This is a genomic window from Nonomuraea spiralis (assembly GCF_014648435.1).
GTDB lineage: Bacteria > Actinomycetota > Actinomycetes > Streptosporangiales > Streptosporangiaceae > Nonomuraea > Nonomuraea spiralis.
This window is the reverse complement of the sequence record NZ_BMRC01000011.1, coordinates 56,557-171,899: the sequence shown is the minus strand read 5'-3', so window position 1 is coordinate 171,899 and position 115,343 is coordinate 56,557. Positions and strand designations below refer to the sequence as shown.

The window sequence follows — 115,343 nt, the reverse complement described above, 5'->3', positions numbered from 1 at the left end:
GCCCTCGACTCCGTCGTGCTCGGCCAGCTCCGCTTCTTCGAGGAGCACGGCCCGTTCGCCCGCGTGCTGCTGGCCGAGATGTGGCGTACCGCCTGGCAGGAGGCGGTGGCGCGGCTGCGCGAGAGCGCGCTCGGCGTGTACGCGGCCGTGCTGCGCAGGGCGGCGGCCGCCGGCGAGATCCGGGCCGACCTCGACGTGGAGACGGCGGCGACGGCCCTGTTCGGCATGGTGCTGACGGTCGCCATCGAACGCCGTGCCCTCTATCCCGAGCGGCCGATCGAGCAGACCCACCAGACCCTGGTCGAGCTGCTCCACGGCCGCATCAGGTGAGGCGTCAGCGCACCGGCAGCTCGTAGACGCGGCGCACGCTGCTGCCCAGCTTGCCGACGTCGGCGCCGTACACGTGGAGGGAGACGCCGACCTCGTCGCTGGTGTTGCGCACCATGTGGATGTCCCCGGGCGGGGCGAACCCGCTGACCTCGCCCGGCCGGTTGTCGGCACGGCCGATCTCCACCAGGTGGTCGCCCATGTCGCGGTAGAGGGTCTCGTGCTCGATGCCGCTCAGGATGCCGAACGTGCACCACGAGACGTGGTCGTGGATCACCGTGTACTGGTCCGGACGCCACACGACGGCCACGATCGAGAACTCGTCCTGGGCGTGCAGCAGGTGGCTGGTGTAGCGGTCGGGCGTGCCGAGCCGTTCCTCGGGGGTGAGGACGTCCAGGCCGGGCAGCCGGTCGCGGAGCAGGTCGGCGACGGCGAACGCGGTCTCCCGGGCGACGAGTCCCCGGCCCACGATCTCCGAGATGCCGGACACCAGCACGTCGAGTCCGGGCCTCATTGTGGTCGCGACCATGTTCATGGCGTCTCCCTAGGAAAAAGCCGACAATTCGCCTTCCCTTCCTACGGTGGCCCATCGCTATCGATAGGTCCAACAGAAGTCTTCTGGCCTATCAATAGATACGATTGATGAATGCTCGACGTCGCCCGGCTCCGCGTCCTCGTCGCGGTCGCCCGCAAGGGGTCGCTCACCGCGGCCGCCAAGGAGCTCCACTACTCCCAGCCGTCCATCAGTCACCACCTGGCCCGGCTGGAGGCCGAGACCGGCGCCAAGCTCGTCCAACGGGTGGGCCGCGGCATCCGGCTGACCGAGGCGGGCCGGCTGCTGGCCGACCGCGCGGCCGACATCATCGGCCGGCTCGACGCCACGGCCGAGGAACTGGCCGCCCACGTGGGCCTGCGCGAGGGCCGCGTCCGCCTGGCCGCCTTCCCCTCCGCGCTCGGCACCTTCGTCCCGGCCGCCGCCCGCCGCCTTTCCGCCGCCCACCCCGGCCTGCGCCTCCAGCTCACCGAGACCGAGCCGCCCGAGGCCCTGCGACTGCTGCGCGCCGGCCGCGTCGACGTCGCGGTCATGTTCCGGTACGACGACACCGCCCCCGAGGACGCCGGCCTGCACCTGATCCATCTCCTCGACGACCCCAGCTACCTGGTCTCCCCCGGGGCAGGCGGCACGCTGGCCGACCATGCCGACTCGCCCTGGATCGCCGGTTGCGACCGTTGCCGCAGCCATTTGCTCGACATCTGCGCCAAGGCCGGGTTCGAGCCGCGGATCTCGTTCACCAGCGACGACATCGTGGCCGTGCAGGCGCTCGTGGCGGCCGGCATGGGCATGACCGTGCTGCCCGGCCTGGCGCTCAGCGCCCACCGCAACCCCGAGGTCGAGATGACCCGGGTGCCCGGGTCCACCAGGCACGTCTACGCCGCCGTCTACGGCGAACCGCCCCACCCGCCGGCCACCGGCGCCCTGCTCGAAGCCCTCGCGGAAAGCCTTTGACGCCATTCTTACGATGAGCACATGCCAGACATCGCAAAGCTCGCGCTCTTCTGCGCGGCCACGCTCACGCTCCTGATCGTGCCTGGGCCGGCGGTCCTCTACATCGTCACCAGAAGCGTCGCCCAGGGCCGGTCGGCCGGGTTCATCTCGGTGCTCGGCGTGCACCTCGGGTCTCTGGTCCACATCGCCGCGGCGGCCCTGGGCATCAGCGCGCTGATCGCGGCCTCGGCGACCGCGTTCACGGTCGTCAAGTACGTCGGCGTGGCCTACCTGCTCTGGCTCGGCCTGCGCAAGCTGATCCGCCGCCGCGGCGGCGAGGCCGAGGAGGTCGTCGAGTTGCAGGTGCAGTCCAGGAGGCGGCTGTTCTGGGAGGGGTTCGTGGTGAACGTGCTCAACCCGAAGACGGCCGTGTTCTTCCTCGCGTTCCTGCCGCAGTTCACCGACCCCGCCGCGGGGCCCGTGGGGCCGCAGATCCTGGTGCTCGGCGTGGCGTGGCTGGTGCTGGGGATGGCCAGCGACGGCACGTACGCGCTGCTGTCGTCGGCGCTCGCCGGGCGGCTGCGCAGGTCCGTACGAGTGCGGCGGGGGCTCGACGTGGGCAGCGGCGTGGTGTACCTGGGATTGGCCGCCTGGCTCACCACTGAGAAGGCATGACAAGCCAGGAGATTTCGTGCTCATAATGCGATAGTGAGATCAATCGGGGGACGACAAGCCGGGACGTAGCAGGACGTAGCAGCTAGGCGGATCCATGCACGCGCCACCGCACCGCCTCGGCCTCGAACGGGTCGTCGAGGTCTACTCGGGTCACGACGACGTGGTCGGCGTGACCGGATCCGGACATGTGATCGGCGTCGACCTCGTGCTGACCTCGGCCCTCGTGGCCGACCCCGGGACACCCTGCCAGGTACGCCCGCTGTGGTCGTCCCGGTGGGCGGCGGCCGAGCAGGTCTGGTGTGGACACGGCGTGGCGCTGCTGCGGGTGGCCGAGCCGCTGTGGGGCGACGTCCCGGGCATCGACCACGTCCGGTGGGCCGTCCTGACGGGTGCGCGGGTGCCGTGCGTGGCCATGGGGTTCCCGCAGGTGCGGCGGCGGTCGGGGTTCCGTGACGTACGGGTGTTGTCCGGCGTGGCCGCGGCCCCGACGAGCCCCGCGGCACGGACGCTGTCCATGGACGTGCTCAGCCCCTCGCCCGACGCCGTCGCGGCGGAGGTGTGGGCGGGCCTGCCGGGATCCGCCGTGCTGACCGACCCCACCGGCCACCTCGCCGCCGTCGTCACCACCACCCCCGCGCTCTCCGGGGCCGCCGGGCGGCGGCTGGTCGCGGTGCCTGTGGGGGTGTTGCTGGCCGATGACCGGTTCAGGGAGTTGACCGGGGCGCCGCCGGGGCCGCCGGAGCGGGTGCGCGCCGACGATGTCCGAGTGGTCCTGTCCGGGCTGCTGCTGCCGGCGCGGGAGCCGTTGCCGTCCGACTGCCCCGACTGGCGGTTGCTGCTGCCGCGGCACGCCGTGGTGCCGTACGCGGGGCGGGACGGGCAGCTCGCGGCGCTGCGGGCATGGGCGGGGGAACCGGCGGCGCTGTCGGTCGCGGTGCTGACCGGACGCGGCGGCACCGGCCGTACGCGGCTGGCCGGGGAGTTGTGCGAGGAGCTGCGGGAAGCGGGCTGGGACGCCGGTTTCCTGCCCCTGGACACCGCGCTCGCCACCCTGTCCGACCCGCCCGGCGGCCCGGCGGCGATCCTGGAGGCGGTACGCCCCTCGCTGGTGGTCATGGAGTCGCCGGAACCGTCCGCGCCGCTGGTGGGCGAGCTGGTACGACGGCTGGCCAAACACGGGCACAACCCCCGCGTACGGGTGTTGCTGCTGGCCCGCGAGCCCGGCGAGGCGGATTGGTGGCGGCGGCTGGACACGGCGTCGGGCGGCTGGCTGCGCCGGCTCAACACCACGACCGTCCAGCTCAACCAGCACCCGCTCACCCTGAACGAACGCACCGAGCACGCGTTCACGGCGATGAAGGCGTTCGCGCCGAGCCGAGCCGCGCTCCCCACGCCGCCGCGCCTGGACGACCCCGAGTACGGCCTGCCGCTCCGCGTCCACCTGGCGGCCCTGCTGCGGCTGCGCGGCGGCGAGACCGAGCTCCTGCCCGCCCCCACGGTCCAGGGCGCCCTTCCAGGCAGCGGCATCGGCACCCCTCCCTACCGAACCATGCCAGACCCAACCCCACCTCCCCGAACCGGACCTTCGGCCGCGGGGCCGCGTACGGCCTGGAACGCCTTCCATCCGGGCGGCGGGCGGGCGCGTGGTACGGCGACCGGCGGCGAGGAGCTGCTCAGCCGTTTCCTCGACCGCGAACGCGACCAGTGGGCCACGGTCTGGCCCACCGGCCGCGAACAAGTGGACGAGACCACCGCCCGGCAGGCCGTCGCCCTGCTCACGCTCACCGCCCCCACCCCCGCCGAGCTGCCCGTCCTGCTGTCGGCCGTGCCCGGACTGCACGGCGACGCCCAGGCCACGGCGGTCGTCGCGGACTGGCTGGGGCGCATCTTCCCGGGCGTGGACCGGTTGTGCCCGCTGGGCCCGGACCTCGTGGCCGAACAGGCGCTCGCCGAGACCGACGACCTGGACACGCTGGTCCTGGCCCTGCACGACCACGAACGGCGTTCGGCCGGGCATCTGGTGCGCATGCTCGACGTGCTCCGCCTGGGCGCGGGGCGGCCGGAGGTGGGACGGGCGCTGCGGGTGCTGGTGACGTCCAGGATCGGGATGCTGGTCGCGGAGGCGACGGCGAACCCCGCCACACGCCTCGGCGACCTGCTCAACGCGGCCCTGTCGCTGCTGCCCGCCGACCGCCCGCCGACCCGGATCGTGGGTGAGTTGCCCGCCTGTCGGGCGGTAGGCGGGCGGGTAGAGGCGCCGCTCGGGTTGCGGGCCCTTGAGGTGACGCTGGCCGAGCTGGCCGTACGGCACTTCAGAGAGGGGGGCAGGCGTACCGCGCTGGCGGGGGCGCTGGCCCGCCTGTCGGCCCGGCTGGCGAACGTGGGCCGGGTGGGTGAGGCCGTGGTGGCCGCCGCCGAGGCCGTGGAGATCTTCGCCGCCGCTCCCCCGTACGAGGAGGCGGCCGGGCACGCGGAGGCGCTGTTCACGCTGGGGGCATGCCTGCTGCTCGCGGGCGAACCCGGCAGCGCGCTCAGACCCGCCCAGGAGGCCGCCACCCGGTTCCGCATCCTGGCCGAGGAAGCCCCCCGGTACGCGGTCCAGGCGGCACAGGCGTACCACAACCTGGCGTGCGCGCTGCTGGAGACGGGCCGACCGGCCGAGGCCGTGGAGGCGTTCGAGGGGGCGGGCGGCGACGACACGTTCGCCGCGGCCCTGGCAGGCATCCTCGTCGTCGGCCCTCAGGAGCCGGTGCGTAAGCCATCCCCAGGAAACGACGGCGGGTCTCCGGAGGGGGGTGCGGTTGCGGTGGTCAGGGGGACGCCTGCGCCGGTGCCGCCGCTCGCCGTGCCCGATCCGGGCGCGTTGCCCGAGCTGGCCGCCTGTCTCGCCGCCACCGCCACCGCCGCCGTGAAGGGCCTGGCCCCGACCGATCGGGACCTGGCCCACCGCCTGTGCCTGCTGGCCACGTGGCTCGGCGACCACGGCAGGACGTCCGAGGCCGTCGCCCCGGCCGCCGAAGCCGTCGTACGGCTGCGCGGCCTGGCCGGCGAGGAGCCGGGCCTGCGGTCGATGCTGGCCGAGGCCGCCGGCCTGCTGTCCCGGCTGCACCGCGACCTGGACGACCTCGACCCGGCCGAGCGGTTCGCCGCCGAGGCGGTGCGGAGCCTGCGCGCGCTCGTGGCGCTCGAACCCGACGAACATCGTCCGGCTCTGGCCGCCCAGCTCCTGGACCTGGGCGAACTGCTGCTGGCCGACGGCCGGCCCCGGGAGGCGCTCGACCCGCTCCAGGACGCCGCGATCCTGGCCGCCGCGCTGGCCGCACCGCACGACGCGGCGAAGGCCCGGTCCGGGCACCTGCTCGGGCTCTGTCTGGCCGAGCTCGGCCGTCCCGCCGACGCCCGTGCCCATCTGACGGCCGCGGCCGGTCTGTACGACGCCTTGAGCGGTGACGACCCGGCCTGCCTGCGCCATCGCGAGGAGGTCCGGGCCGCGCAGGAGCCGGCGAGCGGTCCGGCCACCGCCGCCCGGGAGGCCGAGCAGCCCTGGATGCTGGCCCTGATCACCCCGCCCCCCGACGTGGCCAGAGCCGAACGCCACCTCGCCGACCAGCGGGCGGCGGTCGAGGCCGCGACCGCCGAGCAGGCAGGCCTCACCTCCCCGGAGTCCGACGGCGGGGAGGCGCGGGAAGGGGAGGTCGGGGACACGCGGGTGCACGCGTACGTCTTCGCGCAGGCGGCCCTGGCCCGGACCTGGGCCGACGCGGGCCGGGTGCACGACGGTCTCGTGCTCGCGACCCAGGCCGCCGAGCTGCTGCGACAGGCCTCCGTGCCGGACCGGCCGCCGGTGGTGCCGGCGGGCGCGGTCGCCGGGGCGCTCGGGCGTACGCTCGTCGGGCTCGGCCGCCACCAGGAGGCGCTGCCGCACCTGCGGACCGCCGTCGAGTCGTACGGACCGCAGGCCGAGACCAGCTTCGTAGTACAGCAGGAGCTGGCCAAGCTGCTCGTCCTGGAGGTCGTGGCGCTGGACCGCGCGGGCGGCCGTCCGGACGACGCCGACGCCGCCGCGGAACGGCTGGTCGCGTTGTGCGAGGGCCTGGTGGCCGAACGCCTGGAGTCACCGGTCGCGCTCGCCGGGGCGTTGCGCCTGCACGCGGGCCTCCGCCTGGCCGCCGGGAACGTGACAGGAGCGCTCCAATCGGTCACCCGCGCGCTCGACATCCTGGTGCCCGAGCCGCCCGAGCGTACCCGCCGGCTCACCGCCACCTGCCTGGAGCTCAGCGGCCTGTGCCACGCCGGCCTGGGCGAACGGGACCTCGCCGCCGCGGAGCTGGCCAAGGGCAGCGCCCTGATGGCCGAGGAGGGCCCGCTCACCCGCGACCTGACCGGCGTGCACGTACGCGCGCTGGCCCGCCTGGCCCGGCTCCGCGTCACCGGGCACGGCCCGACGGCCGGAACCGACCTGTACGCCCAGCTCCTGCGGGTACGTCCGCTCCCCCACGCCGACGTGCTCACCGAGGTCGTGGACGAGCTGTCGGCCCACCTGCGCGCGGTCACCGCCCGTACGGCCGCCAGGCTGCTGCCGCAGCTCGCGGCGTTCGCCGAGGCGCTGGAGCGGGAGGCGCCGGTGAGTGAGCACCCGCGGCTGCACGACCGGCTCGGCCGCTGCCTGATGCTGACCGGCGTGACGGCGGCGCCGGCCGTACGCCTCTACAAGGGCCTGGCCGCGGCCGACGCCCGCCACCGGCACGCCCTGGGCCTGGCGCTGGCCGGGCTCGGCGACGCCGGTCTGCCCGCCCTTGAACAGGCCGTGGACCTGCTGTCCGAGGACGGGCGGGCGCTGGCCGAGACGCTGAACAGGTACGCGGCCAAGCTGCTGGAGGCCGGGCGCGCGGTGGAGGCGCTGGCCCACACCGAACGCGCCGCCGACCTCTGCGACGAGCTGGACGAGCCCGCCCTCGCCGCCGTCACGTACGCGCAGCTCGGCGCGGCCCTGGCCGTCCTCGACCGCCCGCAGGCCGCGCTGGAGGCGGTGACCTGGTCGCTGGCCGAGCAGGAACGCGCGGCGGCCGAGCAGGGCGGCGAGGCAGGGTTGCTCGGCGTGCGCGCGCAGGCGGTCCAGGTGCGCGGGCAGGTGCTGCGCGCGTCCGGCAGGGCGCAGGAGGCGCTGGCCCACCTGGTGGAGGCCGTACGGCTCTACGTCCGGCTCGCGCGGCCCGCGGCCGCCGCCGAGGTGGCCGGGACGATCGCCGACGACCTGCTGGCCGCCGGGCGTCCCGAGGAGGCCGCCGAGTACGCCAGGATCGCCGCCACCGGCCATCCGCCGCGCACGCTCAGACATGCCCTCGCCGTCCAGCGCCTGGTCAGGTGCCACATGATGCTGGGCGAGACGCGGGAGGCGGGCGCGCTGGCCGAGGAGCTGATCCGGCTGGCCAGGCGCGCGCCGGGCGAGCTGACGTACCGGGCGATCCTGGCCGACTCGCTGGCGCAGAGCTCGGAGCTGCTGCCCCTGCTGCGCCCCGGCGCGGCGGAGGAGGCCGAGGAGCGGGCCCGCGAGGCCATCGCGATCTACGACGAACTGCTGACGACGGGCATGAACGCCGAGGCGCTGCACGTCAGCCGGGCGGGCGCCGGGCTGACGCTGGCCGCCGCGCTCAGCCTGCGCGACCAGCCGGCTGAGGCGGTGGGGCCGCTGCGCGAGGCCGTCGCCGCGCTCGAACGCCACGCTTCCGCGAACCCCCTGCTCGGCGGCCTGCTGTCCCGGGCCATGCTGATGCTGGGCGACGCCCTGATGGAGTCGGGCCGCCCGCTGGAGGCGAGCCTGGTCTTCCACCGTGCCACCCAGGTGGTCGGCGACGAGCCGTCCGGCGCCGTCGCCCATGCCCGGCTCGGCTTCTGCCAGGAGGAGCTGGGCCGGGGCGACGCGGCCGACACCGCGCTGCGGGTCGCCCACGGCCTGCTGCGCGGCCTCCTCACGGACGGCGGCCCCCCGAACGGCACCCCGAAGGGCAACGGCGAGCTGACCGAGCTGCTTCGCGACGTGCTGCGTGCCCGGCTGAGGTTGCTGGAGAAGTCGGGCAGGCGCGAGGAGACGGCCCAACTGGCGAACGAACTCCGGACGATCTAGGCGTCGGCCGCCTCGACCGTCTCCCTGGCCCACCGGTAGTCGGCCTTGCCCGCGGGCGAACGCACCATTTCCTTCACGAACGCGTACGAACGCGGCACCTTGTACCCCGACAACGATCCCCGGCAGTGGGCGTCCAGCTCGGCGGCCGTCACCTCAACACCGGGGCGCGGCTCGACCACGGCCGCCACCCTGCTCCCCCACCGGTCGTCCGGCACGCCGGTCACCACCGCGTCGAACACCGCCGGGTGGCCCTTGAGCACCGCCTCGACCTCCTCGGGGAACACCTTCTCGCCGCCGGTGTTGATGCACTGCGAGCCGCGGCCGTACACGTGCACCGTGCCGTCGGCGTCCACGGTGGCCAGGTCGCCGGTGAGCAGCCAGCGGGTGCCGTCGGCGTCCGTGACGAACGTGCGCGCCGACTTGTCCGGGTCGTTGTAGTAGCCGAACGCCACCCGCCCGGACCTGGCGACCGTCCCCATCTGCCCGGAACCGGGCGGGGCGGGACGTCCCCGCTCGTCCAGGACGCTGATCCTGGCCGACGGGTTGGGCTGGTAGCGCAGCCCGGTCTCGGGTGTGGAGCCGGGCAGCGCCGAGGCGGTGTACCCGGACTCGGTCGAGCCGAAGCTGTCCATGATCATGATGTTGGGCAGCAGACCCTGGAGCCGGTCGCGGACCGCGCCGCTCAGGATCGCGCCGGTCGAGCTGACCACGAGCAGCGACGACAGGTCGTACGAGCCCGTCTCCAGCGCCTCGGCCAGGGGCCTGGCCATGGCGTCGCCGGTGATGCTCATGGTGAACACACGCTCGCGCTCGACCGCCCGCCACACCTCGCCCGCGTCGAACCTGGGCACGAGCACCATCGTCCCGCCCATCCACCAGCTGATGAACGTGGCCATCTGCGCGGCCCCGTGCATGAGCGGCGAGGTGGCCATCATGACCATGGGGCCGGCCTTGACCGCCTCGTCCACGACCTCCTGCGGGGTGGCGCGCGGCTCGCCGTACGGGTTGCCGCCGCCGAAGGCCATGAACAGGTCCTCGATGTGCCACATCGCGCCTTTGGGCATGCCGGTGGTGCCGCCGGTGTAGATGATGTAGACGTCCTGGCCGGTGCGGGGGGCGAAGCCGCGTTCCGGGTGGCCGCGTTCCAGGGCCGCCGCGTACGGCACGGCCGAGGCGATCGACGGCTCGCCCCCGACCGCGATCAGGTGGTCGAGCAGCGGCGCCCGGTGCACGACGGCGGCCACGCGCGGGTCGAACTCGACGTCGTAGATCAGCGCGCGCAGGTCGGCGTCCTGGTAGAGGTAGAGCAGCTCGGCCTCGACGTACCGGTAGTTGACGTTGATCGGCACGGCCCGGATCTTGAGGGCGGCCAGCAGCCCGGCCAGGTACTCCACGCCGTTGTACAGGTGCAGCCCGACGTGCTGGCCCGGCCGCACGCCGAGCCCGGTGAGGTAGTGGGCGAGCCGATTGGCCTCGGCGTCCAGCTCGGCGTAGGTGCGCCGGTCGTCGCCGCAGACGACGGCCGTGCGGTCCCCGATCGCGTCGGCGAGTCCTTCGAACAGGTCCGCGTGGTTGAACTCCATCAGGGTCTCTCCCGTCCGACGATCCACATCGCGAAGAACTGGGCTCCCCCGCCGTAGGCGTGGCCGAGCGCCGTACGGGCGCCGTCCACCTGGTGCTCGCCCGCCTGGCCGCGCACCTGCAAGGCGGCCTCGGCGAACCTGATCAGTCCCGAGGCCCCGATCGGGTTGCTCGACAACACGCCACCCGAGGCGTTCCACGGGATGTCGCCGTCGAGCGCGGTGGCGCCGGACTCGGTCAGCTTCCAGCCCTCGCCTTCCGCCGCGAAACCGAGGTTCTCCAGCCACATCGGCTCGTACCAGGAGAAGGGCACGTACACCTCGGCCACGTCGATCTGGCGGCGCGGGTCGGTGACGCCGGCCTGGCGGTAGACGTCGGCGGCGCAGTCCTTGCCGCCCTGCGGGCTGACGGTGTCGCGGCCGGCGCGGAAGATCGGCTCCGAGCGCATGGCGGTGCCGTGCACCCAGGCGGGTACGCCGGTGACCTTGTGCTCGGCGGCCAGCACGATCGCGCACGCGCCGTCGCTGGACGGGCAGGTCTCCAGGTAGCGGATCGGCTCCCAGAGCATCGGCGTGGACTCGACCATCTTCTGGTCGATGCCGGGGATCCGCAGGTGGGCGTAGGGGTTCTTCAGCGCGTTCAGCCGGTCCTTGACGGCGACCAGCGTGCCGATGTGGCCGGGGGCGCCGGACCTGCGCATGTACTCGCGGATGTGCGGCGCGAAGTAGCCGCCCGCGCCGACCACCAGCGACGCGCTGAAGGGCAGGTGCGTGGACAGCGCCCAGGTCGCGTTGGACTCCGACTGCTTCTCGAAGGCCACGACGAGCACCCGTTCGTGCACGCCGCCCTGGATGAGGCTCGCGCCGACCAACGCCGTCGAGCCGCCGACGCTGCCCGCGGTGTGCACCCGCATCATCGGCTTGCCCGCCGCGCCGAGCGCGTCGGCGAGGTACGACTCGGGCATCATCACGCCCTCGAACAGGTCGGGCGCCTTGCCGACGACGACGGCGTCGATGTCCTTGAACGTCAGCCCGGCGTCCTCCAGGGCCCGCAGCGCCGCCTCGCGCACCAGGCCCGCGATGGAGACGTCCCTGCGTTTGGTGGTGTAGCGCGTCTGCCCGACCCCGATCACCGCACACCGGTTACCCATGGTTCACGCCTCCAGGACCGTGACGAGGTTGTGCTGAAGGCAGGGGCCGCCGGCGGCGTGCCCGACGGTGCGGCTCGCGCCGCCGTCGAGGATGTGCCGCGCGGCCTCGCCGATGCGGATGAGTCCCGTGGCCATGACGGGGTTGGCGGCCAACGGGCCGCCGGAGGGGTTGATCACGGTGTCGCCGCCCAGCTCCAGCGCCTGGCGCAGGATGAGCTCCTCGTGCGGGAACTGGGCGTGCAGCTCGGCCACCTCGACCGGCCCCTTGCCGACCCCCGCGGCACGTGCGGCGTCCGCCGCGGACGCCGACCGGGCCAGGTCCCGCACGCCCAGGTAGTGGGGCTCGATGCGATGGGCGATGCCCCTGATATAGGCGGGCCGGCTGGTGAGCCGCCGGGCCAGTTCGTCCGTGGCGAGCACGATCGCCGCCGCGCCGTCCGTGACGGGCGGCACGTCCGTCTTCCTGAGCGGTCCTACCGCGACGTCCTCGCCGTCCGGATCGGGCAGGTCGAGCGCGTACGGGTTGCTCCTGCCGTCCGCCCGGGATCTCCGGACGATCTCGTCCAGGTCCTTTCTGTCCGCGTCGAGCGCGTTCGCCTGGAGTGCGGCCAGGGAGAGCTGGTCGAGGCCGAGGGGTTCGAGGTAGTAGGGGTCGAGCTGGAGCGTCATGATCGTGCGCAGGTCGCCGAGCGACGACTTGCCGAAGCCGTAGACCAGGGCCGAGTCGATGTCGCCGTGCTGGAGGCGTACCCAGGCTTCGTACAGGGCCCAGGCGCCGTCCATCTCGACGTGGCTCTCGGAGATGGGCGGCCAGGCGCCGAGCGCGTCGAGCGCGCTGACGAACGAGAACGGCGCGCCCGCCAGGTAGTCGCAGCTCCCCGAGCAGGTGAAGCCGAACCTGGTCAACCCGGTCCGCTCCTTGACCTCGCTGATCACGGGCAGGATCAGTTCGGGCTCGGTGAGCCCGGTGTCGTGGTCGGTGTGGCGGGTCTGCGCGAACGCGACGATCGCGACCTCTCTCATGACAGCTCCACGTCGGGCTCGCCGGTGGGGGCGAACCAGCGGATGTTCGCCATGGACTTGGTCCGTTCCTCCTCGGGCACCCACACGGCCCTGACCCGCATGCCCTGGCGCACCTCGTGTGCGGGTACGTCCCCGATCAAGGCGATCATGGGGATGTCGGCGCCGTCGAGCAGGATGTAGGCGGAGACGAACGGCACTTCCGGAGCACGCGGATCCGGCAGGTTGTTGATGGCGAACGTGGTGATCGTGCCGGTGTCGGGCACTTCGAGCGTGTCCGCGATCAGGCTTCCGCACTGGGGGCAGGACATCCGGTACGGCACGTACACCTTGGCGCACTGGTCGCAGCGTCCGCCCAGGAAGACGCCGCGTTCGACGCCCTCCAGGAAGACGCGGAGCGAGCCGCCGGCCTGGAGGCGGTACTCTGCGCGCACGTTGGACACGATCTTCGTGACCTCGGGCGCGAAGTGGGCGATGTCGGTGATGTGGCCGGTGGGCCGGTCGCGCCAGACCGGCCAGACACGGGAGCCCTTCGACAGCGCCTTGGGGTCGTCGGCGGCCACGGCGTGCACGAGGGCGGTGTCGGCGCTGTCCAGCAGGATCGTGGCCCAGGCGAAGGGGCGGTCGAGCGGGTGGCCAGGCAGGGGCTCGGGCACCCAGGCCCAGGAGGTGACCGTGCCGGCGGGGCCGACCTCGACGTACTCGGGGGTGACGGGTTCGCCGGTGGCGGGGTCGTATTCGAGGGGCGGCACGAGGACTTTGCCCTCTTTCGTACGCACTCCCACGATGCGGCGGCCGCGTAACTCGGTGAGGAAACGCCCGATCACCGGCCCGGTCGTCCGGGTGTAGCCGCCGGGGAACTCCAGGACATGCCGGGCGACCAGCGGATCGTCAGATGGCACGGTCGTGACCCTCCCAGTACGGTGCGCGGAGCTTGCGTTTGAGCAGCTTGCCGTTGGGCTCGCGGGGCATCTCCGCGATGAAGTCGACGCTCTTGGGCCACTTCATCCGGGCCAGGCGGCCCTCCAGCGAGGCGATCAGCTCGGCCGCGAGCTCGGGGCCGGGCGCGATCCCCGGCGCGGGCTCGACGACGGCCTTGATCTGCTCGCCCCAGTCGTCGTCCGGGATGCCGAACACGGCCACGTCCGCGACCTTGGGGTGGACCATGAGCTCGTTCTCGATCTCGGCCGGGTAGATGTTCGTCCCGCCGGAGATGATCATGTCGGCCTTGCGGTCGCAGAGGAAGAGGAAGCCGTCCTCGTCCAGGTATCCGATGTCGCCGACCGTGAAGTAGTCCTTGAGCCGGTTCGCGGCGGTCTTGGCGGGGTCACCCTTGTACTCGAAGGGCACGCCCATCATCTTCATGTAGATCGTCCCGGGGCTGCCGGTCGGTACGGGTTCGCCCTGGTCGTCCGCGATCAGCAGCTCGCTGATCGGCCAGGCGGAGCCGACCGTTCCCGGGTGGGACTTCCAGCCCTCGGGCGTGGCCAGGGTGCCGCCGCCCTCGGTGGCCGCGTAGTACTCGTAGATGCAGTCGCCCCACCACTCGAACATCGCCCATTTGACCGGGACCGGGCAGGGGGCCGCGGCGTGGATCATCCACTTGAGCGAGGACAGGTCGTACCCGGCCCTGGTGGGCTCGGGGAGCGCGAGCAGGCGCTTGAAGTGCGTGGGGACCAGGTGGGAGTTCGTGACGCGGTAGCGCTCGCACAGCCGGAGCGTGTCCTCGGCGTCCCACTTGTCCATGTAGACGAGGGTGTGGCCCATGTGCAGCGCGCTGCCGCCGAACTGCGTGACGGCGGTGTGGTAGCTCGGGGAGGTGACCAGGTGCGCGTTGGGTGGTCCGGCCGTGATGCCGAACAGGCCGAGGAGGAAGGTCATCAGCTCGGCGCCGTCGTCGGGGTCGAGGCCGCTCAGCGTGCGCCTGACGCCCTTGGGCCTGCCGGTGGTGCCGGAGGTGTAGTGCATGGTGGCCCCGGCCGTACGGTCGGGCGGCGCGGTGTCCGGCTGCCCGTCGGTCAGCTCGGCCGCCGGGCGGAAGCCGTCCTGTTTGCCGTCCCCGAGGAGGAAGCGGCGGTGCGGCTCGATCGCCTCGGCTCCCCTGACGCCCTCCTGGAGGAACCTGGGATGGACGAAGTACGCCTTGGCCTCGCTGTCGGAGACGATGTAGCCGATCTCGGGACCGGTGAGATGCCAGTTGATCGGCGTGTAGTACCAGCCCGCCTGGAGCGCGGCCAGATAGAGGACGAGGCCGTCCGCGCCGTTCGGGACCAGGCCGCAGATGCCGTCGCCCGGCTGGAGGCCGAGCTCGCGTAACCCGTGGACGAGGCGGTTCGAGCGGGCCAGGAGGTCACCCGCGCGGTGCTCCGTGCCGTCGGGGTCGACGGCCGCGATCCACTCGGGATCCGCCTGCGCCAGCCTCCAGAAACCGAGCGTGCCCATCTGATCTCCTCAGCTCAGGCGTAGCAAAACAGGAACTTGTTCTCGTTTGCTGTGGGGAGCGTATCCCGCGGGTAAAGTTCGTAGCAAGCGCTTGATTCAGTAGCTTCTGGGACTTGGGAGGCGTACATGGAGCTTCTGCCGATCAGCACCCCGCACTGCCGGGTGGAACGCGACGGCCACGTCCTGACCGTCACGATGAACCGGCCGGAGGCCCGCAACGCCCTCTCCTCGGACATGCTGATCGGGCTGGCCTCGGCGTGGGCGTACGCGTCGGCCGAGCCGTCGATCCGGGTCGCGATCCTGACCGGGGCGGAAGGGACGTTCTGCGCCGGGGCCGACCTCAAGGCCATGGGCCAACCCTCGACCGATCCGGAGGTCCAAGCAAGGGCCGCCCAGATCCCGAATTTTCACTGGAAAGGGCTTTTAAGGGAGGATTTGCCGACAAAGCCGATCATCAGCGCTGTCGAGGGCTATGCGGTGGCCGGCGGTACGGAGCTGCTGGTCGGGACGGATCTGCGGGTCGTGGCGGAATCGGCCACCCTGGGGCTCTTCGAGGCCAAACGCGCACTCTTTCCGATGGGCGGCTGCGCGGTGCGGCTCCCCCGGCAGATCCCGTACTGCCACGCGATGGACCTGCTGCTCACCGGCCGTTCCGTCACCTCGGCCGAGGCTCTGGCGATGGGGCTGGTCAACCGGGTCGTACCGGACGGGCAGGCGCTGGCCACGGCCCGGGAACTGGCGGAGGACATCGCGAGCTCGGGGCCGCTGGCGGTGCAGGCCATCCTTCGGACGTACCGGGACACGCTGGGAATGCCGGAGCCGGAGGCGCTGAAGGTGTCGGACGAGCTGGGATGGCCGGTGATCGGCTCGGAGGACGCCAAGGAGGGCACCCGCGCCTTCCGCGAAAAGCGCCCACCCCGCTACGAAGGCCGCTGACCTCTCCTCGCCGTCCGGATGCGCGGCAGGGAGACGCATGTCACATCCGTTCCTGTCATGAAGTCGTGAGCTGTCCCGTCAGAGAGGTGGAAGCAGCGAACCACGGCAAGGAGCGCATCATGGAAGCTCGCATGAACCTGTTCGAGAACCAGGTCACGGTCAAGGTGCTGAAGCACCTCATCAGCTCGAACAAGATCATCACCGGCTCGACACTGCCGATCGCGACGCAGGAACTGGTGAAGATCCGTGCCAGCCAGATCAACGGGTGCGGCTTCTGCACCGACATGCACACCAAGGACGCGGCGCACGCCGGGGAGACCTCGGTGCGGCTCAACCTGGTCGCCTCGTGGCGGGAGGCCACGGTGTTCACCGAGGCCGAGCGGGCGGCGCTGGAGCTGGCCGAGCAGGGCACCCGCAGCGCCGACGCGGCCGGCGGGGTGCCGGAGGAGGTCTGGGCGAACGCGGTCAAGCACTTCGACGAGGAGCAGCTCGGCGCGCTGGTGTCCCTCATCGCCCTCATCAACGCCTTCAACCGGGTGAACGTCATCACCCAGCAGCCGGCGGGCGGCTACCAGCCCGGCATGTTCGACTGACGCAGGAACGGCGGGACGGGGCGCGGGGGCCGGGTCGGTGGGGCCGGGGCGCGGGGGCCGGGGCGGCGGGGTGCACGGATCGGGTCGGCGGGGTGCTCAGACCTGTTTGGCTCGCAGGTCGGCGAGGATCGTCGTCACCAGGTGTTCGCGGATGCCGTCCGGGTCCGTACGGCCCGGATGCCAGGTGCAGGCGAGGTTGAGGGCGGCGAGCCGCCCGCTGTCCAGCACCACGCGCGTGGCCCGCAGCAGGGCCGCGACGCCGGGCCCGTCCGCCGCCGGGTACCTCAGCCCCGGCAGGCAGGACGGGTCGAGGACGTCCAGGTCGAGGTTGAGCAGGATCGGACCGGGCGGCAGGGTCTCGGGCGTCAGCGCGTCGAGGCCCGACCGGCTCACGCCCGACGACGCCAGGTAGTCGGCCTCGGGCGGATCGAGGTCGCGGGCGTCCACGAGGAGTACGCGCTCCTCGGCCGGCGGGCGCAGGGCCAGCCGGTCGGCGACGTGGTCGGGCCGGTAGCCGAGCAGGAAACGCAGCGCCATGCCGCCGAGGTAGCCGGACGGCGTCGTCTCCAGCGTCTGGAGGTCGCCGTGGGCGTCGATCCAGACGATCGAGGGGTCGAGCCCGGCGCGTTGCAGCCCCGCCGTCATGCCGATCGACACCGTGCAGTCGCCGGAGACCACGACGGGCAGGGTCCCGGCCCGTACGGTCCGCTCGACGGCGGCGGCGACGGCGTCGTAGAGCTGCCCGAGGCGGGACCAGACGTCGGGTCCGGGCAGCTCCACGGCGAACTCGGCGACGGGGACGTCACCGGGCAGCGGGACGTTGAGATCAGGCTGGTGCTCATCGAGGTGGTACGGCACATACAGGACCGACACCCCCCAACGGTAACAGCCGGACGATCAGTCCTGGGTGATCCGGTCGAGGCGTTCCAGGGCCTCCGCGTACTCCTCCACGAGCCCGAACATCACGTCCTTGGTGGAGCGCACCTGGTTGGTGAGGCCGATGACCTGCCCGGCGGGGAACGTGGCCAGCTCGGAGGCGTCCGAACGGCCGATCCGGCGCAGCGCGTCCGACACGAGCATGAACTGCAGCGGCATCGGCAGGGTCCCGGGCGACTCCTCCGCCTCCCACGCCTCGGTCCACTCGTTCCTGAGCAGGCGGGCCGGCTTGCCGGTCCAGCTCCGGGAACGCACGGTGTCGCGCGAGGTGGCCTCCAGGATGCGGCGTTTCGCCATCTCGGGGGTGTCGGCCTCGTCCACGGTGAGCCACAGGGAGCCGGTCCAGACACCTTCGGCGCCCAGCGCCATGCCGGCCGCCATCTGCCGGCCGTTCCCGATGCCGCCGGCCGCGAGCACGGGGACGTCCACGGCGTCCACCACCTGCGGGATGAGCACCATGGTGGAGATCTCACCGGTGTGGCCGCCGGCCTCGGTGCCCTGGGCGACGACGACGTCCACGCCCACCTCCACCTGCTTGAGCGCGTGGCGGGGGGTCGAGGCGAGGGCGGCGACCTTGACGCCGTGCCGGTGGGCGAGGTCCACGACGTCGGCGGGGGGCGGGCCGAGGGCGTTGGCCAGGAGCGCGATGGGGTGGCGGAGGGCGACCTCGACCTGCGGGCGGGCGGTGGCATCCGTCCAGCCGAGCAGGACCCTGCCGGGGTCGGCGTCGGACGACAGGGGCGGGACGCCGTGCTTGCCGAGCAGGTTCTCGACGAACGCCCGGTGGCCCTCGGGGATCATGGCCTGGAGGCGGCCGACCAGCTCCTCGGGGGCGAAGTCGGCGCCCTCGTAGGAGGCGGGCATGACCACGTCCACCCCGTACGGTTTGCCGTCCACGTGGTCGTCTATCCACTTGAGCTCGGTTTCGAGCTCTTCCGGGGTGAAGTAGAGCGCGCCGAGCACTCCCATGCCGCCCGCGCGGCTGACCGCGGCGACCACGTCCCTGCAGTGGCTGAACGCGAAGATCGGGAGCTCGATTCCGAACATGTCCGTGACACGTGTCCGCATGGCCCGACGATAAGCCGCCCGACCGCCGAACTGCAACGCGTTCTACTCTAGAACCTTCGGTCGGTACGGCCCGGCGTACCGGAACCGGTTCTAGCGCGGCAGCCTGCGCCAGAGGGGCCGCGGGAGCAGGCGCAGCAGCCCGAACGCCGGCCCGAGCGCGCGCGGCACCCACACCGACGACGCCCCCTCCCGCAGCGCCCGTACGGTGGCCAGGGCCACCTGGCGGGGCGTCGAGGACAGGGGCGCGGGCGGCAGGCCCTTCGTCATCCGGCCGACGACGAAGCCCGGACGGACGATCAGCACGCGCGCGCCCGAACCGTGCAGCGCGTCGCCGAGCCCCTGGGCGAACCCGTCGAGCCCGGCCTTGGCCGAGCCGTAGACGAAGTTGGCCTTGCGCACCCGGGCGCCGGCGACCGACGAGAGCATCACGAGGGTGCCGTGCCCTTGCACGCGCAGGACCCGGGCGGCGTGCAGGCCCACCGAGACGTGGCCGCCGTAGTTGACCGCGACGGCCTCGGCGGCGGCGGCCGGGTCGGCGTCGTAGTCGTCCTGGCTGCCGAGCACGCCGAACGCGGAGATCACCACGTCGAGATCCCCCACCAGGTCCACGGCCTTGGCCAGGACGGCGGCGTGCGACCGCACGTCCAGCGCGTCGAACGGCAGGACGTGCACCTCCGCGTCCAGGCCCGCCGGCGGCGCGAGGTCGCCCCGGGCGGCCAGCACCACCCTGCTCGCGCCGAGCCCGACCAGCAGCCGGACGATCTCCATGCCGATCTCGCTGCGCCCGCCCAGCAGCAGCACGCTGCCCACGGCCCCGAGCGCGTCCCTCACGCGGCCACCTCCCGAAGCGAAGGCACCCTCCGAAGGGAAGCCATGATCCGGAGGGAAGCCGCCCGCCGAAGGGAAGCCGCCCTCCGAGCCGAAGTGCTGGGGTTCACAGTCGCAGTCTCCTGGACAGGTCCGAGCGGAACAGGCCCGTGGGGTCGGCCTCGTCCCTGATGGTCCGCCATCGTGCCAGTTCCGGGTACATCGCCGCCATCATGTCGGCGCGCAGCCGCGCGTCCTTGGCCAGGTAGACCCGTCCCCCGGCCGCCGCGACGCGCTCGTCGAAGCCGCGCAGGAGCCCGCTCAGGCCGCGCTGACCGGCGGGGATGTCCAGGGCGAGGGTCCAGCCGGGCACGGGGAAGGACAGAAAACCGCCCGAACCGGGACCGAACCGCTTGAGCACGGTCAGGAACGACACCGTCCCGTGCGCCGACAACGACCCGACGATGCCGCGCAACGTCCCCTCCGCGCCGAACGGCACCACGAACTGGTACTGGACGAAGCCGCGCGAGCCGTACATGCGGTTCCAGCCTTCGACGAAGTCGAGCGGGTGGAAGAACGGCGCGATGCCCTGCGTGACCGTCGCGCTCCGCGGCGCCCTGCGGTACCAGACCTCGTTGAAGGCACGCACGCTGAGCCCGTTGAGCAGCCCGTCCGGCACCCACGGCGGCGCGTGCAGCCGGGCGCGCGGCGCGAAGACCGGCGGCTTCCCCGTGTCGCGGGGCGCGTGGTCGCCCCTGGTCAGGACGCTGCGGCCCATCGAACGGCCGCGGGCGAGCAGGTCGATCCAGGCGACCGTGTAGCGGTAGCGGTCGTCGGTGCGGGTCATGACGTCGAGGGTCTCGTCCAGGTCGGCGGTGCGCCGTACGTCCACCCGCATGCTCGACGTCTCGACCGGCACGCAGCCGAACGTCGCCTCCGCCACCACCCCGGTCAGCCCCATGCCGCCGACGGTCGCCAGGAAGAGCGGGTCGCCGGGACGCAGCACCCTGGCGGCGCCGTCGGCGGTCACGAGGGTGAGGGAGCGGACATGCGCGCCGAAGGAGGAGTCGCGGTGGTGGTTCTTGCCGTGCACGTCGGCCGCGACGGCCCCGCCGACGGTGACGTGCCTGGTGCCGGGGCTCACGGGCACGAACCAGCCCCGGGGCACCAGCGCCGTCATCAGGTCGTGCAGGCTGACCCCGCCCGCGGCGGTCACGACGCCCGAACGTTCGTCGAAGCTCCAGTCGTCCAGGCCGGTGCAGTCGAGGACGAGGCCGCCGGCGTTCTGGGCGGCGTCGCCGTACGAGCGGCCGAGGCCCCGGGCGACGACCCCGCGGCCCGGCGCGGCCAGCACGAGGTCACGCAGCTCGGCCAGGGTACGGGGACGCCGCAGGTCGGCCGGGGTGGGCGAGGTGCGTCCCCAGCCGGTGAGCAACGTGCTCATGCGTAGATCCCCAGTGCCACCAGGACGACCAGCGTGGCGGCGAAGACGAGGGTGGGCCGGTCGCGGATCACCAGCTCCTCGGGCTCCTCCCCGCTCCCCCGCTCGACGAGCAGGTTGTGCCGGAGCACGAGGAGCAGGAACGGCACGATGCTGAGTCCGTAGAACACGTTATCGTGCGCGTTCAGCGCCCACAGGCAGTACGTGACGATCATCGCCCCGGACGCCATGATCCGTACGTGCGTCAGGTAGGCGGCCGGGTACGCGGCGAGCGTGGCCCGCGTGCCGGACACGCCCCTGGCGCGCAGTTCGGCCTCGCGCTTGCCGGCCACGAGCTGCAGCGCGGCCAGCGAGACGACCACCAGGAACCACCCGGTCACCGGTACGCCCACGGCGACCGCCCCGGCGTAGGCCCTGATCACGTGGCATCCGGCGACCGCGATGAGGTCCACGACCTCCTGGTGCTTGAGCCACGTCGTGTACGCCAGTGTCAGGGCGACGTACCCGGCGACCACCGCGGGTGACTGCCAGCCGCCGGTGAGCGCGGCGACCGCGGGCGCGAGGACCAGCAGGACGACGCCCGCCACCCGGGCCGTGCGCACCGACACCGCGCCGGAGGCGACGGGCCGGTGCCGCTTGCGCGGGTGCAGCCGGTCGGCCTCGACGTCGGAGGCGTCGTTCAGCAGGTAGGAGCCGCTGGCGGCCAGGCAGAAGGCGGCGAGGACCAGGAGCGCGGCGAGCAGCCGGCCCGGCTGCCCGAGCACCCCGGCCGCCATGGGGGCGGCCAGGACGAGCAGGTTCTTCAGCCACTGTCGCGGTCTGGCCGCCCTGGCCAGGGCCAGTGCGGGCGCGGGCGACCAGGGCCGCGCGACCGCGCCATGGCTCATACGGCGCGGCGGCCGCGCAGGGCGAGCAGCAGGCCGCCCAGGAGCAGGACGACGCCCACGACGCCGAGCACGATCGGCAGGGTGGTCCTGATCAGCATGATCTGGCTCTTGCCGTCGGCGGCGCTGTCGACCAGGCCCTTGACCGTGTCGTCGGTCATCTTGGCGGTGGCCACGAACGCCTTGGAGCGCTCGATGCCGTCCTGGCTCTTGAGCACCTCGTTGCGGACCTGCTCCTGCTTGACGGGGGCGCCGGTGGTGGGCTCGATCCAGTAGGTGACCGTGCCGGAGTAGAACCGGTTCAGCTGCACGTCGCCGGAGGTGCCCATGCCGAACCAGGCGGCGGGCGCGTTCAGGGTCTGCGTCCTGGTCTCGGGGACGGTCTGCTCGAACTTGTACGTGGCGAGCCCGTTGACCTGCTCCTCGCCGACGAACCTGGCGTCGAACGCCTTGCCCGCGCTGGAGTTGAAGACCAGGTACGTCTTCTTCTCCACGTCGAACGGGAACTTGTAGATCTGCCCCTGGAGCTGGACCGGGGCCTTGTCGATGCTGACGCCGCAGCAGTTGAGCCCGACGCCGGAGCGCTTGTCGAAGGCGCTGCGCCGCTCGCTGAAGTTGATGCCGGGCTTGCTGTTGGTGACGTCGTTGACGGCGGTGAACTCGTCCCAGACGACGCGGTCGTCGCTGGCCTCCTTCACGTCGCCGCGCGTGGTGACGATGATGTCGAGGTCGGCGGTCAGCACCTTGCCGTCGGGGATGCTGAAGTACTGGGCGCCGGTGGCGTGCAGCTTGCTGATGCTGTACTGGTCGCCCTTGGCGGCCATGAAGGCGGGCGCGACCTGGAGGCGCACCAGGGGAGCCAGAACGATGAGGAATGCCCCGACGGCGATGAGAACGCTGCCAACGACGACCCGGTTCATGGACCCTCCATGTGCGCAGGTGCACGGACGCCTGTTTGGGTGGTTAAGTACTGAAACGAACTACCTACTCGCCGGTATGTTATTGCGACGAGTGACCGACGTCACCAGGGATGCGGAAACGTGACCGAAACAGGTTCTACTTCGGGCGGGGTTCCGGTGGTCTCAGGACACCAGACCTCCCTCGACGGCGTGCGCGCCGTGGCCGCCTTCGCCGTCCTGCTCTTCCACGTGTCCATGGAGGCGGGGACGGCGCTGGAACCGGGGTTCCTGGGCGGCGTGCTGGCCAGGGGCGAGATCGGCGTGCCGATCTTCTTCACGCTCTCCGGCCTGCTGCTGTACCGGCCGTGGGCGGCCCAGGTCCTGCTCGGCGACCGGGCCCCGGACACGCGCCGCTACCTGTGGAAACGCTTCTTCCGGATCATGCCGGCGTACTGGCTGGTGGTGGCCGTGGCGCTGCTGCTGTGGGGCGACGCGCACCGGGCCGACCCGTGGACGTGGGGGCAGATGTTGTTCCTCGTGCACACCTACGACATCACCCCCTGGTGGTACGGCCTCGGCCCGAAGGGGCTCGGCCAGATGTGGAGCCTCGCGGTCGAGCTGACCTTCTACCTCACGCTCCCGCTCATGGCCGCGATCCTGCGCAGGTTCGCCCTGCGCGGCGACCCCGACCTGCGGACCAGGGCCAGGCGGCTGCTCGTCGGCCTGGCCGCCTTCGGCGCGCTGTCGTACGTGTACACGGTCTTCGAGTACTTCCCCGACTACCGGCCCTGGATGAACGTGTGGCTGCCCCGCTCCTGGACGTTCTTCGTGCCCGGCATGGCGCTGGCCGTGCTGACCGTCTGGGCCAGGGCCGAGGACGGCCGCGCGCGACGGCTCAGCGCCGCCCTGGCCTCCTCCTGGGGCACGTTGTGGGTCATCGCGGGCCTGGCGTACCTCATCGCCTCGACGCCGCTCACCGGGCCGCGCGCGGTCGGCCTGGGCAGCATCTGGACCGCGTTCTACGAGCAGGGCCTCTACACGCTCGTCGCCTTCTGCCTGGTCGCCCCCGCCGCGCTGGAGCCCGGACGGTCCACCCGGGTGCGCGAGCTGCTCGGCGGCCGGGTCATGAGCTACCTGGGCCAGATCTCCTACGGCGTCTTCCTGTGGCAGTTCGTCATCCTCTACCTCTGGTACGACTTCACCGGGCAGCAGCCGTGGACCGGCAACCTGCTCCTCAACCTGGTCGCCGTCACCGCCATCACGGTGGCCATGGCCGGGCTCACCCACCGCTACGTGGAGGAGCCCGCCAGGCGGCTGATCCGCCTGCTGCCTCAGCGCGCCGCCGGCTCCGGCTCGCCGAAGGCCACCGCCCTGAGGCAGAACGCCTGACCCTGCGCCCCGGCCGCGCTGATCCGCAGGCCCTTGCCCGGCCCGTCGTGCGGGACGTAGAACAGCGCGCCCATCGCGCCGGTCGCGGGCAGCGTGGCCGCCCGCTGGACCTCGCCGACCTCCACCACGACCTGCACCGGCCGCGGGCTGACGTACGACATGGCCGCCACGACGCCCGGCCCGCCGAAGGACTCGACGGGGAACACCTTGCCCGCCGGGTAACACTTGCCCCCCTTGACCGCGTCGAAGAACGGCACCACCCGCCCCACCGGGACGAGCTTGCCCGTGTCGTCCAGCACGTACGGCTCGGCCGAGGGCCGCGGGTCGCGCATGCGCTCCCTGGTCTCGTCGTCGGCCAGCGGCGCGAGCACGTACGAGGTCATCCGGCGTTCGCCGTTCCACGGCAGGACGATGTGCGGCGGCACCGGGCGCGCGTAGATGTCGGCGTCCCCGGCGGCCGTGGCCAGCGAGGTCCTGACGTTGTCCAGGTACGCCCTGACCCGGTCGCCGGTGAGCGTGTCGCCGAAGGTGTTGATCGAGATCAGCGACACGACGAGGAAGACCGCGGTCAGCGCGGCGCCGGCGGCCGGCAGGCCCGCGGGCACCGGCCTGCGTACGACGTCGGGCTCGTCGAGCACCGGCATGACGGCCAGGGCCAGGCAGAGCGCGAACAGGACGGCGGCGTCGGCGACGTACCGGGTCTCGGCGCCCACCAGGTCCCAGGCCGTGGCCCGCGCGATCACGGTGGGCAGCGCGTCGGCGACCACGACGTAGGCCGCCAGGACGGCCCACGCCCGCCAGGCCCGCCTGCGGTACACGCAGGTCACCACGACCAGCGCCGCGATGACGGCCCACGCCACGACCACCGTGACCGGCGCCGGATCGGCCAGGCCGCCGGTCGAGGTGACGCCGCCCCAGCGCAGCGGGCCGCCGACGGCCCCCGTGGGGAAGGTCTCGCCCAGCAGCCTGCGCAGCAGGCCGGGGACCACCTCGGCCTTCGGGCCGGTCAGCGCGTCGGCCCCGGCGGTGTCGCGGCGCAGCCAGTAGAGCACGGCGTACCCGGCCAGCAGCAGGCCGTGGGCCCACCAGACGGGCCTGCGCAACTCGGCGAGCAGGGCACGGGCCCACAGGCCCCTGCCGAGGTAGGCGCTGCTGATCCCGAGCAGCACGAAGGGGATGAACACCCCCTTGGTGGAGAAGGCCATCCCGACGGCCGTCCAGGCCAGCGGGCGCCAGCGTCCCTCGCCCTCGCGTACGTACCTGACGTGCGCGGCCAGCGCCGCGACCAGCGCGAGTTGCAGCGGCACGGCGTTGAGCGCGGCCGACCACCAGCTCATGGCGGGCACGGTGAGCGGCGCGAACACGAAGACGGTCAGCGCGGCGAGCACGCCCGCCCGGTCGCCGAACAGCCGCCGCAGCAACACCAGGAACATGACCGAGGCCGCGCCCTGCACCGCGACGGTCACGAACGACACCAGCGCCCAGCCGTACGGCGCGATCCAGGTGAGCAGCCACACCAGCCCGAGCGCGCCCGGCATGAGGTGCCCCTTGTGCACCCTCATCAGGTAGTCCCAGGTGAACCCGCTGTCCCCGGCCCCGGCGACGAAGAGGAAGTCGTCCTCGACGAAGTAGGACCTGCTGAGCAGGCTCGCCCGGAACACCAGCGAGACCAGGATGATCAGCAGCCCGACGCCGATGACCGGCCCGGTGCGCACCGCCGGGATCGTGATCTGTAAGGGCTCGGCTCGCCTGACGTCTTCAGCCATGGACGTATCCCTCCACTGGAGTAAGCTCCGCGCCGTGGACACCCCCGAAGCGTTCCGAGCGGATCTCGGCAGATCCGTCCGGTTGCTGCGCGCCTTCCGCCTGGAGCAGAGCGACCCCGACTTCTTCTACGGGACCCTGGCCAGGGACACGGTGGCCCAGCTCGCGACGTACACCGACCTGGCCGGCGCCACCGTGGCCGACATCGGGGGCGGCCCCGGCTACTTCGCCGACGCCCTGCGCGCGGTCGGCGCGCGGCCCCTGTGCGTCGACTGCGACGCCGGTGAGATGCGCCTGCGCGACGGCGTGCCGCCGCGTGACGCCGTGCTCGGCAGCGCGCTCGACCTGCCGCTCGCCACCGGCTCGGTGGACGTGTGCTTCTCCTCCAACGTGCTGGAGCACGTCCCCGACCCGCTGCGGATGGCGTCGGAGATGGTCAGGGTGACCCGGCCCGGCGGCGTGGTCTACCTGTCGTACACAATCTGGTTCTCGCCCTGGGGCGGTCACGAGACCTCCCCCTGGCACTACCTCGGCGGCCGGTACGCCGCCCGCCGCTACGCCCGCACCCACGGCAGACCACCCAAGAACGTCTACGGCGAGAGCATGTACGCCATCGGCGTGGCCAAGCCCCTGGCCTGGGCCCGCCGGCGGCGTGACGTGGAGATCCTCGACGCGATCCCCCGCTACCATCCCCGCTGGGCCAGGCACGTCGTCCACCTACCTGGCATCCGCGAGCTGGTCACCTGGAACCTGCTCCTCGTCCTGCGCCGCAGGTGATCGTCGCCGCGACGACCACAGCGCGGCCACCACGAAGCCCACGCCGAGCAGGCCGCCGCCGACCGGCGCCGCCGTGCCGAGCAGCAGGATCCAGCGGCGGTAGGCGGCCGCCGTCGCCAGCGCGGCGGCGACGTCCGACTCCGAGGTGCGGAAGTCGGCGTCCAGGGCGGTCAGGCGGCCCCGGCCGTCGGCGGTGACCAGCGTCTCGGTCACCTCCTCCCGCGTCCTGACGGGCAGGCCGCTGACCGGCTCGACCCAGTACGTGCGCCGGATCTCGGCGTAGCGGCCGAGGCCGACGTCGCCCTTGCCGGTCAGGCCGAGCAGGCGGCGCGGCAGCGGCGGCGTCTCGCCGGGCACGAGCCGGCGCGGCGTGCGCTGGACGTAGCGGTACGTCTCGACCCCGCGCACCCGCTCGACCCCGTCGAAGGCGGCGGTGACCGGGTGGCGCAGGCGCAGGTCGAACAGCGGGTAGTCGCGGCGCTCTGCGTTGAAGGGCCACCGGAACGCCTGTCCCGTCTGCCGGATCGCGACGTCCTCGTCGAGGTACTCGCCGCAGCAGTTCACGATCTCGCCGGTACGCCGGTCGAAGGCCAGGCGGCGCTCGTGGTAGTCCAGGCGGTGGCCGTCGCGGGTGGCCAGGGAGACCGACTCGCCCCACACCGCCCGGTCGCCGTCGCCGGCCAGCACGTCGCCGATCAGCCAGCGGGTCTGCACCAGGTCGCCGGTCGCCGGTCGCATGGTGGCCGGATCGACGTACGTGGCGGACTCGGCCGTCGCCCTGGTCATGCTCTGCTGTTCGAGGGGGGCCTTGAGCACCTGGTCGTAGACGTACAGGCGGGTCAGGGGGATGAGCGTCAGCAGGAAGGCCCCCACGCCGGCCAGCACCGGCGCGAGGCTCCTGCGGCTCAGGGGGGTCACGGCCGGGGCACCGCCTGTCCCGGGGTCACGTCGCCCAGGCACAGGCCGGACGGCACGTCGTGCACGACGATCCGGTCGGCGCCGGGCACGGCGAGCATGAACACCTTGCCGAAGCCCGCGCGCAACGTCAGGTCGGTGGCGCGGTCGCCCATCCACAGGGTGACCGTCGTGTCCGTACGGGCCGCGTACCCCAGTCTGACCAGGGTGCCCTCGGCCCGCGTGACGCGGTTGTCCAGCGGCACCTGGACGGTGCCCCCGGTGACCGGCCAGCACCGGTCCGCCGTGGTGGGGACGAGCGGGACGCCCTGGACGTCCACCGGCCGCAACCGGCCCTGGTCGTCGAAGACCAGACCGTCGAGCGCGGCGGGCGGCGCCTGCATCCTGGCCCTGAGCGCGGGCGTGGCCATCGCGCCCAGCACCCGCGAGGTCAGGCTGTAGGCCCGGTACGAGCTGGGCAGCACCTCCGTGGGCACCAGCCGGTCGTAGATCACGCTGTCCGGGGCCGCCCTGGCCAGCTCGGCGCGGGCCGTCTCGATGTAGTCGTGCCGCCGCTCGGCCCCCATGTACCCGGCGAAGAGCGTCACCGTGACCAGCGACGCGCCCGCGAACAGCCCGAGCATCGCGCCGGCCGCCCCCGTCACCCGCTCCCGGCCCGGCAGCGCCCTGCGGTACGGCTCCTCCTCGCCGCGCAGCGGCAGCAGCACCAGGCCGACGACCAGCGCCAGCAGCGGGACGGCGTCGGCGACGTACCGGGTGTCGGTGCCGGCGAACGAGCCGAGCAGGTGGACCCGTCCCCACAACACCGGCAGCGCGTCCGCGACGAGCAGGTAGCCCAGCAGCGTGGCCCAGGCCAGGAGGGCCCGCCTGCGGTAGTGGCCGGTGACCGCCACGAGCGCCGCGAGGACCACGAGGGAGGCGATCACCAGCGGCAGCGGCGGCGCGGCCACTCCCCAGTCGCCGCCCGCGAACCACCGCCACGGCCCGCCGAGCACGGTGGTGGCGAACGTCTTGCCCAGCAGCTCCCACAGGAAGCCGAGGGCCTGGTCGAAGATCGGCAGCGCCCCGGTGCCCGGCGCCGCCAGCGAACGCTGGACGTAGAGCGCGCCGAAGCCCGCCACCGCCGTGGCGTACATGGCCCAGGCGGCCAGGTGGCGGCGCAGGGCGGCGCGCAGGCCGCCGTGGTAGATGGCGGTGAGGGCGAACAGCAGGAGCGGCAGCGCGAAGCCCTTGACGAAGCCGAGCAGGCCGAACAGCACCCACAGCGCCGCGGCCACGGCGTGCCGCAACCTGCCGGTCCGTACGTGATGCCAGTGCGAGGCGACCGCCATGGGCAGCGCGACCTGGAGGAACACGGTGTTGAGCCCGGCCGCCCACCAGGCGAGCGCGGGCACGGTGACCGGCGCGAGGAGGAACACCAGGAGCGGCACGAGCGTCGCCGGCCGCCTGCCGAAGACCACACGCAACATGCGCAGCACGCCGAGGGCGGCCACGGCGTGCAGCGCCAGCACCGTTCCGGCCGCCCATCCCCAGTCGAAGGGATGCAGCCGGGAGGCGAGCCAGGCCAGCAGGAAGCCGCCCGGCATGAACTGGCCGAAGTGGATCCGGGTCAGGTAGTCGAAGGAGAGGTCGCTCTCCATCGCCCTGGCCACGAACTCGTAGTCGTCCTCCTTGAAGTAGGACTCCTGGACGACGGCCGCCTTGCCCGCCACGGCGGCGGCGACGAGCGCGAGCCCGGCCAGCAGGACGCCGTGGCGGCGGATCCAGCGGGCGACCCGCGCCACCGGGCCCGGGACCGTGAGGACGGTCCCGGCGCGCGGCTTGATCGTGTCGGTCACGGAACACTCGTCATGGTCGGGCCGCCCGCGGCGACGGAGATGGGTACGGTGGCCTGCCTCGCCGGCGCCCGCCTGGCCGCGACCTCGACGAGAAGCTGCCCGAGCAGCGGCAGGCAGAGGAGCTGAGCCCAGAGGCCGCCCGCGCCGAGCGCCACCGTGACCGCCGCGACCAGGTAGAGCGCGAGCCCGCCGGGCGGCCCGAGCAGCAGGGTCCAGCGCCGCCGCCCGCGCAGGTGCTCGGCCTCGCGCAGCGGACGCGACCAGGCGGCCAGCACGAACGCCACCCCGGCCACGCCCGCCCCGGCCGGCCCGCCGACCCAGTACCCGAGCGCCACCGCGAAGACCGCGACGTGCCGGACCCGTGGGCGGGCGGCCAGGACGGGCGCCAGATGACGTCCCGGCCTGCCCCTCCCCACCAGCGCCAGCCCGGCGACGAGCAGCGCCAGCGCCCCGCCCGCGACCAGCCCCGCCCGGTACGGCTCGTCCGGCTCGTACGTGAGCGTCACGGTCCCGGCCGTGAACGCGGGCAGGAACCACGCCTGCCGCCAGCCGTCGAGCCGGACCGGCTTGAGCGCCGTGGCGCCCAGCGTGGCCTTCCAACCGGCGTTGAAGTTCTCGTTGACCACCAGGTAGGAGTCGTCCTTGACGCCGACCTGGACGACCCGCTCACCGGCCGCCCACTTCTCGACCCGCGTCTGCCGCATGACGGTGGGCCCGGCCGCCGGGCTGCCCGGCTCGTGCCGGACGACGGCCGACTCGATCCGGTACGACTCCCCCGGCCGCACCGACAACCGGGTCGGACCGGCCACGAGTTGCAGCCGCTCGCAGGTCTCGAAGGTGACCGGCCTGCCGGTGACCACGTCGTGCAGCGTGCCGCCGGTGACGGCGGTGTGCACCTCGTTGCCGTCGACGGTGAGCGTCGGCCCGAAGCCGCACGGCAGCGTGAGCTTGAAGCCGGTCAGCGCGCCGAGCGGGCGCACGCCGGGGAAGGCGACGTCGCTGATCTCGATGGGCCGGCCGCCCGACGCCCCGAACTCCAGCGCGACCTTCCTGGCCCGCATCTCCGGGAAGCGGATGAGGCCGTCCGGGCCGACCCAGCTCTGCCGGACCCCGCCCTCCGACCGGATCGTCACCCGGACGGGAGGCGCGCCGAGGTAGGAGTCGGGCGTGATGACGCGGATCTGCGACAACTTCGTCTCGCGGGCCAGCTCGACGGACAGCGTCGGCCTGGGGTCGAGCGGGTCGGCGAACCAGGCGGTCCTGGGGTCGCCGTCGAAGGCCCAGCGTCCGCCCGCCGCGCCGCTGTCGACCGAGGTCGAGGAGGCGTGCACGGTCAGGGAGTCGCCGGGCAGCGTGCTGAGGCGTTCGACGGTGGCGCGGTCGGTGATCGTGGTGCGGCCGGAGATGCCGTACGAGCCGTCCTTGCCGGTGACGAAGGTGCGGTCGAAGCCGTTGCCGTCGTCGCCCAGCACCTCGTGGCCCTTGGCGCAGCTCCAGGCGGCCGAGCCCCTGACGCAGCCGGGCACGTCGCCGGTCCTGGCCAGCGCGATCGTGGCGGGCTCGCCGGTGTCCTCGCGCGGGTCGGGCACGACGATCGAGCGTCCCGGGGTGACGCCGGGGACGGTCAGCTCGGTGATGCCGACCCGGCCGCCGAGCCTGCTCGCCGGCTCGTACGCGGTGGCGGCGACCGTGACGCGCAGCCGGTCGACCGGGCCCTTCGGCACGGCCAGCTCCTGCGGCTCGGCGGTGGCGCGTACCTTCTGGCGCAGCGCGCCGGAGCCGGTCTCCACGACGACCTCGCTGGGCGGCGGGCCGATGGGCGAGTTCTCGAAGGCCACCTGGATCGTGGGGACCGTCAGCGGGTCGGCGAAGGTCACCTCCAGCCACTCGCCCACGGCGCCGTTCCAGCCGGTGGAGCGCCAGCTCGTGCGCCGGTCGCCGTCCAGGGCGGCGAAGGGCTGGTGGCCGGGCTCGCGGCTGTTGGGGGCGGCGCCGACGTCGGCCTCGGAACTGGAGGCGGTCACCCCGGCGACGCCGGTGAGGCCCGCCGTGGACAGGTACCGTTCCCAGCCGGGGTCGAGCAGGTCGTTGGAGGGCGAGCTGCCGCGCAGGGGCTCGTCGGCGGTGAGCGTGGCACTGGCGTTGCGGCGCAGGTCGGCGAAGGCGACCTCCCGGCGGCGCAGCGTGTCGGTCAGGATCGTGTCGTGCGCGGGCACCTTGACCACGCCCGCGTCGTCGTTGAGCAGGACGGGGCGGTCGTCGTCCAGGAGGCCCTGCTCGGCCAGGGAGAGCACGGACTCCGGGGCGCCGCCGACGCGCAGCGGGCGGGTGGCGTCCACGGTGCCGACCAGCGGCGCGGCCCCGGCGACCCGGTAGATCTCGATCGCGGGGTAGGGCTGGTCCAGCCAGGCGGCGGCCTGGCCGTACTGGGCGATGCCGACGTCCGGGCCCATCCGGGCCGCGAGCGAGATGCCGGGCGAGTCCTCCAGCGCCTGGTGCACCCGGACCGGCCAGGCCGTGCCGATGGTGGCCCGGTCCAGGTCGTTCCTGACCACCAGGTACGACACCCCGATCCGGCGCAGCGTGGCCGTCAGCCCCGGCGAGCCCTTGCCCGTGGCCAGGCGGTCGTCCACGGCAGCCATGAGCCGCGAAATGCCGGCAGAGCCCCACGGCACGATCGTGTGCGTGGCCCAGCGGGCCTGCGAGAGCGCCTGCAACGGCTCGTCCAGGGGGCGGCCCCAGAGGTACTCGCCGCGTTTGGCGCCGGGCACGGCCAGCACCATGCCGTCGCCGGCGTTGCGGTTGAGCCAGGAGATGGCCTGCTGCCAGTGGTCGGGGATGGCGGTGAAGCCGCCGGTGGGGGCGAGGCCGGCGTACAGGACGGGCAGGCCGGACAGGGCCACGAGCCCGGCGGCCAGCGCGGTGAGGGGCGCGCGCAGGCGCGGGCGGGCGAGCGAGAGCAGCGCCGCGAAGCCGAGCGCGACGGGCAGCCGGATCAGCGCGTCGAACTTGTGCAGGTTGCGGAAGGCGGCGAGCGGGCCGTCGAGCAGCCCGACCATGAACTGCTCGTGCGGCGTGCCGGGATGGCCGGTCGTGATGATCGCGAGCCCGCACAGCAGGCTGATCAGCAGGAACGGCCGCTCGGTCAGCCTGCGCAGCGTCAGCCCCGCCAGGCCGAGCGCGGCCACGGCCGCGGTGACCACGATCAGCCACGGGACGGTGGACTGCTGGTTGGCGTCGGGCAGCCAGGTCTGGCCGTCCACGGTCAGGAAGCTGAGCCAGCTCGACGTGCCGCGCAGGGCGTTGACCAGCGACGTCACGCCGGTCGTCGCGGTGGCGGTCTCGATGTAGGGCAGGAACGAGAAGATGTAGCCGCCGAGCGTCAGCAGCGGGACGGCCCACCACAGCCCGGCGAGCGCGATCAGCGGCAGCCACCAGGCGATCAGGCGGCGTTTGACCGGCCCGCCGCGCCTGGTCAGCAGGTACACCATCGGCACCACGAGCACGGCCAGCTCGGCCACCGCGTTGACGCCGCCGCAGAACAGGAAGGCGAACGCGGACAGCGCGGCCGCCCGGCGCGGCGTCAGCTCGCCCCTGGCCCCCTTGACCAGCGGGAGGACGATCCACGGCAGTACGGCGCTGGGCAGGAACTCCGAGGAGTTGATGCCGATCAGCGCCTGGGCGTGGGGGGCGAGGGCGTACACGAAGCCGGCCAGGACGCGGGTGTTCGGGCCGCCGACGCCGAGCGCGCGGGCGAGCTGGACCGTGCCGAGGAAGGCGACGCACAACACCAGCGACATCCACAACCGCTGGACGGCCCACGACTCCATGCCGAGCTTGAGGAAGAGCGCGTAGAACGGGCCCATCGGGAACAGGTAGCCGTACGCCTGGTTCTGCAGGTGGCCGAAGTAGGCGCCGTCCCACAGGTGCAGCGCCCGGCCGAGGAAGCCCAGCGGGTTGACCGCCATGTCGAGCTTCGTCTCGGGGATGATCTTCTCGGTCGAGGTGTTGAACGCGATGGCGCCGAGCAGGAGGCAGGAGGCGAGCAGCCGCAGCCTGTGCCTGATCCGCGCCTCGTAGCTCTCGGCGCCGTAGCTCTCGACGGTGGAGTCCCCGCGTTGCCCCGGGGGTCCAGGCGAGGCTTGGGTCACTGAGGGGCTCCGCCGCAATCTTGGAGTTTCGCCAGGATAAGTCCGGTCATGCTAGCCCCAGTTCGGGCCCACGTAAATTCCCTGGCCCAGGCGCGGCAGGCCGCGGCCACCTCCGCCCGCCGCCGCGGGTCGGCCAGCTCCTCCAGTGCGCGCCCGGTCACTTCGGCCAGGCTCTCCCCCTCCCGTACGAGCCACCCGGTGACGCCGTCCCGTACGGAGTCGCGCAGCCCGGCCACGTCGTAGGCCACCGTCGGCACGCCGAGCGCGGCGGCCTCGATCACGGTCAGCCCCCAGCCCTCGAACTCCGAGGCCGTCACGTTGAGGCGGGCGGCGGCCAGCAACGCGTTCTTGTCCGGCTCGGACAGGAAGCCGTGCAGCTCGACCCGCCCGTCCAGTCCCGCGTCCGCGACCCGCGTGGCCAGGGCGTCGTGCTCGGGGCCGCGGCCCACGATGTGCACCCGCAGGCCCGGCCAGGCGTCGCCCAGCTCGGCGGCCAGGTCCACGACCCGCTCGATGCGCTTGTGGCCGATCAGGCGGCCGGCGTACACGAGGGCGGGATCGCCGTCCCCGGCCTGCGGTTCGGCCCGCGCGGGCGTGGCGCAGCCGTTGGGCACGACGGCGACCGGCGCGAGCCAGCGCAGCTTGCCCTCCAGGTCGTGCCTCGACGACTCCGAGACGGTGATCGTCAGGCAGCGCCGGTAGACCAGCCGGGCCACCTCGCCCTCGACGAAGCAGCCGATCCAGGCCAGCCAGGCCGGCAGGAAGGCGTGGAACTGCCGGTCGTGCACGTGGTGGACGAGGCTGATCACGGGCGTGCGGCGGCGGACGACGAGCGGGGAGAAGAACGGGATGCCGTTCATGGTGTCGATGACGACGTCCACGCGCCGCCGGTGGAACAGCAGCCAGAGCGGGACCAGCAGGTAGACCAGGTACGGATTGCCCATCCTGCGCAGGTCGACGCCGTCGAGCGTTTCGGTCCGGAGCTGCCCGCGCTGGCGGCCGGTCACGAACACGACCGAGGCGCCCTGGGTCAGCAGGAACCGGCTGACCTGCCAGGCGTACTCCTCGGCGCCGCCGGCCGTCGACTGCGTGGGCTCGCGGAAGTTGAGCATCGCCACGCGGACTCCGGCGAGGGGTCGTTCGTCCGCTTTCCTGTCGCGCGTACGCGACTCGGTCCGCCGGGCCGTGTCCGCCTTGCGCTCACCGGTAAAGACCACCGTCACTCCTCGTCGGCGAGCATGCGGGCATGGCGGAGCCACACTCCGTGCTCGCTGTATGGCCCCGTCAAGCGGGAAGGATCACCTGGTGCCGTAGTTGTAGAGCGGCTGGTTGGGTGGGGTGAGCGAGGGTGACGCCACGTTGACCACCGCGACGGAGGCTCCGACCGCCAACAGGGCTCCGATGGCCAGGGCCACGAGAAGTCGCAACACGAAGCACTCCTTCCTTTCCGGTGACGCGGTGTGCCGAGACTAGAACGTGTTTCGTCTTGAATCCATAACATTGGTCAAACCGTGATAAAGCAAGTTACCCTCCGGTACATGATGAAACAGCCGGTCAACGCCGCAGCAAGCGGAGCTGTTTTCCGTCGAAGACTGTTTTCCAGCCGGGCGGGGCGGACGGGAACCCGTTCTCGCCCGCGGCCATGAGCAGGTACCTGGCGGGCAGTTCGCCGTAGGCGTGGGCGGCCAGCAGGTCGCCGGTCCGGCGGTTCAGCGGGTCCTCGCCGCGTACCCGCAGCCGGCCGCCGCCGGGCAGCCCGACGAGCAGCGTGTCGTCCCACGACACGCGGCGCCGGAACAGCTTGGTCGCGGGGTCGAGCACCACCCGCCCGCCGTTCCAGGCGAAGGCCCGGTGCGCGCCCCACGGCAGCGACACCAGCGCGCCGGGCGCCGGGTCGCCGTCGACGATCGCCCGCACCGCCGTCCACTCCTCCGGGTACGTCACCGCTTCGAGCCGCCCGAACGCCCCCATCGCGAACGTCGGCAGCGCCAGCACCGGAGCCAGCACCCCGACCAGCGCGGGCGCCCCCGACCGCAGGGCCGAGGCCAGGCCGACCGCCGTCAACAGGACCAGCGGGGCCAGATAGACCTGGCCGTCCCGCAGCGGACCGAACCCGGGCCACAGGGCGATCAGCCACTTGAGCGCCTCCCGCCCGCCCTGGAACGCGCCCAGCGCCGCGACGCAGAACCCGGCCGCGGCCGCCACCGCCAGTCCGCCCCACCAGGGGGGCCGTCCGGGGGCCGTACGCAGGCGGGCGTAGCCGTACAGACCGGCGGCGACCAGGAGGAGCCGGGCGGTCGCCGTCCACCATGCCTCCTGGCCGGGCAGCCCGGCCTCGGCGTTCCAGATGCCGCCGAGCGAGAGCAGGCTGCCCAGGACGCCGAAGGGCCCGTCGGCGCGGGCCGCGAACGCGTCCACCCCCGCCGGATCCGTGACGGCGCCCGACCCGAGCGCGGGCACCGCCCACGGCAGGCTGTACGCGACCAGCACCCCGGCGGCGACCGGCACCCTGCGCCGCGCGACGGCGACGGGCATCAGCGTGAGCCAGGAGACCAGCATCGCCTGGAACCCGCCGACGGCCGCCGGCAACAAGGCCACCGCCAGCCGCCCCCAGGACCGCCAGGCACCTGGACGGCCCTCAAGGGTGAGCGCGCGGATCGCCCAGGGCAGCCCGGCCACGCCCAGGAGCAGGGCCCACTGGCCGAGCATGAGCCGCTGGGCGAGGTAGATGTTCCAGGCGTAGAAGGCGGCGGCCACGAGCCGGGCGAGCCTGCGCTCCGCCGGGACCAGCGCCGCCGCACCGGCCGCGGCCAGCACGAACACCGCGACCAGGGCCGCCTTCTGCACGATCTCCACCGGCAGCACCCGGGACAGCAGCGCCACGACCAGGTCGCTGGGCACCGCCCGGGGAAACCCGCCGCGGTCCGGCCAAAGGGGCGGATCGGGCACGAAGAGCAGGTCGTACCGGAGCACCAGCCCCCACCCGAGCGCCGGCCCGAGCGCCAGCAGCGCCAGCCCGAGCCCCAGCGCCACGGGCCCCCAGCGGCCCGCACGGCCTTCGCGCACCGTGACACCGCCTCTCCCTCGGGCCAGGACCGACAATCCGGGCACAAGGGAGAGTAGCCGCAGGTGCGTCACATGCGTTACTTGCCCGGCTCGGGGTCCCTGGGCAGGCCGAGCATGCGCTCGCCGATGATGTTGAGCTGCACCTCGGTGGTGCCGCCGTAGATGGTCATGGCCCTGGTCGCGAGCACCGCCCGGTTCCAGTAGCCGGCGTCGCCGAGCTTCATGTCGGCGGCCACCACGGCCTGGGCGCCGAGCAGGCCGACGGCCGTCTCGGAGACGTGCTGGGCGTGCGAGGTGGACAGCAGCTTCCGTACGGAGGCGTCGGCGCCCGGCTCGGTCCCGGCGAGCTGCTTGAGCGTGACCCGCAGCGACAGCGCGTTGATCGAGTGCCCCTCGCACACGACCCCGGCCACCTCCTGCTCCTCGGCCGGCGTGAGCTCGCGCCCGAGCCGGCCGATCAGCCCGAGCAGGTCCGGCACCGACGCGCCGGTGCCGCCCGAGCCGGAGGAGAGCGAGACGCGCTCGTTGGACAGCGTGTTGCGGGCGACCTTCCAGCCCTCGCCGACCTCGCCCACGACCAGGTCGTCCGGGACGAAGACGTCATCGAGGAACACCTCGTTGAACAGGTTCTCGCCGGTCATCTCGGTGAGCGGCCGGACCGTGACGCCGGGCGCCTTCATGTCCACCAGGAAGTACGTGATGCCCTCGTGCTTGGTGCCCTCGGAGGAGTTGCGGGCGATGCAGATGCCCCATTCGGCGACGTGGGCGACCGAGGTCCAGATCTTCTGGCCGTTGAGCCGCCAGCCGCCCTCGACCCGCTCCGCCTTCATCTGCAACGAGGCCAGGTCGGAACCGGCGCCCGGCTCGGAGAAGAGCTGGCACCAGATCATCTCGCCGCTGAGCGTCTTGGGCAGGAAACGTTCCTGCTGCTCGCGCGTGCCGTACACGGCGATGGACGGCACCACCCAGGCGCCGATGATCATCGCGGGCAGCCTGACCTTGGCGGCCTTGAGCTCCTGGGCGATGAGCACCTGCTCCAGCGGCTTGGCCGCGCGGCCCCACGGCTTGGCCAGGTGGGGCATGACGAACCCGCGCTCGGCCAGGGCCCGCTTCTGCTCCTGGCCTTCGAGCAGGGCGATCTCGGCGATCTCCGTACGGATCTGCTCGCGCAGCTCCTCGGCGCCCTCGGGCAGGTCGATCTCCATCTCGCGGCCGACGCCCTGCAACGCGAGCGCGGTCACCGAGGCGGCCCACTCGGCCGACGGGCCGAGCAGCGCGCGCAGGGTGAGGGCGCGCCGGTAGTAGAGGTGCACGTCGTGCTCGAAGGTGTAGCCGATGCCGCCGAACGTCTGGATCGCGTCCTTGGCGCACTGGACGGCCGCGTCGGGAGCCATCACACCGGCCACGGCGGCGGCGTACTCCAGCTCGCGACCCTCGGCCCTGGTGGCGTCCCACACGGTGGCGCGGGCCTGCTCAAGGGCGACGAGCATGCGGGAGATCTTGTGCTTGATGCCCTGGAACTGGCCGATCGGACGGCCGAACTGCTCACGTACCTTGGCGTAGGCGGCCGCGGACGTCACGCACCAGGACGCCAGGCCGGCGGCCTCGGCGCCGAGCAGGATCGCGGCCAGGTTGAGCACGTCGGGGCTCTCCACGCCGTCGAGGACGCGATCGGCGGGCACGCGCGCCTCCGACAGCTCCACCTTGGCCACCGGCCGGGTCAGGTCGAGCGACTTGACCGGCGTGACGGTGGCGGCGGAGGCGTCGACCGCGATCCACTCCTCCCCCTCGGGCGTGGTCACCGGCAACACCAGCACGTCGGCCAGCGAGCCGGCGAGCACCGGCTCGGCCGTACCGGAGACGACGAGCGTCCCGTCGTCGGCGCGGGTGCCGGTGAGCGAGCCGGACAGCGCGACCGCGCCCGCGAGGGTGCCGTCGGCGAGCGATTCGAGCAGCTCGTGCCGCTTGGAGGCGTGGATGATCGCGCTCGCCAGCACGGTCGGCACGTACGGGCCCGGCACGAGCTTCTCGGCCAGCGCCTCGACGGCGACGGCGGCCTCCAGCAGCCCGTAGCCCGAGCCGCCGGACTCCTCGGGCAGGTGCAGGCCGAGGAGCCCTTGCTCGGCCAGCCCCGGCCAGAAGGCCGGACGCTCTTCCGACCCGGATCGCAGCAGCTCCGAGGGGATGTTCCGGTCGGCCCAGCCGCTCACCGAGTCGCGGAGCGCCTCGTGCTCCTCGCTCAATCCGATCGCCATTGCTCATCCTCCAGCCAGGTCAACGTGCATGCCTCACACCCAGAACCATATTCTAGAGCATGCTTCTGGCCTAGAGGGGCTTCACCTGCTGGACAAGTGTGTTCAGATCAGCCCAACGCGCCTTGTTCTTCTCGGGGATCGAGGCCATCAGCATCGCCGGCTTCGTCTTGCCCACCTCGACGATCGTCACCATGGCCTGGGCGGTCTGCGTCTTGCCGCCGGAGACGAAGGTGACCTTGTAGCCGAGCGACCAGCCCTTGCCGAGCGGCACCTTCTTGGAGCCGGTCCAGGAGGTCAGCGTGGCGCCCGCCGGGTATTGCGTACGCAGTGTCCAGCGGGCGGCCCGGGCGGCCATCTCGCGGTAGTCGGCGTCCTTGGAGGGCTTCTTCTCCGGCGCGTCACCGGGGAACATGGCCGAGGCGATGACGGTGTGCGGCACGGCGACCTTGCCGATGCGCTGGGCGACGGTGAACGGCGCGAACGACTTGGCGTCCCAGGGCGCGGCCAGGCGCGGATAGCTGATGCCGGACGTCCGGTCGGTGATGATCCCGGTCACCACGGACGCCTTGCTGCCCGCCGGCGCGGCGAACGCCTTGCTCTCCGGCACCGGGGGCAACACGATCGGCGTCTCGGTGGGGGTCGGCGACGCGGTCGGGGTGGCGCTGGCGGCCGGCACCGGGGCGACCGACACCGGAGCCCCGGCGGGGTCGCCGCTCGTCGGCACGTCGCCGGAGAACACCACGAAGACCAGCAACACCGCCACGACGGTGGCGAGAATGGCGCCGGCCAGGTAGATGGCACGGATGGGAATGTCACCGATGCCACGCTTATGAGGCTTGGTAACAACCGCCACCACCGGCCCACCCACACCAGGCCCACTCACGCCCGGCCCACCCGTACCAGGCCCACTCATGCCAGGCCCACCCGCCCCCGGTGCACTCGCACCCGGGCCACCCGCCATGGGCCCACCCGCGCCCGGATGCGGCGCTCGCGGCGACCCGGGGGGCCACACCTGCACCGGCTGATGCTGCCCCGGCCTCCCCGCACCGGCCCCGGCCTGCGGCCCCGACGCCACCCCCGGCCCCGGCGCCACCCCTGGCCTCGGCCCCGGCCCGCCGCCGCCCTGTGGGTGACGACTCCCGGGCTGAGGCTGCGGAGGCCCACCCAAGTGGACCGGCGGCACCGCCTGCGGCCCGGACGGCCGCTGCGGACGCACCTGCGCCCCCGAAGGCGGCCCCGACGGAGGACCCGCCTGCGGCCCGGAAGGCGGCCCCTGCTGCGGCCCTGACGACGGCCCTGACGACGGCCCTGACGACGGCCCTGACGACGGCCCGGGCTGAGGCCCCGACGGAGGGCCCGGCTGCGGGCGTGAGGGCGGTCCCGACGGTGATCCGGCGGACGGCCCCGAGGGCGGTCCCGGCTGAGGCCCGGACGGGGGCTGGGCGGCGGGACGGAGAGGCTGGGAGGCCCCCGGCCGAGGAGGACGCGGGATCTTGACCGTCTGCTCGGCAGGCGGCACCACGACCTTGCGGAAAGGTTGCGTGTCCTGCGCTGATCTCTGGTCGCCGACGTCCGCCATGGCCTTGAGGTTACGTCACCAAACAGCGGGATAATTCCTCTATTCCCCCAGCAGAATCAAATTCTGTATGGTCAGCGAACATGAGGGGTTTCTACGAGATCGCCGCCGCCGACCCAGCCCGTCCCGCCCTGCTCGGCGACGACGAGAGCGCGACCTACGGCGAACTGCTCACCCGCGCCGACCGCGCCTCCCACGGCCTGCTCGCGCGCGGCGTCCGGCCCGGCGACGCCGTGGTGACCGTGCTGAAGAACGGGCTCGACGCCCTCACCATGATGCTGGCCACCTACCAGATCGGCGCCTACCTGGTCCCGGTCAACTGGCACTACACCGCCGAGGAGATCGACTACGTCATCGCCGACTGCGGCGCAACCGTCGTGATCGCCCCGGACGCCCTCACCGTCGCCGACCTGACCGCCGGACAGCCGGGCACCGCCCCCGGGCACCGCCGGGCCGGCTCGATGATGCTCTACACGTCCGGCACCACGGGCCGCCCCAAGGGCGTACGCCGCCGCCTGCTCGACCTGACGCCCGAGGACCTCTACCCCATCCTGATGCGCAAGAGCTGGCGGCACTTCGGCCTGCCGGCCGACGGCGTGCACCTGGTGTGCTCGCAGCTCTACCACTCGGCCCCGTACGGCCAGGCGATGATGGCCCTGCAGTTCGGCCACGCGATCGTCGCCCCGGAGCGGTTCGACCCGGCCGGGACGCTGGAGCTGATCGAACGCCACCGGGTGACGAACGCGTTCATGGTGCCCACGATGTTCCACCGGCTGCTCGCCTTACCGGATCGGAACAGGTACGACCTGTCCTCCCTCACCCACCTCTACCACGGCGCCGCCCCCTGCCCTCCGGCCACCAAGCAGGCGATGATCGACTGGCTCGGTCCCGTGTTGTGGGAGTACTACGGCTCGACGGAGGCGGCCGTGGCCACCATGGTGTCGTCCCAGGAGTGGCTGGAACGGCCCGGCACGGTGGGCCGGGCCCTCGACGGGATGGCGTTCACGATCATCGGCGACGACGGCCGCGAGCTGGGCCCCGGCGAGCCCGGGATGGTCTACATCGGCGGGATCAACCGTTTCGAGTACCACGGCGACCCGGACAAGACCGCCTCGGCCATGCGCGGCGCCGCGTACACGCCCGGCGACATCGGCCACCTCGACGCGGACGGCTACCTGTTCCTGCTGGACCGCAGGACCGACCTGATCATCTCGGGCGGCGTCAACATCTACCCCGCCGAGATCGAGGCCGCGCTGCTCGAACACCCGTCCGTGGCCGACGTCGCGGTGATCGGCGTACCGGACCCGGAGTGGGGGCACCAGGTCGTGGCGCTGGTCCAGCCCGCGCCGGGCGTGGCGGGCGGCGCGGCGCTGACCGCCGAACTGCTGCGGCACTGCGCGCCCCGGCTGGCCCGGCTGAAGCATCCGAGGGTGATCGAGTACCGGGCGGCGCTGCCGCGCACCCCGACGGGCAAGCTGAGCAGACGCGACGTACGGGAGGCGTATCTTTCGGGCTGAGCTGGGCAGAGACCTCCCCATGAGGGAGATCGCCGCAGGCCTGGCAGCCGTCGCACTGCTCGCGGCCTGCGGGCCGTCCACCTCCACGTCCACCTCCACGTCCACGGCCTCGCCGGCCACGACCGCCCCCGGCTCGCCGTCGCCGGCCGCGACCGCGTCCCCGGAGGGCGCGCCGCAGCCGCTGGAGGGCCTGTACGAGCGGGTCATCACCGACGTCCTGCCGTCGATCGTGCAGATCAACACCAAGGTGGGCCTCGGCTCCGGCATCGTGTACGACACGGCGGGCCACATCATCACCAACGCCCACGTGGTCGGCGAGGCGACCGAGATGAACGTCACGATCGCCACCGGCGGCGCGCCCCGCCCGGCCAAGCTGGTCAAGGCGTTCGGCGCCGGCGACCTGGCGGTGATCAAGGTGGACCGGCCCGACGGACTGCGCCCGGCCAGGTTCGGCGACTCGGGCAAGCTGCGGGTCGGCCAGATCGTCCTGGCCATGGGCAATCCGCTGGGCCTGTCCGGCAGCGTCACGGACGGGATCGTCTCGGCGGTCGGCCGTACCGTCAGCGAGCCCCAGAGCCCCGACTCCCCCGGGGCCACGATCAGCGGCGCGATCCAGACCTCGGCCGCGATCAACCCCGGCAACAGCGGCGGCGCGCTGGTCAACCTGGCCGGCGAGGTGATCGGCATCCCGACGCTCGCCGCCACCGACCCCCAGTTCGGCGGCGGGGCCGCGCCGGGCATCGGGTTCGCGATCCCGAGCAACACCGCCACCGACATCGCCGGGCAGATCGTGAAGTACGGCAAGGTCACCAACAGCCACCGGGCCGCCCTCGGCATCAGCGGCAGCACGATCATCGGCGCCACCCGGCAGCCGAGCGGCGTGGGCGTGGCCAGTGTGGAGAAGGGCGGCGGCGCGGAGAAGGCGGGCATCCGGCCCGGCGACGTGATCGTCGCGGTCAACGGCGAGAAGACCGCGACCATGGCCGCGCTGTCCGAGCAGCTCACCACCTTCAAGCCCGGCGACCAGGTCAAGGTGGAGATCCTGCGCCCCGACGGCGAGACCCAGACCGTCACCGTGACCCTCGGCCAGCTCCCGGGCGATTGACGCCCCCGTCCTCACTGCCTGGCGGTGAAGACGATCTCCACGCGCCGGTTCTTCGCCCGGTTGTGTTCCACGGGCTTGCCGTCGACCAGGTTGGGCAGCTTCGGCCGCGTCTCGCCGTAGCCGGTGGCCTGGAGGGTCACCTCGCCGCCGCCGAGCAGCGTGCTCAACGCCTCGCGCACGGCCTGCGCGCGCCGCCGCGACAACACCAGGTTGTACGCATCGCTCCCCTGATCGTCGGTGTGCCCCTCGATCCGGACGACACCGCCCGCGCCCTCCGCCTCGACCTTCTCGGCCACCTTCGCCAGCCGGCTCCTGGCCTTGGCGGTCAGCCGCCACTTGTCCAGCGCGAACAGCACGTCGCTGGTCAGCGCGACCGTCACCTGGCGTCCCTGCTTGGTCTCGCTCTCGCTCCCGTCCAGGGACTCGACCTCGCCGATGATGTCCTCGACGGGCAGCACGAGGTCCTCGACCGGCCCGGTCGCGCCGGGCGGGACCGCGGGCTGCTCGGTGGGCGCCGGAGCGGGCGTCAGGACGAGGGCCAGCGCGAGGCTAAGAGAGCGGAACATCGGACAACACGCCCATCATCGGCATCTCCACGTTCACCTTCGTGACCTCGGGCGGCGGGGCGGCGAAGACCGCGTACAGGGTGCTGGCGTTGCCCGCCTCCAGGAACTGGCCCTGGGTGCCGGAGCACACGCACTTGGCGTCCGGGCCGGTGCCGTTGCGGGCGACGCGGTAGCGCTTGGCGTTCACCGGGTCGATCAGGGAGACGTTCGCGACGCTGTAGTCGAGCGTGCCGGTGCCCAGGCCGTTGTGCAGGTTGACCTTTCCCTCGATCGCGGTGACCGTCCAGTTGAGCGTGACGGTCCTGCCCTCGCGCTTGAGCGAGGTGATCTCGACGCGGGCCTTGCCGTACTGGCCGCCGGAGCCGACCTTGGTCTCGCGGGTGGCGATGGGCTCGTCCTGCTGTACGGGCGCGCTCTGCTGCGGAGCCGCGCTCTGCTGTGCGCCGGGGGCGGTGGTGACCGCCTCCTTCGCGGCGGTCTGCGACTGCCCGCCGGGCAGCATCCCGCACCCCGACAGGACGAGGGCCGCGGCGGTCAGCCCGATCGTCTTTCGCATCTGTTGATCACCTAACTGCTCGGGAAGGGCCCAAGTCAGACACACTAGCCCGGATCACTCATTTCGGGCCGGACAAAAGGCAATCAACCGGTCGCCGACGACTGGGTCAGCCGGTAGTGCGAAGGCGGGACGCCGTACCGGTCCACAAAGGCCTGGCGCAGCGTCTCGGCCGTACCGAAGCCGCAGCGCGCGGCGATCGCGGCCATCGGCAGCGAGGTCGAGACCAGCAGATGCGCGGCGCCCTCGGTACGGGCCAGCCGCACGAACCTGCCCGGCGTCTGCCCCAGGTGCTTGAGGAACAGCCGGGTCAGGTGCCGCTCGCTGACGCCCGCCGCGGCGGCCAGCGCGGCCGCGGTGAGGTCGGCGGCCAGGTTCGCGGAGATGTGCTCGACCGTCCGCCTGACCAGGCTGTCGGCGGGCGCCGGCGGGTCGACGAACATGCTCATCTGCGCCTGGTTCCCCGGCCGTTGCAGGTAGGTGACCATGCCGCGGGCGACCGTCCTGGACAGTTCGGCGCCGTTGTCCTCCTCGACCAGGGCGAGCGTGAGGTCGAGGGCGGCGGTGACCCCGGCGGAGGTGGCCACGTCGCCGTCGCGGATGAAGATCGGGGCGGGGTCCACGGTGACCCGCGGGTAGCGGGCCGCCATGTCGGGCGCCTCACGCCAGTGGGTGGTGGCCCGCCTGCCGTCGAGCAGGCCCGCGGCGGCCAGCACGTACGAGCCCGTGCACACGGACGCCACCCGCCTGCTCTCCCGCGCCAGCCTCCGGACGTGGGCGACGACCAGCGAGTTGTCCGCGGCGTCCACGTGGCCGGTGCCGCCGGAGACGATGAGCGTGTCGAGCGGGCCGGTGATCCGCTCCAGCGCGAGCTGGGCCTGGATGACCAGCGCGCTGCCGGTCGTCACGGGATGACCGCCGGGCGTCGCCAGCCGCACCTGGTAGTACGGTGAGGCGCCGTGCCAGTTCGCGTTCTCCAGCGTCGAGGTGACACACGCGATGTCGAGCAGTTCGGCCGCCTCGTAGGCGACGACCACGACCCGCCGGGGTTCCATGGGCACGACTGTAGGTCTACAGGACACAGAACCCAAGTTTCCGGACATGCCCTGCCTCGTCCCCTCCCGCGCGTGGTCCCGTCCACGCAGAGTCGAGGACATGACCTCGACACCCGCCACGCCTTCGGCCACCGGACGCCGCTGGACGAGATTCGCCCTGCACTACCTGGAGATGATCGTCGCGATGTTCGCCGGCATGTTCGCGCTCGGCGCCCTCCAGTCGGCCGTCGGGCTCTCCGTCTCGCACGACGAGTCGCCGGAGCTGGCGTACCTGATCATGGCCGTGAACATGTCGGTGGGCATGGCCGCGTGGATGCGCTTCCGCGGCCACCGCTGGCCGTCCACGCTGGAGATGTGCGCGGCGATGTTCGTCCCGATCGTGCCGCTCTATCCCCTGCTCTGGCTCGGCGTCATCGACGGCGGCGTGCTGATGCTCGTCGCGCACGTCGCGATGTTCCCGCTCATGCTGGCCGCCATGTTCCGCCGCCTCGACGAGTACGCCGGCTGCGCCCACCGGCCCGCCTGACCGTTTCCTCCAGGCGGACGCCTAAGATGCCGCCATGTCGCGTTTCGAGATCGTGACCCTGGTCCTCGCCCCACCGGACCTGCTCTTCGACACGTCACTGTCCGTCGAGACCCACACCTCGTCCATGGCCGGCTCGTCCGAACGCGCCGTCGCGGGCGTCACCACCGGCCTGCTCACCCTGGGCGACCAGGTCACCTGGCAGGCCCGCCACTTCGGCCTCACCTGGCGGATGACCTCGGCGATCACCGCCTGGGAACGGCCCACGTACTTCGTGGACGAGCAGCTGAAGGGCCCGTTCCGCCACTGGCGCCACGAACACCACTTCGAGCCGGCTCCCGATGCGGACGCCACCGTCATGACCGACGTCATCGACTTCTCCGCCCCCGCCGGCCCCCTGGGGCACCTGGTCGACCGGCTGGTCCTCCGCCGCCACATGACCCACCTGATCAACACCCGCAACCGCCACATCAGGACCACCCTCGAACACTGACCCGCCCCGGCGCCGCCGCCGGGCGGCCTCCGGGCACGAGGAACGGAGACCGGCGTGCGCGCGGCCACCCAGAACGACTCCCCGGACGACCACGCCGTCCGTCCAGGCGGAAGGCCCGGGAAGAACGCGCCGAAGCCGTTGCCGGTCCTCGCCCACCTCGCCGCGGCCTGGACGGTGGGGTCGGTCCTCCTGCCGACGGCGTGGCTGATCCTGCTGGTCACGCTGTTCGCCGACGGCGAGGGCACGTTCCTCGTCGCCGCCGCACTCTGCGCCGCGGCGCTCCTGATCTACCTGATCATCGTGATCCGGGCCACCCGGACGGTCTCGGTCCTGGGTGCGACCCGCGGCGGCCGGTTGTCGTGGGCGCTGCTGGTCCTGGTCGTGGGGACCGCCGGATGGGCCCTCGGCTGGGCCGCGACCGACGTCGCCGACCTCGGGGTGAGCCGCGACACGCTGCTGACGTTCCTGCTCGGCGGCATCCCGTACGCCCTGGTGGCCGGCCTGCTCGTACGCGGGTGGCGCCACCGGGCGGTCGCACTCGGACTGACCGTGGCGCTCCTGGCCGCCGGCGTGGCCGTGCTGCGCCAGGAGGCTCCGGACGACCTTGAGGCACGCCTGCGGGCGAGCAGCATCCACAGGGAGACCGCGTACGTGGTCGCCGTCCCCGGCTACCGGCCCGACGACAACGACTACGGCGGCGGACTGGGCGGCTCCGGCTTCTCACCCGCGAACCCCGCCTCCGTCCCGCCCGACCGGTACGTCACGATCACCGCGTACGACCGGCTCCTGACGGGCGAGGCGAGGTGCGGACAGCCCACGGCCCAGGACGCCCATCTGCCGACCGAGTCCTGCACGGCCGAGACCGGCGGCCTGGTCTACCGGCAAGGCCCGGTGGAGCACGGCTACCAGGTGAAGGTGGGCCGCCGCCACGTCACGGTGATCGGGAGCACGGCCGTCGGCCACGACCTGCTCAGGTCCGCCGCCCGGGGCCTGCGCCCGGCCACCACCCGCGAACTGGGCGCCGACCAGGAGCAGACCGGCGACTATTACGCGGCGAAGATCCCGGGATACACCCCGCGGCTCACGGCCATGCCGCCGGGCATGGTCTACACACCCTCCGACCACACCGGCAACGGCGCGCAGAGCGTCCGCATCACGTTGTACGTGAGCATCGCCGACGGTGACGACCTCTGCTTCCGCACCGAAGAGTGCACCCCAGCCGGCTCCGGCCTCACGTACGTCCGCACCGAGGACACGCACGGCTACGCGGTGCGCCGCGGCACGGTGAACGTCCGGGTGCTCGGCGGTCTGCGGTCGGACGGAAAGCTGCTGCGCCAGGCCGCCCTCGACGCCCGCCCGGCCACCGACGGCGAACTGCGCCGCGTCCTGCCGCCACCCGAGCCGAGCACCGGCCTGGACCGCCTCCGCCAGTGGCTACGCGCCATCGGGTGAGCACGCCGCCGCCATCGGGCGAGCACACCGTCGCTATCGGGCGAGCACACCGTCGCTATCGGGCGAGCACGCCGTCCCCTATTGGGTGAGCACACCGTCGCACAACCGGAAGTCCCCATCGGTGTACGCGGCCCCTTGCCCCTCGGTGTGGAGCTCCCAGAACTCGGCCGAGAGCACGTCATCCCCCCGCCGGCAGACGCTCTCAAGCGGATCCTGCTCCACGTGCGACAGATCCCAGACCCGGGGGCCGCTCCACGGGCTGCCCATCACCGCGGTCCGTCCGTCGTCGCTGAGAGCCACCTCATCCACGACACGAACCCCCGTCCTCAGGGCGGCCAGCCTCACCGGCCTCGACGGCTCTGACAGGTCCCACAGGACGGCACGCCCGTGATAGTCGGCGGCGAGCACCAGATCCCCCTTCCGGGCCATGGCGACGGTGAAGACGTCATGGAACTCCCCGCCCATCGTCGCCACCCGTACGGGCTTCGCGCGGTCGCCGAGATCCCAGACCTCCACTCCGTTCCCGGTGCCGAACACGGCCCTGCGCCCGTCGGGGCTGAGCGCGGCCGATTCCTTCTCCTGGTCACCGACATGGGACTCGGCGGGGTGGGCCGGATCCGTCAGGTCCCAGACCAGCGGGGCCTGTCCGTCGTCCCGAACCGCCACCGCCGTCCTGCCGTCCGCGCTGACGGCCAGGTCGTACAGCCGGCCGCCCGGCACCTTCAGTGTCGACCGACGGGCCGGACGGGACAGGCTGCTGATGTCCCACACCTCCACGTTCACCCGTTCCAGGTCGTCGTCCAGGTCCTCGTACGCGATCAACGCCGTCGTCGCGTCACGCGACAGGACGATCTCGAAGGAGGACCCCACGAGCGGCAGGAACGCCGCCTTGCGCGGGTGTGTCCGCCTGTCGAGATCCCACAGGGTCACGCCGTCGAAATCGTCGGCCGCCACGACCACGCGCCCGTCCGCCGACACCGCCATCCGGTCGACCGAGGAGGTCCTGAGATCGAGCACGCTCTCGTACGCGCCCTCCTCGCGCAGATCCCATCTATGCACTTTTTCGGCAAAGGGAAGGGCAAGAACGAAGGATCCGTCCGAGGCGATCGCCACGTCGTCGGATCGGCTGACGTCGTTGAGGTCGACACGTCCTTCGTTCGCGACGGTGTCGGCCAGCGCCTCCCGAGTCTGCGCGTCGGCGTTCAGGCGTACGGCCGCCGCGCCGAGTAATCGGGCGCCCAGGGCGTCGATGTCGCGCAGTTCAACGCCCTTGAGGGCCAGCTTCCGCGCCAACGCCGCACGCTCGGCGTCACGTCTCCCGCCCGCCACGACCGAGATGCCCCAGACGGCGACGGCGAAGACGACCAGGAGGGCGAACCATCGTGTCCGGTCGGCGTACGGGAGATCCACGTTTGCTCCGTTCGCGGGATGATCCACCCAGATCCAACCACGCACAACCGTACGACGGCACACAAAAAACGAAGGGCGGCCGGACCGGCGATGAAGCCGTCCGACCGCCCTTCGGCGATCCGTTCCGCAGGTCGAACACGGAACACACGTGGAGGTGGCGGGAATCGAACCCGCGTCCTTCAACCCCAAGTCAGGGCTTCTCCGGGCGCAGCCTGTTGTGCTTTTCTCAGCCCCGGCGATCACACAGGCGAGTCGCCGACGGGCTCAGCCACTGTTTGGTTTCCCGATCGCCCCCGTGGCCGGGTCGATCGGTTGAGCCTTCTAACGATGCCAGACACCGGGCCGAAGGCACTCCCGGGCTGACAGAGGTTTCGCTACTTAGGCAGCGAGGGCCAGGGAACCCTGGCCGACCTCAGTGCGCTTGGAATTGGCACTTATTGGTTTGCGGTCACAGGATTAACGAGGTTATGTCCGCAGTCCTCGGCCCGCTTCACCTGGCTTGCAAGATCGAAGTCGAAGCCAGTCACCCCCTGTGCAGTTGTCAACACGTCTCACGCGGAGACGAGCAACACTGAATGTACATGGGATAACGCCCCCAACGCCAACTTAATTCCAGCATGGCGAAACCCCCGGGAGCGTGGCACAGCAGCACGCGCTCCCGGGGGCCGACCGGCAGGGTCGAGCCGGTCCGGACGGCAGGACTTCCCCCGAGATGAAGTCCTGATCTCATCACGGCGACTGAGTCCGCAACCCCCCGAGCGGGCCCAGTCATTGAGTAAGACGCAACCGCCACCCGCGATGGTTGCTCACCGTCACAAGATTTTCACGATTGGTCACGAAGGCCCGAGAAGAAGCTCCCCGCGACGGCCGCGGCGTCGTAGTTCTTGGCCAGTACGGCGATCGCCACGTCCCCCTGCCAGCCGACGAACCAGGTCATGGGCTTGTCCTGGCTGCCCGCCGTGGCGCGTACGCCATAGACCCGGCCGCGGCCCGCCTGGGCGGGGCTGCCGGTCGCGCCGGCGCGCATCATCGCGGTCAGCGCGGTACGGACCTTGGGATCCATCGCGACGGGCGGGGGCTGGGGCGCCGGCGCGATTTCGGCGGCCGGATCGGGCGACTTGGGGTCGGTCACGAGCACCGGCGGACGCCAGGTGCCGGAGCCGACCGCGGCCGCGACCAGCGCCATCGACAGCGGGCTGACCTCGACGTTCTGGCCGGCGATGGCCCTGGCCTTGTCGGCGTCGCTGGACAACTCGGGCAGCCCGCCGCTGAACGACTTCAGCGGCAGCCGCCACGACTGGCCGATGCCGAACGACTTGGCGCTCGTGGCCAGGCTGCCGGCACTCACCCGGCGGGCCAGCGAGGCCAGCGCGGTCACGCAGCCCTTGGCGAAGTTCTCCTGGAACGTGGCCGAGGCCGCCGACCCGGCGGTCTGGCTGGTGTGCACGAACTTGGCGCCGCCCACCGTGCGCTCGGCCGGGCAGGCCAGCCGCTGCCGGGTGCTGACGCCGCTCTTGATCAGCGCGTCGGCCGCCACGATCGAGAACGCCGTGCCCGCCGGGAACCGGCCGGCCAGCGCGTCCTTCTCCTGGTTGAGCCCGCTGGTGCCGACGGCGAGGATCTCGCCGGTGTCGCGCTGCACGGCCACCAGGGCGCTGGTCTCCGTCTCGGCCACCGCCCGCTCGGCCGCCGCCTGGGTACGGCTGTCGATCGTGGTCTTGACCGAGACGTTCTGGCGGCCCGGCCACTCGCGCAGCTTGGCCACCTGCCGGCCGGTCTTGAGATCGAGGGTGATCACCTTGGTCTCGGTCGAACCGGTCAGATAGTCCTGGTACGCCTGCTGCAGGCCGCTCTGGCCGACCGAGTCACCGGCCCGCTGGGGGCCGCCGAGCTTCTGCTCGTCCTCGGGCGTGAGCGCGCTGACCTTGCCGACGATCTGCTTGGGGTCGGCGGGGTCGATGGGCTGCGGCTGCGGATCGGTCTGGATGCCGGAGATGCCGGCCAGCTTGGGCTTCATCGACAGGTAACGCGACCGCCCGAACGTGACCAGCGGCACGAACTTGTCGGGCGGCGAGGACCTGATCCGGCTCAGCAGCCGGTCCTTGGCGTAGCCGGTGATGAGCGACAACTTGGCCACGACGTCCTCGGCCCGGTCGCCGAGCTGGGAGGGCACCACGCCGACGACGTAGACGTAGAGCTCGTTCTGCAGCGCGTCGCCCGACCGGTCGACCACGGGCTGGCGCGGCTTGGGGTTGGTCTCGACCGCGAACCGCTGGCCCTCCTTGAGCTGCGGATGCAGCACCGACGGCGACCAGCGCACCTTCCACCTGCCGTCGACCAGGTGCAGCGGCAGCGAGCCGTCGTACTCCCAGAGGGGGGTGTTCTCTCCCAGGTCGACCTCGGCGCGGAAGTCGGCCTTGGACTCGTCGCCGTTCACGCTCACGCTCTTGATCCTGAAGCGGAACGAGGCCGCGTCGAGCTCAAGCTTGGCGTTGGCGAGGGCCTTGCCCACCGTGGCCGGATCGCCGTCGGTGCGGCCCGCGGCCAGGGCGTAGTCCTCAGACTGCCAGCCCACGAGGAAGTCGCGCACCGCGTCGTGCGGCGAGGACTCCTCGAAGCAGCCGGTCAGTGTCATGCTCGCGACCGCCAGGGTGACGGCCGCGGCAAGAGTGCGGCGCGCGCGTGTCATCGGTTAGAGTGCCGCCGCTCTCATCGGTTGCGGTGCCGCATGGCCCGCGCCATCTCCCGCTTGGCCTGCTGCTCGGCCAGCGACTGCCGCTTGTCCCAGTCCTTCTTGCCCCGGGCCACGGCGATCTCGACCTTGGCCCGGCCGTCCTGGAAGTACAGGACCGTGGGGACGATCGTGAGGCCGCCCTCCTTGGTCATGGCGGCGAGCTTGTCGATCTCCTTGCGGTGCAGCAGCAGCTTGCGCTTGCGGCGGGCGGCGTGGTTGGTCCACGTGCCCTGCATGTATTCGGGAATGTGCACGTTGAGCAGCCACGCTTCGCCGTCGTCGATGCTGGCGTAGCCGTCGACGAGCGAGGCGCGGCCCTCTCGGAGCGACTTCACCTCCGTGCCCTGGAGCACGAGCCCCGCCTCGAAGGTGTCCTCAAGGTGGTAGTCGTGCCGAGCACGCTTGTTCTGGGCGATGACCTTCCGCCCGGTCTCACGTGGCATGCTTCGACCTTACCGGCGATTCCTCACACCCTGAGGTATCGGCGAAGCGTCACGAACGAGGCCAGCACACAGATCACGACACCGATGGCCATGGTCAGCGTGATGGTCTGGGCGACAGTGTCCCAGCCGAGCTGGGCCGAGCCGAAGAAGCCCGCCACTTCCTCGAAGAGCATGACCTTGGTCACGATCAGGATGACGGCCGCGAAGACGCCGCCGATCAGGCCGGCGATCACGCCCTCCATCACGAACGGGAGCTGGATGTAGAGGTTGGAGGCGCCCACCAGGCGCATGATCCCGGTCTCCCGGCGCCGGTTGAACGCCGACAACCGGACCGTGTTCCCGATCAGCAGCGCCGCGGCCAGCACCAGGATGATGGCGACGGCCAGCGCGTAGAACGAGAGTTTGTCGAGCATGGCGAAGAACTTGCCGATGGTTTCCTTCTGGTCGATCACCTGGGACACACCGGGCTGGCCCTTGATGGCCTGGATCACCGGCTGGTAGTTCTCAGGGTCGACCACCTTCACCCGGAACGACTCGGGCATGTCCTCCGGCCTGGTGGCGTCGACGAGGGCCGAGTTGGCCTGGTAGGCCGTCTTGAAGTTCTCGTACGCCGTCGCCTGGTCCTCGTAGAAGACCTCCTTGACGCCCTGGGTGCCCTTGAGGTTGGCCTCCAGCGCCTTGCTCTGCGCCGGCGTGATGGCCTTGCCGTTGCAGGCGGGCATCGCGGTGTTCTTGGTGCACAGGAAGACCGAGATCTCGACCTTGTCGTACCAGTAGGTCTTCAGCATGGAGACCTGGGCGTTGATCATCAAGCCGACGCCGAGCATCGCCATGCCGACTGCCACGGTGATGACGACCGCGATCGTCATCGTCAGGTTGCGACGGAGGCCGATCCAGACCTCGGAGAAGATGAAGTTCGCCCGCATGTTCTGTCTGCCGCTCCCTGTCAGTACGCCTGGCCGTAAACGCCACGCGACTGGTCACGGACGATTTTCCCGTCCTCCAGCTCGACGACGCGTTTGCGCATGGAGTCCACGATGGCCGCGTCGTGCGTGGCCATGACGACCGTGGTGCCAGTCCGGTTGATGCGGTCGAGCACCTTCATGATGCCGATGCTCGTCGCGGGGTCGATGTTGCCCGTGGGCTCGTCGGCCAGCAGGATCATCGGCCGGTTGACGAACGCGCGGGCCATGGCGACTCGCTGCTGCTCGCCGCCGGACAGCTCGTCGGGCATGCGATGGGCCTTGCCTTCCAGGCCGACCAGCTCGATGACCTCGGGCACGACCTTGCGGATGAACCGCCTGGGCTTGCCGATGACCTCAAGGGCGAACGCCACGTTCTCGTAGACGTTCTTGTTCGGGAGCAACCTGAAGTCCTGGAACACGCAGCCGATACGGCGGCGCAGGTGAGGCACCTTGAAGTTGGAGAGGCGGGCCAGGTCCTTGCCGGCGACGTGGATCGCCCCGGAGTTGGGCCGCTCCTCCTTCAGGACCAGACGCAGGAATGTGGACTTGCCTGACCCCGAAGGGCCGACGAGGAACACGAACTCACCCTTGTCCACGTCGACGGAGACGTGGTCGAGAGCGGGCCGGTTCTGGTTCGCGTAGACCTTGGTGACATTATCGAAATGGATCACGAGAGCATCACGGCATGCCAGTCTAGGGGTCAGGACGGAAGCGAGGGTGGCACATGCCCATTTCCCGCCGCCGACCAATCGGGGGCGCCGTCTTTACTGATGATCGACGTTCCGATTGGCCAGACGACAGTCTAGGGGGAAGACTGGCATGGAACGTCCATAACGGAAACAAAACGATTGTGCGGCTAGACTGGGGCTGTCATGAGTTGCGAACACCTCGTATGCGCGCAGTGCGCCCACCCCGTGATCGAGGGCCGCTGCCCGCTCTGCCGAGCCAACAGAGAGCGGATGCACAACCACGGCTTCGCCGGATTGTCACCCGCCCTCGTCGCCGTCCTGCTTCTGGTCCTGCTCTTCGCGACGCTGGTGCTCAGGCACCTAGTCGGTGCCTGACTCCTGCCGTCGCATCCAGCGGATCTCCGACTCGATGAACCCGTCGAGGTCGCCGTCGAGCACCGCCGACGGGTTGCCCGCCTCTGTGCCCGTGCGCAGGTCCTTCACGATCTGGTACGGGTGCAGCACGTAGTTGCGGATCTGCGTGCCCCATGACGTGGTGGTCGCACCACGCAGCTCAGACATCTTCTCCGCCTCCTCCTGCCGCTTGCGCTCCAGCAGCTTGGCCTGGAGCACGTTCATCGCCGAGGCGCGGTTCTGGAGCTGGGAACGCTCGTTCTGGCAGGAGACCACGATGCCGGTCGGGAGGTGCGTGATGCGCACCGCCGAGTCGGTGGTGTTGACGCCCTGGCCGCCGGGACCCGACGAACGGTAGACGTCGATGCGCAGGTCGTCCTCGTTGATGTCGATGTGGTCGGTCTGCTCGACGACCGGCACGATGTCGACACCCGCGAACGACGTCTGGCGGCGGCCCTGGTTGTCGAACGGGCTGATGCGGACCAGCCGGTGGGTGCCGTGCTCGCCGCGCAGCGTGCCGTAGGCGTAGGGGGACTTGATGGTGAACGTGGCCGACTTGATGCCGGCCTCCTCCGCGTAGGAGGTGTCGTAGACCTCGGTGGAGTAGCCCTTGCGCTCGGCCCACCGCAGGTACATGCGCAGCAGCATCTCGGCCCAGTCGGCGGCGTCGACGCCACCGGCCTGGGAGTTGATGGTGACGAGCGCCTCGCGGGCGTCGTACTCGCCCGACAGGAGGGTGCGCACCTCAAGAGCCCCGATGTCGGACTTGAGGGACTCCAGCTCCTTGTCGGCCTCGACGCGCGTGTCCTCGTCGCCTTCCTCCGCCGCCAGCTCGTAGAGCACCTTCAGGTCGTCGAGACGGCGCGCCACGCCCTCGACCCGGTTGAGCTCGCCCTGAAGGTGGGAGAGCTTGCTGGTGACCTTCTGCGCCTGCTCGGGGTCGTCCCACAGGTCTGGGGCGGCAACCTGCTGCTCCAGCTCCTCGATATGCTTGCGCATCGCGTCGAGGTCGAGCACGTCCTGGATGCTGCGGAGCGTGTTCGCGAGCTCGTTGATCTCTTCTGCTGGATCGATGCCTGCCACGTCTCCCTAGGGTACGCGACCCTCGCGTGCACGAATAACATGGCGAGGTGCGTGCATACGGTCGGGGGAAGGTGCTGGCGCTCGCCGTCGGCGTGCTGGCCGCGGCAGCCGCGTGCACAGGCCCTGCTCAGAAGTCCCCTGCGCCGCCCACGGGGAAGGCGGCCGTCACGGGTTCCGCGACCCCCTCGCCCACGGGCCCGGCGCCCGTCGTCACGCGCGAGGAGGCCGCCGAGGCGTTCAGTTCGATCCTGGCCACCGACGACGTGCTGCGCGTGCAGAGCGACGTGCCGGGGCGGCTCGGGCTGGCCGTCGAGCTGACCCGCGACGGGCAGTTCCCGCTGACGCAGGCGGCCTACCAGTCCACCGACAACCGCCCGCCGCGCTACACGTGGGGCTCGCCGACCTTCTACGTGCCGAGGGCCCCCCAGCAGGGGCAGCCGCCCTGGTTCACGGCCCTGGTGACGCGCAACGGGCAGCCGACGCTGCTGACGTTCGCCAAGGTCGAGGACTGGCAGCTCAGCTCGGCGGCGCAGCTCCTGCCGGGGCAGAAGGCGCCGCAGGTGCGCCTCGACGCCGACGGCTATGCCAGCGCGGTGGCGCCCGACGACAAGAGCGTCACGATCAGCCCCCAGTACATGGGCCCGGTGCACGCGAGCGTGGCCGAGACCGGGGCGGCCGGGGTGACGGCCGGGCTGCTCGCCGACGGGCCGTACACGACGGACGTGGCCGAGCAGATCGCCACCGACCGGGAGAAGGCCAAGAAGGACGGGTTCAGCTACGACTCGATCTTCAGCGCCGACAACTGGCCGGTCTACGCGCTGCGCACGGACGACGGCGGCGCGCTGATCCAATACTCGCTGTCCCGCAACACCTCGACCCGCACCGTCGCCAACAACACCTACATCATCCCGGTGCCGCCGGAGGCGGGCTGGGCCATCTCGGGCTCGTCCGTGCGCCGCAGCCTCAAGCTCACCGAGATCCACCAGTACGCCTCGGCGGTGCCCCCGCTGACGGCCCCGGCCGCCGCCCGCGTCATCGCCCACGACGGAGCCCTGACCCGCGCCATCGGCGAGTGAGGGCCCCGTCGGGCGTGTCCTACGCCTCCGTGTGAGGCAGGTTGCTCGCGGCCACCAGCGTACGGATCGCGCGCAGGGCCACCGACAACGTCGCCAGGTCGAAGTTGTCGCTCTCCCAGATCTCCGCCAGCGTGTGCCGGGCGCGTCCCACGGCGGCCGAGTTGGCCTCGGACCACCCGGCGAGCCGCTCCTCGGGCGGCAGGCCGGGCGTGCTGTGGGCCAGCACGTCACGGGTCAGCGACGCGTGCGCGGCGTACAGGTCGTCGCGCAGGGCCGAGCGGGCGATCGAGTTCCAGCGGTTGTCCCTGGGCAGGGCGATGACACGTTCGCGCAGGCGGGCGAGCTGCAGGCGGTCGGCCAGGTCGAAGTAGACCTCCGCCACCTCGTTCACCGGACGGCCGGTCACAGAGGCCACCTCGACCAGGTCCAGCGTCGAGTACGCGGGCACCATCGCGGCCACCCGCTCGGCCAGCTCCTGCGGCACCCCGCGGGCCACGAAGGAGTCGCGGCGCTCCTCGTACGCGGCCAGGTCGGGCCCCGTGAGCAGCTTGGGGATGTACGCCGCCAGCCCGTTGACGCCCTTGAGGAAGAAGCCGACCGCCCCGGCCAGGTCGATCGGCGGACGCCGGTTGACCAGCAGCCATCGGGTGCCGCGCTCGACCAGCTTGCGGCCCTCCAGCAGCATGGCGATCTGGGTGGCGGTGTCGACCTTGTTGTCCAGCTCCTCCACGGCCCGGTAGAAGCTCGGCAGGTCGAAGACCTCGCGCGCCACCAGGTACGCCCGCACGATGTCGGGCGTGGAGGCCCCGGTCTCCTCCCCGAAGCGGAACATGAACGTCGTGCCCATGGCGTTGACCAGCTCGTTCACCACGCAGGTCGTGATGATCTCGCGCCGCAGCGGATGGGCGTCCATGTACGTGCGGAACCGCTCGCGCAGGTCCGACGGGAAATACGACACCAGCAACGAGGCCAGGTACGGGTCGTCGGGCAACTCGGACCCGAGCAGCTCGGCGTCGGCCACCAGCTTGGTGTAGGCCAGCAGGACCGAGAACTCCGGCGCGGTCAGCCCGAGCCTGGCCTGCCGCCGTTCGGCCAGCGTCTTGTCCGAGGGCAGGAACTCCAGCTCCCGGTTGACCAGCCCGTCCCGTTCGAGCTTGCGCAGGTAGCGGGCGTGGATGTGGAGCATCTCGACGGACTGGGCGCGGGTCGCGTCGAGCACCACGTTCTGGGCGTGGTTGTCGCGCAGCACCAGGTCGGCGACCTCGTCGGTCATCGACGTGAAGACCTGGTTGCGCTGCTTGTCGGTCAGCTCGCCGTCGCGGACGACCTGGTCGAGCAGGATCTTGATGTTCACCTCGTGGTCGGAGGTGTCGACCCCGGCCGAGTTGTCGATGAAGTCGGTGTTGACCAGGCCGCCGTTCAGCGCGAACTCGATGCGGCCGAGCTGGGTGAAGCCCAGGTTGCCGCCCTCGCCGATGACCTTGCACCGCAGGTCGCCGGCGTTCACGCGGAGCCCGTCGTTGGCCTTGTCGCCGACGTCGGCGTGGGTCTCCGAGCCCGCCTTGACGTAGGTGCCGATGCCGCCGTTCCAGAGCAGGTCGACGGGGGCCCGCAGGATGGCGCTGATCAGGTCGTTGGGGGCCAATGAGTTGACGCCCGCCTCGATGCCCAGCGCCTCGCGCATCTGCGAGGTGATCTGGATGGACTTGGCCGTACGCGGGAACACGCCGCCGCCGGCGGAGATCAGCGAGGCGTCGTAGTCGGCCCACGAGCTGCGCGGCAGGTCGAACAGGCGCTGCCGCTCGGCGAACGAGCGGGCCGCGTCGGGTTCCGGGTCGATGAAGACGTGCCGGTGGTCGAAGGCGGCCACCAGCCGGATGTGCTGGGAGAGCAGCATGCCGTTGCCGAACACGTCGCCGGACATGTCGCCGACGCCGGCCACCGTGAAGTCGGTGTTCTGCACGTCGACGCCCATGGTGCGGAAGTGGTACTTGACCGACTCCCAGGCGCCGCGGGCGGTGATGCCCATGGCCTTGTGGTCGTAGCCGACCGAGCCGCCGGAGGCGAAGGCGTCGCCGAGCCAGAAGCCGTACTCCTTGGCCACGCTGTTGGCGATGTCGGAGAAGCTGGCGGTGCCCTTGTCGGCGGCGACGACGAGGTAGGTGTCGTCGCCGTCGTGCCTGACGACGTCGTCCGGCGGCACGACCTTGCCGTCCACCAGGTTGTCGGTGATGTCGAGCAGGCCGGAGATGAACATCCGGTAGCAGGCCACGCCCTCGGCCAGCAGGTCCTCGCGGTTGCCGGACACGGGCGGCTGCTTCACCACGAACCCGCCCTTGGACCCGGTGGGCACGATGACGGTGTTCTTCACCATCTGCGCCTTGACCAGGCCGAGGATCTCGGTCCTGAAGTCCTCCATGCGGTCGGACCAGCGCAGGCCGCCGCGGGCGACCTTGCCGAACCGCAGGTGCACGCCCTCGACGCGGGGCGAGTACACGAAGATCTCGTACTTCGGCCGCGGCAGCGGCAGCACGCTGATCGCCTGCGGGTCGACCTTCAGCGAGATGTACGGCTTGCGCTGCCCGTCGACCGTCTGGAAGTAGTTGGTGCGCAGCGTCGCCTGGATCATCTCCAGGTACGCCCGCAGGATGCGGTCCTCGTCCAGCGAGGCCACCTCGTCGAGGGCGCCCAGGATCTCCTCGTTGAGCGCCTCCACGAGGTCGAGCCGGACTTCGTCGCCGCGCTTCGGGTCGAGCTTGGCCTCGAACAGGCGGACCAGCAGCCGGGCCAGCCGCACGTTGCCCAGCAGCACGCGTTCCATGTAGAGCTGCGAGAACGTGCTGCCGGCCTGCCGCAGGTACTTGGCGTAGACCCGCAGGATCTCGACCTGCTCCCAGGTCAGGCCCGCGCGCAGGATGAGGGCGTTGAAGTTGTCGGCCTGGACGCGCCCCTGCCACAGGGCGCCGAGGCCGTCCTGGAAGAGCCGCTTGAAGTCGTTCCTGTCCACCTCTTCCGAGGGGGTGTAGCGCAGGCCGAAGTCGTAGATCCAGGCGTTCTTGGTGCTGGCGTCGCCGTCCCTGTCGATCTCGTACGGCCGCTCGTCCACGACCTCGACGCCGAGCCGCTGGATCAGGGGCAGCGCCTCCGACAGGGAGATCGGCGACCCGACCTTGTAGATCTTCAGCCGCCGCTCGCCCTCGGAGGCGTCGTACGGCTCGTAGAGGTTGATCGCCACCTCCTCGCCCTCGGCGAGGAGCTGCTCCAGGCGGCGCAGGTCGACCACGGCGACCTTGGGCGGGAAGTCGGCCTTGTAGCCCTCGGGGAAGGCGGGGACGTACCGTCTGGCCAGCGCGGGGGCCTCCTCCTCGGAGGTCATCTCGTCCAGCGCGGTCGCCAGGTCGTCCTCCCAGGAGCGGGTCAGCGCCGCGAGGCGCGACTCCAGCTCCTCCACGTCCACGCCGGGCGCCGGAAGCTGCTTGCCGCGCACGCCGCGCACCACGACGTGCAGCCGGGCCAGCACGGACTCGCCGATCATCGCGCTGTAGTCGAGCGACCTGCCGCCGAGCGCCTTGAGCAGCAGCTCCTGCATCTTCAGCCGCACCTTGGTGGTGTAGCGGTCGCGGGGCAGGTAGATCAGGCAGGAGATGTAGCGGCCGTAGTCGTCGCGCCGCAGGAACAGCTTGACCTGCTTGCGCTCACGCAGCCGCAGCACGCCGAGCGCGATCGGCAGGAGTTGCTCGACCGAGGTCTGGAACAGCTCGTCGCGCGGGAACGTCTCCAGGATCTCGATCAGGTCCTTGCCGTCGTGGCTGTCGGGCGCGTGGCCGGCGGCGTTGAGCACCTCGGCCAGCTTGCGCCGCAGCACCGGGATCCTGGAGATCGACTCGTTGTAGGCGACGTGCGTGAACAGGCCGAGGAAGCGCCGCTCCCCGATCACCTCGCCCTCGGGCGAGAACAGCTTGACCCCGATGTAGTCGAGGTAGGTCGCCCGGTGGACGGTGGCCCGGCTGTTGGCCTTGGTGATGATCAGGAGCTGCTTCTCGCGGGCCTTGGCCCGCACCTCGGCGGGTAGTGCGGAGAAGCTGTCGGAGCCGACCTTGTCGTCGCGCAGGATGCCGAGCGCGGCGCCGGGCAGGGCCTTCAGCGTCTCGCCCTCGTCGGTGTGCTCCAGCCGGTACTCGCGGTAGCCCAGGAAGGTGAAGTGCCCGTCGGCGAGCCAGCGCAGCAGGTCGAGGCTGTCCTCGACCTCGGCGGGCTCCAGCGGCGGCGGGTTCATGCTGAGGTCCTCGGCCGTCTGTACGGCCAGCGCCCGCATCTTCCTGAAGTCCTCGACCGTGTACCGCACGTCGGCGAGCACCCGCTGCAGGTCGGCCTCGATGCGCTTGAGCACCGCGGGGTCGGCCTGCCGGTCGATCTCGATGTGGATCCACGACTCGACCAGCACCTGGCCGGTGACGTCCTCCTGACCGCGGCCGAGCATCCGGCCGGTCATGTCGCGGCGGACCCGCATCTGGGGGTGTACGACGAGATGCGTGCCGATGTCGTGCCGGTCGAGCTCCATGGTGACCGAGTCGACGAGGAACGACATGTCGTCGGTGACCACCTCGACGACCGAGTGGCCCGGGTCCCAGCCGTTCTCCTCCAGCGTGGGGGTGTAGGCGCGGACCACGGCCCGGCCCTGGGGGCGTACCTCGGCGAGCCGTCGCTGGGACATCGCGGGGCCGTACACGTCCACGGGGTTGCGGTCGAGCAGGTCCTCCGGCGCGACGTGGCGGTAGTAGAACCGCAGGAAGGACAGGGCCTCCTCGGCGCTCACGTGCTCGCTGCCGACCGCGCAACTCTCCGCGGCTCTCTGCAGCAGCTCATCCTTGGCCTCGTCGAGCGGCATTTCGCTCTCACTCCTTTGTGAGGGTTTGCCATAGCTGTTCATAGCCAGGCCCTTAGTTCCCATAGCAGGGGGAAATAGTGCAGTTGGGTACGTCCGCGGAGATAAGGGGCGCCGGTCGAGCCGCCTGTGCCCGACTTGGTGCCGATCTGGCGTTCGACCATCTGCACGTGGCGCATCCGCCACAACGCGGCTGTCTCGTCGTGCGTCAGCAGGTCTTCGGCCAGTTGCCACAGATCGTCGTAGGACCTGCGGTCTCTCGCCACGGCCAGCAGCGAGGCCATGATCTCCGCGTCGGAGACCGGCAGGCCACGCCGGGAGAGGGCTGTCAGATAAGCATCCCATAGCGTGGGCTCCGCCAGCCGGCGCCCGAGCCTCGTCAGCTCGGCGTCACTGGCGTTCCTGAAGCTGGACAGGTAACGCTCGTCCTTCAGCCCGGACAGGAACTCCAGCTCGCGGAACTGCACGGACTGGAACCCGCTGGCCGGGGCCAGATCGGCCCGGAAGGCCAGGAAGTCCTGGGGGGTCATCGTCTCCAGGACCTCGACCTGCTCGACCATCACCCGTTCGACCGCGTGCACCCGTTTGAACAGGTGCCTGGCCTGCCACAGCTCGCCGTCGAACATGGCCTGCCTGGCCGACTCCAGCTCGTGGAGCAGCAGTTTGAACCACAGCTCGTAGACCTGGTGGATGGTGATGAAGAGCAGCTCGTCCGGGGCCTGCGACTCCGGCCGCTGCTGCGCGAGCAGCTCGGGCAGACGGAGATAGCCGCCGTACGACAGCCGTCCGCCTTCCTCGCCGAACCGCCGATGCGGGGGAACGGGCGCATCACCGTCGATGCCCACCGCACACCTCCCCCTGAACGCCCGGCGCTGGTTCACCGGGCGCATGCCTCGCCGTACCGATATCACCCGAAAAGGGCACAGACGTCAACGTGACATCGACATGGGGGGATCATCGCCGGAGGCCGAGGGGGCGTGCTTGAGGTCGTCGAGCTGGTCGGGAAGCTCGGCCAGGTCGAGAAGCTCGGCCTGGCAGTGCTCGCACGTGTCGAGGTGGCGTTCGAACGCCTCGTGCTCCTCTTCGTCGAGGACACCGAGGACGAAGGCGGCCACCCCGTCGTGCATCAGCCGGCTACCCCCTTGTCCCGCAGCTGTTCGCGGAGAGCCCGGATTCCGTAGTAGAGCCGGGACTTCACCGTGCCCGGCGGAATCCCCAGAATCTCCGCCGCTTCACTTATCGTACGGTCTCGGAGATAGGTCTGCTCAATGACTTCGCGGTGTTCCTCGGACAGGCTGCGCAGCGCGTCGGCGACCACGATCGCCGAAAGAGCCCGCTCGGAGCCGTCCGGCACCGACATCTGGTCGACTTCGGGTGGCTCGACCTCATGAGGCCGGGCGCTCTTCCGTCGACGTCCGTCAATCACGATCCGGCGGGCCACTGTCAGCAGCCACGCCCATAAAAGGCTCGGTTCCCATTGCAGTCTTGCCGAGTTTCGCCAGGCCCTGACCAGTGTCTCCTGTACGACGTCCTCGGCCCATTGCAGATCGTTACCAGTCGATTTGCGTACGTGGCGCAGCAGAGGGCCGCCGAACTCCTGGTAGAGCACCGCGATGCGATGTTCCGCCTCGGCATCCGCACTCTCGAACCTGCCGTCGAGGTGACCTAGCACGGGGCACATCTTTACACCTTCGTTATCAGTCCGGCAGCCACTCCGATAACTCCAGTCATTTCTAACTATCTCCGGTCATAGGTGAACCTGATGGTGTAAGCCCGCGTACCTCCGACCATGCAACGGCCTTCGTGCGGCGAGACCCCATGCTCGGCGCCGCCGAGGCGGTCGATACGAGGAGACAACCATGAGGAGAACTGGGCGCATGGCCGCGGCCGTGTCCGCTCTTGCCGTGGCGGCGGGTGGCCTGGTGTCCGCCGCCGTCATCGGCGCGGGCCCGGTACGGGCCGACAACTGCGATCCGGCGCAGGCGAGCCAGGAGAACGCCCAGCGACAGGGCGACCGCGCCGCCGACCGACAGGCCCCGGACCAGCAAGCCCCCGATCAGCAAGCCCCTGACCAGCAGGCGCCGGACCAGCAGGCCCCCGACCAACAAGTGCCCGACCAGCAGGCCCCCGAGCAGCAGCGGAACGGTGATCAGCAGGTGCAGGGCGGCGGGATCACCCTGCGCGACCCGGCACAGCCGCCGGACCCGGACGACCAGGCCGGCACCGGATTCGGGCGCAACCGCCCGGCCCGGACCCTCACCCCCACCCGGAACGCCCCCCAGAACCCGGACCAGAACCCGGACCAGAACCCCACGGACCAGCCCACGGACCAGCAGCCGACCGACCAGCCCACCGACGAGCAGCCGAGCGACCAGTTCCGCGACCGGTCCAGGCCCACCCGGTCGCCCTCGCCGTCCCCCACAGCGTCCCAGGGCGACGAATGCCTCAACCTGGGCCCGTTCGTCACGGACTTCGTGGACATCCGCCAGGTCCAGCTTCTCAGGCTCGACGCCGGCATCGGCCGGAACGGCTCACGCGGCACATTCGTCGCAGAATGCGGCACCAATCGCAATGGTCACAACAATCCCGACAATTTCATCGTGGCCCCCGGCGTGAGCAACGGCGCCCATCATCTCCACGACTACGTGGGCAACCTTTCGACCGACGGCTTCTCCACCGACGAGAGCCTGGCCGCCGCCGAAACCACCTGCCGCCAAGGGGATAAATCCACCTACTTCTGGCCGGTTCTGCGCAACCGCAAAGGCGACGTGGACGCCCAGGACCCGGACGGCAACGTCGGCCAGGTGATCCGCGCCCGCGCCGTCAGCCTGCAGTTCCGCGGCAACGCGACCTCCAGGGTCGTCGCGATGCCGAGGTTCCTGCGGCTGATCACCGGCGACGCCAAGGCCGGGACGAACGGCGGAGGCAACGCCCGCGCCCGCTGGACCTGCACAGGATTCACAAATCGCATAAGTCCCGATAAATATCCGCTTTGCCCGCGCGGAAGTCAGGTTCTTCGTATTCTGGATTTCCCCAGCTGCTGGGACGGTCAGAACACCGACAGCGCCAATCACCGCACGCACGTGGGCTTCCCCGGGCAGAACGGCGCCTGTCCGCAAGGCACCAAGGCGATTCCGCAACTGCGCATGATCCTCGCCTACACGGTTCCACAGGGTCCGTCGTTCGCCGTGGACGCGTTCCCTGAACAGAAGCACAACCCCGTCACCGACCACGCGGACTTCGCCAACGTCATGCCCGACCGGCTGATGCAATTCGTCGTCTCGTGCATCAACCGGGGTCGCCGCTGCTGACACGTCCCCATCAGCCTTCCGAGTCGTACCCTCACCCGACCTTGGAGGGAAATACATGCTCCACAGACGACAGCCCCGGCACGCCCCCACCAAGCTGGACACCAGGAACGTCCGGCTGGGGGCGAGCGCCACGTTGACGGCCATCGTGTTGTCGGTGGTCGCGCTGGCCGGGACCGACCGCGGCATCGCGCTGCTCGGCCGAGGGGTGAGCTTCCTCGAGTTCTACGCGGGCGTGTTCTCCCTGGTCCTGCTGACCGCGACGGTCGCGCTCGGCCTGGTCACCACAGAACGGGTCTTCCTGTCCCCGGCCAACCGGGTCAGGGCCCAGCTCGCGCACCGGGCCACCGCGCTCATCGGGCTCGGCTACCTGGTCACGCACATCGCCCTCATGATCAGCCTGGGTCACGCGCCACCGGGGGCCGCTGTCGTCCCGGTGGCCGGGCTCTATGTGGGGTTCGGCGCGCTCGCCTTCGACCTGATGGTCGTGGCGGTGGCCACGGGGATGCTCAGGGGTCGCTTCGCGGTACGCGGCACGCCCTGGCTGTGGCGGCTGCTGCACTCGGCCGCCTACCTGGCCTGGCCCATCGCGATCATGCACGGCCTGACGGCGGGCCGCTCCCCGGCCGGCTGGGTGGCCTGGTCGTACGTGGCCTGCCTGGCCGCGGTCGGCTCGGCGCTCGTCGTACGTGTGCTGGCCACGCTGCGCAGGCCGGACGTCGTACCGGAGAGGGTCGAGGCGCCCGCCGTGACGGCCGGTCGGGCGGCGGACGTGCCCGTCGAGCGGCCGCGGGCCGCGGCGACCGCCGCGGCGCCGGCCGACGCGCCGGTGAGCCTGGCCGACGCCCGGCGCAGGTACCGGGAGGCCGGATGAGCCCGCGGGCGGGACGCGGACCCGTCAGGGGCCGGTCATGATCCCGCACCGGGTGCCACGGGTGCTGCGGATGGGCCCGGCCCGGCTGACCGCCGGGCTCGACCACTGCCGGCGGCTGGACCTGCCCGCGCACCGCACGCTGCACGGCGAGCCGCGGCCGCGCGAGCTGGCGGAGCTGATCTCCATGGTCAACGAGGTGGACATGCGCGGGCGGGGCGGCGCGGCCTTCCCGTTCGGGCGCAAGCTGCGGGCGGTGGCCGACGCGGCGGGCACGGGCGAGAGCGTGGTCCTGGTCAACGGCGCGGAGGGCGAGCCCGCCAGCTCCAAGGACGCCATGTTGCTCACCCGCAACCCACACCTCGTCCTGGACGGCGCGATCCTGGCGGCCGAGGCGCTGGGCGCCCGCGAGGTGGTCGTGGCCACCGTCGAGGGCGAGGTGGCCGAGTCGTCCGTGGCCGCCGCCGTGGCCGAACGCCGGGCCGCGAACGTGGCGGGCGGTTCGGAGAGCCGCATCCCGATCCGCGTGGTCGGCCTGGCGGAGAGGTTCATCAGCGGGGAGGGCGGTGCGCTCGTCCGCGGCGTGAACGGCGAGGAGGCCATCCCGCCGGGCCGCAAGCGGCGGGCCGCGACGAGCGGCGTGGACGGGCTGCCGACCCTGCTGTCCAACACCGAGACCTACGCGCAGTTCGCCCTGCTCGCCGAGTACGGCCCCGAGAAGTACGCCGAGGTCGGCACCAGCAAGGAGCCCGGCACGATCCTGCTCACGGTGAGCGGCGGCGCGGCCAACGGCGCCGTGATCGAGGCGCCGACCGGCGTCGCGCTGGCCGACGTGCTCGCGCTGTGCGAGGCCGAGGCGGGCGACGGCGTGCTGGTCGGCGGCTACCACGGCGCGTGGTTGTCGGCCGAGGTGGCCCGGTCCGCGGTGATCTCGCGGGAGGGCATGAAGCTGGCCGGAGCGACGCTGGGCGCCGGGATCATCGTGCCGCTGGGCGATGCCACCTGTCCTCTGGGCGAGGCGGCCAGGGTGGCCTCGTACCTGGCCGCGCAGTCGGCCGGGCAGTGCGGACCCTGCCGGCTGGGCCTGCCCGACGTGGCCCGCGCCCTGTGCGCGATCGCCGAGGGCACCGGCTCGGTCGACGCCGTACGCCGGTGCGTACGGGCCGTCGAGCGGCGTGGCGCGTGCTTCCATCCCGACGGCACGGCCAAGTTCGTGTTGTCGGCGCTGGACGCGTTCGAGAGCGAGATCGCGCTCCACCTGGAGCACGGCTCGTGCGGCCGTCCGGTACGCGGGATCCTGCCGATGCCGGAGCCCGAGGTGGAGCCCGAGTACCGGCTGGAGGTGGACTGGACCCGCTGCCAGGGGCACGGCCTGTGCGCGCACCTGCTGCCGGAGTTCGTGGACCTGGACGACTACGGGTTCCCGTCGTTCAGGAACGTGCCGGGCTGGATGGTCAAGGACGCGCGGCGGGCGGTCGAGATGTGCCCGGCGCTGGCCCTGCGGATCGCCCAGACGAGCGGGGACGGGCCGAAACCGCCCATGTCCCCGCTGCGGCTGGTCAAGGACGGCGTGCTGAGGAAGGCGCCGGGGCCGCGGCTGACGCGGGTGGGGGCCAGTCCGAATATTTCGGGATTTGGAGGGACGGCTGGGTGAGGTCGGTAGTGATGCACTTGTGACCAACCTGTCCGGGTGTCCGCGCGTCTCATCGATCGGTTCGTACCGAATGACGGGGGACGCTGATGGACCGCCGGGCCTTTCTCCACCTCACCACGCTCGCGCCGCTGGCGATGGCCGGCGGCGCCGCGCGGTCGGCGCCGCCGCCGGACTGGGCGCGGTTGCGCAGGCAGCTCAAGGGCACGCTGGTGCTGCCCGGCGACTCCGGGTACGACAGCGCCCGCCGCCTGTTCAACCCCGTCTACGACCGGATCAGGCCGGGCGGCGTGGCCTACTGCGCGACCCCCGCGGACGTCTCGGCGTGCCTGTCGTTCGCGCGCGCGAACGGCGTCGCGGTCACCGCCCGCTCCGGCGGCCACTCCTACGCGGGCTGGTCCACCGGCACCGGCCTGGTGATCGACGTGTCCAGGATGAACACGGTCTCCTACGCCTCCGGCCGGGCCACGGTCGGGGCGGGCGCCAAGCTGATCGACGTCTACGACCGGCTCGCCCGGCACGGCGTCAGCATCCCGGCGGGCTCGTGCCCCACGGTCGGGATCGCCGGGCTGACGCTGGGCGGCGGCATCGGCGTGGTGTCGAGGAAGTACGGGCTCACCTGCGACACGCTGGAGTCCGTCCGCGTGGTCACGGCCGACGGCCGCCTGCTGACCGCGGACGCCACCCACCACTCCGGCCTCTACTGGGCCTGCCGGGGCGGGGGCGGCGGCAACGTCGGCATCGCGGTCTCCTTCACCTTCCGCACCCACGCCGCGCACGACCTCACCGTGTTCTTCCTGCACTGGCCGTGGTCGAAGGCGGGGGCCGCGGTGCGCGCCTGGCAGTCGTGGGGCCCGTCCGCCCCGGACGAGTTGTGGTCGTCGCTGCACCTGACGAGGGACGCACGCGGCCTGGACGTGCTCGTCGTCGGCACGTACGCGGGGCCGAAGGCGTCGCTGGACCGCCTGCTGGCGCAACTGGTCGCCCGCGTCGGCACGCCGTCGTCGAGGTCGGTGCGGACCACGTCGTACCGGCAGGCCATGATGATCATGGCGGGGTGCGCGTCGAGCTCGGTGGAGCAGTGCCGCCGCACGCCTCGGGAGTCGTTCGCCGCGAAGTCCCACATGGCCTACTCCGAGCTCCCGGCCGGCGGCGTCCGGAGCCTGGTGGACGGGGTGGCGCGCGGCGGACGGCACTCGGTGCTGCTGGACGCGCTGGGCGGCGCGGTGGGCCGGGTCAAGCCGGCGGCCACGGCGTTCCCGCACCGGGCCGCGCTCTACAGCGTGCAGTACTACGCCGAGGGCACGGACCGGACGTGGCTGCGCGGCCTGCACGGCGAGATGGCCCCGCACTTCGGCGAGCACGCGTATGTGAACTACATCGACCCCGACCTGACCGGCTGGCGTGGCGCCTACTACGGCCCCAACGCCGCCCGCCTGGCCGAGGTGAAGTCCACCTACGACCCCGACAGGCTGTTCCGCCTGCCGCAGGGCATCTGACCTACTTCTCCCGCACGTAGACGGGCTCGCCGACGTCGACCATGTCGTACAGGCGCTTCGAGGTGGACAGCGGCACGCGGACACAGCCGTGGGAGGCGGGCCGCAGCGGCACCTTCGTCGAGCCGTGCATGGCGATGCCCCCGTTGAAGTAGAGCGAGTCGTACATCGTGCCCAGCGGCCCTTCGGTCCAGCCCGGCGCGCGGCTGGTGACGTGGAAGTCGCCGGGCGGGGTGATGGCGTTGCCGCAATGGCCGTTGTGGCAGTAGCTCACCTTCGCGCCGGTCGAGATGTGCGAGACGAGCGCCGGACGGCGGTGGCGGTAGACGACCAGGAGCTGGTAGCGCAGGTTGATCTCGACCCGGTCGGGCTCGCCGCTCGGGACCAGCGGCTTCATGCGCACCGGCCGGTCGAACGCCCGCCACACCTCCGGCCCGACCGCACCCTGGGGACGCAGGTGGCGGTGCTTCTGGAGGGCCCACACGCCGAACTTCGTCTGCTCGTCGTAGACGCCGTTGAGCTTGCCGTAGTAGTAGCCGTGCTTGTGCAGCCGCTGCTGGAGAAGCTTGACGGTCTCACCCCGGTCGCCCGGCCGCAACACGACCGTGGTGTGCTCCTTCCGGCCGCCCGTGCCGTGTTCGGCCCGGCCGGCCGGGCGCACGGCCGCGTCGTGATCCTCACGGCCGACCGGTCGCGGGACGACCGTGTCGTGATCGTCCAGGTAATCCTCATCGTCCAGGTCGTCCAGGTCGTCCAAGACATCCTGATCGTCCCGGTCATCCCGGTCATCCCGCGCCAGGAGCGGGCCGTGATCGCCCCGGTCGCCCGGTGGCCGCACGACCGTGTCGCCGCGCGCCGTGGCACCGCCGGGCACCTCCGTGTCCGCCACGGCGGGCAGTCCAGCCAGGAACGGCAGCCCGCCACACCCGAGGGCGACGAAAACCACCGCTCTCCGAACTTTTATGATCATAGTTCGACGCCTACCCAGATCGCCGACAATTCACGACACTTGCAAATCCCGCTAAAAACCGGCATTTCGCATTTATGCGACGGCTGAGCCGAAGCTTTAGAGCTGCCTTGTGCAAGCGCGGAAACAACGAAGAAAAGGCGGATACGCCATGGACGCATCCGCCTTCGCTCCAGAGGCCGGGGGGCGAGCTGCGCGTTCGCCCGTCCGGCTTCTTTCACCCCTCCGAACAGCCCCAACCATAGCCAAGGAATACTCCGGCGCGCACACCGTTCGGCAAAAGCTTTCTCGCGAATTCTCCGGCGCAGGCAAAAAACCAGTCGCAGGGGCGGACGTAAGGCTGGAAGTATGCGGAGATATGCGTAACTGGCCGCTCTTTGAGCTCTCCATCACCACGCCGCGACTGGAACTGCGGCACCCCACCCTCGACGACCTCGACGAACTGGCGGACCGGGCGGCCGAGGGCGTCCACGAGCCGGATTACATGCCGTTCCTGTTCCCATGGTCCGAGGCGTCCCCGGAGGAGCGGGCCCGGCGTACGGTGCAGTACCACTTCCGGAGCTGGGGCGGGTTCACCGCCGACGACTGGTCGCTGGAGCTGGTCGCCGTGCACGAGGGCCAGGTCGTCGGCACCCAGGGCATCACGGCCACGAGCTTTCCCGTCACCCGCGAGGTCAAGACGGGCTCCTGGCTGGGCCGGCGCTTCCACGGCCAGGGCATCGGCACGGAGATGCGCCGGGCCGTCCTGCATTTCGCCTTCGCCGGGCTCGGCGCGCGCCACGCGGTGACGGAGGCGTTCGAGGACAACCACGCCTCGCTCGCGGTGACCAGGAAGCTCGGCTACCGCGAGGACGGCACGACCACGCACGCGCGCAAGGGCGAGCCGGTCGTCACCCAGCGTTTCCGCCTGGCCCGCGAGGACTGGTCGCCGTCACCCGACATCGAGATCCGCAACCTGGCCGGCTGCCTGCCGCTGTTCGGCCTGGAGCCCTGAGGCCGGTCGCCCCAGAGCCCCGCGCGCTCAGGCGGGCGGCGTGAAGTGCCGCAACACCTCCGGGTTGGCCATGGCGTCGAGGTTGGCGGCCTCCTCGACGGGCGTGCCGAGCAGGATCTTGCGTACGGGCACCTCCAGCTTCTTCCCGGACAGCGTCCGGGGGATGCCGGGCACGACGCGGATCTCGTTCGGCACGTGCCGGGGTGACAGCTCCTGGCGGAGGGCCGCGCACAACGCCCGTTCGAGCGGCTCGCCGTACTCGGCGCCCTCGGCGAGGGTGACGTACAGCAGCAGGCGGCCCTCCTGGCCGAGCTGGCCGGTGTCGATCACGAGGCTGTCGGCGATCTCGTCGAACCGCTCCACGACCCGGTAGAACTCGCTGGTGCCCATGCGCACGCCGCCGCGGTTGAGCGTGGAGTCGGAGCGGCCGTAGATGACGCAGCTCCCGTCCTCTTCGATCTTGATCCAGTCGCCGTGCCGCCACACGCCCGGGTAGACGTCGAAGTAGCTCTCGAAGTAGCGCCGCCCGCCGGGGTCGTTCCAGAACATCACCGGCATCGAGGGCATCGGCCGGGTCAGCACCAGCTCGCCCACCTCGCCGACCACCGGCTCGCCCTTGGGGTCGTACGACTCCACCTTCGCCCCCAGCGACCGGCACGGGATGATCCCCGCCCTGATCGGGTGCGACATGGTGGCCCCGACGAACCCGGTGCAGACGTCGGTGCCGCCGGAGAACGACCCGATCGGCGTCCCGGGCAGCTCGGCGGCGATCCAGGCGAAGCCCTCGGGCGGCAGCGGCGACCCCGTCGAGCCGATGCCGCGCAGCCGCTCAAGCCCGGTGGGATGCAGCCCGGCCTTCAGCGAGGCCATGATGTACGGCGCCCCCACCCCGAAGTACGTCACCCGCTCGGTGTCGGCGATGCGCCAGAGCGCGGCGGGCGAGGGATGTGTGGCCGAGCCGTCGTAGAGCACCGGCGTGGCCCCCACCAGCAGGGCGCCGATGAGGTAGTTCCACATCATCCAGCCCGTGGTGGTGTACCAGAAGAACACATCGCCCTCGCCCAGGTCCTGGTGGAAGGAGAGCGACTTGAGGTGTTCGAGCAGCACGCCGCCGTGCCCGTGCACGATCGGCTTGGGCAGCCCGGTCGTGCCGCTGGAGTAGAGGATCCACAGCGGGTGGCCGAACGGCACCCGTTCGAACTCCAGCGGCCCTTCCTCGGCCCGCAGCTCCTCCCAGCCCAGCGCCTCGCCGTGCGGGACCTGGCGGGGGTGCACGGCGGCCAGGGAGGAGATCCAGACGGTGGCGCGCAGCGTGGGCAGCTCGGCGGCGATCTCGCCCACCTCGCCGGTACGGTCGTAGGTCTTGCCGTTGTAGTGGTAGCCGTCGACCGCGATGAGCACCTTGGGCTCGATCTGGCGGAAGCGGTCGACGATGCTCGGCACCCCGAAGTCGGGCGAGCCGGCCGACCAGATCGCGCCGAGCGAGGCGGTGGCGAGGAAGGCGATCAGGGCCTGCGGGATGTTCGGCAGGTAGCCGGCCACCCGGTCGCCCCTGGTGACGCCCAGCCTGACCAGGCCGGCGCGGACCCGGGCCACCTCGTCGCGCAGTTCGGCGCAGGACAGCTCCTGGCGGGTGCCGTCCTCGGAGACGAAGACGAGGGCCGTCCCCTCGGTACGGCGCAGCGCGTTCTCGGCGTAGTTGACCGAGGCGCCCGCGAACCAGGTCGCGTCGGGCATCTCCCCCGACAACACGGGACCGTCCCCGCGTTCCCCGACCACCTCGAAGTAGTCCCAGATCGACGTCCAGAACTCCTCAGGACGGTCGACGGACCACCGCCACACCTCCTCGTAGCCCGCGCCGGACCGTCCCAGCCACTCCAGGTAGCGGGTCAGCTTTGCGGCGGACACGACCTCCTCGGTCGGCTCCCAGAGAAGCGCACCTTCAGCAACCATGTGCCCCATCCTGTCGCCCGGTCGGCGGAAAGTCATACCTGACCTCCCACATAACTTGCTACCTCCGTAGGTGGTCCACCGCCATACGCGCGACCGTGCCGATCACCGCGTCGGCGCGCGGCTGGATGACCGCGGTGCCGAACGAGCGGGTGAAGACCGCCACCGCGTACCGGCCGCCGTCGGGGTACTCGACCAGGCCCACCTCGTTGCGCAGGGTCGGCAGCGAGCCGGTCTTGCCGCCGACCTCGACGTCGTCGTACGGGAAGCCCGAGGCCAACCGGTGGGGCCACACCTGCATCTTGAGCACGGCGCGCATCCAGGCGCACGACGCGGGCGAGGCGGCCTCGTCCCGCCAGATCATGGCGAGCAGGCGGGTCATCTCGCGCGGTGTGCTGCGGTTGGTCCGCGCCGGGTCGAGCACCCGCATACGGGAGATGTCCTCGGAATCCAGGTACGGCCACCCGTGCCCGGTGTCCAGCTCCATGGCCTCGTACATGGCCCGGCCGCTCTGCAGCACGCGCGTGCCGGTGAGGCCGAAGGCGTCCAGCATGGTGTTGACGTCGTCCATGCCCACCCGGTCGAGCAGCACGTCGGCGGCGGTGTTGTCGCTCACCGTCATCATCAGGTACGCCAGGTCGCGCAGCGACATCGTCACCTCGTCGAGCATGGCCGACAGGCCCGTCGGCCCGGCGACCCGCTGTTCGGGCGTCACGGTCGTCGGGGTGGTGGGGTCGAGCCGCCCGGCGTCGGCCTGCCGGCAGAACTCGACCAGCAGCGGCAGCTTGTACACCGACGCCAGGGGCACCGGCACGTCGGCGCCGAGCCCGGCCTCCCGGCCCGTGTCGACGTCGCGGACGTGCAGCCAGCCCGTCACGCCGGCCATGCGGAACAGCGTCGCGAAGTCGGGGCCGCTCATGCCACCATCCCCGGCCTCACGCTGATCCGCCGCGCGGGCGCGACGCCCTCCTCGCTCATCCCGGCGCTCTCCTTCAACGTCCGTACGGCAACGGCCGAGAACTCGGCGACCCAGTCCTTCCTCTGGCCTGCCACCGCGCGCCAGGCGGTGGAGAGCCGGCACGCGATCGGCGAGCCTAGCAGCGGCCGCCATGCCAGCCCAGGGATGTCCGCCCGCGGCCCGAACGCCACCGCCTGGCCCGCGAGCACCAGGCCGAGCCCGGCGCCCTGATGCACCTGGCCGGGGACATAGCCGTGCCGGCGGCACTCGGCCAAGGTCTCGGCGTGCCAGCCCGGCTCGCCCTCCTTGGGCGGCATCAGCAGCTCGCGCCCGGCCAGGTCGGCCAGGTGCACCTCACCGGCTCCGGCCAGCGGGTCGTCCTCGGCGAGCAGCACACCCTGGGGCTGTACGAGCATCTGGCCGAACTCCAGGCCGGGCGCCGAGACGGGGTGGCGGACCAGCCCGACGTCGATCGTGCCCTCGGCCAGCGCGGTCACCTGGTCGGCGGTCCAGTTCTCGGCGGGGACGAGCCGTACGTCCGGGTTGGTCCCGCGGAAGCCGGCGACCAGCGCGGCGATCACGGAGGCCGCCAGGTCGGGTGGGACGCCGATCCTGAGCAGGCCGCCCTCGCCGTGGCGGGCCAGCTCGCGCAGCCGTTCCACCCTGGTCACGATCTCGCGGGCCTCGCCTAGCAGCAGCCGTCCGGCCTCGGTCAGGCGTACCTGGCGGGCGGAACGGTCGAAGAGCCGCACGCCGAGCTCCTCCTCCAGGCGCTTGATCCGCTGGCTGAGCGGCGGCTGGGCCATGCCGAGGCGGATCGCGGCGTTCCCGAAGTGCAGTTCCTCCGCCACGACGACGAAGTAACGGAGATGCCGGACCAAGTCCATGACCAGCCACTATATCCAGATTTATATCTTTGTAGCGCCCATATCAATATTGGACGAGGCTCCTCCGTCTCTGGTGTCCTCAGGCCATGGCATCACAAACGGGGGAACTGTACGGGCGACTTCGGCCGGAGCAACCACGCCGCCGACGTCGGCGCAGGTGGCCGCTGGTCATGGTCATCCTTGTCGTGCTGATCGTCGCGGCGGGAGCCACGATCTGGCTGTTGCGCACGAAGGGCTCACCCGAGCAGACGACCGACGAGTACCTCACGGCCTGGTCCGACCAGAACTACGCGAAGATGCGGGAGCTCGTCGCCGACCCGCCCGCCGACTTCGAGACCTGGCACCGGCGATTCCTCACCGACCTCAAGGCCGAGCGGGCGACCTACCAGCGCCCCCGCCAGGGCGGCGTCTTCACCGACAGCGGCCCGGACGACAAGGGCTACATGGACTTCAGCGCCAAGCTGAAGGGCCGGCGGGACTGGGAGTACCAGAGCCGGTTCAAGCTGGTCGAACAGGACGGCGCGTGGAAGGTCGCCTGGACCCCGGCCGTCATTCACCCCAAGCTCAAGAAGGGCCTCTCGCTGCGCCTGGTCGCCCAGAAGCGCGACTCGCCCAGCGTCCTGGCCGCCGACGGCACCGAGATCGGCGGCCCGGACGCCCCCGGCTCGGTGCAGCAGCTGGTCGAGGGCATCAAGCAGAGCAACCCCGACCGCTTCGACGGTGGCGGCGACTCGATCATCGGCCTCTACAAGGGCGACGAACTGGTCGAGACGCTGGCCAAGCCGATCGGGACCAAGCCGTTCCCCACCACGATCGACCTGAGGGTGCACGCGGCCGGGGCCAAGGCCCTCGACGACGTCACCAAGCCGGCCTCGCTGGTGGCGCTGCGCGCCTCGACCGCCGAGATCCTGGCCGTGGTCAACAAGCCCGGCGGCTTCAACCGGGCGCTGCTCGGCAAGTACCCGCCCGGCTCGACGTTCAAGGTCGTCACGGCCTCGGCGCTGGTCGCGGACGGCGTCGAGCCGGCCAGGACGGTCACCTGCCCGGCCGAGAAGAACATCGGCGGCTTCCCCTTCCACAACGCGGGCTTCAAGGACTACGGCACGCTGTCCTTCCAGGACGCGTTCGCGCACTCGTGCAACACCACGTTCGGCGAGATGAGCGTGGCCGAGCTGAACGGCGGCAGGCTCGCCCAGGTGGCCAGGAGCTTCGGCTTCGACACCCCGATCAAGCCGGGTGTGCCGGCCGTACGCGCCGAGTTCCCCGACCCCAAGGACGACACCGACCTCGCCTCGGCCTCCATCGGCCAGGGCAGGGTGCTGGCCAGCCCGCTCAACATGGCCTCCGTCGCCGCCGCCATCGCCTCGGGCGCCTGGATCCCGCCGCGGATCGTCGCCAAGAACATGGCTGCCGACGTCCGTCCGCGCCCGCTGGAGCGCGGCGTGGTCTCCGCCCTGCGCAAGCTCATGCCCGCCGTCGTCACGGACGGCACCGCCAAGGCCGCGCCCTTCCCCCCGGGCACCGCCGGCAAGACCGGAACGGCCGAGTACGGCTCGGGCAAGGAGCCGCCCGCGCACTCGTGGTTCATCGGCTACAAGGGCGATGTGGCGTTCGCGGTGATCGTGGAGGGCGGCGGCGCCGGTTCGGCCGTGGCGGCCCCCATCGCCGCCCGCTTCCTCAACGCCCTGCCCTGATGACGGGGGCCCGCGGGAGGCGGGTCAGCCGGCCTTGCGGTCCGCCGGGGATGTCAGGCCGGCCACCGCGGCCACCACCTCGGAGGCGTCGGACAGGTCGGGCAGCACCAGGTCGGCGCCCGCCTCCCGGAGCTCCGCCGCCGTCGAACGCCCCGAGGCGACCCCGATGACGGCGGCCCCGCCGATCCTGGCCGCCTGCACGTCCCGCGTGGAGTCGCCGATCACCACCGTGTTGGCCGCCGTGAACGGCGTACCCAGCCGCTGCTTGGCCCTCCCCTGCGCGACCTGCAACAACGTCGCCTTGGGGTAGACCTCCTCGCCATAGCCGCCGAGCTCGAAGTCGACGTACCGGTCCAGCCCGAACGCCTTGAGCTTGTGGACGGCGTTGCCCTTGATCGTGCCGGTCAGCACCGACTGCACGACGCCGTCGAGCCGGCCCACCGACTTCAGCGCGTCCTTGGCCCCCGGCATCAGCCGGCCCTCCTTGGCCAGCCGGCCGCGCCGGTCGGTGAAGGCGACGGCCAGGGCGGCCAGGAACCTGGGCAGGTGGTCGTCCTCGGCCTGGATCCCGTTGACGGCCAGCGTCTCGAAGACGATCTCGGAGTCGGGACGGCCGAGCGGCGGCACGAGCTTGACCAGCGGCCGGCCGGTCACGGCACGGAACGCCTCGGCGTAGGCGTCCCGGGTCACGATGGCGACGTCGACCAGTGTGAGATCGACGTTCCAGAGCACAAGGCGGTTGATGGCGACCTCCTGAGGGGTTCCCGGCAAGCGTACGGCCGCCGCCCGTCCGGGTGCTCCCCTTACGGGCGGATTCGGCATGCCCTCCGGGGCTCAGGCGTACCGCATGGCCTGGGCGAGCGTGTCCACCACGGGCAGGCCCGTGCCCTCCAGCTCGGCCCGCGTGGTCATGCCGCCGGTGTAGAGCACCGCCCGCGCGCCCACGTGCCGGGCCGCGAGCCCGTCGTCGACGCTGTCGCCGATCACCAGGACCTCGCCGGGATCGACGTCGAGGGCCTGGATGTGCGCGGTCATGTGGGCGGCCTTCTCGCCTCCGGTGCTGCCGATGAGCCCGTCGACCCGGGTGAAGTGCCGGGTGATGCCGAAGGACTCGACGACCGGCACCAGGTGGGCGTGCGGCGCCATCGAGCACAGCGACTGTGTGCCGGCCCAGCCGCCGAGGACGACCTCGGCGTCGGGGGCCAGCCCGCAGGCCACGCTCAGCCTGAAGTAGTGCTCGTGGAACCCGTCGTCCAGCAGCTCCCACTCGCCCTCGGCCAGCGGCCGGCCGAGCAGGCGCTCGTAGGCGACCCAGATGGGACGGGTGTAGACCGCGCGGAACCCGTCGGCGTTGAGCTCGGGCAGCGCGTACGGCTTGAAGACGGCGTTGGTGGCTCCCACGACAGCGTCGATGTCGTGAAAGAGCGTCCCGTTCCAGTCCCAGATGATGTGCTTTGTCATGTCACAACCAGCATATTCGTCAGGTCTGACCATCCTGAGAGCGCAGCAGGTCAGGGATCTCCTGGGTCGCGTACCACATGAGCTCGTGGGCCTCCGCGCCGTCGACCGTGAACCTGGCGTCGTCGTCGCCGTCGTCGGAGGCGGGCAGCGCGCCGACGGCGGCCTCGATGTCGGCGGCGGCGTAGTGGTCGTCGATGTGCACGGCGGCCACCTTGCCCATCGGGACGGCCGCGCCGAGGCGTACCCGGGCCCGTTCCTCCAGGTCGGCGCCGGACGAGGCCGAGCCGTCCGGCACCTCGGCGGCGACCACCACCCGCCGGGGCGCGGCGGCCACGCCGTCGGCGCGGTCGGCGGCCAGCATGCGCAGCGAGGCGCGGGCCGCCTCGGTGAGCGCCACGTACTCCAGTTCCTCGGTGTCGCCCGAGGCGTACCACTCGGTCAGCGCGGGGGTCACCGCGTAGCCGGTCAAGGGGGCCGGGCCCAGTTCCCCCGCCTCGACCGCGCGGGCGAGGGCCGGGAGGGTGCACGGCAGATAGACGCGCATCACGAACCTTTCCGAAATCGCAAGGGCACCATCATGCCCGTCGCAGCGTGAGCCGGAGGAGGGACTCCAGCTCTGCGAGGGTCGTGTCGGCGTCACGGTGGTGGATGCCGGTGATCCCGAGCGCGCGGGCGGCCCGGATGTTGGCCTCGACGTCGTCGATGAACACACACTGCTCGCCGGGCAGCCCGACCTGGTCGAGGGCGTGGCGGAAGATGCGCTCCTCGGGCTTGCGCATGCCGACCTCGCCGGAGATCACGACCGCGTCGAAGAGTCCGTCCCATTCATGGCGAGGGTAGGTGTTCGACCAGGAATTGGAGAGCAGACAGGTTTTGACACCATTTTTTCGTACGTCGCGGAGCATGTCGTACATGGCGTCGACCCGTTCGAAACCGGCGAACATCCGGGTCAGCAGCCCTTCGGCGACCGGCGGCACACCGTCCACGGTGAGCAGCCGGGCGGCCAGGTCGCGTTCGAAGGCCGGGCCGTCGAGCTCGCCGCGTTCGAGCGCGTGCACGACGTTCTGTCCCTCGCCGTCCTGGGCACCGCCCTGGTAGGCGTGGTCGATCAGGTCGCGCATCACCGAACGGTAGTGCCCGGCGTCGATCCTGTCGGCCGCGATCCACCGGGCGATGGAGTCGGTCAGGCTGGTCGTGAGCACGCCGCCCCAATCGATGAGCATCCCGGCAACCACGACCGCCTCCTCGCGCGAATCCGGTTCTAGGATAGAACGCCCGGATTCGACTCCCGCGTACGGTCCCCGGAAGCCCCCGCGACCGAACGGCGCTACCCCGCGGCGCGCACCTTGGCCGCCAGCCTGCGGTGCTCCGGCGAACGCAGCACGCCGGCCGCCTCCTCCGCCGACGCGACCGGCGCCTCGGTCAGCAGCCCCCTCTTCTGCTTGAGCCTGAGCAGCCGGGTGACCGACTGGTCGAGGCGGTCCTCGGAGATGCGCCCCGACTTCACCGCCCCCAGCACCGCCTGGTACGCCTTGCCCAGGTCGTACGGCATGAGCAGCAGGTCGGCCCCGGCCAGCACCGCGCGCACCGCCACCTCGCCGTCGCCGTACTTCTTGCGCACGCCCTCCATGTTGAGCGCGTCGGTGGAGATCACGCCCTTGAAGCCGAGCTTCTGCCGCAGCAGGCCGGTGAGGATGGGCTTGGACAGCGTCGCCGGGTCACCCGATGGGTCGAGCTTGGGGAAGACGATGTGGGCGCTCATCACGGCGTCGACCCCGGCGCCGATGGCCGCCTTGAACGGCGGCGCGTCGATCCGCTCCCACTGGGCCCTGGTGTGCTTGATCACCGGCAGGCCCGTGTGGCTGTCGACGGAGGTGTCGCCATGGCCCGGGAAATGTTTGGCCGTGGCCGCCACCTTGGCGTCGCCGAAGCCCTTGACCGCCGCCGCGACCATCTTCGCCACCGCGGTCGGGTCGTTGCCGTAGGCCCGCCGGCCGATGACCGGGTTGCGCGGGTTCACGTTGACGTCGGCGACGGGGGCGAAGTCGAGGTTGACCCCGAGCACCCGCAGCTCCTCGCCCGTCGCCCTGGCCACCGCCCTGGACATCGCCGGGTCCTTGGTGGCGCCGATCTCGGCCGCGCCGGGGAAGTCGGTCATCAGCGCGGACATGCGGGAGACCAGGCCGTTCTCCTGGTCGGTGCCGACCAGCAGCGGGACCTTCTTCGACGCCTCCTGAAGGCCGTTGGTGAGCTTGACGACCTGGGCGGTGGACTTCACGTTCGCCGGGAAGAGGATCACGCCGCCCAGGTGGAAGCGGGCGATCACCTTGGCCGGGGTCTGGGCGCCGTAGCGGGCCTGGTTCTCGCCGGAGACGGTGTCGGCGGCGGTGCCGTACAGGACGGGCATGAAGAGCTGGCCGACCTTCTCCTCCAGGGTCAGCCGCTCCACGGCCCGCAGGACCGGGTCGGCCCCGGCCTGCGGCGGGCTCTGTGGTGTCGTGCTCGCGGAGGAGGTGTCCTTCGTGCCCTCCGGGGTCGCGCCCGTCGGGGCCGCGCTCGCCGGGGCGCCACCGCCGCCGCCGCACGCGGTCAGCGCCAACACCAGGAGCCCTGCCGTGCCGATCCTTCTGAACATGCCTTCCACGGTATCGATGCCACGGCGCGGACGAGCCGCACGACCCGGAAACGGCCGTTCACACCCCCAGTGCCGCGAGCCCGGGCAGGTGGGTGCGCGCCACCGCGCGGGCGTTCGCCGCCGTGACCTGTGCCCGCGCGTTGCGCGCCGCCAGCCTGCACTGCTCCAGCGTGTGCGCGGCCAGCGCGGCCCGTACGGCGCCCAGCGCCCCCGCGCCCATCGACAACGTGGTCGCCCCGAGCCCGACCAGCACGCACGCCAGAGCCGGATCGGCGGCCGCCTCACCGCAGACGCCCACCGGCTTGCCGTGTCCGCAGGACATGGCGACCAGGTCGAGCAGCGCGGGCTGCCACGGGTCCTGGAGCCCGCTCACCGTGCCGAGCTGGCGGTCGGCGGCGAAGGTGTACTGGGCCAGGTCGTTGGTGCCGAGCGAGAAGAAGTCCACCACCCCGGCGAGCTGCCCGGCCCGCAGCGCCGCCGACGGGACCTCGATCATGACGCCGACCTTGGACAACCCGCGCGCCCGGCAGGCGTCGGCGAACCACCTGGCCTCCTCGGCCGTGGCCACCATGGGCGCCATCACCAGCAGCTCGGCCGGCGCGCCCTCCGCCGCGTCCGCCAGCGCGCGCAACTGCGCGTCCATCACCTCGGGGAACCGCCTGAACAGGCGCAGGCCGCGCTCCCCCAGCGCCGGGTTCGGCTCGGCGGGGGCCGGCAGGAACCGCAGCGGCTTGTCGGCGCCCGCGTCCAGCGTGCGCACGACCACCGTGCCGCCCGGTACGGCCTCCAGCGCCGCGCGGTAGGCCCGCCGCTGCTCCTCGGCGGCCGGGGCCTCGGCCCGGTCCAGGAAGAGGAACTCGGTCCGGTACAGCCCGACGCCCTCCGCCCCGGCGGCCATCGCCTCCGCCAGCTCGTCCGGGCCCGCGACGTTGGCCAGCAGCGGCACGGCGTGCCCGTCGGCGGTCCGGCCCGGCCCCTTGACCGCGCCGATCGCCGCCCGCTTGGCCGCCGCCGCGTCGCGCGCCTCGGCCACGTGGTCGTCGGACGGCTCCAGGCTCACCTCGCCCGTGGTGCCGTCCACCAGCACCCGGACGCCGCCGGGGATGCCGGTCGCGCCGGGGCAGGCGACCACGGCGGGCACGCCCATCGCCCTGGCCATGATCGCGGTGTGGCTGGTGGGCCCGCCCTGCTCGGTGACGAACCCGGCCACGTCCCGCCGGGACAACAACGCCGTGTCGGCGGGCGCCAGATCGGCCGCGACCAGCACGTACGGCTCCTCGGGAGCGACCGGCAGCCCCGGCAGCGGATGACCGGTGAGCAGGGCGATCACCCGGTCCCTGATGTCGTCGAGGTCGGCGGCCCGCTCGCCCAGGTAGCCGCCGGCCCCGGTGAGCACGTCCCGGTACTTCGTGAACGCCTCGAACACCGCCCGGGGAGCGGCGAGGCCCCGGTCGATGAGGGTCCGGACCTTGACGACCAGCCCGGGGTCCTCGGCCATCAGCGCCTGGGCCTTGAGGATCTCCTCGGCCTCGCCGCCCGCCTGGTTGCCGCGGGCCTCAAGATCACCCGCGACCTGTGAGAGGGCGGCGCTCGCCCGCTCCTTCTCCTGCTCCGCCTCACCGGTGTAGGTGCTGCCCTCGGGGGGTTCGGGCACGGAGACGGTCAGGACGTACGCGGGGCCGTGCCCGATGCCCGGGCTGACCCCCACCCCCCGCAGATTCATGGCGCTCCGGCGATCGTGGCCAGTTCGTCCAGGATCTCCTCGGAGCCGTCACCCTCCGCGCTGATCACGACGGTCTCGCCCTGCCGGACGTCGAGCGCCATGATGGCGAGGATGCTCTTGCCGTTGACCGGCGTCCCTCCGCCGCTGGCCTTGGCCACGCTGATGTCCATCGGGGCCAGCTGGGCCCGTTTGACGAACGTCGCCGCGGGACGGGCGTGCAGACCCACCTCCGCCGCGACCGTGACCTTGCGCTCACCCATGAGCCTCTCCTTCTCTACCCGGTCCAGACCAGCTGGACCCTTACGTGAATGGCGTACGGCCGCTCGCGGTCGGGTCGGCGACCGTGGGGCCGGCCGGCGGGCAGGAAGCCCGCGGGGTCAGGCTTGCCTATTGTGACGTCTTCTCCAGATACGACCGCACGGGCACCGGTTTCGGGCGGAGTGGCGGCTAGTCCCATGTGAAGAGCTCGTCCCCGGCGTGCACCGTCCCCTGGACGATCCCCGTCACGGACTCCGAGGGGGCGTCCAGGGCCACGACCGGGCAGACGGGGGACCGTCCGCCCGCCTCGACGGCCGACGGGTCCCACGCCACGACCGGCTGCCCGGCGCTCACCCTGTCCCCCTCGGCCGCCAGCAGCTGGAAGCCCTCCCCCTTGAGCTGGACCGTGTCGATGCCCAGGTGCACCAGCACGCCCCTGCCGTCGTCCCCCACGATGACGTAGGCATGCGGATGCAGTTTCATGATTTTTCCCGCTATGGGGGCCACCGCCTTGCCCGGGCCCCGCAGCGGGTCGATCGCCGTTCCCGGACCCACCATGCCCGCGGAGAAGACCGGATCGGGCACGGCGGCCAACCCCACAGCCGCCCCCTCGACCGGGGCGAGAACAGTCGTCATGGTCTCGCCCTTAGCCGATGATGTCCTCGATGTCGCTGGCGATCGTGTCCGCCTCTGGCCCCACGACGACCTGGACCACGTTGCCCGCGGCCATCACGCCGTGCGCGCCCGCCGCCCGGAGGGCGGCCTGGTCGACCTTGGACGCGTCGTGCACCTCGGTGCGCAACCGGGTGATGCAGGGCTCGATCTCGATGATGTTGTCGGCACCGCCGAGACCGGCGATGATCGCATTCACATCCGCAGCCATCCGGTCCTCCCTCGTTCCAACTCCTTGACCAGGCTAAACGAGGCGCCTCGCTCAGTCCGTCTGCGTGACCTTGTTGAGTCCGCGCGGCGAGTCGGGGTTGATGCCGAGGCGCCTGGCCAGCGCCTCGGTGAGGAGCTGACCGGGGATGATCAGACCCATCGGCGCCACCCACTCGGGCAGTTCGGGACCGTTGAGCGCGGCCGTGCCGGCCTGTGCCAGCGCGTCGCCGCCGCCGATCGTGTACGCCGCCGCGCCCGCCGCCACGACCCGCTCGGCCAGGGCCACCGTGCCGGACAGCGTGGGGCTGTTCTCCGAGGCCACCAGCAGCGCCGGGGTCTCGGCGTCGACCACGGCGATCGGGCCGTGCAGCAGGTCGGCGTAGGACAGGCCCATGGCGTGCAGGTAGCAGGCCTCCTTGAGCTTGAGCGCGGTCTCCAGAGCCGTGGAGAAGGCGAGCCCGCGGCCCGACACGACCACGCCCGGCTTGTCCAGCAGCCCTTCGACGACCGCGTCCAGGTCGCCCGGCTCGGCGATCAGCTTCTCGACCGCCTCGGGCACCCGCCGCAGGTCCCCGGCGTCCACGTCGGCGCCCAGGCCCAGCGCGAGCACGGCCAGCGCGGCGAGCTGCGTGGTGTACGTCTTCGTCGCCGGTACGGCCTTCTCCTCGCCGGCCAGCGTGCACAGCGCGACGTCGGCGGCCTGGGCGAGCGGGCTGTCCTCGCCGCCGTTGGTGATGCCGACCGTCTTCGCGCCGCAGTCCTTGGCCCAGGCCAGCGTCTCGACGATCTCCTCGGTACGGCCCGACTGCGAGATCGCGACGGCCAGCACGCCGTCCAGGTCGATCTTGCGCTTGTAGGTCGTCGCGATGGACGGCGCCGCCAGCGCGCCCATCCGTCCCGCGTGGGACTCGACCAGGTAGCGGCCGTAGACTGCGGCGTTGTCGGAGGTTCCACGCGCGATGAACAGCAGCTGGCGAGTCTGCTCACCCACCGCCTTCACCTCGCCGACCCTGGGGAGCAGGGCGTCGAGCGTGGCCCGCAGCGCTTCCGGCTGCTCGGCGATCTCACTGCGCATCTTGGTGGTCATCCTGAGCTCATCCCTCGATTCATACGGTTCGGACTTGACCGTCTTTCGCGACATGTGGTCTAGTCCGGACTAGACCAGTACGAACCATAGCCCATGGCCATCAAACAAGAAATCTGCCCATAGACTGCCGCACCACCAGACACAGATTTCTTCTTTGCCGATCGAGGGGAGGATCCGTGGCGCACATCGATCCGGATAGCCCGGTGCCCAAGTACTTCCAGCTTCGCGAGATCCTGCTGGACCTCATTGACAGCAACGAGCTCAGCATCGGCGCGGCGATCCCGTCCGAGCGTGAGCTGTGCCAGCGGTTCGGCCTGTCCAGGATGACCGTACGGCAGGCCGTGGACCACCTGGTCTCCGAGGGCCGCCTGCACCGCGTACCGGGCAAGGGCACGTTCGTGGCCCGGCCCAAGATCGAGCTGGCGCTGCAGCTCACCTCGTTCACCGACGACATGAGGGCGCGCGGGATGATCCCGGGCTCGCGCGACCTCGATCGCCGCATCGTACGGGCCAGCGCCCACCTGGCCAAGGAGGTGGGGATCCAGCCGGGCGAGGAAGTGCACTTCATCGAGCGCCTGCGTACGGCCGACGGCGAGCCGCTGTCCATCGAACGGGCACACATCCCGGTCAAGCTCGCCCCCGACCTTGCCGATTACGACTTGTCGGATAAATCGCTGTACGAGCTACTGGAGAGCCGTTACGGGCTGGTCATGGACGCCGGCGAGCTCACCATCGACGGCGGCATCGCCGACCCGAGCGACGCCGACCTGCTGAAGCTGCCACGCGGCGGCGCCGTGCTGCTGCTCCAGCGCAGGTCCTTCTCCGGCGGCGTCTGCGCGGAGCTCGGCGTGTCCACCTACCGCGCTGACCGGTATCAGCTGCGGACCATCCTCGAAATGCCCGTTAGACGGGGCTAGGGTCGCTCCGCCGGGCCCGGACGGCTGCGTCCGAGGGCATGTCCGGCGGACGCCCGACTCCCACCCCCCGGAGGAACGACCGGTGAACGAGACCACCGCCGCCCGCCCTTCGCCGTTCGCACGCGTGATGAACGTGCTCCAGCGGCTGGGCCGCTCGCTGATGTTGCCCATCGCGGCCCTGCCCGCGGCCGCGCTGCTCTTCCGGTTCGGCCAGCCCGACATGCTGGGCTCCAACGGCCCCGCCCCCGGCGGTCTGGCCGACGTGCCCGGGTTCACGTGGATGGGCCAGGTCGCCGAGGTGCTGGCCGCGGCCGGGGACGCGCTGTTCCAGAACCTGCCGCTGCTGTTCGCGGTGGGCGTGGCCATCGGCTTCGCCCGCAAGGCCGACGGCAGCACGGCGCTCGCGGCCGTCGTCGGTTACCTGGTGTTCGACCGGGTGACCAAGGTGATGTTCTTCGGCTCGGACATCCGGGACACCGTGGCCATGCGCCAGGTCCAGGACCAGGGCATCAAAGAGGTCATCAACTACGGCATGCAGAACCCCACCAAGGTGCTCGGCGGCATCGTGATGGGCCTGGTCACCGCCCTGCTGTGGCAGCGTTTCCACCGCATCAAGCTGCCGTCGTGGCTGGCGTTCTTCGGCGGGCGCCGGTTCGTGCCGATCATCACCTCCATCGTCGCGCTGCTCCTCGGCGTGCTGTTCGGCTGGCTCTGGCCGGTCCTCGGCGAGTGGATCCGCCATGCCGGCGAGGCCCTGGCCGCCCTCGGTCCCATCGGCACCGGCATCTACGGCCTGATCAACCGCCTGCTCATCCCCCTCGGCCTGCACCACTTCGTGAACTCGGTCGTCTGGTACGTCGTGCCGCAGTGCGAGGTGGGCGGCCACGTGCTGGGCGGCGACTGGAACTGCTACTTCGGCGGCGCGCCGCACTCCGGCCAGTTCATGGCCGGCTTCTTCCCCGTCATGATGTTCGCCCTGCCGGCCGCCGCCCTGGCCATGTGGCGGGCCGCGCCCCCGCACCGGCGGGCCACGGTGGGCGGCATCATGCTCTCGGCCGGGCTGGCCTCGTTCGTCACCGGCATCACCGAGCCGATCGAGTTCGCGTTCATCTTCGTCGCGCCCGCGCTGCTGGTCGCGCACGCCGTACTGACCGGCCTGGCGATGGCCCTGACCACGCTCATCGGCGGGCAACTCGGCTTCGGCTTCTCCGCCGGCCTGCTCGACATGCTGCTGAACGTCAGCAAGTCCAACACCCAGAACCTGCCGGGCATCCTGCTGCTCGGCGTGATCTACGGCGTCGTCTACTACGTCGTGTTCACCTTCCTCATCCGCAGGTTCAACATCATGACGCCGGGCCGCGAACCCGAGCCCGACCTCGACTCCGGCGAGACCTAGCGCCCGTTTTCCCAGGTCCACGCCGTGGTAGGAACCTGGCATTCCCCCGCCGACGGATCATCGAGCGGGGGTGGGGACCATGGGCGCGTCGCCCTGGCCGGCGACGTTCGCGGTGTTGCAGCGCATCGGCCGCTCGCTCATGATGCCCATCGCCGTACTGCCCGCCGCGGGTCTGCTCTTCCGCTTCGGCCAGGACGACCTGCTCGGCGCGGACGGCCTCGGCGGCCTGTTCCCCTGGCTGCTGCCCGTCGCCGGCGTCCTGGCCGCGGCCGGCGGCGCCCTGTTCGACAACCTGCCGCTCCTGTTCGCGATCGGCGTGGCCATCGGGTTCGCGCGCAAGGCCGACGGCTCCACGGCCCTCGCCGCCCTGGTCGGCTACCTGGTGTTCGACCGCGTCAGCCGTACGCTCTTCTTCGACGCCGGGCACGGCGCCGTCTACGACAAGGTCGTCATCGCCACCCCCGGTGGTCCCGTGCTCAACCTGGGCGCCCAGAACCCCACGGGCGTGCTCGGCGGCATCGTCATCGGCATCACCGCGGCACTGCTCTGGCAGCGCTTCTACCGGCTCAAGCCGCCCCCGTGGCTGGCCTTCTTCGGCGGACGCCGCTCGGTCCCGATCATCACCGCGGTCGCCGCGCTGCTCCTCGGCGTCGTCTTCGGGCTGGCCTGGCGGCCGGTCGGCGACTGGTTGTCCACCGTGGGCGACTGGCTGTCCGCCCACGGCACCGCGGGCACCGGCATCTACGGCGTGGCCAACCGCCTGCTGATCCCCGTGGGCCTGCACCACTTCCTCAACACCATCGTCTGGTTCACCCTGCCGGAGTGCCACGCGGGCGTGGACGGCGCCACCCGGAACGCCGCCGGCGACCTCAACTGCTACTTCGCCGGCGAGCAGGGAGCCGGGATCTTCATGACCGGCTTCTTCCCCGTCATGATGTTCGGCCTGCTCGGGGCGGCCATCGCCATGTGGCGAGCGGCCCCGCCGGAACGCCGCGAGTCCGTGGGCGGCATCATGTTGTCGGCGGGGCTGACGGCTTTCATCACCGGGATAACCGAGCCGCTGGAATTCGCCTTCATTTTCGTGGCGCCCGTGCTTTTCGTGGTGCACGCCGTACTGACGGGTGTGTCGATGGCCCTGATGGCGGAATTGGGCGCCCGACTCGGGTTCACCTTCTCCGGCGGAGCCATAGACATGCTGCTGAACGCCAGCAAATCCAACACTCATGAACTCGGCCTGATCATCGGCTTCGGCCTGTTCTATTTCGTGCTCTATTACGTGATCTTCGCGTACCTGATCCGCCGCCTCGACATCCCCACCCCCGGCCGCGAACCCCTCGACTCCCCACTCCCCTGACCGCCCCGAAGGGCCCGCCCGGGGCTCCAGGTCCTCACCGGTCGCCGAGACCGGAGAGCCCCGAGCCCGCCGTCGGCCCTGTAACGCCGGAGCCCCCGCCTCCTGCCTTCGCAGGGGACGGGGGCCCGTTCGGATCTCGCCTCAGCGTGTCAGACGGCGTTCTTCGGGTCGCCGTGGCAGCGCTTGTACTTCTTGCCCGACCCGCACGGGCAGGGCGCGTTGCGCTCGACGTTGCCGTACGCGGCCCGCTCGGCCGACGTCGTAGGCACCCGCGTGTGCTCGACGTCGCCCTGCTCGCCAGGCGCGGAGTATTCGAGCTCAGCCGGCCGCTGCGGCCCGCGCAGGGCGGTGGAGATGATCGACCGGGTCTCGGTGACCGCCGCGTCCTCCTCCTCGACGATCGGGTTCTCCTGAACCTCGACCTCAAGGTTGAACAGGAAGCCGACCGAGTCCTCCTTGATGCCCTCAAGCATCGCGGCGAACATCTCGAAGCCCTCGCGCTGGTACTCGATCTGCGGGTCCTTCTGCGCGTAGGCCCGCATGCCGATGCCCTCGCGCAGGTAGTCCATCTCGTAGAGGTGCTCGCGCCACTTGCGGTCGAGCACCGACAGGATGACCTGGCGCTCGAAGTTGCGCGTGGCCTCCGCCCCGAGCTGCTCCTCGCGCCTGGCGTACGCCTCCAGCGCGTCGGCCTTGATCTTCTCGGAGATGATCTCGGCCGTCAGCTCCTCGCGGCTGCCGACCTCCTCGACCAGGTCGTCGATCCGGACCGAGACCGGGTAGAGCTCGCCGAACGCCTTCCACAGCTTGTCGAGGTCCCACTCCTCGGCGAAGCCGTCGGAGGTGGCGCCCGCGACGTAACCGTCGATCACGTCGCCGACGAAGCCGCGCACCTGCTCGTGCAGGTCGGCGCCCTCCAGCACACGACGGCGCTCGGAGTAGATCACCTTGCGCTGCCGGTTCATGACCTCGTCGTACTTCAGAACTTCCTTGCGGATCTCGAAGTTCTGCTGCTCGACCTGGTGCTGGGCGGAGGCGATGGCCTTGGAGACGATGCCCGACTCGATCGGCTGGTCGTCGGGGATGCTCAGCCTGTTCATGATCATCTCGACCCTGGCCGCGTTGAACAGGCGCATGAGGTCGTCGCCGAGCGAGAGGTAGAAGCGCGACTCACCGGGGTCGCCCTGACGGCCGGAACGGCCGCGGAGCTGGTTGTCGATGCGGCGCGACTCGTGGCGCTCGGTGCCCAGCACGTAGAGGCCGCCGAGCTGGGTGACCTCGTCGTGCTCGGTCTTGACGGCCGCCCTGGCCTTCTCCAGCGCCTCGGGGTAGGCCTTCTCGTACTCCTCCGGCGTCTCGACCGGGTCGAGGCCGCGCTGGCGCAGCTCGAGGTCGGCGCGGAACTCGGAGTTGCCGCCGAGCATGATGTCGGTGCCTCGACCGGCCATGTTCGTGGCGACGGTGACGGCGCCCTTGCGGCCCGCCTCGGCGACGATCGCCGCCTCACGCGCGTGGTTCTTCGCGTTGAGCACCTCGTGCACCACACCGCGGCGCTTGAGCGCCTTGGACAGCCGCTCGGACTTCTCCACCGAGGTCGTGCCGACGAGGACCGGCTGCCCGGCCTCGTGGCGCTCCTTGATGTCCTCGACCACCGCGTTGAACTTGGCGTCCTCGGTCTTGTAGACCACGTCGGCCTGGTCCTTGCGGACCATCGGCCGGTTGGTCGGGATCGGGACCACGCCGAGCTTGTACGTCTGGTGGAACTCGTTGGCCTCGGTGACCGCAGTACCGGTCATGCCCGACAGCTTGGCGTAGAGGCGGAAGTAGTTCTGGAGGGTGACCGTGGCGAGAGTCTGGTTCTCGTCCTTGATCTTCACGCCTTCTTTGGCCTCGATGGCCTGGTGCATGCCCTCGTTGTAGCGCCGGCCGTGCAGCACGCGGCCGGTGAACTCGTCGACGATGAGCACCTCACCGTCGGAGACGATGTAGTCCTTGTCCTTCTTGAACAGCTCTTTCGCCTTGAGCGCGTTGTTCAGGAAGCCGACCAGGTGGGTGTGCTCGGGCTTGTAGAGGTTGTCGATGCCGAGCCAGTCCTCGACCTTCTCGACGCCGGCCTCCAGGACGCCGACCGTGCGCTTCTTCTCGTCGACGATGTAGTCGCCGGTGCTCTCCTCGCCAGGGTTCTTCGCCTCGACGCCCTTGCGCAGCCTGGGAACGATCTTGGCGAACTCGCTGTACCACTTGCCCGACTGCTCGCCGGGGCCGGAGATGATCAGCGGCGTGCGGGCCTCGTCGATGAGGATCGAGTCGACCTCGTCGACGATGGCGAAGTGGTGACCGCGCTGGACGCACTCCTCCAGCGACCACGCCATGTTGTCGCGGAGGTAGTCGAAGCCGAACTCGTTGTTGGTGCCGTACGTGATGTCCGCTTCGTACTGCTTGCGCCGCTCGTCCGGTGCCTGGCCGGAGAGGATCATGCCGACTTCCATGCCCAGGAACCGGTAGACGCGGCCCATGTTCTCGGCGCCGACCTTGACCAGGTAGTCGTTGACGGTGATGACGTGGACGCCGTTGCCCGCCAGCGCGTTGAGGTAAGCCGGCAGCGTACAGGTCAGGGTCTTGCCCTCACCCGTCTTCATTTCGGAGATGTTGCCCATGTGCAGGTTGGCCCCGCCCATGATCTGCACGTCGAAGTGCCGCTGGCCGAGCACGCGCCGGGCCGCCTCACGCACGGTCGCGAACGCCTCGGGAAGCAGGTCGTCGAGGCTCTCGCCGTCGGCGTAACGCTGCTTGAACTCGTCGGTCAGCGCACGCAACTCCGCGTCGGACAGGCTCGTGAAGTCGTCCTCGATGGAGTTGACCTGATCGGCGATCCGCTTGAGCTTGCGGAGAGTCTTGCCTTCGCCGGCACGTAGGATCTTGTCGAGAATGGCTGCCACTTTATGTAAAGCTCCTCGCAGGTCTACCCCGGCGGCGCCGCCAGGAGGAGAGGCCGAGACAAACTTCCCCGGTTGCCATCGTAGGCGGTTCCGCAACCAGACACAGCCACCGTGACGACGAGGGCGCCGGACACGTCTGGGAGAATGGGGTCAAGGCAGAGGGTATGCCGGTTGAGCGCCGGTTCGCACCAATAGCGGGATATCCGGCAAAGGAAGGATTTAGTCATGGTTGAGGGGAAGAAGTCCGAGCACGCGGAGAATCTCGGCAACCACGGCGGGCGAGCCTCCTCGTGGCTGGCCGTGACGGTCATGGTGGTGGGCACCATCGTGTCCGGCTTCGGGCTGACGGCCGACAACTGGACTCTCGTCTGGGTCGGCGCCGGTGTGTTCGTCGTCGGCGGCATCCTCGCCCTCGTCTTCGACATCTTCACGGACGTGGTGATCGACGCGCCCCGGGTCGGCATGCACGCCGAAGACCACCGCTGACCGTCCCCACAGACGGCGGGCCCCGGCACCGGGCGCCCGCCGTTCCTGTTCCCACAGCCCTTTCGTACGCCTTCCCACGGCCCTTTCGTACGCCTTCGCGCACCGTCCGTGCGCGCTCCGTGAACCGGGCTCCCGTTCTGGGCATCGAATTCCCCAACCCCGCGACATCGGCGTGTCGGCCCCGGCCCGCCGGCCCTGCCGCAACCTCGGCCGGAGCGATTCTGTCGGTGGGCACCGCTAAATTTCCCCCATGGATAGCCCTACCGTCCCCCACCGCCCCCTGGGGTTCCCCGTATGACGAACGTGACCGACCTGACCGCCGACGAGGCGCGCCGGGTCATTCTGCGTGCCCAGGGCCTCATCGGCGCCGACGCGCGCAAGGGCGGGGTGCGCGGCATGCTGCGCCGGCTCGGCGCCGTACAGCTCGACACGATCTCCGTCCTGGCCCGCTCCCACGAGCTGGTCGCCTACGCCCGCCTCGGCGCGGTCGGCAGGCCCGAGATCGAGCGCTCCTACTGGCACGATCCCTCCCAGAGCTTCGAGTACTGGTGTCACGCGGCCTGCATCCTCCCCATCGAGCACTGGCCGCTCTACTCCTTCCGCCGCCGCGCATTCCGCAACAGGCGCTACCGCTGGCACGAGGTCCCCGACAGCGTCGACAAGCTGCTGCAGCAGGTGCGCGACGCGGGCCCGCTCACGACGTCCGACGTCGGCGGCGCCAAGAACGGCGGCCCGTGGTGGGACTGGTCCGACTCCAAGATCGGGCTGGAGTGGCTGCTGGACATCGGTGAGATCGCCTGCGTGCGCCGGGTCGGCTGGCGGCGCGTCTACGACCTGACCGAGCGCGTGGTCCCGGCCGACCTGCTGGCCGACGACCTGACCGACGAGGAGTGCATCGTCCTGCTGGCCGCCATCGCCGGCCGGTCGCTCGGGGTGGCCAACCGTACCGACCTGCTCGACTTCCTGCGGCTCAGGGGCCAGTTCGCGGCGATGCTCGACGAGGCCCTGCTCAGCGGCGCCGCCGGGCTCGTACCGGTCAAGGTGGCGGGCTGGCCCGCCAAGAAGGGCCACGCCAATGCCTGGGCCGACCCGCAGGCCCTTGAGTCCGAGCCGCGCGGCCGTCACCGCACGACGCTGCTGTCGCCGTTCGACTCCCTGATCTGGCATCGCGGCCGCACCGAGCGCGTCTTCGGCTTCAAGTACCAGCTTGAGCTTTACGTGCCCAAGGAGAAGCGCGTCCACGGTTACTTCACGATGCCCGTGCTATCCGGGGGCCGCCTGATCGGCCGGGTCGACCCGGCCCGCGAGGGCACCACCCTCGTCGCCCGCCAGGTCCACCTGGAGCCGGGCCTGTCCCCCGCCAAGTGGGCCGACGCCCTGCGCGACGCCCTGTGGTCGGCGGCCGAATGGGTGGGCTGCGACGCCGTACGCGTCGAACGCACCGACCCCCCAGAACTGGCCCACCACCTGACCACATCCCCGTAACCACAGCCCCCAGACCCCCGCCCTGGCCGCCAAAGCGCTGAGCAGCACGAAGTCCCTGGCGCTGGGAGAGGCAGTACCCCCGGCTCTGGGGGCAACTGCGCCACCCGCGCTGCGCGAAGCGTCCGCGGTGCCAGGCGGGGAGTGAGGCAGCGGCGCCGACAGCGCCACGCGAAGTGTCTGCGCTACCTGCCCAGCGTTGGGGCGTCGGTGCGCCTGGTGTTGGGGACTTCGGCGGCTCGCTGGCGCTGCCGGAACCTCTGCGCTTCCCGGGCCGAGGGCGGGAGCCGCAAGGGCTGGCAGGTCGTCAGCCGTCCGCCTCACCGCAGACCGCGCCAGGTGACCGTCGCCCGGATGACAAGCCTGGAGGCCAGAGGCCGGCATCCCTTCCTGGAGTTGAGGGGCTCCATGGGCCGGCGGGTCGGTGGGGCGGCGGGGGCGCCGGGTGGTGGCGCCTAACCCCGGGTGGTGGCGCGTGACGCCAGGTGGCGGCACAGGGCGTTGGCCGGGGGCGGGGTGGCGCATGGTGGGGCAGGTGGGCGAAGGCTGGGCGTAGAGGGCCGGGGTGGGTCAGGTGATTTCCAGCATGCGTTCCCGGACTGCGTACACCACTGCTTCCATGCGCGAATGCAGTTGCAGTTTGTCGAGGATGTTGCGGACGTGGTTCTTGACCGTGTTCTCGGAGATGAAGAGCTGCTTGGCGATCTCACGGTTGTTCATGCCCTTGGCGACCAGGCGCAGGACCTCCATCTCGCGGTCGGTCAGCCGGGGCACCGGGAGCTGCGGCGGGCGTTCGGCCTCCTTGCGGCTCATGTTCGCGAACTCGCTGATGAGCTTGGCGGCCATCGCCGGGTTGATTAACGACTGCCCCTCGTGCACGCCGCGCACCGCGGCCGGGACGTCGTTGATCTGCACGTCCTTCAGCAGGTAGCCGGTGGCGCCGGCCTTGATGGCCTCGAAGAGATCCTCTTCCTCGTCGCTCACCGTCAGCATGATGATGCGGGTGCTCGGGACGGAGACCTTGATGGCCTTGGTGGCCTCGATCCCGTCCTGCCTGGGCATGCGTACGTCCATCAGAGCGACGTCGGGCATGAGGCGATCGGCCAGTTCGACCGCCTCCTGCCCGTCGCTCGCCTCACCGACCACCTCGATGTCGGGCTCCGCGGCCAGCGTCAACGCCAGGCTGCGCCTGATCAGCTCGTGATCGTCAACGATCAGCACGCGGATCGGCTCGCTCTCTGCCGTACGGACCTCGCCGGACTCGGTCACGAGCCCTCCTCGGTCCGCCTTGCGCCTGCCTTGCTCACGGGAAACCTGCTCATCGGACGGCCGCTCCACTGTCACGCCCGGTCGGGGCCGCAGCGGCTGTCCGCGTGGCGGTTCGCCCGTCAGTACCCTCGCTTCGCTCGCTCATCTGCACCTGACTGAGCTCGCTCACGTGTCCTCCTCGTCGGGGGGCCAGAGCCGTCGGACCGCCATGATGGCACGTATACGGTGGTCCTCGGGTGGTCGAGAAGATCTTTTAGGGCGCGATCAGGGCTCTACGAGCCGCAACACGCCGTAGTTGTACCCGCGCCGGCTGTAGACGACGCTCGGCAGGCCGCTCTCTTTGTCACGGAACAGGTAGAAGTCGTGGCCGACCAGTTCCATTTCCAGCATGGCCTGGTCGATGGTCATCGGCTCCGCTTTGTGGAACTTCTCCCGTACGACGAGGGGGCCCTCGCCGTCCATCTCGATCGGGACGATGTCGTCGTCCAGCTTCTCGTCCTCCACCGGCAGGTCCTCGTAGGACTCGGCCGGCTCCGGGACGGATTTCTTCTCCCGGGACGGCCGGCCGGCGACGTCAGCGAGCGTCGCGGTGATCTCCGCCACCGAGGGCGGGACGTGATTGCCGTGATGGACCTTGCGCCGGTCGGCCAGCCGCCGCAGACGGCCTTCCAGCTTGTCGAGGGCGATGTCGAGGGCTACGAATCGGTCGTCGGCCGAGGCTTCGGCGCGGATGGCCGGGCCTCGCGAGTGAATGGTGAGCTCGACGCGCTCGCGCTGATCGGCGAGGCGAGGGTTGCGTTCCTTCGACACCTCCACATCGACTCGGATGAGTTTGTTGTCCAGACGTTCGATCCTGGCCAGCTTGGTCGTCACTTGGTCTCGGAACCGGTCACTCACTCCTGTGTGCCGACCCTTGACGATGATGTCCATGCAACAGCCCCCCTTCGCTAACGACTGAGCAAGAGCGCCCGACTTTGTACGTGCCGAGCGGGGTCTTCTGTCTGCCTCTCTGTCACCGTTACCCTCTTCCGCCACGACGTCACCGGGATCTCGGGTGGCACCCGCCCGGCCGACCTGGTCTTCGACCCCACATTCGCCTGCTGAGGGTTTCGCAGCTCTGTTGCCACTACTGCCCTTCTCTTCTGACGAGGGACATCTGGACCCTCGGGAAGGCAGGACTTACCCCTAAGCCGCACCGTGATCGGTCGACAAAGAGTCGCCTTACGTGGACCGTTTAGCCTGCGGCTGGCATCGGCTAGCAGAGCCGGGGACACCGGCCCTGCGCAACCACGGACCCGAACGGGTGCCATGTCAGAACGCTATCCGCATCCTGCGCGAATGTCAGCCGGGGGATCGACCAAAGGATCACGTACCGTGATCTTTTCGAGGTTTCGGACGTCTGGAGGATGTCGTAACGACCTGTCGGCAACCCCTGCGGCCAAGCGCCTTCCGCCAACCTGAGCTGCTCTGCTTCTTCTTCCCCCGAAGAGACATCGAGCCCTCATGACGGACACGAGAATTGGATCTTTCTTTACCCAGAGTGATGACAAGCGTTTCAAGATCTTCGGCGTGTCGCGGCGACGGTCACCGCCAGCGGCACCCGTACGCCGGCAGCGCGGAGTGCACGGGCGGCTTCGGCGAGCGAGGCGCCGGTCGTGACGATGTCGTCCAGAAGCAGCACAGACGGCGCTGGAGGGCTTTTCGCGCCCCTCGGGACACAGAGGGACCCGGCGAGGTTCGCGACGCGCTGCGTGGAGCTCAGGCCCGCCTGGTCGGACACGCGCCGCGCCTGGCGCAGCGCCGCCCACGGCTCGGCGGGTAAGCCTGCGGCGGCGAGATGGCGGGTGACGAGCCCGGCCAGGCGGGCCATGGGATCGTGGCCCCTGCCCCGCGAGGCCCTCCTCGCGCTCGGCACCGGCACGACGGCGAACGGCCCGCGCGCCCACCCGCCGCCCGTCCCCGCCAGGGCGGTGAGCACGGTGAACGCCAGGACCTGCGCCAGCACGTCCGCCAGCGCCACCGCGCCGCGCTCCTTGTAGGCCAGGATCGCCCTGCGCGCCGCGCCCTCGTACGGCGTGGCCGACCAGCAGTCGGGCAGGCCGGGCGGGCTCGGCCTCGGCAGCCGCCGCGCCGGGGCGGCGGCCATCTCGGCCGCGCACCCGGCGCAGCACCGCGCGCCGGCACGCCCGCAGCCCACGCAGGACTGCGGCAGAAAGACATCGAGCACGGCCCCCAACACGCCGCCCAGCATGCCCGCCCCCACCGACAATTCCGCGGCCCGTGGGCGACGTCCCGAAGCGGGGTCCGGGGCGACGTCCCGACGCGGGCGGGATCTCCCAAGAAGCCCGCACCCTCCGCAACGGCCGACGCGAGCCGAGGGCCAGGAGGGCGGCCGGGGCCAAGAGGGGAGGGGTCAGCCCAGGGGGAAGAAGGGGTTTTTGGCGTTGGGTTCGATTTTGCTGGTCCAGCCCTGCCGGTCCGGGTTCAGCTCGATGATCTTGGGCCCCTTGTCGGTGTTGGCCTCCGCCAGCACGCGCCCGTTCAGCGCCGCCACCCGCTCCAGCCGGTCCTTCAGCGGGATCCCGATCGTCTCGCCGTCGCCGATGTCGATCTCGTTGAGTATCCGCCCCGCCGTGCTCTGGATGAGCACCAGCAGGTGCTCGTCGTCCTCCCAGGCGATGTCCTCGATCTTGTACTCGACCTCCGTCGAGGTCAGCGTGTGGAGGTTGCCGAGCATGGGCCCGTTGAGCCCCTCGCTGAGTGCGCCGAGTTGCACGGTGTTCTTGCCGGTGCGCAGGGCCACCCGCACGCCGTCCCGGGCGATCTTGAACGCGGTGACGTCGAGGCCGTCGAGACCGGGCGCGGAGACGCGCTCGGGGCCCTGGCCGCCGTTGGGGTCGAACCGCAGCACCACCTTGTTGTGCTGGTCGAACGTCCACAGCGAGCCGTCGCGGCGCCAGGTGGGGGCGGTGAGGTCGGCGCCCTCGATGACCTGCTGCCAGCGCCCCTCGGGGGTGAGACTCGCGATCGAGATGCCGGTGGACGTCTTGGCCGCGACGATCGCGCCGGCCTGCTGCGAGGACAGCGCGAACGCCTTGAAGTCGGAGTTCGTCTCCCCCGCCGGCCCGGACACGGCGACGCCCGCGTCCTCGTTGCTCATGACGTGCACGGAGCCCTTGCTGGTGTAGTACGGCGTGTTGCCGCCGTTTTCCAGCCAGTGGGTCTCGGGGTTGGGCGGCTCGGTCCAGTACTGCTCGCCCTCGATCTGCACCTCGATGGTACGGCTGTTGGCGACCTTGTTGTTGGTCAGGCTGTACCTGAGCTGCGCCACCAGGGCGGCCTTCTCACCGAGGTCGAGCGGCAGCAGCGGACCCGAGAAGTTGATCACGACGCGGTCCTCGCCGGTGCCGACCGACTCGACCTCGGTGCCCTCCGGGAACACGGTGCCCACGGCGCCGCGCAACGCGCTGCTCGGCCCCTTGAGCAGCCGCTTGACGATGGTCTGCGCGAAGCTCTCGGTCGGCTTGAGCCGCAGGCACACCCGGTCGACGACCAGCCGCTCGCGGGCGTTGTTGAGGTAGTAGAGGTTGGTCAGCCGATACGCCCGCGCCACGTCGGACTTGGTGAGCACCAGCCCGTCCGGCAGGTCGTCCACCCGGTAGACGCCCCGGGCGTCCTTCTTCAGCACGAACAGCCGCTCCGGCGCGTTGCCCGAAAGCGGCACGTACGCGTCGTCCGGGTCGATGCGGGCTACCTGCTTGCCCTTCAGCCCGTACGTCTCCTCGGCGTCGCCCTCCCCCGGGTACTCCACCTGGAACGCGTCCTCGATCACCGTCACCGGCCCGGACGCCTTCCACTTGGCCTGGGCCTTGGGCGTCAGGTACCCGGCCAGCACGGCCGGGTCGTCGGGGTAGGCCGCCATGGCCGCCTGGAGCCCCCTGATGAGCAGCTGGGGGTCCCAGTCGTCGCGCGGCGGGATGGCGATCATGCGCTGGAACGGCTTGTTCAGCGGGTCGCCGCCCCCGGTGTCGCTCACCGTGTACGGCCCGCTCACCGGGATCACCGTGCAGCCCGAGCCCGCGCAGGCCACGGCCGCGGCCAGGGCGACCGCGGCCCCGACCCGTCTAGTCCTCGTCATGGCCGCCTCCGTCCCCCGAGGCCGGGAGCAGCACCGGCGTCATGTGGCTGCGCCAGGTGCGCCGCATCTCGATCTCGGGCGGCACCAGCGACAGCGGCGAGCCCTTGAGGTCGGCCCCGGCCAGCCGGGGCAGCGTGAGGCGGAACTGCGAGCCCTCGCCCGGCTGCCCCCACGCCTGGAGCCAGCCGCCGTGCAGCACGGCGTCCTCGCGGGAGATGGCCAGGCCGAGCCCGGTGCCGCCGATGGTCCTGGCCCTGGACGGGTCGGCCCGCCAGAACCGGTCGAACACCATCGTCTCCTCGCCCGGCTTGAGCCCGATCCCGTGGTCGCGTACGGCGACCGCCACGGCGTCGCGGTCGGCCCCCACGGTCACCACGATCTCCCGGCCCTCGCCGTGCTCGATGGCGTTGAACAGCAGGTTGCGCAGGATACGCTCGACGCGGCGGTTGTCGACCTCGACCATGCACGGCTCGTGCGGCAGGCGGATGTCGAAGCGGGTGGCATGGCGCTCGGCCAGCGCCTCGGAGTCGGCGATGGCCCGGTGGACGACGTCGCGCATGTCCACGGAGTCGACGTCGAGCGTGGCGGCCCCGGCGTCGTAGCGGCTGATCTCCAGCAGGTCGGCCAGCATCGACTCGAACCGTTCGAGCTGGGCCTGCATCAGCTCGGCCGAGCGGGCGGCCATGGGGTCGAAGTCCTCGCGGGCGTCGTAGAGCAGGTCGGCGGCCATGCGGACGGTGGTCAGCGGCGTGCGCAGCTCGTGGGAGACGTCGGAGACGAACTGGCGCTGGACCTGCGACAGCTCCTCAAGCTGGTGGATCTTGAGCGCCAGGTTGGCGGCCATCTCGTTGAACGAGTTCGCCAGGCGGGCGAGGTCGTCCTCGCCGCGTACCTTGAGGCGTTCGTCCAGCTTGCCGGCGGCCAGGCGCTCGGCGGCCTGGCGGGCCAGCCGTACGGGCGTGACGACCTGGCGGGCGACCAGGTAGGCGATGGCGGCCAGCAGCAGGACGAGCCCGAGCCCCACCACGACGATGGCGAGCCGGACGTTGGACAGCAGCTCCTCTTCCTCGCTGAACGGGAAGAAGTGGTAGACCTGGTAGTCCTGGCCGGTCAGGGGCTCGTGCACGACCCCGCCGACCACGTACGTCAGCGTGGCCTGGCTCTGGCCGTCGAACCTGACCGAGTCGATCTGCGCCTCGGTCTTGCCGTACTCGGCCCGGTTCATGTACCTCTGCAGGCGTTGCCGCAGCGAGGCGGGCACGTCGGCCTGCACGACCCGGCCCGAGGCCCGCGACATGCCGGGCGTGGCCTCGTTGAGTATGAGGACGTCGTAACGCTTCTTGGAGCCGTCCTCGCCCGACCCGGTGACGGTGTTCATGACCTCGTCGAGCGGGTTGACCTTCTGGTCGCCGTCGGGGGCCTTGCCCTGGTCGTCGGCGGGCGGGATCAGCGCGTCGGCGATCTGCAGCCGGTCGGCGTACGCCTCGTTGAGCGAGGACTGCTGACTGCTCTCGACCACGGACCTGTTGATCTCGTCGGACAGGAACGTGCCGAGCACGACCACGACGGTCACGGAGATCACCAGGGTGCTGGTGACCACCTGGAGCTGGAGCGAGCGCCGCCACACGCTGCGCACCCGGCCCGCCGCACGCCGCACCCGCCGGCGGGCGCCGCCGAGAATCTGGCGGATCGTCCGTCGGCGGGGCTTCTTCTTGGTCGGGGGCATGCCGGGGCGGGGCGAAGGCTAGGCGGGGCCGGCTTTGTAGCCCACGCCGCGGACCGTCACCACGATCTCGGGGTGTTCGGGGTCCTTCTCGATCTTGGCGCGGAGTCGCTGCACGTGCACGTTGACCAGCCGGGTGTCGGCCGCGTGCCGGTAGCCCCAGACCTGCTCCAGCAGGACCTCGCGGGTGAACACCTGACGCGGCTTGCGGGCCAGGGCGACGAGCAGGTCGAACTCGAGCGGCGTGAGGTTGATGGTCTCCTCGCCGCGCTTGACCGAGTGGCCCGCCACGTCGATGGTGATGTCGCCGATCTGCAGGATCTCGGGCGTCGGCTCATCGGTACGGCGCAGCCGCGCCCGCACCCGCGCCACGAGCTCCTTCGGCTTGAACGGCTTGACGATGTAGTCGTCGGCCCCGGACTCCAGCCCGAGCACGACGTCGATCGTGTCGCTCTTGGCGGTGAGCATCACGATCGGAACCCCCGACTCCGCCCTGATCCTGCGCGCGACGTCGATGCCGTCCGCACCCGGCAGCATCAGGTCGAGCAGCACCAGGTCCGGGCGTGTATCCCGGAACGCGTCGAGGGCCTTGTCGCCGTCGGAGACGAAGGACGGCTCGAAGCCTTCTCCGCGCAACACGATGCCGAGCATCTCGGCGAGAGCGGCGTCGTCGTCGACGACCAGCACGCGACCTTTCATGGCCCCTCATTCGTTCTACGCATTGTGGGACATACCCGCACGATCGCTGAAGGTTACCCTTGGTCGGCCCATGTGTGGGACATGAGCCCTACGAAAGGCGAATTTTAGGTTCCCCCCGCAACCACAATCTCAGTCTGCGGTAACAGAGCGACTTTCGGCCATCCCCGGACGCCAACCTTGCCCCGTTTCGCCGATAAATGCGGGCAAGATGAGTCGGGGAATCGCCTCGGTGACACCAGCCACCCGCCCAGCGTGCCAGGATTGGGATATGTCAGACGGTCACGGACGCACGCCCGAGACGCCCCCAGGCTGGTCTGCCGAACAGCCCCCGCCCTACAGCGCCCCGCAGGCTTCCCCGTGGACCGCGCCGGGCTCGCCCCCGCAGGCGCCGTACGGCCAACCGTACGAGCCGCAGGGCGAAGCCCCCCAGCCGCCGCCCTACGGCCCGCCGGGGCCTCAGCAACCCTACCCCCAGTCCGGCTACCCTCAGCCCGGCCCGGGGCACCCGCCACCCGGCTATCAGCCGCCCGGCTACGGCTACATGCCGCCGCCCGCGCTGCGGCCCGGCATCATCCCGCTGCGCCCGCTGGGGCTCGGCGACATCCTCGACGGCACGATCAAGCTGATCAGGTCCAACCCCAAGGCCGTGCTGGGCCTGTCGGCCGTCGCCGCCCTGCTCAGCGCGGTGCCGCTGGCCGTGGGACAGGCGATCCTGTTCGGGTCGATGGGCAACATGCTGGAGGACCCGGAGAGCGCCTCCGCGAGCCTCAACAGCTTCTACGGCCTCATCGCCCAGTACGGCGGCATGTTCGTCTCGTACGTGATCCAGTTCGTCGTGGTCACGGTGCTGACCGGCGTGCTGACCCGCATCCTCGGCCGGGCCGTCTTCGGCGGCAACATCACCGCGGCCGAGGCCTGGCACCTCAGCAAGGGCCGGCTCCCGGCGCTGTTCGGGGTCGTCGGGCTGATGGCCGTCATGATGATCGTGCCCTTGGCCGTCCTCGTGCTGGTCGTGGCCGCGCTCGCGATGAGCGTCAACTCCGCCGACGGCGCCGGTCTGATCCTCGGCGTGGTGGTCCTGTTCCTCCTGGCGTTCGTCCCGTACTACCTGTTCATCACCACGCGGTTCGCGTTCGCCGCGCCCGCCGTGGTGCTGGAGGGACGGGGGCCGATCGACGCGATGCGGCGGTCCTGGCACCTGGTGACCGGTGACTTCTGGCGGGTGCTCGGCATCCTGCTGCTGACGTCGCTGCTGGTCGGCGTGGTGTCGGGGGTGTTGTCGGTGCCGTTCTCGTTCGGCGGGACGCTGATCGGCATGCTCGGCGGCGGCTCGCCGGGCTCGGCGGTGGTCGCGGCCGTGTTCATCGCCGTCGGCGGCACGCTGAGCGCGATGTTCTCCTACCCCTTCCAGGCGGGCGTCTCCGGCCTGCTCTACGCCGACCGGCGCATGCGCGGGGAGGCGTTCGACCTCGTGCTCCAGACGGCGGCGATCGAGCAGCAGCGCCAGGGATGGGTGCACGCCTCCGCCGACGAGCTCTGGCACCCGTCCAACTCAGCCAGGTCGTGAGCCAGGTCGTGAACCCGGTCGACCGGGAGGAGGCGGCCCGCAGAGCGGCCGAGGAGCTCCTCAAGCCCGGATACGAGAAGGAATCCCTGTTCGACCAGCTCTATCGGCGTTTCAACCAGTTCGTCGGCGATCTGACGGACGCGGTCACCGGCGGCGGCTCGACCGGCGGCGTCATCGCGGCCGTCGTGATCACGCTGATCATCCTCGGCGTGATCGCGCTGGTCGCCTGGCGGCTGCGCGGAGCCGCGCGCAGGAACGCCATGGCCGCCGGCGGCCTCTACGGCGAGCGCGTCCTCGACGCCGCCGAGCACCGCCGGGCCGCCGAACGCCTGGCCGCCGAGGGCGACTGGTCGGAGGCCATCCGCGAACGGCTCCGGGCCATCGCCCGCGACCTGGAGGAACGCGCGCTGGTCGACGGCATGCCCGGCCGCACGGCCGACGAACTGGCCGCCGAGGCGGGCGCGGCGCTGCCCGGCTTCGCCGCCGAGCTGGCCGCCGCCGCCCGTTCGTTCGACGACGTCAGCTACGGGGGCGTGCCCGGCACTCAGGCCGCGTACCAGGCCATGAGCGGGCTGGACGACCGGCTGCGCCAGGCGCGGCCGGTCCCGCTGGCCATGGCAGGGGGGCCGTCATGAGCGTGATCGCACCGGCGCCGCAGGCCACCGGCGGCGGCTCGGCCCCGGCCTCCCCCACCGCCCGCTCCACCTGGCGGGCCAGCCGCGTGATCGTCCTGCTCGGCCTGGTCATCGTGCTGCTGGCCGTGGCCGGGGTGCTGCTCAGCCCGCAGCGCGGGCCCTCGCGCTACCTCGACCCCGCCGACACCTCGCTCGCCGGCTCGAAGGCGCTCGCGGAGTTGCTGCGCGCCCGGGGCGTCCAGGTCGACCGGGTCGACTCGGTCGAGGCGGCCGCCGGCAAGGCCGCCTCCGGCGACCGGCTGCTGCTGATCACCGACATGACGTACGCCGACGAGCACCGGCTCGCCCAGGTCCCCGGCGACCGGCTGATCGTCGGCGACCTCCCCGGGCTCAACGTACTGGCCCCCGAGGCGCGCACCCGGCGTGAGCCGTCGCGCGTACGGTCCCGCGACCCGCTGTGCGGGCTGCCCGCGGCGACGCGGGCCGGCAGCGCGTACGTCGGCGGCCTGGTCCTGAACGGCCCGCAGGGCGCGGCCGCCTGCTACCCGGCAGGCGAGGGGTACTCGCTGGTCAGCTACCGCACGGCCGCCGGCGCCACCACCACGGTCGTCGGCGACGGCGAGTTCATGACCAACCTGCGCCTGCCCGAGGACGGCAACGCGGCGCTCGCCCTCAACCTGATCGGCACCGGCAGGCCCGTCACCTGGCTGGTACGCCCGGAGACCCCGCCCCCGCTCGACCTCCCCGGCTCCGAGGGCAAGTCGATGTACGACCTGATGCCCGACAGCGTCCCCTGGGCGATCCTGATGGCCTGCCTCACCGTGGCGCTCGTCGCGTTCTGGCGTGGCCGCCGCCTGGGGCCGGTCGTGATCGAGAAGCTGCCCGTCGTCGTACGGGCGGCCGAGACGGTCGAGGGCCGGGGCAGGCTCTACCGCGCCAGGCGGGCCAGGCAGCGGGCCGCGGACTCGCTGCGCGCCGGCACGATCGACCGGCTCACGCCCCGGCTGGGCCTGGCCCAGGGCGCCGGGCCGCACGAGCTGGTCGCGGCCCTCGCCGCGCGGATCGCCGACGACCCTCAGGGGATCGGGGCCGCGCTCTACGGCCCGCCGCCGGCCGACGACGCCGGGCTCGTCGCGCTGGCCGGATACTTGGACTCCATCGAAAGGCAGGTCAGTGAACTCTGAGGAGACTTTCCGCGTGGCCCCGTCGGGCGAGGCGGCCAGGGAGGCGCTCGGCGCGCTGCGCGCCGAGGTGTCCAAGGCCGTGGTCGGCCAGGACGCCGTGGTGACGGGGCTCGTCATCGCTCTGCTGTGCCGGGGGCACGTGCTGCTCGAAGGCGTGCCGGGCGTGGCCAAGACGCTGATGGTCCGCACGCTCTCCGCGGCGTTGTCGCTCGACTTCAAGCGTGTGCAGTTCACGCCCGACCTGATGCCGGGCGACGTGACCGGCTCGCTGATCTACGACGCGAAGACGGCCGAGTTCGAGTTCAGGGAGGGGCCCGTCTTCACGAACCTGCTGCTCGCCGACGAGATCAACCGCACCCCGCCCAAGACGCAGGCGGCGCTGCTTGAGGCCATGGAGGAGCGGCAGGTGAGCGTGGAGGGCGTGGCCCGCCCGCTGCCCGACCCGTTCGTGGTGTGCGCGACCCAGAACCCGGTCGAGTACGAAGGCACCTACCAGCTCCCCGAGGCCCAGCTCGACCGGTTCCTGCTCAAGCTGACCGTGCCGCTGCCGCCGCGCGACCAGGAGATCTCGGTGCTCGAACGGCACGCGCGCGGCTTCGACCCGCGCGACCTGTCCGACGTCAAGCCCGTGGCCACGGCCGAGGATCTGGCGGCCGGCCGCGAGGCGGTCTCCCAGGTGCACGTGGCCCCCGAGGTGCTCGGCTACATCGTCGACGTGGCCCGCGCGACCAGGAGCTCGGCCTCGCTCCAGCTCGGCGTCTCGCCGCGTGGCGCGACGGCGCTGCTGGCGGCCTCCAGGGCGTGGGCGTGGTTGTCCGGGCGGCCCTACGTGACGCCCGACGACGTCAAGGCGCTGGCCAGGCCCGCGCTGCGGCACCGCGTCCAGCTCCGGCCCGAGGCCGAGCTGGAGGGCGCGACCTCCGACGGCCTGCTCGACGGCATCCTGGCCTCGGTCCCGGTCCCGCGCTGATGGCCCGCTCCGACGGACACGACAGGCACGTGGCGGTGCGCCGATGGCTCTGACCGGACGCGCCGGGCTGCTCGCCGCGGCCGGGATCGTGGTGGTGCTCCTCGCGCCCCAGCCCGGCGCCGCGCTGGCGGGGGTCTGCCTGCTGCTGGCCGCCGCGATCATCGTGGACCTGGTGTTCGCGGGCGCCGTACGGCCCCTGCGGCTCCACCGTTCGGGCGACACGCTCGTACGCCTGGGGCAGACGGCCACGGTGGAGCTGATCGTGGAGAACCCGGGCCGCCGGCGGGTGCGCGGCCGGATCAGGGACGCCTGGCCGCCGTCGGCCGGGGCCGTTCCCCGGGTCGCCGCGCTCGACGTGCCGGCCGGTGAGCGGCGCAGGATCGTGGTCACGCTCAACCCGACCAGGCGCGGCGACCGGTCGTCGGTGGCGGTGACCGTGCGCTCGGTCGGTCCGCTCGGACTGGCCGCCCGCCAGGGAAGCCACCGTTCGCCCTGGTCCGTACGCGTCCTGCCGCCGTTCCTGTCCCGCAAGCACCTGCCCTCCAGGCTGGCCCGGCTGCGCGAGCTCGACGGCCGGCACCCGGCCCTGGTACGCGGCCAGGGCACCGAGTTCGACTCCCTGCGCGAGTACGTGGTGGGCGACGACGTACGGTCCATCGACTGGCGGGCCACGGCGCGCCGCAACGACGTCGTGGTGCGTACGTGGCGGCCCGAGCGCGACCGGCGCGTGCTGATCGTGCTCGACACCGGCCGCACGTCGGCGGGCCGGGTGGGCGACGCGCCGGTCCCCCTGGCCGGGGCCGCCGCCCAGGGCCCGGGCCTGCTGGTACGTCCCGACCCGCGCCCGGCGCCCGGCTGGCCGCGCCTCGACTGGTCGATGGACGCGGCGCTGCTGCTGGCCGCGCTCGCCGGCCGGGCCGGGGACCAGGTCGACTTCCTCGCCTACGACCGCGCGGTGCGCGCGTGGGTGAGCGGCGCGTCCCGTACCGAGCTGCTGTCGTCGCTGGTCAACGTGATGGCGCCGATCGAGGCCGAGCTGGTCGAGGCCGACGGGCAGGGCATGGTGGCCGCCGTGCTGTCCCGCGCCAAGCGGCGCTGCCTGGTCGTGCTGCTCACCGACCTCAACGCGGCGGCGCTGGACGAGGGCCTGATGCCGGTGCTGACCCAGCTCTCCTCGCGGCACCTGGTGCTGGTCGCGGGCGTGTCCGACCCGCGGGTGGCGGCCATGGCGGCCAGGCGCGGCACCACCGAGGAGGTCTACGACGCGGCCGCGGCCGAGCAGGCCCAGCTCGCGCGCAGGCGGATCACGGCCCGGCTGCGCCGGCACGGCGTCGAGGTCGTGGACGCGCCGCCCGAGGACATCGCCCCGGCGCTGGCGGACGCCTACCTGGCGCTGAAGGCCGCGGGCCGGCTCTAGGCCGTGGGGGCGACGTCGGGCGCGCGTTCGACGTCGCCGGTCTCGTTCTCACGCAGGGCCCGGCGGCCGAAGACGATCACGTACGCCAGGAAGGCCGCCTCGGCGAGCACCCCGATGCCCACCCGCACGGCCGTCGGCAACCCGGACGGCGTCACGAACGCCTCGAGCAGGCCTGACACGAACAGCACCACGACCAGCCCGAGCGCCACGCTCATGACCGCCCTGCCCTGCTCGGCCAGCGCCTCCAGCCGCCTGCGCGGCCCAGGGTCGATCACCGTCCAGCCCAGGCGCATGCCGACGGCCGCCGCCAGGAAGACGCCGGTCAGCTCCAGCAGGCCGTGCGGCGTGATCAGGCCGAAGAAGATGTCGAGCTTGTCCCTGGAGGCCATCAGCCCGGCCGATACGCCGACGTTCTCGGCGTTGCTGTAAAGGACGAACGGGATCGGGATGCCGAGCAGAATGGCGTAGATGATGACCTGCGCGGACACCCAGGCGTTGTTGGTCCACACGCGACCGGCGAAGGAGGCGGCGGGATTCTCGGAGTAGTAGTCGGCGAAGTCGTGGTTGACGAGCTGGCTGATCTCGTCGGGCGAGGCGATCGACGCCTGTACGTCGGGACTGCCCGCCACCCACGCCCCCAGCACCCACGCGACCGCGACGCTCGCCAGCGCCGTGGCCAGCCACCACCACCGCGCCCGGTAGGCCACGACGGGGAAGGTGACGGTGAAGAACCTGGTCAGTTCCCGCCAGGCGGGCGTGTGCGCGCCGGTCACGGCCGACCTGGCCCTGGCCACCAGGGCCGACAGCCGTCCGACCAGCATCGCGTCGCGGGACGAGGAGCGCACGATGGACAGATGCGTGGACACCCGCTGATAGAGGTCGACCAGTTCGTCCACTTCCGCGCCGGTCAGCTTGGAGCGGTTCTTGACCAGGTGGTCGAGCCGGTCCCAGACGGGGCGGTGTGCTGTGACGAACGCATCGATGTCCACCCGACCATTGTGGCCGCTCGATCAGTGCGGCATTGCCGTTAGGCTCCACATATGTCAGAGGTTGTGACCGGGGACGCCGTCGTCGTCGAGGTGCGGGTGGCCCAGATGCCCTCGCGCGCGGTGGCGATCGTCATCGACATGGCGGTGCAGGTCATCGTACTGATCGGCGCGTACATGCTCTTGGGCGCGTTCGCGGTCGTCACGGACGACGCCATGTTCGGCGCGGTCATGATCGTGCTGCTGGTGCTGGTGATGATCGGCTATCCCGTGCTCTTCGAGACCCTCACCAGGGGGCGCAGCCTCGGCAAGCTGGCGCTCGGGCTGCGGGTGGTGGCCGACGACGGCAGCCCCGAACGGTTCAGGCAGGCGCTGTTCCGCGGGCTGGCCGGGCTGGTGGAGTTCTGGATGTTCTCCGGGGCGCCCGCGCTGATCTCCTCGCTGGTCTCGCAGCAGGGCAAGCGGCTCGGCGACATCTTCGCGGGGACCATCGTGATCTCCGACCGGGCGCCGCGCGAGAGCGGGCAGGTCATCCTGATGCCGCCGCCGCTGGCGAACTGGGCCGCCACGCTGGAGCTGTCCCAGCTTCCCGACGAGGTGGCGCAGGCCGCCCGGCAGTACCTGATGCGCTGGCACGACCTCGCGCCGCAGGTCCAGCACGAGATGGGGATGCGCATCGCGGCGCAGACGGCGGCCTTCGTGTCGCCGACCGCGCCCTCGGGGGTGCCGCCGCACGCCTATCTCAGCGCGGTGCTGGCCGAGCGCCGCCGCCGGGAGGAGGCCCGGTTCGCGCAACGCGCCGCCGCCGCCCTCGGAACCACCCCGGCACGTCCCACGCCGTACGCGCAGCCGCCGTATTCGCAGCAACCGTCCTTTCCGCAGCAACCGCCGTACGTCCCGCAGCCGTCGTACGCGCAGCAGCCGTCGTACGCTCCGCAGCAGGCGCCTTATCCGCCGCCGCAACAGCAGCGGGGGCCCGCGCCGGAGCCGCCGAGGGCGACTCCGGGCGGGTTCGCGCCGCCGCAGTGAGTCGGCGGCGTTCGATCAGTTGCCGCCGGGGACGCCGCGCCCGTGCTCGGGGTACGAGCCCTGGGTCTGCGCGTTCAGCAGGCCCATCTTGACGCTGTTGGCCTGGTTCGTCCGCGGGTCGTTGAGCTTCAGCACGTCCAGGCCCAGGTTGAAGTCGGAGCCGTAGATGTAGCCGTTGTAGTAGTACGCCGACCAGAAGCCGCCGTCGAGCGGCGGGGCGGTCTCGTCCGGCCCGCGCTCGAAGAAGGCGATCTCCTTCGGGTTTACGGAGTCGGTGAAGTCCACCACCGAGATGCCGCCCTGGTACCACGCCTGGACCATGACGTCACGGCCCTTGACCGGGATCAGCGAGCCGTTGTGGGCGACGCAGTTCTCGGTGTCGGCCTGGTGCCTGGCGATCTTGAAGTAGCCCTTGAACGCCAGCTGCCCGCCGGCGATGTCGTAGTAGGCGTTGGCGCCCTTGTTCGGCCCGATGGCCGCGTTGCAGGTGGCCCTGCTGCCGCCGCCCAGCTCGTCGGTGAAGACGACCTTCGTGCCCTCGTTGTTGAACGTGGCCGAGTGCCAGAACGCGAAGTTCACGTCATCGCGTACCTGCGCGGTGACCTTGGGCTGCTCGGGGTTGGAGATGTCGAGCAGGATGCCCTCGCCCATGCAGGCTCCGGCGGCGATGCCCTTCTCGGGGTAGGCGGTGATGTCGTGGCAGCCGGTCGTGGCCGACTTTCCGTTCGGGTACGGCAGCGGCAGGCCGGGGTTGCCGCCGTCGGGGAACAGGTTCGGCGTCGCGATGACGGCCGCCGAGGTCGGGTCGGCCAGCGGCACCTTGATGATCGAGATCAGGTCGTGTGGCGGCCGGCAGTCGGGGTAGTTGGCGTTGGGGCCGTAGGAGGAGACGTAGATGTAGACGTTCTTGCCGGCCTTGTCGGGCACGAGCGTGTTCGTGTGCGAGCCGCAGTTCGTCTCGACCGACTTGATGTACTTCGGGTTGGACTTGTCGCTCACGTCGAAGATGCGCATGCCCTCCCAGGACTCCTTGACGGAGGCGCTCTGGCCGGTGCTGCTGCACGAGTCGTTGTTGCGCGAGGAGTCGACGGACCCGAACAGCAGGTTGCCGTAGACGGACATGTCCATCTGGCCGCCCGGGCACACGACCGAGCTTACGAGGGAGGTCTTCTTCGGGTTCTTGATGTCGTAGACCGAGAAGCCGTAGTAGTTGCCGACGAAGGCGTAGTCGCCCTGGAAGGCCATGTCCGTGTGGATGTCGGACAGCGCTTCGGGCTTGGGCACGTTCGTCACGTGCGTGATGTTGGGGCTCATGACGATCTCGCCGGGAGCAGGGATGTCCGCAGCCTGGGCGGGCACCGTGGCGCCCGCCGCCGCCACAAGGGCGGTGATCAGGATGAGGGCTCTACGGGGGGTGAACACTCCGTGGTCCTCCTATAAAGGGAGCATAAATCTCCGCCATCGTCGCTCACGGCCCCCGAACTGGCCAGCGTCCAATCTGTCAAATCTTGTTCCGTTTCGCCCTCTTTCGCTTGGCACGTTCATGCCCTAGAGTCCGCATTCTCGACCCAGAGCCAGTCAGGAGGCTGAGTGCGCGCCGCGCTCATCGTCATCGCGGGCACGCTGATTGCCCTGTCCGGCTGCTCCTCCGGCGCGTCCACCGCGCCGCGCGCGGACTCCACCGCCCCGGTGCTCGTCCCGGGCCGTCCGGGCGAGCAGGCCAGGACACTGCCCCCCGGCGAGGCGGCCACCGCCGTCCCCGCGCCCACGGCCAACGCCGCCGACATCACGTACGTCCAGGACATGGTCCTCCACCACCGGCAGGCCCTCGACATGGCGATCCTGGCCCCCACCAGGGCCGACTCGACCAAGCTCAAGAGCCTCGCCGACCGGATCAAGGCGGCCCAGGGCCCGGAGATCCAGTTCATGTCCACCTGGCTCACGCAGCAGGGCCAGAAGGTGCCCGACCACCACGCGGCGCACGGCGACATGCCGGGCATGGCCACGCCGGAGCAGATGGCGGCGCTGAAGGCGGCCAAGGGCAAGGACTTCGACCGGCTGTTCCTGGAGCTGATGATCAAACATCACCTGGGCGCGCTCGAGATGTCGGAGAAGGTGCTGACCGACGGCTCGCACATCAAGATCGAGGAGCTGGCCACGGACGTCAGCGTCACCCAGACGGCCGAGATCCGTCGTATGCAGGAGATGCAGGCGGCGCTCCGGTAACCCCGGCTCAGGAGCCCACGCGCCAGGAGTGCAGGTAGTCCTCCTGGTCGGGGGTCAGCGTGTCGATGCCGATGCCGGCGGCGGCCAGCTTGAGCTTGGCCACCTCGTGGTCGATCTCCTCCGGCACGTCGTACACGCCGGGTACGAGGTCGGCCCGCTGACCGGCCAGCCAGGCCACGGCCAGGGCCTGGGCGGAGAACGACATGTCCATGACGGCCGCGGGATGGCCCTCGGCGGCGGTCAGGTTGACCAGGCGGCCCTCGGCCAGCAGCAGCAGGCGGTTGCCGTCGGGCATGACGTACTCGTCGGTGTTGGGGCGCACCCCGCGGTGCACCTCGTGCGCCATCTCGTCCAGGGCGCGTACGTCGATCTCCACGTCGAAGTGGCCGGCGTTGGCCAGGATCGCGCCGTCCTTCATGACGGACAGGTGCTCGGCCCTGATGACGTCCCGGTTGCCCGTCACGGTGACGAACAGGTCGCCGATCATCGCCGCCTGGGCCATCGGGCGCACCTCGTAGCCCTGGAGGGTGGCGTCGAGTGCCTTGACGGCGTCGATCTCGGTGACGACGACCCGCGCGCCCAGCCCCTTGGCCCGCTCGGCCACCCCGCGCCCGCAGAACCCGAACCCGGCCACCACCACGGTACGGCCGGCCAGCATGGTGTTGGTGGCCCGCATGATCCCGTCGAGCGTGGACTGACCGGTGCCGTACCGGTTGTCGAACATACGCTTGGTGCGGGTGTCGTTGACGGCCACGACCGGGAACCGCAACGCCTGCTCGGCCGCCATCTGCCGCAGCCGGATGATGCCGGTCGTGGTCTCCTCGCATCCGCCGCTCACGCCGTCGAGCAGGTCGGTGCGCTCGGTGTGCAGGATGTTCACCAGGTCACAGCCGTCGTCGAGCACGAGGTCGGGCCCGAGGTCGAGGGCCTGGTGGATGTGCAGGTAGTAGGTGGCGCGATCGACCCCGGCACGGGCGTGCACGGCGATCCCGTACGCGCGCAGCGCCTCGGCCACGTCGTCCTGGGTGGACAGCGGGTTGGAGGCGGCCAGCGCGATCTCGGCGCCGCCCGCCTTCAGCGCGCCCATGAGCACGGCGGTCTCGGCGGTGACGTGCAGGCAGGCCGCGATCTTCAGCCCGTCGAGCGGCCGTTCGAGCGCGAACCGCTCGCCGATGGCCGTCAGCACCGGCATCGAACGCGCGGCCCAGGAGATCTGCCGCTCGCCGCTTTCCCAGAGATCCATGCCCAGCCCCTCGCGAAAGAAGCGGCTCCGGGAGGGACCCAGCCCTCCCGGAGCCGCCCTGCGGATCAGTAGCGGTAGTGGTCGGACTTGTACGGGCCCTCGACGTGCACGCCGATGTAGGAGGCCTGCTCCTTGGTCAGCTCGGTGAGCTTGACGCCGAGCGCGTCGAGGTGGAGGCGGGCGACCTTCTCGTCGAGGTGCTTGGGCAGCGTGTAGACGCCGGTCGGGTACTCGGCCGTCTTGGTGAACAGCTCGATCTGCGCGATCACCTGGTTGGTGAAGGAGTTGGACATGACGAAGCTGGGGTGGCCGGTGGCGCAGCCCAGGTTCATCAGGCGGCCCTCGGCCAGCACGATGATCGAGTGGCCGTCGGCGAAGACCCACTCGTCGACCTGCGGCTTGATGTTGTTCTTCACGATGCCGGGCAGCTTGGCCAGGCCGGCCATGTCGATCTCGTTGTCGAAGTGGCCGATGTTGGAGACGATCGCCTGGTGCTTCATCTGCGCCATGTGCGCGGCGGTGATGATGTTGAAGTTGCCGGTGGTGGTGACGAAGATGTCGGCGATGCCGACGACCTCCTCCAGCGTGGTGACCTGGAAGCCGTCCATGGCCGCCTGGAGGGCGCAGATCGGGTCGATCTCGGTGACGATGACCCGGGCGCCCTGGCCGCGCAGCGCGTCGGCGCAGCCCTTGCCGACGTCGCCGTAGCCGCAGACCACGGCCACCTTGCCGCCGATGAGCACGTCGGTGGCGCGATTGAGGCCGTCGATGACGGAGTGGCGGCAACCGTACTTGTTGTCGAACTTGGACTTGGTGACCGAGTCGTTGACGTTGATCGCCGGGAAGAGAAGCTGGCCGTTCTTGTGCATCTCGTAGAGGCGGTGGACGCCGGTCGTGGTCTCCTCGGTCACGCCCTTGATGCTCTCGGCGATCCCGGTCCAGCGCTTGTCCTCGCCGACCGTGCGGGTGAGCAGGTCGATGATGACGTGCCACTCCTCCGGGTCGTCGGCGCCGGCGGGCGGCACGGCCCCGGCCTTCTCGTACTCGGCGCCCTTGTGGACGAGGAGCGTGGCGTCGCCGCCGTCGTCGAGGATCATGTTGGGGGCGTCACCGCCGGGCCAGGTGAGGGCCTGCTCGGTGCACCACCAGTACTCCTCCAGCGTCTCGCCCTTCCAGGCGAAGACCGGGACGCCCTTCGGGTCCTCCTGGGTGCCGTGGGGGCCCACGACGACCGCGGCGGCGGCGTGGTCCTGGGTGGAGAAGATGTTGCAGCTCACCCAGCGGACCTCGGCGCCGAGCGCGACCAGCGTCTCGATGAGCACGGCCGTCTGGATCGTCATGTGCAGGGAGCCCATGATCTTCGCGCCGCGGAGGGGCTGGGAGGCCGCGTATTCCTTGCGCATCGCCATGAGGCCGGGCATCTCGTGCTCGGCGAGCCGGATCTCCTTGCGGCCGAAGTCGGCAAGTGAAAGGTCTGCGACCTTGAAGTCCATCGGGATTCCCCTCGCGTCACGATTGGTGTCGCGGACGAGTTTAGGCGTCGCTCGGGCAGCCTCGCATCTCCGAGACAGCGAAACTGACGTAAGAATGTAAGGATGCGCATCACGGAAGCAGCCAAGCGGCTCGGCATGTCCCCACGAATGCTCCGATATCGGGAGGCTCTGGGCCTGCTGCCACCGGTCAGAGAGCGCGGCGCGCACCGCAGATTCGGCCCGGAGGAGCTGGCCGCCGTGGCGCAAGGGGTGGAGCTGGAGAAACAGTTCGACGTCTCGCCCGCCGAGCTGGCCTTCGCGCTGCGGGTGCTGAGCGAGCCGCCGGTGGCCGCCGCCGTGCGCGACCTGGGTGTGCGGATCGGCCGCATCCAGGTGCCGCGCAGGGCGCTCGACTTCGAGAAGGAGAAGGCCCTGAGGCTGCTGCGGCCCCGAGGCTGAACGGTCAGGCGTTCGTCGTACGCAGCCGGTCGAGGTCGGGCTCCAGGTAGATCACCCGCGCGATCGGCACGGCGTCGCGGATGCGCCGCTCGGCCTCGTCGATGCCGCGGGCCACGTCGCTGGCCGTGTCGTCGTGCTCGACCGCGATCTTGGCGGCGACCAGCAGCTCCTCGGGGCCGAGGTGCAGCGTACGCATGTGGATGATCCTGGCCACCTCGGGCGCGCTCTCCATCGCGGCCCGGATCTGCTCCTCGACCTCGGGCGAGGCGCCCTCACCGAGCAGCAGCGACTTGGTCTCGACGGCCAGCACGATCGCGATGATCGCCAGCAGTACGCCGATCATGAGGGTGCCGATGCCGTCCCAGACGCCGTCGCCGGTGACGACGGCCATCGTCACGCCGAACAGCGCGAAGATCAGGCCGAGCAGCGCACCCAGGTCCTCCAGCAGGATGACCGGCAGCTCGGGCGACTTCGACCGGCGGATGAACGCGACCCACGACTGCCTGCCGCGCAGCGGGTTGGACTCCTTGACCGCCGTACGGAAGGAGAAACCCTCGGCGATGATCGCGAAGATCAGCACCGCGAACGCCCAGATCGGCGACTCGACCTCCGTCGGCTGGGAGATCTTGTGCCAGCCCTCGTAGAGCGAGAAGACCGCGCCGATGGTGAACAGCACCACGGCGACCACGAACGCGTAGAAGTAACGCTCGCGCCCGTAGCCGAAGGGATGGGTCTTGTCGCTGGCCCGCTTCGCGCGTTTGCCGCCGAGCAGCAGCAGGAGCTGGTTGCCCGAGTCGGCGACGGAGTGGATGCCCTCGGCGAGCATGGAGGACGACCCGGTGAAGAACGCCGCCACGAATTTCGCCACCGCGATCGCCAGGTTGGCGCTCAGCGCCGCAATGATTGCCTTCGTGCCGCCACTCGCGCTCACCGGTCGTCTCCGCTCATAAGATCACCTACAAAGACCTGGGAATGGGATCCTATTGGGAAACCCTGGCCTTAAGCTCAGTGATCGTGGCCACAGGCGTCGGATCGACGTCGTAGCCGAGGGCCAGGTAGGTGCCGGCGTAGTCGGCCAGACCGATGAGCGTGGCCAGCCGTTCGAGCGGATGCACACCCTCCGCCGTCAGCTCGCTGACCGGCACGTCGCGGTCGGTCGCCAGCCGCAGCGACGTCTCGCGCTGCCGCGTCACCTGCGGGTGCTCCTCGACGTCGCGCAGCATGACGAGCCTGAGCGTCGGCCCGGCCTCGTCGGCGAAGATGTCCCGCTCGGCCAGCGGCCCCTCCAGCGCCGCCACCTGGTTGTGGCCGGCCTCGGGCAGCTCGCCGAAGATCGCCGGGTACTTGCCGCTCTCGTTGAGCTGGGAGGCCAGCCGGCGCGCGGCCGCGCACGCCACGGGCGATGATCCCCAGATCATCGGAATGCTCTCGGCCAGGTCAAGGGCGAGGGACTTGCCCGGATTGATGAAGGACTCGCTGGAGGGACGGCACCGATGGGCGATGTCCTCCAGGATCGCGGCCACCCGTTCGAACACCTCGGGCCCGGCCGTGACCAGCCCGAGCGCGGAGGCGGCCGCGACCACCGGGATCGTCAGCAACCAGAGGTTGGCCCTGGGCTGCCCCTCGGCCCGCACCGGTACGTGCAGCGCCGACGCCTGCACGGCGACGGCCTCCAGCGGCGAGCCCGGCGGGCACACGGCCAGCAGCGCACAACCCCGCCGGACGGCCTGGACGGCGACGGAGACCGTCTCGTCCTCGTCGCCGGTGGCGGACACGGCGATGACCAGGTCGGTCGCGCCGACCCAGCCCGGGAGCTGGTAGGACCGCAGCGTCACGATCGGCGCCGGCACACCGTTGCCGCACACCGCGGCGAGGATGTCACCGGTCA

General features: G+C 71.2%; 94 protein-coding genes, 1 other RNA gene and 2 pseudogenes (2 of these 97 only partly in view). 34 read left to right on the top strand and 63 right to left on the bottom strand.

Annotated elements, in window-relative coordinates; genetic code table 11:
• On the top strand, positions 1-330 hold the 3' portion of the coding sequence (locus tag IEZ27_RS27200; RefSeq protein ID WP_125632226.1) for a TetR/AcrR family transcriptional regulator. It extends 237 nt beyond the left edge of the window; only the last 330 of its 567 coding nucleotides appear in the window; its start codon lies beyond the left edge, outside the window; the stop codon is at positions 328-330.
• 4 nt (positions 331-334) lie between these two features.
• Here the strand turns inward: IEZ27_RS27200 and IEZ27_RS27195 are convergent, their stop codons facing one another.
• Positions 335-862, bottom strand: a complete 528-nt coding sequence (locus IEZ27_RS27195) for a cysteine dioxygenase family protein (RefSeq protein WP_189649836.1) — start codon at positions 860-862, stop codon at positions 335-337.
• A gap of 111 nt (positions 863-973) precedes the next feature.
• On the opposite strand from IEZ27_RS27195, the gene IEZ27_RS27190 reads away from it, so the two are divergent.
• The 3 genes from IEZ27_RS27190 (at position 974) to IEZ27_RS27180 (ending at position 8,612) form a co-directional block, all read left to right on the top strand.
• Positions 974-1,834 (top strand): LysR family transcriptional regulator, encoded by an 861-nt coding sequence (locus IEZ27_RS27190; RefSeq protein ID WP_189649835.1) that lies wholly within the window; start codon positions 974-976, stop codon positions 1,832-1,834.
• A gap of 21 nt (positions 1,835-1,855) precedes the next feature.
• A complete protein-coding gene (locus tag IEZ27_RS27185) occupies positions 1,856-2,488 on the top strand; it encodes a LysE family translocator (protein WP_189649834.1) in 633 nt (210 codons plus the stop codon).
• Between the two features lie 94 nt (positions 2,489-2,582).
• Positions 2,583-8,612: a tetratricopeptide repeat protein gene (locus IEZ27_RS27180; RefSeq protein ID WP_189649833.1), complete on the top strand. Its 6,030-nt coding sequence runs from the start codon at positions 2,583-2,585 to the stop codon at positions 8,610-8,612.
• On the opposite strand, the gene IEZ27_RS27175 is transcribed toward IEZ27_RS27180, so the two are convergent.
• Genes IEZ27_RS27175 through IEZ27_RS27155 form a run of 5 tightly spaced genes read right to left on the bottom strand, consistent with a single transcriptional unit; the run spans position 8,609 to position 14,805 of the window.
• Positions 8,609-10,195: an acyl-CoA synthetase gene (locus IEZ27_RS27175; protein ID WP_189649832.1), complete on the bottom strand. Its 1,587-nt coding sequence runs from the start codon at positions 10,193-10,195 to the stop codon at positions 8,609-8,611. The genes IEZ27_RS27180 and IEZ27_RS27175 overlap by 4 nt on opposite strands.
• Positions 10,195-11,343, bottom strand: a complete 1,149-nt coding sequence (locus IEZ27_RS27170; RefSeq protein WP_189649831.1) for a thiolase domain-containing protein — start codon at positions 11,341-11,343, stop codon at positions 10,195-10,197. The genes IEZ27_RS27175 and IEZ27_RS27170 overlap by 1 nt, the downstream gene beginning before the upstream one ends.
• Positions 11,344-11,346: 3 nt before the next feature.
• Positions 11,347-12,366 (bottom strand): thiolase domain-containing protein, encoded by a 1,020-nt coding sequence (locus tag IEZ27_RS27165; protein WP_189649830.1) that lies wholly within the window; start codon positions 12,364-12,366, stop codon positions 11,347-11,349.
• A complete protein-coding gene (locus IEZ27_RS27160) occupies positions 12,363-13,265 on the bottom strand; it encodes a Zn-ribbon domain-containing OB-fold protein (protein ID WP_229824377.1) in 903 nt (300 codons plus the stop codon). Before IEZ27_RS27160 ends, IEZ27_RS27165 begins: the two co-directional genes overlap by 4 nt.
• On the bottom strand, positions 13,255-14,805 hold the full coding sequence (locus tag IEZ27_RS27155) for an acyl-CoA synthetase (protein ID WP_189649829.1): 1,551 nt from the start codon (positions 14,803-14,805) through the stop codon (positions 13,255-13,257). The genes IEZ27_RS27160 and IEZ27_RS27155 overlap by 11 nt, the downstream gene beginning before the upstream one ends.
• A gap of 126 nt (positions 14,806-14,931) precedes the next feature.
• Between IEZ27_RS27155 and IEZ27_RS27150 the strand changes: the two genes are divergently transcribed.
• Together IEZ27_RS27150 and IEZ27_RS27145 are read left to right on the top strand one after the other, a co-directional pair.
• Entirely contained in the window at positions 14,932-15,741 is an 810-nt protein-coding gene (locus tag IEZ27_RS27150; protein WP_189649828.1) for a crotonase/enoyl-CoA hydratase family protein, read from the top strand.
• Between the two features lie 119 nt (positions 15,742-15,860).
• On the top strand, positions 15,861-16,334 hold the full coding sequence (locus IEZ27_RS27145) for a carboxymuconolactone decarboxylase family protein (protein ID WP_189649827.1): 474 nt from the start codon (positions 15,861-15,863) through the stop codon (positions 16,332-16,334).
• A 96-nt stretch (positions 16,335-16,430) separates the two neighbouring features.
• Here IEZ27_RS27145 and IEZ27_RS27140 read toward each other — a convergent pair whose 3' ends face one another.
• The 6 genes from IEZ27_RS27140 to IEZ27_RS27115 all read right to left on the bottom strand — a co-directional run bounded on the left by IEZ27_RS27140 (position 16,431) and on the right by IEZ27_RS27115 (position 22,390).
• The gene (locus IEZ27_RS27140) at positions 16,431-17,207 is read right to left on the bottom strand and encodes an arginase family protein (protein WP_189649826.1); all 777 of its coding nucleotides are present in this window, start codon (positions 17,205-17,207) and stop codon (positions 16,431-16,433) included.
• A gap of 24 nt (positions 17,208-17,231) precedes the next feature.
• On the bottom strand, positions 17,232-18,338 hold the full coding sequence (locus IEZ27_RS27135) for a nitronate monooxygenase (RefSeq protein ID WP_125632250.1): 1,107 nt from the start codon (positions 18,336-18,338) through the stop codon (positions 17,232-17,234).
• A gap of 90 nt (positions 18,339-18,428) precedes the next feature.
• Positions 18,429-19,169, bottom strand: coding sequence for an SDR family NAD(P)-dependent oxidoreductase (locus IEZ27_RS27130; RefSeq protein ID WP_189649825.1), 741 nt, complete (start codon positions 19,167-19,169; stop codon positions 18,429-18,431).
• A gap of 103 nt (positions 19,170-19,272) precedes the next feature.
• Positions 19,273-20,589 carry an FAD-binding oxidoreductase gene (locus IEZ27_RS27125; protein WP_189649824.1) on the bottom strand — a complete coding sequence of 439 codons (1,317 nt, stop codon included), beginning with the start codon at positions 20,587-20,589 and terminating at the stop codon, positions 19,273-19,275.
• A complete protein-coding gene (locus IEZ27_RS27120; RefSeq protein ID WP_189649823.1) occupies positions 20,586-21,473 on the bottom strand; it encodes a decaprenyl-phosphate phosphoribosyltransferase in 888 nt (295 codons plus the stop codon). The genes IEZ27_RS27125 and IEZ27_RS27120 overlap by 4 nt, the downstream gene beginning before the upstream one ends.
• The gene (locus IEZ27_RS27115) at positions 21,470-22,390 is read right to left on the bottom strand and encodes a DUF3068 domain-containing protein (RefSeq protein ID WP_189649822.1); all 921 of its coding nucleotides are present in this window, start codon (positions 22,388-22,390) and stop codon (positions 21,470-21,472) included. The genes IEZ27_RS27120 and IEZ27_RS27115 overlap by 4 nt, the downstream gene beginning before the upstream one ends.
• A 120-nt stretch (positions 22,391-22,510) precedes the next feature.
• Here IEZ27_RS27115 and IEZ27_RS27110 point away from each other — a divergent pair, with 120 nt between their 5' ends.
• On the top strand, positions 22,511-23,758 hold the full coding sequence (locus IEZ27_RS27110; RefSeq protein WP_189649821.1) for an acyltransferase family protein: 1,248 nt from the start codon (positions 22,511-22,513) through the stop codon (positions 23,756-23,758).
• Here the strand turns inward: IEZ27_RS27110 and IEZ27_RS27105 are convergent.
• The gene (locus tag IEZ27_RS27105) at positions 23,701-25,524 is read right to left on the bottom strand and encodes an ArnT family glycosyltransferase (protein ID WP_189649820.1); all 1,824 of its coding nucleotides are present in this window, start codon (positions 25,522-25,524) and stop codon (positions 23,701-23,703) included. The genes IEZ27_RS27110 and IEZ27_RS27105 overlap by 58 nt on opposite strands.
• 34 nt (positions 25,525-25,558) lie before the next feature.
• Between IEZ27_RS27105 and IEZ27_RS27100 the strand changes: the two genes are divergently transcribed.
• A complete protein-coding gene (locus tag IEZ27_RS27100; protein WP_229824376.1) occupies positions 25,559-26,299 on the top strand; it encodes a class I SAM-dependent methyltransferase in 741 nt (246 codons plus the stop codon).
• Here IEZ27_RS27100 and IEZ27_RS27095 read toward each other — a convergent pair.
• The 8 genes from IEZ27_RS27095 to IEZ27_RS27065 all read right to left on the bottom strand — a co-directional run bounded on the left by IEZ27_RS27095 (position 26,240) and on the right by IEZ27_RS27065 (position 39,380).
• A complete protein-coding gene (locus tag IEZ27_RS27095; RefSeq protein WP_189649818.1) occupies positions 26,240-27,217 on the bottom strand; it encodes a DUF3068 domain-containing protein in 978 nt (325 codons plus the stop codon). The two genes, IEZ27_RS27100 and IEZ27_RS27095, sit on opposite strands and share 60 nt — an antisense overlap.
• Positions 27,214-29,052, bottom strand: a complete 1,839-nt coding sequence (locus IEZ27_RS27090; RefSeq protein WP_189649817.1) for a hypothetical protein — start codon at positions 29,050-29,052, stop codon at positions 27,214-27,216. The genes IEZ27_RS27095 and IEZ27_RS27090 overlap by 4 nt, the downstream gene beginning before the upstream one ends.
• The gene (locus IEZ27_RS27085; protein ID WP_189649816.1) at positions 29,049-33,203 is read right to left on the bottom strand and encodes an alpha-(1->3)-arabinofuranosyltransferase domain-containing protein; all 4,155 of its coding nucleotides are present in this window, start codon (positions 33,201-33,203) and stop codon (positions 29,049-29,051) included. Before IEZ27_RS27085 ends, IEZ27_RS27090 begins: the two co-directional genes overlap by 4 nt.
• Complete coding sequence (locus tag IEZ27_RS27080) at positions 33,200-34,420, bottom strand: glycosyltransferase family 4 protein (RefSeq protein WP_229824375.1); 1,221 nt, start codon at positions 34,418-34,420, stop codon at positions 33,200-33,202. The genes IEZ27_RS27085 and IEZ27_RS27080 overlap by 4 nt, the downstream gene beginning before the upstream one ends.
• An 81-nt stretch (positions 34,421-34,501) precedes the next feature.
• The gene (locus tag IEZ27_RS55045) at positions 34,502-34,633 is read right to left on the bottom strand and encodes a hypothetical protein (protein WP_260477562.1); all 132 of its coding nucleotides are present in this window, start codon (positions 34,631-34,633) and stop codon (positions 34,502-34,504) included.
• Positions 34,634-34,757: 124 nt separating this feature from the next.
• Positions 34,758-36,269, bottom strand: coding sequence for a hypothetical protein (locus tag IEZ27_RS27075; RefSeq protein ID WP_229824374.1), 1,512 nt, complete (start codon positions 36,267-36,269; stop codon positions 34,758-34,760).
• A 77-nt stretch (positions 36,270-36,346) separates the two neighbouring features.
• Entirely contained in the window at positions 36,347-38,524 is a 2,178-nt protein-coding gene (locus IEZ27_RS27070; protein ID WP_189649815.1) for an acyl-CoA dehydrogenase, read from the bottom strand.
• A 70-nt stretch (positions 38,525-38,594) separates the two neighbouring features.
• Positions 38,595-39,380, bottom strand: a complete 786-nt coding sequence (locus tag IEZ27_RS27065; protein WP_189649814.1) for a hypothetical protein — start codon at positions 39,378-39,380, stop codon at positions 38,595-38,597.
• 803 nt (positions 39,381-40,183) lie between these two features.
• On the opposite strand from IEZ27_RS27065, the gene IEZ27_RS27060 reads away from it, so the two are divergent.
• Both IEZ27_RS27060 and IEZ27_RS27055 read left to right on the top strand, forming a co-directional pair.
• Positions 40,184-41,617 carry an AMP-binding protein gene (locus IEZ27_RS27060; protein ID WP_189649813.1) on the top strand — a complete coding sequence of 478 codons (1,434 nt, stop codon included), beginning with the start codon at positions 40,184-40,186 and terminating at the stop codon, positions 41,615-41,617.
• A 19-nt stretch (positions 41,618-41,636) separates the two neighbouring features.
• Positions 41,637-42,722, top strand: a complete 1,086-nt coding sequence (locus tag IEZ27_RS27055) for a S1C family serine protease (RefSeq protein WP_189649812.1) — start codon at positions 41,637-41,639, stop codon at positions 42,720-42,722.
• A gap of 11 nt (positions 42,723-42,733) precedes the next feature.
• On the opposite strand, the gene IEZ27_RS27050 is transcribed toward IEZ27_RS27055, so the two are convergent.
• The 3 genes from IEZ27_RS27050 to IEZ27_RS27040 form a co-directional block, all read right to left on the bottom strand.
• Positions 42,734-43,288, bottom strand: coding sequence for an OmpA family protein (locus tag IEZ27_RS27050; protein WP_189649811.1), 555 nt, complete (start codon positions 43,286-43,288; stop codon positions 42,734-42,736).
• On the bottom strand, positions 43,272-43,844 hold the full coding sequence (locus IEZ27_RS27045; RefSeq protein WP_189649810.1) for a hypothetical protein: 573 nt from the start codon (positions 43,842-43,844) through the stop codon (positions 43,272-43,274). The genes IEZ27_RS27050 and IEZ27_RS27045 overlap by 17 nt, the downstream gene beginning before the upstream one ends.
• Positions 43,845-43,927: 83 nt before the next feature.
• Positions 43,928-44,896 carry a GlxA family transcriptional regulator gene (locus tag IEZ27_RS27040; protein WP_189649809.1) on the bottom strand — a complete coding sequence of 323 codons (969 nt, stop codon included), beginning with the start codon at positions 44,894-44,896 and terminating at the stop codon, positions 43,928-43,930.
• A 100-nt stretch (positions 44,897-44,996) separates the two neighbouring features.
• On the opposite strand from IEZ27_RS27040, the gene IEZ27_RS27035 reads away from it, so the two are divergent.
• The 3 genes from IEZ27_RS27035 to IEZ27_RS27025 are packed head-to-tail and all read left to right on the top strand — an operon-like array spanning position 44,997 to position 47,364.
• The gene (locus IEZ27_RS27035; RefSeq protein ID WP_125632281.1) at positions 44,997-45,422 is read left to right on the top strand and encodes a hypothetical protein; all 426 of its coding nucleotides are present in this window, start codon (positions 44,997-44,999) and stop codon (positions 45,420-45,422) included.
• Positions 45,423-45,456: 34 nt separating this feature from the next.
• Positions 45,457-45,912: an SRPBCC family protein gene (locus tag IEZ27_RS27030; RefSeq protein WP_189649808.1), complete on the top strand. Its 456-nt coding sequence runs from the start codon at positions 45,457-45,459 to the stop codon at positions 45,910-45,912.
• 54 nt (positions 45,913-45,966) lie between these two features.
• A complete protein-coding gene (locus IEZ27_RS27025; RefSeq protein ID WP_189649807.1) occupies positions 45,967-47,364 on the top strand; it encodes a hypothetical protein in 1,398 nt (465 codons plus the stop codon).
• A 78-nt stretch (positions 47,365-47,442) separates the two neighbouring features.
• Here the strand turns inward: IEZ27_RS27025 and IEZ27_RS27020 are convergent, their stop codons facing one another.
• From IEZ27_RS27020 to prfB, 7 genes are all read right to left on the bottom strand, one after another.
• Positions 47,443-48,774, bottom strand: coding sequence for a WD40 repeat domain-containing protein (locus IEZ27_RS27020; RefSeq protein WP_189649806.1), 1,332 nt, complete (start codon positions 48,772-48,774; stop codon positions 47,443-47,445).
• A gap of 146 nt (positions 48,775-48,920) precedes the next feature.
• Positions 48,921-49,305: a transfer-messenger RNA gene (gene ssrA / locus IEZ27_RS27015) on the bottom strand.
• A gap of 292 nt (positions 49,306-49,597) precedes the next feature.
• Positions 49,598-51,463, bottom strand: coding sequence for a penicillin-binding transpeptidase domain-containing protein (locus IEZ27_RS27010; protein ID WP_189649805.1), 1,866 nt, complete (start codon positions 51,461-51,463; stop codon positions 49,598-49,600).
• A 20-nt stretch (positions 51,464-51,483) separates the two neighbouring features.
• Entirely contained in the window at positions 51,484-51,951 is a 468-nt protein-coding gene (smpB, locus tag IEZ27_RS27005) for an SsrA-binding protein SmpB (protein ID WP_125632292.1), read from the bottom strand.
• Positions 51,952-51,974: 23 nt separating this feature from the next.
• On the bottom strand, positions 51,975-52,877 hold the full coding sequence (gene ftsX / locus IEZ27_RS27000; RefSeq protein WP_189649804.1) for a permease-like cell division protein FtsX: 903 nt from the start codon (positions 52,875-52,877) through the stop codon (positions 51,975-51,977).
• A 20-nt stretch (positions 52,878-52,897) separates the two neighbouring features.
• Positions 52,898-53,587 (bottom strand): cell division ATP-binding protein FtsE, encoded by a 690-nt coding sequence (ftsE, locus tag IEZ27_RS26995; RefSeq protein ID WP_020541427.1) that lies wholly within the window; start codon positions 53,585-53,587, stop codon positions 52,898-52,900.
• A gap of 378 nt (positions 53,588-53,965) precedes the next feature.
• Entirely contained in the window at positions 53,966-55,081 is a 1,116-nt protein-coding gene (gene prfB, locus IEZ27_RS26990) for a peptide chain release factor 2 (protein WP_189649803.1), read from the bottom strand.
• 47 nt (positions 55,082-55,128) lie between these two features.
• Here prfB and IEZ27_RS26985 point away from each other — a divergent pair, with 47 nt between their 5' ends.
• Positions 55,129-56,157, top strand: a complete 1,029-nt coding sequence (locus IEZ27_RS26985; protein ID WP_189649802.1) for a hypothetical protein — start codon at positions 55,129-55,131, stop codon at positions 56,155-56,157.
• 19 nt (positions 56,158-56,176) lie between these two features.
• On the opposite strand, the gene IEZ27_RS26980 is transcribed toward IEZ27_RS26985, so the two are convergent.
• The 4 genes from IEZ27_RS26980 to IEZ27_RS26965 all read right to left on the bottom strand — a co-directional run bounded on the left by IEZ27_RS26980 (position 56,177) and on the right by IEZ27_RS26965 (position 62,723).
• Positions 56,177-61,045, bottom strand: a complete 4,869-nt coding sequence (locus IEZ27_RS26980; RefSeq protein ID WP_189649801.1) for an NAD-glutamate dehydrogenase — start codon at positions 61,043-61,045, stop codon at positions 56,177-56,179.
• Between the two features lie 38 nt (positions 61,046-61,083).
• Positions 61,084-61,887, bottom strand: coding sequence for a tryptophan 2,3-dioxygenase (locus tag IEZ27_RS26975; RefSeq protein WP_229824373.1), 804 nt, complete (start codon positions 61,885-61,887; stop codon positions 61,084-61,086).
• Positions 61,888-61,971: 84 nt separating this feature from the next.
• Positions 61,972-62,169 carry a zf-HC2 domain-containing protein gene (locus IEZ27_RS26970; RefSeq protein ID WP_189649799.1) on the bottom strand — a complete coding sequence of 66 codons (198 nt, stop codon included), beginning with the start codon at positions 62,167-62,169 and terminating at the stop codon, positions 61,972-61,974.
• Positions 62,169-62,723, bottom strand: a complete 555-nt coding sequence (locus IEZ27_RS26965) for a sigma-70 family RNA polymerase sigma factor (protein ID WP_229824372.1) — start codon at positions 62,721-62,723, stop codon at positions 62,169-62,171. The genes IEZ27_RS26970 and IEZ27_RS26965 overlap by 1 nt, the downstream gene beginning before the upstream one ends.
• A gap of 196 nt (positions 62,724-62,919) precedes the next feature.
• Here IEZ27_RS26965 and IEZ27_RS54150 point away from each other — a divergent pair, with 196 nt between their 5' ends.
• From IEZ27_RS54150 to IEZ27_RS26945, 4 genes are all read left to right on the top strand, one after another.
• Complete coding sequence (locus IEZ27_RS54150; protein WP_229824371.1) at positions 62,920-64,353, top strand: DUF1996 domain-containing protein; 1,434 nt, start codon at positions 62,920-62,922, stop codon at positions 64,351-64,353.
• A 55-nt stretch (positions 64,354-64,408) separates the two neighbouring features.
• On the top strand, positions 64,409-65,224 hold the full coding sequence (locus tag IEZ27_RS26955) for a hypothetical protein (protein WP_189649797.1): 816 nt from the start codon (positions 64,409-64,411) through the stop codon (positions 65,222-65,224).
• Positions 65,225-65,261: 37 nt separating this feature from the next.
• Positions 65,262-66,875: an NADH-quinone oxidoreductase subunit NuoF family protein gene (locus IEZ27_RS26950; protein ID WP_229824370.1), complete on the top strand. Its 1,614-nt coding sequence runs from the start codon at positions 65,262-65,264 to the stop codon at positions 66,873-66,875.
• A gap of 86 nt (positions 66,876-66,961) precedes the next feature.
• Positions 66,962-68,371 (top strand): FAD-binding oxidoreductase, encoded by a 1,410-nt coding sequence (locus IEZ27_RS26945; RefSeq protein ID WP_189649796.1) that lies wholly within the window; start codon positions 66,962-66,964, stop codon positions 68,369-68,371.
• Between the two features lies 1 nt (position 68,372).
• Here IEZ27_RS26945 and IEZ27_RS26940 read toward each other — a convergent pair whose 3' ends face one another.
• Complete coding sequence (locus IEZ27_RS26940) at positions 68,373-69,029, bottom strand: L,D-transpeptidase family protein (RefSeq protein ID WP_189649795.1); 657 nt, start codon at positions 69,027-69,029, stop codon at positions 68,373-68,375.
• A 9-nt stretch (positions 69,030-69,038) separates the two neighbouring features.
• Here IEZ27_RS26940 and IEZ27_RS26935 point away from each other — a divergent pair, with 9 nt between their 5' ends.
• Positions 69,039-69,425, top strand: a complete 387-nt coding sequence (locus tag IEZ27_RS26935) for a hypothetical protein (protein ID WP_189649794.1) — start codon at positions 69,039-69,041, stop codon at positions 69,423-69,425.
• Positions 69,426-69,693: 268 nt separating this feature from the next.
• Positions 69,694-70,329, top strand: coding sequence for a GNAT family N-acetyltransferase (locus IEZ27_RS26930; protein WP_189649793.1), 636 nt, complete (start codon positions 69,694-69,696; stop codon positions 70,327-70,329).
• 27 nt (positions 70,330-70,356) lie between these two features.
• Here the strand turns inward: IEZ27_RS26930 and IEZ27_RS26925 are convergent, their stop codons facing one another.
• The 3 genes from IEZ27_RS26925 to IEZ27_RS26915 are packed head-to-tail and all read right to left on the bottom strand — an operon-like array spanning position 70,357 to position 74,124.
• The gene (locus tag IEZ27_RS26925) at positions 70,357-72,282 is read right to left on the bottom strand and encodes an acetoacetate--CoA ligase (RefSeq protein WP_189649792.1); all 1,926 of its coding nucleotides are present in this window, start codon (positions 72,280-72,282) and stop codon (positions 70,357-70,359) included.
• 58 nt (positions 72,283-72,340) lie between these two features.
• Entirely contained in the window at positions 72,341-73,198 is an 858-nt protein-coding gene (locus IEZ27_RS26920) for a serine hydrolase (RefSeq protein WP_189649791.1), read from the bottom strand.
• Positions 73,195-74,124: a LysR family transcriptional regulator gene (locus IEZ27_RS26915; protein ID WP_189649790.1), complete on the bottom strand. Its 930-nt coding sequence runs from the start codon at positions 74,122-74,124 to the stop codon at positions 73,195-73,197. Before IEZ27_RS26915 ends, IEZ27_RS26920 begins: the two co-directional genes overlap by 4 nt.
• Before the next feature lie 170 nt (positions 74,125-74,294).
• Here IEZ27_RS26915 and IEZ27_RS26910 point away from each other — a divergent pair, with 170 nt between their 5' ends.
• Positions 74,295-75,818 carry a penicillin-binding transpeptidase domain-containing protein gene (locus IEZ27_RS26910; protein WP_229824369.1) on the top strand — a complete coding sequence of 508 codons (1,524 nt, stop codon included), beginning with the start codon at positions 74,295-74,297 and terminating at the stop codon, positions 75,816-75,818.
• A gap of 24 nt (positions 75,819-75,842) precedes the next feature.
• Here the strand turns inward: IEZ27_RS26910 and IEZ27_RS26905 are convergent, their stop codons facing one another.
• The 10 genes from IEZ27_RS26905 to IEZ27_RS26860 form a co-directional block, all read right to left on the bottom strand.
• Complete coding sequence (locus IEZ27_RS26905; RefSeq protein ID WP_229824368.1) at positions 75,843-76,550, bottom strand: HAD family hydrolase; 708 nt, start codon at positions 76,548-76,550, stop codon at positions 75,843-75,845.
• Positions 76,551-76,652: 102 nt separating this feature from the next.
• The gene (locus IEZ27_RS26900) at positions 76,653-77,279 is read right to left on the bottom strand and encodes an HAD family hydrolase (RefSeq protein ID WP_125632324.1); all 627 of its coding nucleotides are present in this window, start codon (positions 77,277-77,279) and stop codon (positions 76,653-76,655) included.
• A gap of 19 nt (positions 77,280-77,298) precedes the next feature.
• Positions 77,299-77,823 carry a DUF6912 family protein gene (locus IEZ27_RS26895; protein WP_189649788.1) on the bottom strand — a complete coding sequence of 175 codons (525 nt, stop codon included), beginning with the start codon at positions 77,821-77,823 and terminating at the stop codon, positions 77,299-77,301.
• A 31-nt stretch (positions 77,824-77,854) separates the two neighbouring features.
• On the bottom strand, positions 77,855-78,502 hold the full coding sequence (locus IEZ27_RS26890; protein WP_189649787.1) for an HAD family hydrolase: 648 nt from the start codon (positions 78,500-78,502) through the stop codon (positions 77,855-77,857).
• A gap of 104 nt (positions 78,503-78,606) precedes the next feature.
• Complete coding sequence (locus IEZ27_RS26885) at positions 78,607-79,914, bottom strand: glycoside hydrolase family 3 protein (RefSeq protein WP_189649786.1); 1,308 nt, start codon at positions 79,912-79,914, stop codon at positions 78,607-78,609.
• A 58-nt stretch (positions 79,915-79,972) separates the two neighbouring features.
• Positions 79,973-81,637 carry a phosphoenolpyruvate--protein phosphotransferase gene (gene ptsP, locus IEZ27_RS26880; RefSeq protein WP_189649785.1) on the bottom strand — a complete coding sequence of 555 codons (1,665 nt, stop codon included), beginning with the start codon at positions 81,635-81,637 and terminating at the stop codon, positions 79,973-79,975.
• Positions 81,634-81,897, bottom strand: coding sequence for an HPr family phosphocarrier protein (locus tag IEZ27_RS26875; RefSeq protein WP_125632334.1), 264 nt, complete (start codon positions 81,895-81,897; stop codon positions 81,634-81,636). The genes ptsP and IEZ27_RS26875 overlap by 4 nt, the downstream gene beginning before the upstream one ends.
• 187 nt (positions 81,898-82,084) lie before the next feature.
• Entirely contained in the window at positions 82,085-82,531 is a 447-nt protein-coding gene (locus tag IEZ27_RS26870) for a PTS sugar transporter subunit IIA (protein ID WP_189649784.1), read from the bottom strand.
• A gap of 10 nt (positions 82,532-82,541) precedes the next feature.
• Positions 82,542-82,778, bottom strand: coding sequence for a glucose PTS transporter subunit EIIB (locus IEZ27_RS26865; protein ID WP_125632338.1), 237 nt, complete (start codon positions 82,776-82,778; stop codon positions 82,542-82,544).
• Positions 82,779-82,829: 51 nt separating this feature from the next.
• On the bottom strand, positions 82,830-83,864 hold the full coding sequence (locus IEZ27_RS26860; RefSeq protein WP_189649783.1) for an SIS domain-containing protein: 1,035 nt from the start codon (positions 83,862-83,864) through the stop codon (positions 82,830-82,832).
• A 176-nt stretch (positions 83,865-84,040) separates the two neighbouring features.
• Between IEZ27_RS26860 and IEZ27_RS26855 the strand changes: the two genes are divergently transcribed.
• The 3 genes from IEZ27_RS26855 to IEZ27_RS26845 all read left to right on the top strand — a co-directional run bounded on the left by IEZ27_RS26855 (position 84,041) and on the right by IEZ27_RS26845 (position 87,531).
• Entirely contained in the window at positions 84,041-84,781 is a 741-nt protein-coding gene (locus IEZ27_RS26855; RefSeq protein ID WP_125632342.1) for a GntR family transcriptional regulator, read from the top strand.
• Positions 84,782-84,863: 82 nt separating this feature from the next.
• Positions 84,864-86,177, top strand: a complete 1,314-nt coding sequence (locus IEZ27_RS26850) for a PTS transporter subunit EIIC (RefSeq protein WP_229824367.1) — start codon at positions 84,864-84,866, stop codon at positions 86,175-86,177.
• A gap of 79 nt (positions 86,178-86,256) precedes the next feature.
• Positions 86,257-87,531, top strand: coding sequence for a PTS transporter subunit EIIC (locus IEZ27_RS26845; RefSeq protein WP_189649782.1), 1,275 nt, complete (start codon positions 86,257-86,259; stop codon positions 87,529-87,531).
• A 149-nt stretch (positions 87,532-87,680) separates the two neighbouring features.
• On the opposite strand, the pseudogene IEZ27_RS55610 reads toward IEZ27_RS26845, so the two are convergent.
• Both IEZ27_RS55610 and secA read right to left on the bottom strand, forming a co-directional pair.
• A pseudogene (locus IEZ27_RS55610) lies at positions 87,681-87,851 on the bottom strand (SEC-C metal-binding domain-containing protein); the annotation flags it as partial.
• A 102-nt stretch (positions 87,852-87,953) separates the two neighbouring features.
• A pseudogene (gene secA, locus IEZ27_RS26840) lies at positions 87,954-90,470 on the bottom strand (preprotein translocase subunit SecA); the annotation flags it as partial.
• Between the two features lie 225 nt (positions 90,471-90,695).
• Here secA and IEZ27_RS26835 point away from each other — a divergent pair.
• Together IEZ27_RS26835 and IEZ27_RS26830 are read left to right on the top strand one after the other, a co-directional pair.
• Positions 90,696-90,956 carry an HGxxPAAW family protein gene (locus IEZ27_RS26835; protein ID WP_125632350.1) on the top strand — a complete coding sequence of 87 codons (261 nt, stop codon included), beginning with the start codon at positions 90,696-90,698 and terminating at the stop codon, positions 90,954-90,956.
• Between the two features lie 294 nt (positions 90,957-91,250).
• Positions 91,251-92,441 carry a winged helix-turn-helix domain-containing protein gene (locus IEZ27_RS26830; protein ID WP_125632352.1) on the top strand — a complete coding sequence of 397 codons (1,191 nt, stop codon included), beginning with the start codon at positions 91,251-91,253 and terminating at the stop codon, positions 92,439-92,441.
• Between the two features lie 567 nt (positions 92,442-93,008).
• On the opposite strand, the gene IEZ27_RS26825 is transcribed toward IEZ27_RS26830, so the two are convergent.
• The 6 genes from IEZ27_RS26825 to mtrA form a co-directional block, all read right to left on the bottom strand.
• A complete protein-coding gene (locus IEZ27_RS26825) occupies positions 93,009-93,707 on the bottom strand; it encodes a response regulator (RefSeq protein WP_125632354.1) in 699 nt (232 codons plus the stop codon).
• A 264-nt stretch (positions 93,708-93,971) separates the two neighbouring features.
• On the bottom strand, positions 93,972-94,637 hold the full coding sequence (hpf, locus tag IEZ27_RS26820) for a ribosome hibernation-promoting factor, HPF/YfiA family (RefSeq protein ID WP_189649780.1): 666 nt from the start codon (positions 94,635-94,637) through the stop codon (positions 93,972-93,974).
• A gap of 625 nt (positions 94,638-95,262) precedes the next feature.
• Positions 95,263-95,934, bottom strand: coding sequence for a ComF family protein (locus IEZ27_RS26815; RefSeq protein ID WP_229824366.1), 672 nt, complete (start codon positions 95,932-95,934; stop codon positions 95,263-95,265).
• Positions 95,935-96,120: 186 nt separating this feature from the next.
• A complete protein-coding gene (locus tag IEZ27_RS26810) occupies positions 96,121-97,845 on the bottom strand; it encodes an LpqB family beta-propeller domain-containing protein (RefSeq protein WP_189649779.1) in 1,725 nt (574 codons plus the stop codon).
• Positions 97,832-99,571, bottom strand: coding sequence for an MtrAB system histidine kinase MtrB (gene mtrB / locus IEZ27_RS26805; RefSeq protein ID WP_189649778.1), 1,740 nt, complete (start codon positions 99,569-99,571; stop codon positions 97,832-97,834). The genes IEZ27_RS26810 and mtrB overlap by 14 nt, the downstream gene beginning before the upstream one ends.
• An 18-nt stretch (positions 99,572-99,589) precedes the next feature.
• Positions 99,590-100,267, bottom strand: coding sequence for an MtrAB system response regulator MtrA (gene mtrA, locus IEZ27_RS26800; RefSeq protein WP_043620615.1), 678 nt, complete (start codon positions 100,265-100,267; stop codon positions 99,590-99,592).
• Positions 100,268-100,535: 268 nt separating this feature from the next.
• Here mtrA and IEZ27_RS26795 point away from each other — a divergent pair, with 268 nt between their 5' ends.
• From IEZ27_RS26795 to IEZ27_RS26775, 5 genes are read left to right on the top strand one after another with little or no spacing between them, the layout of a single operon-like run.
• A complete protein-coding gene (locus IEZ27_RS26795; RefSeq protein ID WP_189649777.1) occupies positions 100,536-101,834 on the top strand; it encodes a glycerophosphoryl diester phosphodiesterase membrane domain-containing protein in 1,299 nt (432 codons plus the stop codon).
• A complete protein-coding gene (locus IEZ27_RS26790) occupies positions 101,831-102,469 on the top strand; it encodes a DUF4129 domain-containing protein (RefSeq protein ID WP_229824365.1) in 639 nt (212 codons plus the stop codon). Before IEZ27_RS26795 ends, IEZ27_RS26790 begins: the two co-directional genes overlap by 4 nt.
• On the top strand, positions 102,466-103,653 hold the full coding sequence (locus tag IEZ27_RS26785; protein ID WP_189649776.1) for a DUF4350 domain-containing protein: 1,188 nt from the start codon (positions 102,466-102,468) through the stop codon (positions 103,651-103,653). The genes IEZ27_RS26790 and IEZ27_RS26785 overlap by 4 nt, the downstream gene beginning before the upstream one ends.
• A gap of 13 nt (positions 103,654-103,666) precedes the next feature.
• Complete coding sequence (locus tag IEZ27_RS26780; protein ID WP_229824364.1) at positions 103,667-104,623, top strand: AAA family ATPase; 957 nt, start codon at positions 103,667-103,669, stop codon at positions 104,621-104,623.
• Positions 104,624-104,666: 43 nt separating this feature from the next.
• Positions 104,667-106,040: a DUF58 domain-containing protein gene (locus tag IEZ27_RS26775; RefSeq protein ID WP_189649774.1), complete on the top strand. Its 1,374-nt coding sequence runs from the start codon at positions 104,667-104,669 to the stop codon at positions 106,038-106,040.
• On the opposite strand, the gene IEZ27_RS26770 is transcribed toward IEZ27_RS26775, so the two are convergent.
• Positions 106,037-107,029 carry a stage II sporulation protein M gene (locus IEZ27_RS26770; RefSeq protein ID WP_125632368.1) on the bottom strand — a complete coding sequence of 331 codons (993 nt, stop codon included), beginning with the start codon at positions 107,027-107,029 and terminating at the stop codon, positions 106,037-106,039. The two genes, IEZ27_RS26775 and IEZ27_RS26770, sit on opposite strands and share 4 nt — an antisense overlap.
• A gap of 51 nt (positions 107,030-107,080) precedes the next feature.
• Here IEZ27_RS26770 and IEZ27_RS26765 point away from each other — a divergent pair, with 51 nt between their 5' ends.
• Positions 107,081-108,055: an RDD family protein gene (locus tag IEZ27_RS26765; protein ID WP_189649773.1), complete on the top strand. Its 975-nt coding sequence runs from the start codon at positions 107,081-107,083 to the stop codon at positions 108,053-108,055.
• Between the two features lie 15 nt (positions 108,056-108,070).
• Here IEZ27_RS26765 and IEZ27_RS26760 read toward each other — a convergent pair whose 3' ends face one another.
• Positions 108,071-109,477, bottom strand: coding sequence for an LVIVD repeat-containing protein (locus tag IEZ27_RS26760; RefSeq protein ID WP_189649772.1), 1,407 nt, complete (start codon positions 109,475-109,477; stop codon positions 108,071-108,073).
• Between the two features lie 168 nt (positions 109,478-109,645).
• On the opposite strand from IEZ27_RS26760, the gene IEZ27_RS26755 reads away from it, so the two are divergent.
• The gene (locus IEZ27_RS26755) at positions 109,646-110,281 is read left to right on the top strand and encodes a DUF305 domain-containing protein (protein WP_189649771.1); all 636 of its coding nucleotides are present in this window, start codon (positions 109,646-109,648) and stop codon (positions 110,279-110,281) included.
• Positions 110,282-110,288: 7 nt separating this feature from the next.
• Here IEZ27_RS26755 and IEZ27_RS26750 read toward each other — a convergent pair whose 3' ends face one another.
• Together IEZ27_RS26750 and ahcY are read right to left on the bottom strand one after the other, a co-directional pair.
• Positions 110,289-111,524: an adenosylhomocysteinase gene (locus IEZ27_RS26750; protein ID WP_189649770.1), complete on the bottom strand. Its 1,236-nt coding sequence runs from the start codon at positions 111,522-111,524 to the stop codon at positions 110,289-110,291.
• A 65-nt stretch (positions 111,525-111,589) separates the two neighbouring features.
• Positions 111,590-113,023: an adenosylhomocysteinase gene (gene ahcY / locus IEZ27_RS26745; protein WP_189649982.1), complete on the bottom strand. Its 1,434-nt coding sequence runs from the start codon at positions 113,021-113,023 to the stop codon at positions 111,590-111,592.
• A gap of 96 nt (positions 113,024-113,119) precedes the next feature.
• Between ahcY and IEZ27_RS26740 the strand changes: the two genes are divergently transcribed.
• On the top strand, positions 113,120-113,455 hold the full coding sequence (locus tag IEZ27_RS26740) for a MerR family DNA-binding transcriptional regulator (RefSeq protein ID WP_189649769.1): 336 nt from the start codon (positions 113,120-113,122) through the stop codon (positions 113,453-113,455).
• A gap of 4 nt (positions 113,456-113,459) precedes the next feature.
• Here IEZ27_RS26740 and IEZ27_RS26735 read toward each other — a convergent pair whose 3' ends face one another.
• A complete protein-coding gene (locus IEZ27_RS26735; RefSeq protein ID WP_189649768.1) occupies positions 113,460-114,386 on the bottom strand; it encodes a cation diffusion facilitator family transporter in 927 nt (308 codons plus the stop codon).
• A 49-nt stretch (positions 114,387-114,435) separates the two neighbouring features.
• Positions 114,436-115,343, bottom strand: the 3' portion of a protein-coding gene (locus tag IEZ27_RS26730) for an SIS domain-containing protein (RefSeq protein WP_229824363.1). Its footprint extends 199 nt past the window's final position; the window shows 908 of its 1,107 coding nt (coding positions 200-1,107); the start codon falls outside the window, past its right edge — the gene reads right to left on this strand; it ends in the stop codon at positions 114,436-114,438.

What these genes read in the sequence shown, in the direction of transcription:
- IEZ27_RS26915 (WP_189649790.1), bottom strand. Translation starts at nt 74,124, where the DNA reads ATGGACTTGGTCCGGCATCTCCGTTACTTCGTCGTCGTGGCGGAGGAA.
- IEZ27_RS27170 (WP_189649831.1), bottom strand. Translation starts at nt 11,343, where the DNA reads ATGGGTAACCGGTGTGCGGTGATCGGGGTCGGGCAGACGCGCTACACC.
- IEZ27_RS27070 (WP_189649815.1), bottom strand. Translation starts at nt 38,524, where the DNA reads ATGGCGATCGGATTGAGCGAGGAGCACGAGGCGCTCCGCGACTCGGTG.
- IEZ27_RS27060 (WP_189649813.1), top strand. Translation starts at nt 40,184, where the DNA reads ATGAGGGGTTTCTACGAGATCGCCGCCGCCGACCCAGCCCGTCCCGCC.
- IEZ27_RS26830 (WP_125632352.1), top strand. Translation starts at nt 91,251, where the DNA reads ATGACGAACGTGACCGACCTGACCGCCGACGAGGCGCGCCGGGTCATT.
- IEZ27_RS27125 (WP_189649824.1), bottom strand. Translation starts at nt 20,589, where the DNA reads ATGAGCACGTTGCTCACCGGCTGGGGACGCACCTCGCCCACCCCGGCC.
- IEZ27_RS27155 (WP_189649829.1), bottom strand. Translation starts at nt 14,805, where the DNA reads ATGGGCACGCTCGGTTTCTGGAGGCTGGCGCAGGCGGATCCCGAGTGG.
- IEZ27_RS27030 (WP_189649808.1), top strand. Translation starts at nt 45,457, where the DNA reads ATGTCGCGTTTCGAGATCGTGACCCTGGTCCTCGCCCCACCGGACCTG.
- IEZ27_RS26865 (WP_125632338.1), bottom strand. Translation starts at nt 82,778, where the DNA reads ATGGCTGCGGATGTGAATGCGATCATCGCCGGTCTCGGCGGTGCCGAC.
- IEZ27_RS27195 (WP_189649836.1), bottom strand. Translation starts at nt 862, where the DNA reads ATGAACATGGTCGCGACCACAATGAGGCCCGGACTCGACGTGCTGGTG.
- IEZ27_RS26910 (WP_229824369.1), top strand. Translation starts at nt 74,295, where the DNA reads ATGGTCATCCTTGTCGTGCTGATCGTCGCGGCGGGAGCCACGATCTGG.
- IEZ27_RS26810 (WP_189649779.1), bottom strand. Translation starts at nt 97,845, where the DNA reads ATGACGAGGACTAGACGGGTCGGGGCCGCGGTCGCCCTGGCCGCGGCC.
- mtrB (WP_189649778.1), bottom strand. Translation starts at nt 99,571, where the DNA reads ATGCCCCCGACCAAGAAGAAGCCCCGCCGACGGACGATCCGCCAGATT.
- IEZ27_RS26795 (WP_189649777.1), top strand. Translation starts at nt 100,536, where the DNA reads ATGTCAGACGGTCACGGACGCACGCCCGAGACGCCCCCAGGCTGGTCT.
- IEZ27_RS26890 (WP_189649787.1), bottom strand. Translation starts at nt 78,502, where the DNA reads ATGCTCATCGATTGGGGCGGCGTGCTCACGACCAGCCTGACCGACTCC.
- IEZ27_RS26835 (WP_125632350.1), top strand. Translation starts at nt 90,696, where the DNA reads ATGGTTGAGGGGAAGAAGTCCGAGCACGCGGAGAATCTCGGCAACCAC.
- mtrA (WP_043620615.1), bottom strand. Translation starts at nt 100,267, where the DNA reads ATGAAAGGTCGCGTGCTGGTCGTCGACGACGACGCCGCTCTCGCCGAG.
- IEZ27_RS26950 (WP_229824370.1), top strand. Translation starts at nt 65,262, where the DNA reads ATGATCCCGCACCGGGTGCCACGGGTGCTGCGGATGGGCCCGGCCCGG.
- IEZ27_RS27035 (WP_125632281.1), top strand. Translation starts at nt 44,997, where the DNA reads ATGACCTCGACACCCGCCACGCCTTCGGCCACCGGACGCCGCTGGACG.
- IEZ27_RS26900 (WP_125632324.1), bottom strand. Translation starts at nt 77,279, where the DNA reads ATGACAAAGCACATCATCTGGGACTGGAACGGGACGCTCTTTCACGAC.
- ftsX (WP_189649804.1), bottom strand. Translation starts at nt 52,877, where the DNA reads ATGCGGGCGAACTTCATCTTCTCCGAGGTCTGGATCGGCCTCCGTCGC.
- IEZ27_RS27165 (WP_189649830.1), bottom strand. Translation starts at nt 12,366, where the DNA reads ATGAGAGAGGTCGCGATCGTCGCGTTCGCGCAGACCCGCCACACCGAC.
- hpf (WP_189649780.1), bottom strand. Translation starts at nt 94,637, where the DNA reads ATGGACATCATCGTCAAGGGTCGGCACACAGGAGTGAGTGACCGGTTC.
- IEZ27_RS27010 (WP_189649805.1), bottom strand. Translation starts at nt 51,463, where the DNA reads ATGACACGCGCGCGCCGCACTCTTGCCGCGGCCGTCACCCTGGCGGTC.
- IEZ27_RS26965 (WP_229824372.1), bottom strand. Translation starts at nt 62,723, where the DNA reads ATGTGCCCCGTGCTAGGTCACCTCGACGGCAGGTTCGAGAGTGCGGAT.
- IEZ27_RS26870 (WP_189649784.1), bottom strand. Translation starts at nt 82,531, where the DNA reads ATGACGACTGTTCTCGCCCCGGTCGAGGGGGCGGCTGTGGGGTTGGCC.
- IEZ27_RS26930 (WP_189649793.1), top strand. Translation starts at nt 69,694, where the DNA reads ATGCGTAACTGGCCGCTCTTTGAGCTCTCCATCACCACGCCGCGACTG.
- IEZ27_RS27055 (WP_189649812.1), top strand. Translation starts at nt 41,637, where the DNA reads ATGAGGGAGATCGCCGCAGGCCTGGCAGCCGTCGCACTGCTCGCGGCC.
- IEZ27_RS27045 (WP_189649810.1), bottom strand. Translation starts at nt 43,844, where the DNA reads ATGCGAAAGACGATCGGGCTGACCGCCGCGGCCCTCGTCCTGTCGGGG.
- IEZ27_RS27175 (WP_189649832.1), bottom strand. Translation starts at nt 10,195, where the DNA reads ATGGAGTTCAACCACGCGGACCTGTTCGAAGGACTCGCCGACGCGATC.
- IEZ27_RS27115 (WP_189649822.1), bottom strand. Translation starts at nt 22,390, where the DNA reads ATGAACCGGGTCGTCGTTGGCAGCGTTCTCATCGCCGTCGGGGCATTC.
- IEZ27_RS27120 (WP_189649823.1), bottom strand. Translation starts at nt 21,473, where the DNA reads ATGAGCCATGGCGCGGTCGCGCGGCCCTGGTCGCCCGCGCCCGCACTG.
- IEZ27_RS27150 (WP_189649828.1), top strand. Translation starts at nt 14,932, where the DNA reads ATGGAGCTTCTGCCGATCAGCACCCCGCACTGCCGGGTGGAACGCGAC.
- IEZ27_RS27185 (WP_189649834.1), top strand. Translation starts at nt 1,856, where the DNA reads ATGCCAGACATCGCAAAGCTCGCGCTCTTCTGCGCGGCCACGCTCACG.
- IEZ27_RS27145 (WP_189649827.1), top strand. Translation starts at nt 15,861, where the DNA reads ATGGAAGCTCGCATGAACCTGTTCGAGAACCAGGTCACGGTCAAGGTG.
- IEZ27_RS26785 (WP_189649776.1), top strand. Translation starts at nt 102,466, where the DNA reads ATGAGCGTGATCGCACCGGCGCCGCAGGCCACCGGCGGCGGCTCGGCC.
- IEZ27_RS26875 (WP_125632334.1), bottom strand. Translation starts at nt 81,897, where the DNA reads ATGGGTGAGCGCAAGGTCACGGTCGCGGCGGAGGTGGGTCTGCACGCC.
- IEZ27_RS26845 (WP_189649782.1), top strand. Translation starts at nt 86,257, where the DNA reads ATGGGCGCGTCGCCCTGGCCGGCGACGTTCGCGGTGTTGCAGCGCATC.
- IEZ27_RS26920 (WP_189649791.1), bottom strand. Translation starts at nt 73,198, where the DNA reads ATGAGCGGCCCCGACTTCGCGACGCTGTTCCGCATGGCCGGCGTGACG.
- IEZ27_RS27040 (WP_189649809.1), bottom strand. Translation starts at nt 44,896, where the DNA reads ATGGAACCCCGGCGGGTCGTGGTCGTCGCCTACGAGGCGGCCGAACTG.
- IEZ27_RS26740 (WP_189649769.1), top strand. Translation starts at nt 113,120, where the DNA reads ATGCGCATCACGGAAGCAGCCAAGCGGCTCGGCATGTCCCCACGAATG.
- IEZ27_RS26750 (WP_189649770.1), bottom strand. Translation starts at nt 111,524, where the DNA reads ATGGATCTCTGGGAAAGCGGCGAGCGGCAGATCTCCTGGGCCGCGCGT.
- IEZ27_RS26925 (WP_189649792.1), bottom strand. Translation starts at nt 72,282, where the DNA reads ATGGTTGCTGAAGGTGCGCTTCTCTGGGAGCCGACCGAGGAGGTCGTG.
- IEZ27_RS26765 (WP_189649773.1), top strand. Translation starts at nt 107,081, where the DNA reads ATGTCAGAGGTTGTGACCGGGGACGCCGTCGTCGTCGAGGTGCGGGTG.
- IEZ27_RS26945 (WP_189649796.1), top strand. Translation starts at nt 66,962, where the DNA reads ATGGACCGCCGGGCCTTTCTCCACCTCACCACGCTCGCGCCGCTGGCG.
- IEZ27_RS27190 (WP_189649835.1), top strand. Translation starts at nt 974, where the DNA reads ATGCTCGACGTCGCCCGGCTCCGCGTCCTCGTCGCGGTCGCCCGCAAG.
- IEZ27_RS27135 (WP_125632250.1), bottom strand. Translation starts at nt 18,338, where the DNA reads ATGCGGACACGTGTCACGGACATGTTCGGAATCGAGCTCCCGATCTTC.
- IEZ27_RS26955 (WP_189649797.1), top strand. Translation starts at nt 64,409, where the DNA reads ATGCTCCACAGACGACAGCCCCGGCACGCCCCCACCAAGCTGGACACC.
- IEZ27_RS26970 (WP_189649799.1), bottom strand. Translation starts at nt 62,169, where the DNA reads ATGCACGACGGGGTGGCCGCCTTCGTCCTCGGTGTCCTCGACGAAGAG.
- IEZ27_RS26775 (WP_189649774.1), top strand. Translation starts at nt 104,667, where the DNA reads ATGGCTCTGACCGGACGCGCCGGGCTGCTCGCCGCGGCCGGGATCGTG.
- ptsP (WP_189649785.1), bottom strand. Translation starts at nt 81,637, where the DNA reads ATGAATCTGCGGGGGGTGGGGGTCAGCCCGGGCATCGGGCACGGCCCC.
- IEZ27_RS27050 (WP_189649811.1), bottom strand. Translation starts at nt 43,288, where the DNA reads ATGTTCCGCTCTCTTAGCCTCGCGCTGGCCCTCGTCCTGACGCCCGCT.
- IEZ27_RS26980 (WP_189649801.1), bottom strand. Translation starts at nt 61,045, where the DNA reads ATGCCGCTCGACGAGGCCAAGGATGAGCTGCTGCAGAGAGCCGCGGAG.
- IEZ27_RS26895 (WP_189649788.1), bottom strand. Translation starts at nt 77,823, where the DNA reads ATGCGCGTCTATCTGCCGTGCACCCTCCCGGCCCTCGCCCGCGCGGTC.
- IEZ27_RS26860 (WP_189649783.1), bottom strand. Translation starts at nt 83,864, where the DNA reads ATGACCACCAAGATGCGCAGTGAGATCGCCGAGCAGCCGGAAGCGCTG.
- smpB (WP_125632292.1), bottom strand. Translation starts at nt 51,951, where the DNA reads ATGCCACGTGAGACCGGGCGGAAGGTCATCGCCCAGAACAAGCGTGCT.
- IEZ27_RS27180 (WP_189649833.1), top strand. Translation starts at nt 2,583, where the DNA reads ATGCACGCGCCACCGCACCGCCTCGGCCTCGAACGGGTCGTCGAGGTC.
- IEZ27_RS27105 (WP_189649820.1), bottom strand. Translation starts at nt 25,524, where the DNA reads ATGGCTGAAGACGTCAGGCGAGCCGAGCCCTTACAGATCACGATCCCG.
- IEZ27_RS54150 (WP_229824371.1), top strand. Translation starts at nt 62,920, where the DNA reads ATGGCCGCGGCCGTGTCCGCTCTTGCCGTGGCGGCGGGTGGCCTGGTG.
- IEZ27_RS26885 (WP_189649786.1), bottom strand. Translation starts at nt 79,914, where the DNA reads ATGTTCAGAAGGATCGGCACGGCAGGGCTCCTGGTGTTGGCGCTGACC.